The following is a 110,581-nucleotide window of genomic DNA, read 5'->3' on the forward strand; positions in this document are numbered from 1 at the left end:
GGCGAGTACTACCACGACAGCAAGAACCCCGCCGTCGACCTCAACAAAGCCTTGAGCTATTTCGAGAAGGCTTCGCTACAGGGCCACGCCCAGGCGCAATTCCAGCTGGGCAACATGTTTTTCCGTGGCGAAGGTGTACCGGCCAATAACGTCCAGGCCTACATCGTGCTGAAAATGGCGGCGGTCAACGGTGCTGAAGACGCGCTGGACACCGCCGACGAAGTGGCCGAGCACATGCAGCGTGATGAACTGGAAGTAGCGACCCAGGTGCTGGGGCAGATTTTCCGCAATTACCTGCAGGAATTGCAGAGCGCCGATGGGCGTTCGCCCTTTTCACCCCTTCCCTGATTCAGCGTTGCCTTACTTCTCAGGCATTGGCATCGGAAACGGCATCACATTGCTGGTGCCCCGCGCCTCGCTGATCTTCGGCGTGCCCAGGCGCTCGACTTCGTCGATGCGCACAATCGAATGCATCGGCACGAAGCTGCGCACCACGCCTTCGAACTGGGCCTTGAGCTTTTCCTCGCCTGGATCGACGACCAGCTGCGTGCGCTCGCCAAAGACGAACTCTTCCACTTCCAGGAAGCCCCACAGATCACTTTGATAGATCTGCTTGGCGTACATTTCGAACACCTGGCCCTGGTTAAGGAAAATCACCTTGTAGATTGGAGCTTCACGTTTGGTCATGGGGGGCGGGCAGCACATCGGCGGATATAAATGAGGGCGCGAACTATAGCATGGCACCCGATGCACAGTGCTAGGAACCAATGGACATGCCGCCTATAATGCGCGGTTCTTTACCACCAGTTGACGATTCCCATGGCCAAGAAGCTTTACATCGAAACCCACGGTTGCCAGATGAACGAGTACGACAGCTCGCGCATGGTCGATCTGCTGGGTGAACATCAGGCCCTGGAAGTCACGGCTCGCGCCGAAGATGCTGACGTGATCCTGCTCAATACCTGCTCGATCCGCGAACGGGCCCAAGACCGGGTCTACTCGCAACTGGGCCGCTGGCGCGAATTGAAACTGGCCAACCCGGACATGGTGATCGCCGTCGGCGGTTGCGTGGCCAGCCAGGAAGGCGCGGCCATTCGTGACCGCGCGCCCTATGTCGATGTGGTCTTCGGCCCGCAGACCCTGCACCGCCTGCCGAAAATGATCGATGCCGCACGCGCCACCAAGCTGCCGCAAGTGGACGTGTCGTTCCCCGAAATCGAAAAATTCGACCATCTGCCCGAGCCGCGCATCGACGGGCCAAGCGCCTATGTATCGGTGATGGAAGGCTGCAGCAAGTACTGCACCTTCTGTGTAGTGCCCTACACCCGTGGCGAAGAAGTCAGCCGGCCGTTTGACGACGTGCTGGCGGAAATCATCCACCTGGCCGAAAACGGCGTGCGCGAAGTGACCCTGCTGGGCCAGAACGTCAACGGCTATCGCGGCCAGACCCACGACGGACGCCTGGCCGACCTGGCCGAGCTGATTCGCGTGGTCGCCGCAGTAGACGGCATCGAGCGCATTCGCTACACCACCTCGCACCCGCTGGAGTTCTCCGACAGCCTGATCCAGGCCCACGCCGACGTGCCGGAACTGGTCAAACACCTGCATTTGCCGGTGCAATCGGGCTCAGACCGCATCCTGTCGGCAATGAAGCGCAACCACACAGCCCTGGAGTACAAGTCCAAGCTGCGCAAACTGCGCGCCGCCGTGCCGGGCATCTGCATCAGTTCGGACTTTATCGTCGGCTTCCCTGGCGAGACCGAGAAGGACTTCCAGCAGACCATGAAGCTGATCGAGGACGTGGGTTTCGACTTCTCCTACTCGTTCGTCTACAGCCAACGCCCCGGCACCCCAGCGGCCGACCTGCTGGACGAAACCCCGGAAGCGTTGAAAAAGGAGCGCTTGAATGCGCTGCAACATCGCCTGAATCAGCAGGGTTTCGAGATCAGCCGACAAATGGTCGGTTCGATCCAGCGCATCCTGGTAACCGATTACTCGAAGAAAGACCCCGGCGAATTGCAGGGCCGCACCGAGAACAATCGCATCGTCAACTTCCGCTGCGACAACCCGACCCTGATCGGCCAGTTTGCCGATGTGCACATCGATGCGGCGCAACCGCACTCGCTGCGCGGCTCGTTGATCCAGTAATTCCCCGATCAACACATACCCAATGTGGGAGGGGGCTTGCTCCCACATTGGAACCGTGCAGCATTCCGATAACGTAAGTGCTTTCGCACACCGGCGCGTGGCGTTATTCTCTCTTTCACCTCAACAGCCAAAGGGCGGCTAAAAGCGACCTTGAACGCACCTACAGTAGAACCCCATCGTTTTCTCCTCGAGCCGTTTGAGGCTCGCCGTTTCGCCAACCTGTGCGGACAGTTCGACGAGCACCTGCGGCTGATCGAACAACGCCTGAGCATCGAGATCCGCAACCGCGGCAATCAATTCGAGCTCATTGGTGAACCTCAACACACCACGTCTGCGGAAAACCTGCTGCGCCGTCTCTACCGCGAAACCAAGGGCAGTGAGCTGTCGCCGGAAACGGTGCACCTGTATCTGCAGGAATCCGCCGTGGAAGACCTGGCCAACAACCCGGTGGCCGAAGCCAGCGTGGCCTTGCGTACCAAAAAAGGCATGATTCGCCCACGCGGCTTGAATCAGCAGAAGTACGTCAAGGAAATCCTCGGTAACGATATCAACTTCGGCATCGGCCCGGCCGGTACCGGCAAGACCTACCTGGCCGTGGCCTGTGCGGTGGATGCCCTGGAGCGCGAACAGGTTCGCCGCATCCTGCTGGTGCGCCCGGCCGTCGAGGCGGGCGAAAAGCTCGGCTTCCTGCCCGGCGACCTGGCCCAGAAGATCGACCCGTACCTGCGCCCGCTCTACGACGCGCTCTACGAGATGCTTGGCTTTGAATACGTGGCCAAGCTGATCGAACGCCAGGTGATCGAAATCGCGCCGCTGGCCTACATGCGCGGTCGCACCTTGAACAACAGCTTCATCATTCTCGACGAGAGCCAGAACACCACGGTCGAGCAGATGAAGATGTTCCTCACCCGTATCGGTTTCGGCTCCACGGCCGTGATCACCGGTGATATCACCCAGGTCGACCTGCCCAAGGGCACCAAGTCAGGCCTGGGCCAGGTGATCGAAGTGCTCAAGGATGTGCCGGGTATCAGCTTTACGCATTTCATGCCCAAGGACGTGGTGCGCCACCCGCTGGTGCAGCGCATTGTCGAGGCCTACGAGCGCTTCGAACACCGCGACGACGGCCTGTCCAAGGACGTGCGCCGCGATGCTTGAGCTTGACCTGCAACTGGCCACCGAAGCGGCCGCGCCCAGCGAAGCACAATTCCGTCAGTGGTGTGAGCTGGCCCTGCGCCAGCGCACCGCCGATTCGGAGCTGACCATTCGTCTGGTGGACGAGCCCGAAGGCCGTGAGCTGAATCACACCTGGCGCCAGAAAGACTACGCGACCAACGTGCTGTCTTTCCCCGCCGACGTGCCCGACGAGTTTCTGGATATCCCGCTGCTGGGCGACCTGGTGATTTGTGTCGCGGTGGTCGAGCGCGAGGCGCGGGAGCAAGAAAAGGAACTTGAGGCCCACTGGGCCCATCTAGTCATCCACGGCTGCCTGCATCTCTTGGGTTACGACCATATAGACGATGACGAAGCCCTGGAAATGGAAGCACTGGAACGAACGTTGCTTGCAGAACTGGGTCATCGCGACCCGTATGCCGACGACGAAAACCAATCGACACTCAACTGAAACAATCAAGGATTTAGAGTAATCGCTATGAGCGAAGACCGATCGAGCAACGGGCAAAAGTCATGGCTGGGTAAACTGACCCAGGCTTTTGCCCACGAGCCGAAAAACCGCCAGGAGCTGCTGGAGCTGCTGCGCGAGGCCCACCAGAACAAGTTGCTGGACAGCGAAGCGCTGGCCATCGTCGAAGGCGCCATCCAGGTGGCTGACCTGCAAGTACGCGACATCATGGTGCCGCGCTCGCAGATGATCAGCATCAGGGCGACCCAGACCCCGCGCGAATTCCTCCCGGCCGTGATCGACTCGGCGCACTCGCGCTACCCGGTGATCGGTGAAAGCCATGACGACGTCATGGGCGTCCTGTTGGCCAAGGACCTGTTGCCGCTGATCCTCAAGGAGAACGGCGACAACTTCAACATCAAGGACCTGCTGCGCCCGGCCACCTTCGTGCCTGAGTCCAAGCGCCTGAATGTGCTGCTGCGCGAATTTCGCGCCAACCACAATCACATGGCGATCGTGATCGACGAATACGGTGGCGTGGCGGGCCTTGTGACCATCGAGGACGTGCTGGAGCAGATCGTCGGCGACATCGAAGACGAGCACGACGTTGAAGAAGACAGCTACATCAAGCCACTGCCCAGCGGTGACTTCCTGATCAAGGCATTGACGCCCATCGAGAACTTCAACGAGTTCTTCGACAGCGAATTCTCCGACGACGAGTTCGACACCGTCGGCGGCCTGGTGATGAGTGCGTTCGGGCACCTGCCCAAGCGTAACGAAACCACCGAGATCGGCGCGTACCGGTTCCGCATCCTGAATGCCGATAGCCGCCGGATTCACTTGATCCGTTTGACCCCTATTGCCCGTTAAGGACTGAAATGCGCCGTCTGATTGCACCCGGCTGGCCCGGTAACTTGCTGGCCGTGGTGGCCGGCGCCATCACCACCCTGGCGCTGGCGCCGTTCGATATCTGGCCGCTGGCGCTGGTGGCGGTCGGTGTGTTCTATATCGGCCTGCGCGAGCTGACACCCCGCCAGGCCCTGGGGCGCGGCTGGTGTTTCGGGTTCGGCCTGTTTGGCGCCGGCACCAGTTGGATCTACTACAGCATCCACCACTTCGGCGGCGCTTCGGTGCTGCTGGCGGGTTTCCTGATGCTGCTGTTCACCGCCGCCATCGCCTGGTTCTTCGCCCTGCCCGCCTGGCTGTGGGCGCGCTGGCTGCGCCGCAATGAAGCGCCCTTGGCCGATGCGCTGACCTTCGCGGCGTTGTGGGTGGGCCAGGAGGCCTTTCGTGGCTGGTTCCTCACCGGCTTTCCGTGGTTGTACTCCGGCTACAGTCAACTCGACGGCCCGCTGACTGGCCTGGCGCCCTTGGGCGGGATGTGGCTGATTTCGTTCGCCCTGGCGCTCACGGCCGCCGTGCTGTGCAACCTGCCGCGCCTGTTGGCAAGCAAGCGCAACAGCTTCATCGCTGCCGGCCTGGTGCTGCTCGTTGCGCCTTGGGCCATTGGCCTGGCGCTCAAGCACCATGCCTGGACCTCGCCCTCCGGCCCGCCCTTGAGCGTGGCCGCCATCCAGGGCAACGTCGAACAAAGCATGAAGTGGGACCCCGAGCAGCTCAATGCGCAGCTGGCGCTGTACCGCGACATGAGTTTGAGCTCCAGGCGCGTCGACCTGCTGGTATGGCCGGAAACCGCCGTTCCGGTGCTTAAGGAGTCGGTCGAAGGCTACCTGGGCATGATGGGCAAGTTCGCCGCCGAGCGTAATACCGCGCTTATCACTGGGGTACCGATTCGCCAGGAAGTACGCCATGAGAAGCGCTACTTCAATGGCATCACCGTGGTCGGCGAAGGTGATGGCACCTACCTCAAGCAAAAGCTGGTGCCCTTTGGTGAGTACGTGCCGTTGCAGGACATGTTGCGCGGGTTGATCGCCTTCTTCGACCTGCCCATGTCGGACTTCGCCCGCGGCCCCGCCGACCAGGCGATGCTCCAGGCCAAGGGTTATCAGATCGCACCGTTCATTTGCTATGAAGTGGTGTACCCGGAGTTCGCCGCCGGCCTGTCGGCCCAGAGCGACCTGTTGCTGACCATCAGCAATGACACCTGGTTCGGCCGCTCCATCGGCCCGCTGCAGCACCTGCAGATGGCGCAGATGCGCGCGCTGGAAGCCGGCCGCTGGATGATCCGCGCCACCAACAACGGCGTGACCGGCCTGATCAACCCGTTTGGGCAGATCACCGCACAGATCCCGCAATTCGAGCGCGGCATTCTCTATGGCGACGTGGTGCCAATGCACAACCTCACGCCTTACCTGCAATGGCGGTCGTGGCCGCTGATCATTGTGTGCGTGCTGTTGTTCGGCTGGGCGCTGCTGGCGGGTCGAATGGCCAAAACGGTCTGACAGACACCATAAAACCAATGTGGGAGGGGGCTTGCTCCCGATAGCAGTGTGTCAGTCAGTACATTTGATACTGATACACCGCAATCGGGAGCAAGCCCCTCCCACATTTTGAATGGCGGTGCTACTTGTAGAACAACCGGTACCCCACCTGCCCCACCGCCTCATTGATCAACTGCCCGCTCTGCCATACCGCCTTGACCTCCGGCATCCAGCCGCCCAGTGGACGCGCGTTGTCCACGCCCAGAAAACCCACTGGCGCGGGCACCACGGTAAAGCCGGCCTTCTCGAAGCTCCACATCGCACGCGGCATGTGCCAGGCTTGGGTCACCACCACCACGCGCTTGATACCTTGCGGCAACAGAATCTCGGCGCTCATCTGGGCGTTTTCCCAGGTGGTGCGGCTACGCTCTTCTTTCCAACGCACCGTCACGCCGAAGTCATCCTGCATTGACACCGCCATCAACTGCGCCTCGCTGGGCGGGGTGCCGTAATGCAGGCCACCGGTGGTCAGCAGCGGCAACCCGGACGCCTTGGCCAGCCGCGCCGCATAACGCTCACGCTCCAGGCCGATGCCGGTGGGTTGGTCGGTGCCCCAGGCAATGTCACCGCGCTCGCGCCCGGAACCCAGCACCACAATCGCATCGGCGCGCTGGGCCAGGCTTGCCCAGTCTTCGCGGGCCAAAGGCGGCGCTGTCTCCAAGGCGTGCGCGCCCCACTGCACCATTACCGGCAGGCTGATCAGCCACATCCCGCCCAATCCCAAGGCAAAGCAACACCCCGCCAAGCGCGGTCGACTGCGGCGAAACCACCAGGCAAGCGCCAGCAACAGCAAGAAAATACCGGGCGGCAGCAACAATTGTTTGATGAAATAACGAAAAGGCATCGGGCATCTCCAAAGATGCCCGAAGCCTAGATGCAACGGGGTTCGGCAACAATCCTTACCATCACATTTTGCAAAGTGGCGGATAACGCGGGTTACTTACACCGTACGGATCGGAAACGTTCCGGGCCGCGGCCGGCCGGCAGATCCTTCAGCCAGATCACCTTGGCCGAACGGGAAGGCGTCTGGACTGGCGGGGAGGCCTGCCCATCAGAGGCGCGTTGGTGGTGCAACGCCAGATAGTTCTCGATCAGTTCAAGCTCTGCCTGGCTCAAGCCTTGCAACTCCAGCTCCAGAGGCCGTTCACCACGCAATCGGCCTGCGGTTCTTGCGGCATCCAATGCCCGACCCAAACGGTCGATCAATCCTTCATATAATTGCGGTTTAGTTAAAGTTCGCTGCGATTCAGCCATCCCCTCACCTCATTGAAGAAATACATGCTCCCCAATAAACAGCGTAGCCCCCGTGGCTGCGCCTGCCCGATGCCGCGACAGACGGCCCTGCCTGCGCAATCAGGGTTTCCCTCGATAGAGTGGGGTCATGTATGCTACGGCGCTTCCTGTAACTCCACTTCCCGCAGGGTTTGGGCACGGACGCGCCGCTTTCTGGTGTCGAACAACCCGGACACTGCACCGAAGAGGATTAGGCCACCCTTATTCAGTTCAAAAGTAGCCATGCACGAACAATATCAGCCCCGTGAAATAGAAAATGCCGCACAAACCTTCTGGGACGAGCAAAAGTCCTTTGAAGTCAGCGAACAGCCAGGCAAGGAGACTTTCTATTGCCTATCGATGTTCCCTTACCCCAGCGGCAAGCTACACATGGGGCACGTGCGTAACTACACCATCGGCGACGTGATTTCCCGCTACCAGCGCATGCTCGGCAAGAACGTCCTGCAACCCATGGGTTGGGACGCTTTCGGCATGCCGGCGGAAAACGCCGCGATGAAAAACAACGTAGCCCCCGCCAAGTGGACCTACGAAAACATCGCCTACATGAAGACCCAGCTGCGCAGCCTGGGCCTGGCGGTAGACTGGTCCCGCGAAGTGACCACCTGCAAGCCGGACTACTATCGCTGGGAACAATGGCTGTTCACGCGCCTGTTCGAAAAAGGCGTGATCTACAAAAAGAGCGGCACCGTGAACTGGGACCCGGTCGACCAGACCGTGCTGGCCAACGAACAGGTGATCGACGGTCGCGGCTGGCGCTCCGGCGCGCTGATCGAAAAGCGCGAAATCCCGATGTACTACTTCAAGATCACCGCCTATGCGGATGAACTCTTGTCGAGCCTCGACGACTTGCCGGGCTGGCCCGAACAGGTCAAGACCATGCAGCGCAACTGGATCGGCAAATCCAAGGGCATGGAAGTGCAGTTCCCGTACAACGTCGACTCGATCGGCGAAGCCGGCGCACTCAAAGTATTCACCACCCGCCCCGACACCCTGATGGGCGCGACTTACGTCGCCGTGGCCGCCGAACACCCGCTGGCCACGCAGGCCGCACAGAACAATCCTGAGCTGCAGGCGTTCATCGCCGAATGCAAAGGTGGCAGCGTGGCTGAAGCCGATGTCGCCACCCAGGAGAAGAAAGGCCTGCCGACCGGGCTGTTCGTCGAGCACCCGCTGACTGGCGAGAAGCTGCCGGTCTGGGTCGCCAACTACGTGCTGATGCACTACGGCGACGGCGCGGTCATGGCGGTGCCGGCTCACGACGAGCGCGATTTCGAGTTCGCTACCAAATACAACCTGCCGATCAAATCCGTGGTGCGCACCAGCGCGGGCGAGACCAACCCGGCCCCGTGGCAAGACGCCTACGGCGAGCACGGCACCTTGATCAATTCCGGCGAATTTGACGGCCTGGACTTCCAAGGCGCGTTCGACGCGATCGAAGTCGCGCTGATCAAGAAAAACCTCGGCGCCTCGCGCACCCAGTTCCGCCTGCGCGACTGGGGCATCAGCCGTCAGCGCTACTGGGGCTGCCCGATCCCGATCATCCACTGCGAAAGCTGCGGTGACGTGCCGGTGCCGGAAGACCAGTTGCCGGTGGTCTTGCCCGAAGACGTCGTCCCGGACGGCGCCGGTTCGCCTCTGGCACGCATGCCGCAGTTCTACGAATGCAGCTGCCCTAAATGCGGCGCGCCGGCCAAGCGTGAAACCGACACCATGGACACCTTCGTCGAGTCCTCGTGGTATTACGCCCGTTACGCCTCGCCGCACTATGAAGGTGGCCTGGTCGAGAAATCCGCAGCCGACCATTGGTTGCCGGTGGACCAGTACATCGGTGGGATCGAACACGCCATCCTGCATCTGCTGTACGCGCGCTTCTTCCACAAGCTGATGCGTGACGAAGGCCTGGTCAGCTCCGACGAGCCGTTCAAGAACCTGCTGACCCAAGGCATGGTGATCGCCGAGACCTACTATCGCCGCGAAGCCAATGGCGCCTACACCTGGTTCAACCCGGCGGACGTCGAACTCGAACGTGACAGCAAAGCCAAGGTCATCAGCGCCAAGCTCAAGTCCGACGGCCTGCCGGTGGAAATCGGCGGCACCGAGAAGATGGCCAAGTCGAAGAACAACGGCGTCGACCCACAATCGATGATCGATCAGTTCGGCGCCGACACCTGCCGCCTGTTCATGATGTTCGCCTCGCCGCCCGACATGAGCGCCGAATGGTCCGATTCCGGCGTCGAAGGCTCACACCGCTTCCTCAAGCGCGTCTGGCGCCTGGCCCATGCCCACGTCAGCCAGGGCTTGCCGGGCAAGCTGGACGTCGCCGCCCTGAACGATGAGCAGAAGGCCATTCGCCGCAGCACCCACCTGGCTATCCGCCAGGCCAGCCAGGACGTAGGGCAGAACCACAAGTTCAACACCGCCATCGCCCAGGTGATGACGCTGATGAACGTGCTGGAAAAAGCCCCGCAGGCCACGGAACAGGATCGCGCATTGATCCACGAGGGCCTGGAAACGGTTACCCTGCTGCTGGCGCCGATCACCCCACATATCAGCCACGATTTGTGGAACCGCCTGGGCCACAGCGGTGCCGTTATCGACGCCCGCTGGCCGCTGCAGGATGACAGCGCGCTGGTACAGGACACGCTGCAACTGGTGATTCAGGTCAACGGCAAACTGCGCGGCCAGATCGACATGCCGGCCAGCGCCAGTCGTGAAGAAGTCGAAGCGGCTGCACGCTGCAACGAGAACGTGCTGCGCTTTACCGAAGGCCTGACGATCCGCAAAGTGATCGTAGTGCCCGGAAAACTGGTCAATATCGTCGCCAGCTAAATCGGATCGGGCGCAGGGCTTGAGCCCTGCGCCGAACTAAACCTTCAGGGCCTCGATACGGCCCGCCTGGTTTCAAGGGGAGCAACAAACATGATCAAACGCAATCTGCTGGTAATGGGCCTGGCCGTTCTGTTGAGCGCGTGCGGCTTCCAGCTGCGCGGCACCGGCACCAACGAATTGTCGCTCAAGGAACTCGACGTCAGCGCACGCAATGCCTACGGCGAGACCGTGACTCAGCTGCGCCAGGCCCTGGAAAACAGCGGTGTACGCGTCTATACCGGGGCCACCTACAAACTGGACTTGGTCGATGAGCGCGAAACCCAGCGCAACATCAGCTACGCCAGTGCGGGCCGCGCGTCGGATGTCGAGTTGACCACCACCGTCAACTTCGAAGTACAAGGCCGCGATCACTTGCCGCTGATGGGTGACAAGATCCAGGTGCAGAAAGTCGTGAGCCACGACGGCAACAACCTGGTGGGTTCAGACTCCGAGACCCTTCAGGTGCGCAAGGAAATGCGTCGTGAGCTGGTCCAGCGCATGATGACTCGCCTGCAACTGCTGACCCCGGAAAAACTCGCGGAGCTGCAGCAAATCGCCGACAACAAGGCCAAGGCTGACGCCGATGCCCTGAAAGCCGCGCAAGAGTATGAAGACAACACGCCGAAACAGTCGCCTGTTGAAGTCCCTGTCGAGTAAGCCAAACGGGGCGCTCCTGGCGCCCCGTTCGCCCTGCCTATGAAACTCGCCCCCGCCCAACTCGCCAAACACCTGCAAGGTGGCCTCGCGCCTGTCTATATTGTCAGCGGCGATGACCCGTTGCTGTGCCAGGAAGCGGCCGACGCCATTCGCACGGCGGCGCGCCAGCAAGGTTTCGATGAACGCCAGGTGTTCAGCGCCGACGCCAGTTTCGACTGGGGCACGCTGCTGCAGGCAGGCGCGAGCATGTCGCTGTTTGCCGAAAAACGCCTGCTGGAACTGCGCCTGCCCTCGGGCAAGCCGGGCGATAAAGGCGCGGCGGCGTTGATGGAATATTGCGCGCGCCCTGCTGAAGACACGGTGTTGCTGGTCAGCCTGCCCAAGCTCGACGGCAGTGCGCAGAAAACCAAATGGGGCAAGGCGCTGGTGGAAGGTCCACAGACCCAGTTCATCCAGATCTGGCCGGTGGACAGCAGCCAGCTGCCGCAATGGATCCGCCAACGCCTGTCACAGTCCGGCCTGTCGGCCACGCAAGATGCCGTCGAGCTGATCGCCGCCAGGGTCGAGGGCAACCTGCTGGCTGCCGCCCAGGAGATCGAAAAGCTCAAGCTGATGGCGGAAGATGGGCAGATTACCGTCGAAACCGTGCAAGGCGCGGTGGCTGACAGTGCGCGGTTCGATGTCTTCGGGCTGGTGGACGCGATCCTCAACGGTGAGCCGGCCCACGCCCTGCGCATGCTCGAAGGGCTGCGCGGCGAGGGTGTGGAACCGCCGGTGATTCTCTGGGCCCTGGCCCGGGAACTGCGGGTGCTGGCTAACATCGCTTTGCAATACAGCCAGGGCACACCTCTGGACAAATGCTTCAGCCAAGCCCGACCGCCGGTGTGGGACAAGCGCAAGCCGCTGATGAGCAAGGCCCTGCAACGACACTCGGCGCAACGCTGGGCGCAACTGTTGCTGGAAGCGCAGCGCATCGATGCACAGATCAAAGGCCAGGCGGCCGGTTCGCCGTGGATGAGTCTGAGCCGCTTATCGCTGTTGATGGCCGGCCAGCGCCTGGCGTTGCCTGCTGAATAGCTCCCCCAAGAACACCACAAATCCAATGTGGGAGGGGGCTTGCTCCCGATAGCGGTGTAACAGTCAAAAAATCCAGTGACTGACACTCCGCCATCGGGAGCAAGCCCCCTCCCACATTTTGTTTGTGTTTACAATTCTCAGGCTTTACAGCGCCGCAATATAGGCAGATTATTTTCGCCGCTCCACCCACCCGAACGAGAGAAAGACCATGAGCAAAAAGCCATCCAAGCATGGCCCGAACAAGGCCAAATCCATCATCGCCCAGCCACTGTTCCGCAGCCGTCAGGAACGCGCCGGCAAGGGCAAAGGCAGCTACCGCCGCGAAGCCTTCCAGTCTAATAGCTGGGAGGCTTCTTACTTTCTGGCTGCCTGAAGGCAAGCTCCCCTCTGGCATGATAAGGTCTGCACTGGATTTGTAACCCCCTGGACCTGTGCATGCCCTCTAGTCTTTCCCGTCGTTGGCACCTTCGCCAATTGATCGCTGCCTCCAGCCTCATTCTGCTTGTCGCCTGCGCGGAAAAACCCACCGCCGCGGATGCTCAACCCCTGCCCACGCTCAAGACCGTACCGGCCGTCGCGCCTGCCGTCGTTGCGCCGTTGGCGGTAGACAACCTGAACATCCAACCGACCCAGACCTTCGCCGAATGGCAGGCCGGTTTCCGTGCGCAGGCCCTGCAAGCCGGAATCACCGCCGACGTCTTCGATAATGCCTTCGCCGGCGTCAGCCCGGACATGGCGGTGATTCGCGCCGACCGCAGCCAGCCGGAGTTTTCCCGCCCGGTGTGGGAATACCTCGACGGCGCGCTGTCGCCGCTGCGCGTGCGTAATGGCCAGGCGTTACTGGTCAAGTACGCCGATATCCTGCAGCGCATCGAAGAGCGGTATGGCGTCGATCGCCAGGCACTGGTCTCGGTGTGGGGCATGGAAAGCAACTTCGGCCAGTTCCAGGGCAATAACTCGGTGATCCGCTCCCTCGCGACCCTGGCTTATGAGGGCCGTCGCCCGGCGTTCGCACAGGCGCAACTGCTGGCGGCGCTGCAGATCATCCAGCACGGCGATATTGCGGCCGACCAGATGAAAGGTTCCTGGGCCGGCGCAATGGGCCAGACCCAATTCATCCCCACCACCTACAACACCCACGCCGTGGATTTCGACGGCGACGGTCGCCGCGATATCTGGAACAGCCCGGGTGACGCCCTCGCGTCCACCGCTCATTACCTGCAAAGCTCCGGCTGGCAGAAAGGCCAGCCGTGGGGCGTTGAGGTGCAGCCACTGCCAACGGGCTTCGACTACTCCCTGGCCGATGGTGGCATCCGCAAGACCGTTGCCGAATGGCTGAAACTGGGCATCCAGCTGCCTCCTGGCGCAAGCCTGCCAGCCAATGTCGACCAACTGTCCGCCGCCCTGCTGTTGCCGGCCGGCTACCGTGGGGCGGCGTTCCTGGTACTGGATAACTTCCGTGCGATCCTGAAATACAACAACTCGTCGTCCTATGCGCTGGCCGTTGGCCTGCTGTCGGAGCGATTTGGTGGCGGTGGTGTGATTCGCGGGAGCTGGCCGAAGGATGAGCTGCCCCTGAGCCGCTCGCAACGTATCGACCTGCAGACGGCGCTCAGCGCCAAGGGCTACGACGCGGGCAATGCCGACGGGATCATTGGCGCCAACACACGCAAGGCGATTCGAGCGGCGCAGCAAGCGCTGGGCTGGCCGGCGGATGGGTATCCGACGGTGAAGTTGCTGGAGGCGCTGCAAGAGCGCTAGATCTGCTCAGGGCAACTACCGCCATCGGGGGCAAGCCCCCTCCCACATTTGACTGCATTCCAAATGTGGGAGGGGGCTTGCCCCCGATGCGGTTTAGCAGGCGCCGAAAACTCAGCGGCTAAACACGACATCCTGCTCCAACACCACCCGCTGCTCCCCCGCATCCAAACGCACCAACGCCCCCATCGGCAACGTCAGGTTCGGATCGCAATGCCCACTGCGCCAGCCAGCCAGCACCGGAATGCACAGCGGCTCGAAAGTCTGTTTCAACAGTCTTTCCAGCCCCACCTGATCCACACCGGCCACATCCCCCACCAACACCCCCGCCACCTGATCGAGTTTGCCCGCCAGGCGCAGGTGCGTCAGCAAGCGGTCGATGCGATAGAGCGGTTCGTTGATGTCCTCGATAAACAGAATGATGCCTTCAGCGTCAATGTCGTAGGCGGTGCCCATCACCGCCGCGATCATCGAGAGGTTGCCGCCCAACAGACGCCCGCAGGCGATGCCAGGCTCAATGGTGGTCAAGGGGTAGGCCACCGGGTGCGTCAACAGGCTGCCGGCGCCAAGCTGGCCACGCAGCAGGCTGAACAGTGATGACTCGGTGGGGGGCTGCTTGCCACCGAGCAAGTCGGCATTGAGCATTGGCCCGTGGAAGGTGACGAATCCCGCGTAGCGGTTGATCGCCAGGTGCAAGGCGGTGATGTCGCTGTAGCCGACGAAAGGCTTGGGATGTGCGCGCAACAGGTCGAAGTCCAGCGCATCGAGCAAGCGTGGCGTGCCGTAGCCGCCGCGCAGGCAGAAAATAGCGTCGATTTCGGGGTCGGCGAAGGCAGCATGCAGGTCGTTGAGACGCACTTGATCACTGCCGGCCAGGTAGCCGTCGCGCTCATACACACCCGGGAAAATGCGCAGTTCGTAGCCACGGGCGCGCATCCATTGCCCGGCTTTTTCGACGTCCAGCGCGGCAGGGCCGGCGGGAGCGATCAGGCCGATGGTGCCTTCGGGGCGCAGAGCGGGTACGGCGCTAGTCATGCACAATTCTCCTTAATATGACGCATAACGAAATGTGGGAGGGGGCTTGCTCCCGATGGCGATGTATCAGTCACTCGTGTATTGACTGTCACACCGCAATCGGGGGCAAGCCCCCTCCCACATTGGACCTGCGGCGTTACATAGCTCGGTGTTACGACACCAGGCTCGCCTTGACCAGCTTGGCCTGCTCGTCGGCGTGGTACGAAGAGCGCACCAATGGGCCGGAGGCTACGTTCTTGAAGCCCATCTTGTACCCTTCCTCGGCGAACCAGGCGAAGGTATCCGGGTGCACGAAACGCTGCACCGGCAAGTGGCTACGGGACGGTTGCAGGTACTGGCCCAGGGTCAGCATATCGATGTCGTGCTCGCGCATGCGCTTCATGACTTCGATAACTTCTTCGTCGGTTTCGCCCAGGCCCAGCATCAAGCCGGATTTGGTCGGAATGTGCGGCATCATCTGCTTGAACTTCTGCAGCAGGGTCAGCGACCACTGGTAATCCGAACCCGGACGCGCGGCCTTGTACAGGCGCGGAACGGTTTCCAGGTTGTGGTTGAACACATCCGGCGGCTCGGCGGCGGTGATTTGCAGCGCCACATCCATGCGGCCACGGTAGTCGGGCACCAGGGTTTCAAGCATGACGTTCGGCGACAGTTTGCGGATTTCGCGGATGCAATCGGCAAAGTGCTGGGCACCGCCGTCGCGCAAGTCGTCACGGTCGACCGAGGTGATCACCACATATTTGAGTTTCAGGTCGGCGATGGCGATAGCCAGGCTTTCCGGCTCGTTGACATCCAGGGGCTTCGGACGGCCGTGGCCGACGTCGCAGAACGGGCAACGACGGGTGCAGATGTCACCCATGATCATGAAGGTGGCGGTGCCGCCGGAGAAGCATTCGCCCAGGTTCGGGCAAGAGGCCTCTTCGCACACGCTGTGCAACTTGTGTTTGCGCAGCAGCGCCTTGATGCGGTCGACTTCCGGCGAGACCGGGATGCGCACGCGAATCCAGTCAGGCTTTTTCGGCAGTTCGGTGGTCGGGATGATCTTGACCGGGATGCGTGCAACCTTCTCGGCGCCGCGCAGCTTGACGCCGGCTTCCACCTTGGCACGCGGGGCCGGGGCTGGACGCTCGGTAACGTCCAGCGTCGGGATCATGGTTTGCACAACATCAGTAGTCATATCAATCGATTCCGCCCGTCAGGGTCGTCTGCTCAGCATAGTCGAGGTGTTTGACGAGCTGCGCGCGCAGCCGGGCACTTACCTCGGCAAATTCTATGGGTGTTGCATGGTCGCTCAACTGGGTCATCGCAAGCCCCGCGTAGCCGCAGGGGTTGATGCGCCGGAACGGGGCCAGGTCCATGTCCACATTCAGGGCCAGGCCATGAAAGGAACACCCGTGACGAATGCGCAATCCCAGGGAAGCGATTTTCGCGCCATCCACATACACACCCGGTGCATCAGGCTTGGCCGCAGCGGTCACGCCGTAACTGGCCAACAGCTCGATCAGGCAAGCTTCCATGCGGCTTACCAGGTCACGCACGCCAAACCCCAGCTTGCGCACATCCAGCAACAGATAAGCGACCAGTTGGCCAGGCCCATGGTAAGTCACTTGACCCCCTCGGTCGACCTGCACCACCGGAATATCACCCGGAAGCAGCAGGTGCTCGGCCTTGCCGGCCTGGCCCTGGGTGAACACCGGCGGGTGTTCGACCAGCCAGATTTCATCCGCTGCCGAGTTGCCGCGCTCATTGGTAAAGCGCTGCATGGCGTGCCAGACCGGCTCGTAGGCCATCCGGCCGAGCTCGCGAAAGCCCAGGACCTGTGGCATCACAACACCATGTGCACGAAGCCGGTGGCCCGCAGTTCGCTGTTGATGTTGTAGAGCTGGTCTTGATCCGTCGCCACGATGTGCAACTGGAACGTCGTGTATTTACCCGTGGAGCTGGAGCGCTCGTCCACGCGGTTGTCGTTGATCGTCGCGTGTTTACGCACGATCTCAAGAATCGTGTCTTTACGGCCTGCACCGGTATCGCTGATCACCTTGATGGGATAATCCGTCACCGGGAATTCGATTTTTGGCGGCTTTACTTCTTTATCGGTCATGGCAGAACGGCCTCGTAAGCGGTAAGCCGTGGCGACGGCAAAGCCCCGCGTCGGATCAACGCGGGGCTTTGCAGGTGCACACAATCAGTTGAACAAGCCGTAGAAGAATAGACGGATGCTATCCCACACGCGGCGGAAGATACCACCTTCGTCGACGGCGTCCAGTGCGATCAGGTCGGCGCTGTGCACCACCTTGTCGTCCAGTTTGACTTCGACTTTACCGATCACGTCGCCCTTGGCGATTGGGGCAACCAATTGCGGGTTCATGGTCATGCTGGCAGCGAGCTTTTTCAGCTGGCCTTTAGGCATGGTCAGGGTCAGGTCATCAGCCAGGCCGGCCTTGACTTGGGAGGTTGCGCCCTTCCATACCGGCGCGGTCGCCAGCTCCGTACCCTTCTGGTAGAAGGTCTGGGTTTCGAAGAAGCGGAAGCCGTAGGTCAGCAGCTTTTGCGTCTCGGCCGCACGGGCCTGCTCGCTGTTGGTGCCGAATACCACGGCGATCAGGCGCTGGCCATCACGTACAGCGGACGACACCATGCAGTAGCCGGCTTCGTCGGTGTGGCCGGTTTTCAGGCCATCGACGGTCTTGTCGCGCCACAGCAACAGGTTGCGGTTAGGCTGCTTGATGTTGTTCCAGAAGAACTCTTTCTGGGAGTAGATGGCGTAGTGCACCGGGTCGACGCGGATGATCGCGCGGGCCAGGATCGCCATGTCGTGAGCCGACGAATAATGCTCAGGATTCGGCAGGCCGGTCGGGTTCATGAAGTGACTGTTGGTCATGCCCAGGTCGCCGGCCGTCTTGTTCATCATGTCGGCGAACGCGTCTTCGCTGCCGGCGATGTGCTCGGCCAAGGCGACGCTGGCGTCGTTACCGGACTGGATGATGATGCCGTGCAACAGGTCGCTGACGGTGACTTGCGAGCCGACCTTGATGAACATCCGCGAACCACCGGTACGCCAGGCGTTTTCGCTGACGGTCACCGGGTCGTTTTCGCCGATCTGGCCGCGACGGATTTCCAGGGTCGCGATGTAGGCGGTCATCAGCTTGGTCAGGCTGGCTGGAGGCAGGCGCACGTCACCGCCGTTTTCGACCAGCACGTTGCCACTGGCGGCATCCATGAGGACCCAGGCCTTGGCGGCCAGTTGCGGGGAAGCCGGCACCATCTCAACCGCCCAGGCGGCCGGAGTGATGATCAGCGAGATAAGCAGGCACGTACGTTTGGCTAAGGTGGTGATGTTCATCCGTCTCTCGAAATTGCTTATGGAAACTTGCCCTCGCGGGCAAAACTATTCAGACAGCCCGCTTCCAGACTGTCACGTGTTCGGTTGCCCGCTCACCCCTTGCCCCTGGGTTTTATTGTTCAACGAGCCAACAACCAGGGCCCAGGCATGCGCCTGAACCTGCAGTCCTTTATTGCCTTATTCTGCGGTCACTACGCTGGGTTGCCCCAGGTTCGCCAGGCGTACGCTGTTCTGCACTTGCGCCACCTCGCTCGGCGAGCCGATCGGACCCATGCGCACACGGTGCAGGGTTTGCTGGTTACGCACGATGGAGCTGATGAACACTGGCGCGCTGACCATGCCGCTGAGCTTGGACCTTAACAGTTCTGCCGCATCCGGGTTGGCGAAAGCGCCCACCTGCAGGTACTGCCCGCCCACGGTGGAGGCACCCGGCGCGGCACGGGGCACGACGACCGTATCCGGCGCATGCTGCGCCGGCGGCGGCGTCCATTGTTCGATCTTGCCGGTCGACGCCGTCACTTGCGGTTGCGGGGTTTGCGGTTCGTTGAGCATTAACGGCGCCGGCTTGCCACGCTGGGCCCAGTACTGCGCCGGGTCGATGCCTTCGACCTTGACCCGTGCGGTACCGATTTCGGCGTAACCGAGTTTCTTCGCGGCGGCGTAGGACAAGTCGATGATCCGGTCCGAATAGAACGGCCCACGGTCATTGACCCGCAGGATCACCGTGCGGTTGTTGTCCAGGTTGGTCACGCGCACATAGCTGGGCAGCGGCAGGGTCTTGTGCGCCGCGCTCATGCCGTACAGGTCATACACTTCGCCGTTGGCGGTGTTCTGGCCATGGAATTTGGTGCCGTACCAGGACGCCGTGCCTGACTGCACGTAGGTCTTGGAGTCCTGCAGCGGGAAGTAATTCTTGCCCAGCACGGTATACGGGTTGGCCTTGTAGGGGCCGGAGTGCAAGGTGGGCGTGGCATCGGGGATCTTCGACACATCCACATCCCACCACGGCGCGCCATCTTTGTGCGCACGGTTGATGTCCAGGCCCGGCTGGGCGCGAACCACAGCGCCACCGGCCTTCTTGGCCGGCGCTCGGTTCGGCGTCGTGGAGCAACTGGCGATCAGCAGGGACAACGCGGCGAACGCCACCAGCTTGAGCGGTTTTTTGAACGGCGATACCCGCATTACTTGTTGCCCCGTGCTTGAACCAGCTCGTCTGACAGCTGATGCACGGCCATGGCGTACATCACACTGCGGTTATAACGCGTGATTGCGTAGAAATTCTTCAGGCCCATCCAGTATTCCGGGCCATTTTCACCTTCAAGGCGGAACGCCGTCACCGGCATGTCATCGCGTGGCGCATTCTGACTCGACCAGCCCAGCGCTCGCAACTCCCCGACGGTCTTCACCGGGTCGATACCCTGGGTCAGGCCTTCGTCGGCACGCTCGCCCGTCACATCGGCGCGAACGACCACCGGTTCACCGCCGACCCAGCCGTGACGCTTGAAATAGCTGGCCACGCTACCGATGGCATCATCGGGGTTGCTCCAGATATTGATATGCCCGTCGCCGTCAAAGTCCACCGCGTAGGCGCGAAAGCTGCTCGGCATGAACTGCGGCAAGCCCATCGCCCCGGCGTACGAGCCCTTGAGAGTCATCGGGTCGACCTGTTCTTCGCGGGCCAGCAGCAGGAATTCGCGCAGCTCCTTGCGGAAGAACTCGGCGCGGGGCGGGTAATCGAAGCCCAGGGTCGACAACGCGTCGATCACCCGGTAACTGCCGGTATTGCGCCCGTAGAAGGTTTCAATGCCGATGATCGCGACGATGACCTGGGCCGGCACACCGTATTCCTGCTCAGCGCGGGCCAGTACCGCCTCATGCTGGCGCCAGAAGTCCACGCCCCGCGCCACACGGGCGTCGGTGAGGAACATCGGGCGATATTCCTTCCACTGCTTCACGCGTTCGGCGGGGCGCGAGATGGCGTCGAGGATCGCCTGCTTTTTCTGGGCCTCGCGAAACACGCCCATCAGTTGTTCACCGGCGAAACCGTAGTCGCGGGTCATCTCACCGACAAATTCGGCGACCTGAGGTGAGCCATCGTAGTCACCGGCCTGCACCTCCTGCGTTGCGCCCAGCAGCCCAATCAGGCCCATCCAGGACGCATGCCGAGTTGCCCAGCCGCGCATTACTTGCATTGACATCTTCACCTTATTCAAACCTGTGCGATCCATTTGCGATGCGTATGAATCGACATCAAAACCCCAAACGCTGACAGCAATGTCACCAGCGAAGTTCCGCCGTAGCTAATGAATGGCAACGGCACACCTACCACCGGCAGCAGGCCACTGACCATACCGATGTTGACGAAAACATAAACAAAAAAAGTCATGGTCAGGCTGCCGGCCAGCAACTTGCCGAACAGCGTCTGCGCCTGCGCGGTAATCACCAGCCCGCGACCGATCAACAGCAAATAGATCAGCAGCAGCGCGCAAATGCCGACCAGGCCGAACTCTTCGCCCATCACCGCAATAATGAAGTCAGTGTGGCTTTCAGGCAAAAAGTCCAGGTGCGATTGGGTACCCAGCAACCAACCCTTGCCGAACACGCCGCCGGAACCGATCGCTGCCTTGGACTGGATGATGTTCCAGCCGGTACCCAGCGGATCGCTCTCCGGGTCGAGGAACGTCAGGATCCGTTGCTTCTGGTAGTCGTGCATAAAGAAGAACCACATGGCCACGGCCACGGGCACGGCGGCGGCCAGCACGCTGAGAATCCAGCGCCAGCGCAAGCCACCCATGAACAGCACGAACGCGCCGCCCGCCAGGATCAGCAACGAGGTGCCGAGATCCGGCTGGCGCACGATCAGAATGAACGGCACGCCGATCAGCACCAGGCTGATCCCCACATGCTTGAGCTGTGGCGGCAACGTGCGCTTGGACAGGTACCAAGCAATGGTGGCCGGCATGAGGATCTTCATGAATTCCGACGGCTGGAAGCGAATCACCCCGGGGATGTTGATCCAGCGGGTCGCGCCCATGGCGTTGTGGCCCATCACGTCCACCACCACCAGCAGCAAAACCCCGGCGACATAACCGAGCGGCACCCAGCGCGCCATGAAGCGCGGTTCGAGTTGGGCGATCACCACCATCGACAACAGGCCCAGGCCGAACGAAGACGCTTGCTTGATCAGCAGGTCCCAGTTCTTGCCGCTGGCCGAATACAGCACGAACAGGCTGCCCGCCGCCAAGATCAGCAGCAGCACCAGCAGCGGGCCATCGATGTGCATGCGTTGCAGCAACGTCGCACGGCGACGCATCACATCCTCACTGGAGAGGATGCGGTCAAAATTACTCTTCACGGGCCGTAACCTCGGGGCTTGAAGGGGGGCCGCCATATTCGGGCTTGAGCTTGCCGTCGGCGGTCAGCAGCCAGGCGTCCATCACTTGCCGCACCACCGGGGCCGCGACGCCGGAGCCGGACTCGCCGTTCTCCACCATCACCGCCACTACGATTTTCGGGTCATCGGCGGGGGCAAAACCGACAAACAAGGCGTGGTCGCGGTGGCGTTCCTGAACCTTGGAGCGGTCGTACTTTTCACCCTGCTTGATCGCGACCACCTGGGCGGTACCACTCTTGCCGGCGATGCGGTACTGCGCACCGATCGCCGCCTTGCGTGCGGTGCCACGGGCGCCGTGCATCACCTGCTGCATACCGTGATTGACCTTGTTCCAGTCAGAAGGGTCGCGCAGCACGATGTCGGGGATCGGGTTCTCATCCAGCGGTTTCTCGCCCTCGATGGTCCGGGCCAGGTGCGGACGGTTCCAGATGCCCTTGTTCGCCACCAGCGCCGTCGCCTGGGCCAGTTGCAGCGGGGTGGCCTGCATATAACCCTGGCCAATACCGAGGATCAGGGTTTCGCCGGGGAACCACGCCTGGCGGCGCGTCGCCCGCTTCCACTCCCGCGACGGCATCAGGCCTGGGGATTCTTCGAACATGTCCAGGGAGACTTTCTGACCGAGGCCGAACTTGCCCATGTAGGTCGACAAGCGATCGATACCCAACTTGTGGGCCAGGTCATAAAAATAGGTGTCGTTGGAGCGCATGATCGCGGTATCCAGGTCGACATAGCCGTCACCGGTGCGGTTCCAGTTACGGTATTTGTGATCGTAGTTGGGCAGCATGTAGTAGCCGGGGTCATAGACCCGACTCGACGCCGTGACCACGCCCGAATCCAGGCCGGCAATCGCCACGGCCGGCTTGATGGTCGAACCCGGCGGGTAGAGGCCGCGCAACACGCGGTTGAACAGCGGCCGGTCGATGGAATCGCGCAGCTCGGCGTAGGCCCTGAAGCTGATGCCGGTCACGAACAGGTTGGGGTCGAAACTCGGCTGGCTGACCATGGCCAGCACTTCGCCGGTCTTCGGGTCCAGCGCCACCACCGCACCACGACGACCGCCCAGCGCCATTTCGGCGGCTTCCTGCAGCTTGATGTCCAGGCTCAGCACGATGTCTTTGCCCGGCAACGGATCAGTGCGCTTGAGCACGCGCAACACGCGGCCGCGGGCGTTGGTCTCGACCTCTTCGTAACCCACCTGGCCGTGCAGCTCGGGCTCGTAGAAACGCTCGATGCCGGTTTTGCCAATGTGATGGGTGCCGCTGTAATTGACCGGATCGAGGGTTTTCAGCTCTTTCTCGTTGATGCGCCCCATATAGCCGACCGAGTGCGCAAAGTGCGGCCCCTGGGGGTAATGCCGCACCAACTGCGCCACCACCTCCACGCCCGGCAAGCGGAACTGGTTCACCGCGATCCGTGCGATCTGCTCTTCGTTCAGCTCGAACAGAATCGGCACCGGCTCGAAAGGCCGGCGCCCCTGCTTCATGCGCTTCTCGAAGATGACTCGGTCTTCCGGCGTCAACTGCAGCACTTCGACGATCACATCGAGCACCTGTTGCCAGTCGCCGGAACGCTCGCGGGTCATGCTCAGGCTGAAGCTGGGCCGGTTATCCGCCACCACCACGCCATTGCGGTCGAAAATCAGCCCACGGGTCGGCGGGATCGGCTGCACATGCACCCGATTGTTTTCCGACAAGGTGGAGTGATATTCGTACTGGATCACCTGCAGGTAATACAGGCGCGCGATCAGCACCCCGATCAGCGCCACCACCATGATCGCGCCAAATACCACGCGCGCACGTACCAGACGTGCGTCTTTCTCGTGGTCCTTGATGCGGATCGGCTGGGTCATCGGGAATGGCGCAGATTATTTGTGATAAGGATGCCCGGACAGAACTGTCCAGGCGCGATACAGCTGTTCACCGATCAGAATCCTTACCAACGGGTGCGGCAGCGTGAGTGCCGACAGCGACCAGCGCTGATCGGCCCGCGCACAGACTTCCGGCGCCAGCCCTTCGGGGCCGCCGACCATGAAGTTGACGGTGCGCGAATCCAGGCGCCAGCGGTCCAGCTCCACCGCCAACTGCTCGGTGCTCCAGGGCTTGCCGTGCACTTCGAGCGTAACGATGCGCTCGTTGGGCCCGACCTTGGCCAACATGGCTTCGCCTTCCTGACGGATAAAGCGCGCCACGTCGGCATTCTTGCCCCGGGTGTTGAGCGGTATTTCCACCAGCTCCAGCGACAGCTCGGCAGGCAGACGCTTGGCGTACTCGTGCCAGCCCTCTTCCACCCACTTGGGCATGCGTGAACCGACAGCGATCAGACGCAGGCGCACAGCCGTTCCTTATTCCTGGTCTTTGTTGAGCTTGTCGAAGTGCGCGTGGCCCACTTCCGGGCTGTGGTGCTTGCCATCGGCGGCACGGCTCTGCTCGGCGCCTTTCCACAGACGCTCCAGGTCATAGAATTGGCGGGCGTTGGAGGTCATCATGTGAACGATCACGTCGTCCATGTCCAGCAGTACCCAGTCGCTGTCGCCCTTGCCTTCTTCACCCAGTGGCTTCACGCCCTGGGCTTTGACCGCTTCGCGAACCTTGTCCAGCATCGCGCCGATCTGGCGGTTGGAGGTACCGGTGGCGATGATCATGAAGTCGGTGATGCTCTGCTTGTCGCGCACGTCGAGCACCTGGATGTCCTGGGCTTTCACGTCTTCCAGGGCAGCCACGGCAACTTTTACCAGCTCTTCGCCAGCCAGTTCCGGGCCAACGTGGGCTTCTACCGGCAGCGGCGCGCTCTTGAAGGTACCTTTGCGCTTAACTTTGCTTACGTCTTTGTTCGTCATATAAAACTCGTTTTGCTCGTATGTTCGGGCGCTCGCTGCACGACGGTGCGTAGCGACAAGCGCGCCTTTTCAGTTCGACGCACGGTAAAGTCCGTGCGCATCGATGTAGGCCAGGACCGCGTCAGGCACCAGGAAACGTACCGACTTACCGCTGGCCAGCAGTTGACGGATCTGGGTGGCGGACACCGCAAGCGGGGTCTGCCAGACGAATGCAATATTCCCGTTCGGCCTGGTCAGGGCCAAGGGGTCACTTACCGACCGCGCAGCCAGCAGGTTGCGCAAGGCATCCGGCGGTTCGCTGTCGGCATCCGGGCGTTGCAGAACCAGGATGTGGCAATGCTGGAGGAGCTCCTCCCAGCGATGCCAAGAGGGCAGGCCGCAAAATGCGTCCCAGCCCAAAAGCAGAAACAACTGGTCATCGGCGGCCAACTCGGCGCGCATCAGTTCCAGGGTGTCGACAGTGTAGGACGGTTTATCGCGCTTGAGCTCGCGATCGTCCACCACCAACGGCGATATACCCTCCACGGCAACGCGCACCATTTCCAGGCGCTGCTGCGCTGACACCTGCGGCGTATCGCGATGGGGCGGCCGGAAATTGGGCATCAGGCGCAATTCATCCAGCGCCAGGGCATCCGCGACTTCCAGGGCACTGCGTAAATGGCCGATGTGCACGGGGTCGAAAGTACCGCCGAGCAGCCCGATGCGTTTAGCCATCAAGTGCGCACGTGACCGTCGCCGAACACCACGTACTTCTCGCTGGTCAGGCCTTCCAGGCCAACCGGGCCACGGGCATGGAGCTTATCGGTGGAGATGCCGATTTCCGCCCCCAGGCCGTACTCGAAGCCATCGGCAAAGCGCGTCGAGGCGTTGACCATCACCGAAGCGGAGTCCACTTCATTGAGGAAACGCCGGGCATCGCTGAAATGCTCGGAGACGATGGCATCGGTGTGCTTGGAACCGTATTTATTGATGTGCTCGATGGCCTGATCCAGGTCGTCGACCATGCGGATCGACAGGATCGGCGCCGTGTACTCGGTGTACCAGTCCTGCTCGGTCGCCTCGATCACGTCCGCGCCCAGCAACGCGCGGGTACGCTCGCAACCGCGCAGTTCCACGCCCTTGTCGCGATAAATGGCGGCCAGCGGCGGCAGCACGCGCTCGGCGATGCCGGCGTGCACCAACAGGGTTTCCATGGTGTTGCACGGCGCGTAGCGGTGGGTCTTGGCGTTGTCGGCGATGCGGATGGCCTTGTCGAGGTCGGCGGCGATGTCGATGTAGACGTGGCACACGCCGTCCAGGTGCTTGATCACCGGCACCTTGGCGTCGCGGCTGACGCGCTCGATCAGGCTTTTGCCACCGCGCGGCACGATCACGTCGACGAATTCCGGCATGGTGATCAACGCGCCAACCGCCGCGCGGTCAGTGGTTTCCACTACTTGCACCACCTCGGCGGGTAACTCGGCCACGGCCAGGCCCTGCTGAATGCAGGCAGCGATGGCACGGTTGGAGTTGATGGCCTCGGAACCGCCGCGCAGGATGGTGGCATTGCCCGACTTGAGGCACAGGCTCGCGGCGTCGATGGTCACGTTCGGGCGCGACTCATAGATGATGCCGATCACGCCCAGGGGCACGCGCATCTTGCCGACCTGAATGCCGGACGGCAGGTAACGCATATCGCGGATTTCACCGATGGGGTCAGGCAGCTTGGCCACCTGACGCAAGCCTTCGATCATGTCGTCGATACGCGCCGGGGTCAGCGCCAGGCGATCCAGCAGGGCCGGCTCCAGGCCATTGGCGCGGCCGTTGGCCAGGTCCTGTTCGTTGGCGGCGGCGAGCGCTGGGCGCGAAGCATCCAGAGCGTCGGCGGCGGCCAACAACGCGCGATTCTTCTGCGCAGTGCTCGCACGGGCGATCAACCGCGAGGCCTGACGGGCAGCGCGACCCAGGCGGGTCATGTAGTCAAGAACGGACTCAGTCATGGGTCAGGTAGTCTTGGCAAAGAGGAAAGCGGCAGATTATAGCTGTGACGCCGCCCGACTGACAGCGGTGAGGGGCGGATGGTCGAAATGAACTGTAAAAACCTGGGGTTCAGCAGTAATTAAGGTGGGAGTTGTTATGATTCCGTCACATTTAGCCGTAATTACCTTGAATGTTATGCCCACAATGACGCCCGAACTCCCTGCCAGCGCCCTTCCCGACAGCTTCTTCGACCGCGACGCACAGTTGCTCGCGCAAGAACTGCTCGGAAAAGTCATCCGTCATCGTGTCGGCGGAATTTGGCTTTCAGCCCGAATTATTGAAACCGAAGCCTATTACGTGGCCGAAAAAGGCAGCCACGCCTCACTCGGCTACACAGAAAAGCGTAAGGCTTTGTTTCTGGATGGCGGGCATATCTATATGTATTACGCCCGTGGCGGTGATTCGCTGAATTTCAGCGCCCATGGCCCGGGCAATGCCGTGCTGATCAAATCGGCGTATCCCTGGGTCGATGAAATTTCCGGCCCGGCGAGCCTGGCGCAAATGCTGTTGAACAACCCGAACCCCGACGGCAGCCCGCGCGCCGCGCAGAAACTCTGTGCAGGCCAGACGCTGCTGTGCAAGGCGCTGGGCCTGAAGGTGCCGATGTGGGATGCCAAGCGCTTCGATCAGGAACTGTTGTATGTGGAAGACGTAGGCCAAGTACCGACGCAGGTCATCCAGACCACACGACTGGGCATCCCCAGCGGGCGCGATGAGCATTTGATGTACCGTTTCGTCGATGCTGGCTATGCGCCTTATTGCACACGGAACCCGCTGCGGCGGGGACAGGTCGAAGGCCGCGATTATTTTTTGATTTGATGCTCCATGTGGGAGGGGGCTTGCTCCCGATAGCGGTGTGTCAGTCAGACCATCTGATACTGACCCACCGTCATCGGGAGCAAGCCCCCTCCCACAGTTTGATCATCAGCGTTTCAGATTACGTATGGAGTGGAGTGTATGGGCCATTGGCTCGATAGCATTACCGGCTGGCTGACCCTGAACCCACAATGGCTGGCGGCGGCGGTGTTTATCGTTGCGTGCGTGGAATGCCTGGCCATCGCCGGACTGATCGTGCCGGGTACGGTGCTGCTGTTCGCGATTGCCGCACTGGCCGGCAGCGGCGCGCTGTCGTTGAGCGAAACCCTGCTGCTGGGATTCCTCGGCGGCTTATTGGGCGATGGGGTTTCCTACTACCTGGGCCGGCATTTCCACCAGAACATCCGGCGCCTGCCCGGCCTTCGTCAGCATCCCGAGTGGATGAATGGCGCCGAAACCTACTTCCATAAGTACGGCATCGCCAGCCTGCTGGTCGGGCGCTTCATCGGCCCGCTGCGCCCCATGCTGCCGATGGTGGCCGGCATGTGCGACATGCCGTTCCCGCGCTTTGCGGCCGTGAGCGTTATCGCGGCAGCGGGTTGGTCGGTGGCTTATCTGCTGCCGGGATGGGCCGCTGGCGCTGCGTTCCGCCTGCCACTGCCGGAAGGTTTCTGGCCGGAAGCGGCCATTGTCGCGGCCTGCCTGGCGGTGCTGCTGGGGTTGAGTTTGAACAGCAGCCTGCGCGGTCATCGTCGCGCTACCCTGTGGATTGGTTGCGCCAGCCTGACCTTGCTGGTCGCGCTGTTCATCGGCTACCCGCACCTCAACCATTTCGACCAGGGCCTGAGCGCCCTGGTGCAGGAACATCGCAGCCCGTGGCTTGACGAAGTGATGGTGCGCATCACCCAGCTGGGCGAGTTCAAGAAAATGTTCGTGGCCAGCGCGGTGTTCACCGGCCTGCTGTTACTGGCGCGACAGTGGCGTCATGCCCTATTCGTTGGCGCCACACTGGCGGGAGCCGCCGTGATCAACACCGGCACCAAGCTCTTCTTCGCCCGTGGCCGCCCGGAAATCCTCACCGAACCGCTCACCAGCTTCAGCATGCCCAGCGGCCATGCCTCCGGCGCGTTTGCGTTCTTCCTGGCCCTGGCGGTACTGGCCGGGCGCGGCCAACCCACGCGGTTACGACTTACCTGGCTGCTACTGGGCTGCATACCCGCCGCGTTCATTGCCTTGTCGCGGGTGTACCTGGGTGCTCACTGGCCCACGGACATCCTGGCCGGCACGCTGCTGGCGATGACCGTCTGCGCGTTCAGCCTCAGCCTCAGTCAGTACCGCAGCCCCTTGCCCGCGATGACGCAAAAAGCCTGGTGGCTGGTGTTGCCCGCCTTGGTGGCCGTGCTCGGTTTTATCGCCCTTACCGGCACCTCGCACGCGTTGCTCAGGTACGCCTATTGAGCGTCGGCCGGGATTTCAGGTGAACAACTCACCTTGCAACTCATCCAGCAGCATCTGGATCGCATCCAGCCGCTGCTGCGGATCGTCGAGTTGCAACAGGTCGAGCTTGTCGGCCTCGGTGAACGGCAGCAGATACGCCAGCTGATTAGCCAGGGCCTGCTGGCCCTCGGCATGGGCGTCCATATCCAGCGAAGCGACCATCGGGTGCTCCGCCAATGCCTGCAGCAGCGCCAGCAGGTCGGCATCCTCTTCTTCCAGCGGCTGGTCCGGCAGCTCTTCGAGCCACTGCACCTCGGCCACCAGCAACTGGTCCTTGTGCACCTGGGCGCCACGTACGCGGAAACGCCGCCCGCCTTCGACACGAATGCCCAGCAGGCCGTTGTCCTGTTGCTTGAAGTCGCGAATCAGCGCCTCACAGCCAATCAGCGCATAGCCGTCCGGGGCCAGGCCGACTTCCTTGCCGTCAAGGATGCACACCACGCCGAAGCTTTCGCCCTTTTTCATGCAGCGGCTGATCATGTCCAGGTAGCGCGCCTCGAACAGTTGCAAATCGAGGGTGCAGCCAGGGAACAGCACAGTGTTGAGCGGGAACAGCGCCAGACTCATAAAGGTTTCCTTAAACCCGGTTCAAACGATCACCGACACGGCCAGCGGCAGGAACACCGCCGTGGCCACGCCCATCAGACTCATCGCCAGCGCCGCGAAGGCGCCGCATTCTTCACTTTCCTGCAGGGCCACCGAGGTGCCAACGGCATGCGCCGTCATACCCAGGGCCATGCCGCGTGCTTCGGGGCTGTGCACGCCCAGGCGCGACAGGAGCGACGGGCCGATCATGGCGCCGACCACCCCGGTGATCAACACGAACACCGCAGCCAATGCCGCCACGCCACCGATCTGCTCGGCCACCAGCATGGCAATCGGCGACGTCACCGACTTGGGCGCCATGGTCATCAGCACCCTGTGTTCAGCGCCGAACCACCAGCCCAACACCACGCACAGGCCGGTGGCCAACACCCCACCTATCACCAGCGTAGTAAAAATCGGCCAGAACAATTGGCGAATCCGGCGCAGGTTCAGATACAGCGGCACCGCCAGGGCTACCGTCGCCGGCCCCAGCAGAATGCCCATGATCTCGGTGCTTTCGCGGTATTCGACGTAGCTCAGGCCGCAAGTGAGCAACACACCAATCACCAGCAACATGGAGACCAGCACCGGCTGCAGGAAAATCCAGCGGGTTTTCTCGAAAGCCGCCAGTACCAGTTGATAAGCACCCAGGGTGATGCCGATCCCGAACAGCGGGTGATGAATGACGGCCGTCCAGGCACCCTGCCAGTCGAACATCATTGGCCCTTCTCCTTGCGCTTGACCATCTGTTGCATCAGCACGCCGACGACCGCCATGGCGATGATCAGCGACAGCACCAGCGCGCCGACAATGGCCCAGAAGTCTGCAACGATGTCCTTGGCATACACCATCACGCCCACGGCCGGCGGCACCAGCAGCAACGGCAGATACCGCAGCAGGCTGCCGGCCGCCAGGCTCAGCGGCTCGCTGACTTCGCCGCGCCAGATCAGAAAGCCGAGCATCAGCAGCAGGCCGATGATCGGCCCCGGCAATACCGGCAACAGCAGATGATTGATCGCAGTGCCAATCAGTTGAAACAACACCAGCCAGGTCAGGCCACGTAACAGCATCCGCTTTCTCCCCCTTAAAGCCCGCGCGCATTATAAGCACGCCCGCCCTATGCTCCGGCATTCGCCAAAAGCATGTCGTTGACCGGGCTGATTGCCCATGATGATCTACATTGGTTCTCTGTATCCCATAAAAAAACCCTCATCAGCGGGGGATAAAAACGATGAAACCAGGAGAGATGCAATGCCCCAGGTACCCGTAGCGCAGCTCAAAGAGTATATCGGCAAGGAACTCGGACGTTCCGAGTGGCTCACCATCGACCAGGCGCGCATCAACCTGTTCGCGGAGGCCACCGGCGATCATCAATTCATCCACGTCGACCCGGTCAAGGCGGCGCACACCCCGTTCGGCAGCACCATCGCCCATGGGTTCCTGTCGCTGTCGCTGATGCCCAAGCTGATGGAAGACATCCTGATCATGCCCGAAGGCCTGAAGATGGCGGTCAATTATGGCCTCGACAGCGTGCGCTTTATCCAGCCGGTAAAGGTCGACTCCAAGGTGCGCCTGAACGTCACGCTCACCGATGTCCACGAGAAAAAACCCGGCCAATGGCTGTTCAAGGCCACCGCCACCCTGGAAATCGAAGGCCAGGAGAAACCTGCCTACATCGCCGAGTCGCTGTCACTCTGCTTCGTGTAGGACGCCGCCTGTGGTGAGGCAACAAACCTTGCCACAGTGTATGTAAATTTATGTATGAACCTCGCGGCTGCGGCATACTCGGCGCTCAATTATCCGGATCCCGCTATGCGCCCACTCGCCCCCCTTGCCCTTGCCCTGTTGCTCACCGCGTGCGGAGACGGCGAATCGCTGTTGCCGCCCGACGCGCGCCTGCCCGATGGCGGCCGCTACCGTGGCGATGTGGTCAACGGCTTGCTGCAAGGCCAGGGCCGTGTCGACTACCCCAATGGCAGTTGGTACGCCGGCGAGTTCGATAAGGGCCAGTGGCATGGCCAGGGCGAATGGCATGGCAGCAACGGCGAAGTCTACCAGGGCCAATTCAAGCAGGGCCTGTTTGACGGCCAGGGCCGCCTGACCACGGCGGGCAGCAGCTACGTCGGCGGCTTCAAGAACGGTCGACGCAACGGCGAAGGCACCCTCAAAGAGGGGCAGATGACCTACCGCGGCGAATTCAAGGACGACCAGTACTCCGGCCTCGGACGCCTGGAGTTGGCCGACGGCAGCCAATACCAGGGCCAATTCGCTCATGGCAAGCCCAATGGCGAAGGCCAGCGCAACGACGACAGCGGCAATCAGTTCAGCGGCCACTTCGTCGATGGTCAGCTGGAAGGCAACGGCACGTTCAACAGCGCGGATGGCGATATCTACGTCGGCCAGTTCAAACAGAACCAACTCAACGGCAAGGGCCGCTATGAAAATGCCGACGGCGACGTGTGGATCGGCCAGTTCAAGGAAGGCGCGCTCAGCGGCAAGGGCGAATTGATCGGCGTCGATGGCAGCCACTACGTTGGCCAGTTCATCGATTGGCGCTTCAGCGGCGAAGGTCGCCTGAACCTTACCGATGGCAGCTTCTATATCGGCGGCTTCGACAGCGACAGCTACCAGGGCCGCGGCACGCTGGTGCTCACCGATGGCACGGTTCAGGCCGGCACCTGGGTCAACGGCATGCGCGTGCGCGATGCCGAGGGCAAGCTGCTGCCCGACCCGCTGGAAATCGGCGTATTGGCCCAGGGTCGCTTGCTGGCTGACGCCCTCGCCGCCGTGCCCGCGTCTACGCCTGCCGTCGAGCTGTATACCCTGGCACTGGCCGGTGACGGCAAGCAAAGCGTATTCCTGCGCGAAGCCGATTACGTCAGCAATATGCTCGCCACCCGCTTCGGTGCACATGGGCAGATTCGCCTGGTCAACCACCGCGACCATATCGCCGACCGCCCCATGGCCACCCGCGAAAATCTGCGCCGTGCCGTGCAAACCCTGGCCGAACGCAGCGGGCCGGAAGACCTGGTGTTCATCTATATGACCAGCCACGGCACTCATGAACACGAACTGGTGCTGGACCAGCCGCGCATGGAGCTGGCCGACCTGCCGGCCGACGAGCTGGCCGCTGTGCTCGCGCCGCTGAAAAACCGTGACAAGATCATCGTGATTTCCGCCTGTTACTCCGGCGGATTCATCCCGGCATTGAAGGATGAACGCACGCTGATCATGACCGCCTCGCGCGCGGATCGCGTGTCGTTCGGTTGTTCAGAAGAAGCAGACTTCACCTACTTTGGTGACGCCCTTTTCGCACAAGCTTTCAGCCAAACGGACGATTTGCAACAGGCGTTCAAACTGGCACAACTGCACGTGGCCGAGCGCGAACAGGCGGACAATTTCGAAGCCTCCGAACCGCAGATCTGGGCCCCCAAGGGCGTGATCGCCCATTGGCAATTATTACGCAAACAGCAGGCACGAAAGGCGCTCGAAAGCGTCTCAATGAATAGCAAGGAAGCCAAAGGCAACTAAGCTGTAACGTGTAACAAGGGGGAAACACCATGTACCTGACACCGCAGCATATCCTGCTGGCCGGCGCCTCTGGCCTTACCGGCGAACACTTGCTGGACCGCCTGCTCAACGAACCTACCGTGACCCGCGTACTGGCACCCAGCCGCAAACCACTGGCTGAACACCCGCGCCTGGAAAACCCGGTGGGCGACCCGGCAGTGGTCCTGCCACACCTGAGCGGCCAAGTGGATATCGCTTTCTGCTGCCTGGGCACTACGATCAAGAAAGCAGGTTCGGAAGCGGCGTTCCGTGCGGTCGACCTGGATCTGGTGGTGACCTTCGCCAAGCGCGCACGGGAAATGGGCGCGCGGCACCTGATCGTGATCAGTGCGATTGGCGCCGACCCGAAATCCTCGGTGTTCTACAACCGGGTCAAAGGGGAAATGGAGCAGGCGTTGAGAGCACAGGATTGGCCGCAATTGACGATCGTGCGGCCATCGTTGCTGTTGGGCGAAAGACTGGAGCCGCGCCTGGCCGAACAGCTGGCAGGGCCGCTGTCACGCCTGATTCCGGGCAAGTACCACGGCATTGAAGTCTGCGAACTGGCCCGCGCCATGTGGCGCCTGGCGCTGGAAGAGCAGGACGGGGTGCGCGTGGTGGAGTCGGATGAGCTGCGCAAGCTTGGTAAATGAATGTGAAACCACATGATCGTTCCTACGCTCTGCGTGGGAATGCCTCACCGCGACGCTCCGCGTCCGGCCAACCGCTGTACGTTTCAGCTACTGCGCATGTGTGACGCGGAGCGTCACGGGCGGCATTCCCACGCGGGAGCGTGGGAACGATCAATCAGTCACTGATGAGTTGGCTGGCTACCGCCATCGGGAGCAAGCCCCCTCCCACATTTGGTTTTGTGGTGTTGTTGAGGTTTGCGTTATAGGCCACCGGTGGCGTTGAAGCCGACACCCAGCACGGTCAATAACGACAACGGCAACAGCAAGGTGTCGAGCAGCGCACTGGCTGGCAGGTCGATATGCGGATAACTCGGCGCCTCGGCGCCGAACCGGTCCTTGGCACAACAGCCTCCATTGATCGCATACAGGTCCAACCGCGTGCCGGCATACACCACCGGCGCGCCAGGTTGCGCGGCATCCAGCGTGCGCGCGGTGGCGCAGCCCGCCAATAGCAGCGCCAGCACGACCAGCAGCGCCTTATTCATCGCCGCTCAAGTGATGCTCGCCCCAGCGTGGCAGCATGTCTTGCGGGATATTAAGCAAGTTGAGAATGCGCGCCACCACAAAATCCACCAGGTCGTCGATGGTCTGCGGCTGATGATAGAAGCCGGGCGATGCGGGCAATATGGTCACGCCCATGTTCGACAACTTGAGCATATGCTCCAGATGGATGCTCGAATAAGGCGCTTCACGCGGCACCAGGATCAACTGCCGGCGTTCCTTCAAGGTCACGTCCGCCGCGCGCTCGATCAAATTATTACAGGCGCCCGTGGCAATCGCCGACAGCGTGCCGGTGGAACAGGGCACCACCACCATCGCCGCCGGCGCACCGGAGCCGGAAGCGACCGGCGACATCCAGTCCTCTTTGCCATAGACCTTGATCTGCCCCGCCGCCGCGCCGGTGTATTCGGTGAGAAAGGCCTGCATCATCTGCACCTTGGCCGGTAATGCGACATCGGTTTCAGTCGCCATCACCAACTGCGCCGCCTTGGAGATCAGAAAATGCACCTCACGGTCTTCACGCACCAGGCAATCAAGCAAACGCAGGCCATAAGGCGCACCGGAGGCGCCGGTCATCGCCAGGGTAACGCGTTCCGGGCCGCTCACTTGAGCGCCTCGGCCAGCTTGCCGTGCAGGCCGCCGAAGCCGCCGTTGCTCATGATCACCACATGGGTGCCTGGCTTGGCCAGGTGCTTGACGTGCTCGATGATGCCTTCCAACGAGTCACAGACGGTCGAAGGCACACTGCACCGCGCCGCGATCGCCGGCAGGTCCCAGCCCAGGTTGGCCGGTGCATACCAGACCGCCTGGTCGGCGTCATTGACGCTTTCCGGCAGGCCATCACGGTGTGCCCCCAGCTTCATGGAGTTGGAGCGCGGCTCGACGACAGCAATGATCTGCGCATCACCGACGCGCTTGCGCAAGCCGTCCAATGTGGTGGCAATCGCCGTGGGGTGGTGGGCAAAGTCATCGTAGATGGTAATCCCATTCACATCGGCGACCTTTTCCATGCGCCGTTTCACGCTCTTGAATGCGCTCAATGCCGCGATACCCATGGACGGCACCACCCCCACATGCCGCGCAGCCGCCAGGGTGACCAAGGCGTTGGCGACGTTATGCTGGCCGGTCATGTCCCACTCGACGGTGCCTTGGGCCTCGCCTTCGAACAGCACTTCAAACCTGGAACCATCATCACTGAGCAATCTGACCTGCCACTGCCCGCCCGCGCCGGTGGTTTGCACCGGAGTCCAGCAGCCCATCTCGATCACGCGCTGCAACGCCGGTTCGGTGGTCGGGTGAATCACCAGCCCTTCACTTGGAATGGTACGCACCAAGTGGTGGAACTGCCGCTCGATGGCCGGCAGATCCGGGAAGATGTCGGCATGATCGAATTCAAGGTTGTTCAGGATCGCCGTGCGCGGACGGTAGTGGACGAACTTGGAACGCTTGTCGAAGAACGCGCTGTCGTACTCGTCGGCCTCGATCACGAAGAACGGCGTCTCCCCCAGGCGCGCCGACACCGAGAAGTTCTGCGGCACACCGCCAATCAGAAAACCCGGGCTCATGCCCGCATGCTCCAGCACCCAGGCCAACATACTGCTGGTGGTGGTTTTGCCGTGGGTGCCGGCAACCGCAAGCACCCAGCGCCCTTGCAGCACATGGTCGGCCAGCCACTGGGGGCCGGAGACATATGGCAAGCCTTTATTAAGGACATACTCGACCGCAGGGTTACCCCGGGACATGGCGTTGCCGATCACCACCAGATCGGGGACCGGGTCGAACTGCGCCGGGTCGTAGCCTTGAGTCAGCTCAATGCCCTGAGCTTGTAGCTGAGTGCTCATGGGCGGATAAACATTGGCATCGGAGCCGGTAACGTGATGGCCCAGCTCTTTGGCAAGTACCGCCATCGAGCCCATGAACGTGCCGCAGATACCCAGAATATGAATGTGCATAGTTGACCTCGTAAATCATCGAGGCAGGTTAGCGCAGGGAGTAGGAAATGGCACTCTTTAGGTCACTCTGCCAAGTGCGCCGGCAGTAGGCAGGCCAGTGGAGCCCCCCATGGGCTTGAGGTGAACTGCATTTTTCACGGCTAAACGACCAAACTGCGTGAAATTTCATACTTTCGCAACTTTCGGTAAAGCGTATTACGGCTCACCCCTAACTGCTGCGCCGTATGGCTCATGTGCCAGCGTTGCTGCTCCAGCGTTGCCAGCAAAGCCGCCCGCTCGGCGTCGTCCAGGGGCGAACGTGCAGGGCGCTGTTCACTCGATTGCGCGCGAGCCTGGCGGATGTTTGCAGGTAAATCCTCAAGCCCGATCAGGCTTGTGTCGCACAGCGCGACCAGCGTGCGCAACACCGTACGCAGCTGTCGGATATTGCCCGGCCACGCGTACGCCAACAGCACTTCACGCGCTGCAGGCGTCAGGCCAACAGCCTGCTTACCCGCCTCCTGCGCCAGCAGGAAGTCCAGCAGTTGCGACTTGTCACTGCGCTCACGCAACGCCGGAAGGGCGACTTCCAGGCCGTTCAAGCGGTAATACAAATCCTCGCGAAAGCTGCCGTCCTGCACACGTTCAAGCAGATTTCGGTGGGTGGCGCTGATAATTCGCACGTTCACCGCCTGGGGCTCACCGCCGATAGGTACCACCAGGCGGTCCTCCAACACTCTCAACAAACGGGTTTGCAGCGCCACAGGCATATCGCCGATTTCATCCAGAAACAACGTACCGCCATCGGCTTGTTGCAGCTTGCCGCGCATGCCTTCCTTCAGCGCTCCGGTGAAACTGCCACCGCGATAGCCAAACAGCTCGCTTTCGATCAGGTTTTCCGGGATGGCCGCACAGTTGAGCGCGACAAAGGCCTTGCCGGAACGCTGGCTGGCCTGGTGCACCGCCTTGGCGAACGCTTCTTTCCCGCATCCGGTTTCACCGTTGATAAGCAGTGGCACATCGCGCTCGAACACCCGCAGCGCCTTGCGCATTTCGTCTTGCAGCGCCGGGTCGCCCAGGCAAATCCCCGATGGCCGTGGCGATGCTGGTCGGGTAACCGGCGTGGGCACACGGCGCGGCTGGCCTCTCAATGCCGCAAACAGGCTGCGCCCCTCACGGGTACGCAATGGCCAACTGGCGGTCGCACTGGCGCTGGCGCGGCTCAGCAGTTGGTCCAGCGAACAATCGAAAAATGCCTCCACCGGCTGCCCCAGCAAACCGCTACGCGTGCATGCGAGCAGGTTGAGCGCGCTCTGGTTGGCCGCGCAAATGCGCCCCTCACCGTCGAATGCCAGCAGCCCCTCACTGAACAGGCCCACGGACTCGGCTTGCAGGTGAAAACGCAGTAGCCAATGGTGCTCAAAGTGGCGCAGGAAATAGCAACTCTCGATCATCTTCGCCGAGAGATTGACCAGCGCCATGGTGTGGAATTGGCTCTGGCGCGACACCGCTTCCCGAGCCGACGACACGTCCAGCACCGCCAGCAGTTCACCGTGAGGATCGAATACCGGGCTCGCCGAGCAGGTCAACCCCGTGTGACGGCCGCGAAAGTGTTCGTCGCGATGGATCGTCACGGACTGGCGCTCAACCAGGCACGTCCCGATGCCATTGGTGCCTTCGCGGGCCTCACTCCAGTCGGCGCCCAGCCACAACCCGGCGCGCTCGAAAATCTTGCGCTCGGACGGCGCGGTGACGCAGTTGAGGATCACGCCGCGCGCGTCAGTGAGCAGCACCGCGTGGCCAGCGCCGGAGAGCTGTTGATGCAGGCTGTTCATCTCGTTGCCGGCGATGTGCAGCACCTGCTGCAGGCGTTCGCGACTTTCCAGCAGGCGACCCTGTTCGAGCACGGTAGGGGCGATAGTTTGCGCGGGATCGAGGTGGTAATCCTCCAGGCAGCGCAGCCAGGAGCGGGCAATGGACGGATCGCTGCCGGGGCCTTGGGAGCATTCATGCCCTCGTGTGACGGTCAAGACTTGCTGGGCATGGCGACTGAACTGATCGTTGTGCATGTTCTTATTATTCTCCCTGCGTGAGAACGCCCAGCATCCTCCAGGCACCCAGCCATTGCAATCCCGACCCGACCCGCCGGTCACGGGCCGTATCGTTTATGGCACACACTGTCACCCCGCCTGTACCGACGGGGTGACAGCAACGCCCGGTAAAAATAATAACCCTTTGATTTCCCTGGCCTGCAACGCAGTGGCCCAACCCTTGCTCTACGCTTTACTACGCGCTTGCCGCGCTGTACTCCAATAAACATAAAAGCAGGAGATGCCCACCATGCGTTATGCACACCCCGGTACTGAAGGCGCCATCGTTTCGTTCAAGGCCAAGTACGGCAACTACATCGGTGGAGAATTCGTTGCCCCGGTCGATGGCAATTACTTCACCAATACGTCGCCGGTCAACGGCAAGCCCATCGCCGAATTCCCGCGCTCTACTGCCAAAGACATCGACAAAGCCCTGGACGCCGCCCACGCCGCCGCTGACGCCTGGGGCAAGACCTCGGCCCAGGACCGCTCGCTGGTCTTGCTGAAAATCGCCGACCGCATCGAACAGAACCTCGAACTGCTGGCCGTCACCGAAACCTGGGACAACGGCAAGGCCGTGCGCGAAACCCTCAACGCCGACATCCCGCTGGCCGCCGACCACTTCCGCTACTTCGCCGGCTGCATCCGCGCCCAGGAAGGCAGCAGCGCCGAAATCAACGAACTCACCGCCGCCTATCATTTCCATGAGCCGCTGGGCGTGGTCGGCCAGATCATCCCGTGGAACTTCCCCCTGCTGATGGCCGCCTGGAAGCTCGCCCCGGCCCTGGCCGCCGGTAACTGCGTGGTGCTCAAGCCCGCCGAGCAGACGCCGCTGGGCATCAACGTACTGATGGAGCTGATCGGCGACCTGTTGCCGCCCGGCGTACTCAACGTGGTGCACGGTTTCGGTAAAGAAGCCGGCGAAGCCCTGGCCACCAGCAAGCGCATCGCCAAGATCGCCTTCACCGGCTCCACCCCGGTGGGTTCGCACATCATGCATGCGGCGGCCGAGAACATCATTCCGTCCACCGTCGAACTGGGTGGCAAGTCGCCGAACATCTTCTTCGCCGACATCATGAAAGCCGAACCGCAATTCATCGAAAAGGCCGCCGAAGGCCTGGTGCTGGCGTTCTTCAACCAGGGCGAAGTGTGCACCTGCCCATCGCGCGCGTTGGTGGAAGAGTCGATCTATGAAGACTTCATGAAAGTTGTGATGAAAAAGGTCGAGTCGATCAAGCGCGGCGATCCGCTGGACACCGACACTATGGTCGGCGCCCAAGCGTCGGAGCAGCAGTTCGACAAGATCCTGTCCTACCTGGAAATCGCCAAGGGTGAAGGTGCGCAACTGCTCACCGGCGGCAAGGTGGAGAAGCTCAGCGGCGACCTGGCCACCGGCTATTACATCCAGCCGACCCTGCTCAAGGGCACCAACGAAATGCGCGTGTTCCAGGAGGAAATCTTCGGCCCAGTGGTAAGCATCACCACCTTCAAGGACGAAGCCGAAGCCCTGGCCATTGCCAACGACACCGAGTTCGGCCTGGGCGCCGGCCTGTGGACCCGCGACATCAACCGCGCCTACCGCATGGGCCGTGCGATCAAGGCCGGCCGCGTGTGGACCAACTGCTACCACCTGTACCCGGCGCACGCCGCGTTTGGCGGTTACAAGAAATCCGGTGTGGGGCGTGAGACGCACAAGATGATGTTGGACCATTACCAGCAGACCAAGAACTTGCTGGTGAGCTACGACATTAATCCGTTGGGTTTCTTCTAACCCACAACACCCTCCCACACTTGCAATGCAATCAAAGGTGGGAGGGGGCTTGCTCCCGATAGCGGTGGATCAGCTAACAACCAACTGACTGACACACCGCCATCGGGAGCAAGCCCCCTCCCACACTTAGAACTTCACAAGTACTTGCGATGCGCATTCGGCACACAGAGGCCGAGTTAAAACAATAAGAATGGAAGGTACTTCCCATGCCCAGCGAACCCACAAGTTCTTCCGTCGACTTAGAAAAAGTCGGCACCGATTACTTCCAACAACGCGAACTCAAAAAAGGCGCCGCCGGCTGGGTGCTGCTGGTCGGCCTCGGCGTCGCCTACGTCATCTCCGGCGACTACGCCGGCTGGAACTTCGGCCTGGCCCAGGGCGGTTGGGGCGGCATGTTCCTCGCCACACTGCTGATGGCCACCATGTACCTGTGCATGTGCTTTTCACTGGCCGAACTGTCTTCCATGATTCCCACCGCAGGCGGCGGCTACGGCTTTGCCCGCAGCGCTTTTGGCCCTTGGGGCGGGTTTCTCACGGGTACGGCGATCCTGATCGAATACGCCATCGCGCCCGCCGCCATCGCGGTGTTTATCGGCGCATATTGCGAGTCGCTGTTTGGCATTGGCGGCTGGATGATCTACCTGGCGTTTTACATCATCTTTATCGGCATCCACATTTTTGGGGTGGGTGAAGCGCTGAAGCTGATGTTCGTGATCACCGCCATCGCGGCCATCGCCCTGGGCGTGTTTCTGGTAGCGATGGTGCCGCACTTCAATGTCGCCAACCTGCTGGATATCCCGGTGACCGAAGCCAAGGGTGCCAGCCCTTTCCTGCCGTTCGGCTACGTCGGCGTGTGGGCGGCAATCCCCTATGCGATCTGGTTTTTCCTCGCGGTAGAAGGCGTGCCCCTGGCCGCTGAAGAAACCAAGAACCCCAAACGCGACCTGCCACGCGGCTTGATCGGCGCGATTGTGGTGCTGACCAGTTTTGCCCTGTTGATCCTGGTGATCGCACCGGGCGGCGCGGGCACTTACGCCTTGATCAAATCCGGCAACCCACTGGTGGAAGCGTTGGCATTGTCCTACGGCGGCTCGACCTGGATGGGCAGCTTCGTCAACCTGGTAGGCCTGGCCGGCTTGATCGCCAGCTTTTTTTCGATCATCTACGCCTATTCGCGGCAGATCTTTGCCCTGTCCCGCGCTGGCTACCTGCCGCGCAAACTGTCCGAGACCAACAAGAGCAAGGCGCCGGTGTTGGCGCTGGTGATCCCCGGCATCATCGGTTTCGGCCTGTCGCTGACCGGCCAGGGCGACCTGCTGATTCTGGTGGCCGTGTTCGGCGCCACCATCTCCTATGTGCTGATGATGGCCGCCCACATCACCCTGCGCATCCGTCGCCCCAAAATGGATCGCCCCTACCGCACGCCGGGCGGCATCTTCACCTCGGGCGTGGCGCTGGTACTGGCCTGCGTGGCCGTGGTGGCGGGCTTTCTGGTGGATCCGCGCGTGGTCATTGGCGCCGCGATCATCTATGGAGTATTAATTGCTTACTTTGCTTTCTACAGCCGGCATCACTTGGTAGCAGGCACGCCGGAAGAAGAATTCGCGGCAATCCAGGCCGCAGAGGCCGCCTTGCACTAACTGCCGTAAACCTCGACGCGGGCGCCTTGCCCGCGTCGTCAAGGAGACACTGTATGGCAAGCTTTTCCCACGCGGTAGGTGCACAGACCTACCGCTTCGACAGCCTCAAGGACCTGATGGCCAAGGCCAGCCCGGCGCGTTCCGGCGACTTCCTGGCGGGCGTGGCGGCGCACAATGATGGCGAACGGGTCGCGGCCCAAATGGCGCTGGCGAACACCCCGCTCAAGCACTTCCTGGAAGAAGTGTTGATTCCCTATGAAACCGACGAAGTCACCCGGCTGATCGTCGACACCCACGACAAACTGGCCTTCGCCACGGTCAGCCACCTGACCGTCGGCGGCCTGCGCGACTGGCTGCTCAGCGACGCCGCCGATGAACAATCCCTACGCGCATTGGCGCCGGGGCTGACACCGGAAATGGCCGCCGCCGTGTCCAAGATCATGCGCGTGCAGGACCTGGTACTGGTGGCACAGAAGATCCGCGTGGTCACCCAATTTCGCGGCACCATGGGCCTGCGCGGGCGCCTGTCCACACGCCTGCAACCCAACCATCCCACCGACGAGCCGGCCGGCATCGCCGCCAGCATTCTCGACGGCCTGCTCTACGGCAACGGCGACGCGATGATCGGCATCAACCCGGCCACTGACAGCATCGCCTCGATCTGCGCCATGCTGGAGATGCTCGACGCAATCATCCAGCGCTACGACATCCCCACCCAGGCATGCGTGCTGACCCACGTCACCACCTCCATCGAAGCGATCAACCGTGGCGTGCCGCTGGACCTGGTGTTCCAGTCGATCGCCGGCACCGAAGCGGCCAACGCCAGCTTCGGCATCAGCTTGAGCCTGCTGCAGGAAGGCTATGACGCGGGCTTGAGCCTCAACCGCGGCACCCTGGGGCAGAACCTGATGTATTTCGAAACCGGCCAGGGCAGCGCCTTGTCGGCCAACGCGCACTTCGGCGTCGACCAGCAAACCTGTGAAACCCGCGCCTATGCCGTGGCCCGGCACTTCAAACCGTTTCTGGTGAACACCGTGGTCGGCTTTATCGGCCCCGAATACCTGTACAACGGCAAACAGATCATCCGCGCCGGGCTCGAAGACCACTTCTGCGGCAAGCTGCTCGGCGTGCCGATGGGTTGCGACATCTGCTACACCAACCACGCCGAAGCCGACCAGGACGACATGGACACCCTGCTGACCCTGCTCGGCGTGGCCGGGATCAATTTCATCATGGGCATCCCCGGCTCCGACGACATCATGCTTAATTACCAGACCACCTCGTTCCACGACGCGCTGTACGCGCGCCAGACACTGGGGTTGAAACCGGCGCCGGAGTTCGAGCAATGGCTGGCGAAAATGGCCATTTTTACGCAAGCCGACGGCAAGGTACGCTTCGGCAACAGCCTGCCACCGGCGTTCCGCCACGCGTTGGCGCAACTGGGATGAAGGAGCCGCCTGTGCAACTCGACCTGCCTGACAATCCATGGCTGCAATTGCGCCGCCTGACCCCGGCGCGCATTGCCCTGGGCCGCACCGGCACCAGCATTCCCACCAACGCGCAGCTGGATTTCCAGTTAGCCCACGCCCAGGCGCGGGATGCGGTGCATCTGCCCTTCGACCATGAAGCGCTGAGCCGCCAATTCGCCGAACGCGGCCGCGACAGCCTGTTGCTGCACAGCGCCGCCACCGACCGGCATATGTACCTGCAACGGCCGGATCTGGGACGCCGCCTGAGTGATGAATCGGCGCAAACCTTGCGCGATTACGCGTCGGCGCATCCCGATGGCGTGGACCTGGCGATCGTGGTGGCCGATGGCCTGTCGGCGCTGGCCGTGCATAAACACACCGCGCCTTTTCTTACACGCCTGGAAGAACAGACCCACGCCGAAGGTTGGTCCCTGTCACCGGTGATCCTGGTGGAACAGGGCCGCGTCGCCGTGGCCGATGAGATCGGGCAGCTACTCGGCGCCAAAATGGCGGTGATCCTGATCGGCGAACGGCCGGGGCTGAGTTCGCCGGACAGCCTGGGCTTGTATTTCACCTACAACCCCAAGGTCGGCCTCACCGACGCCTATCGCAACTGCATCTCCAATGTGCGCCTGGAAGGCCTGAGTTACGGCATGGCGGCCCATCGCCTGCTGTACCTGATGCGCGAGGCCTGTCGCCGGCAACTCTCCGGGGTCCATCTCAAGGATGAAGCGCAACTGCAGACGATCGAATCAGATGACCCGGACCTGATGAAAGGCAATTTCCTGCTCAGCCCACCTGTGGATTGATCGCGACACGATTGCGCTTTTTCGCGGCATTAGGCAGCATCGAGCCACCACCGCGCGCGTGGTCATACCCATTTGGATGTTGAGGCCTGGCATGCGGATTACTCAAGCGACCCTGGAACACCTGGACCTGCTGACCCCGTTGTTCGTCAAATACCGCGAATTCTATGGTGCCCTGCCGTTTCCGGACTCCTCGCGGGCCTTTCTGGAAAAGCGCCTGCGCCGTAAAGAATCGGTGATCTACCTGGCGCTGGCCGATGATGATGACAAACGACTGCTGGGGTTCTGCCAGCTGTACCCGAGCTTTTCGTCGTTGTCGCTCAAACGCGTGTGGATCCTCAATGACATCTATGTGGCCGAGGACGCACGTCGACAATTGGTCGCCGACAACCTGATGCGCACGGCGAAGAAGATGGCCAAGGAAACCCACGCGGTGCGGTTGCGGGTGTCGACCAGCAGCGACAATGACGTGGCGCAGAAGACCTATGAGTCGATAGGGTTTCGCGAAGACACCGAGTTCAAAAACTACGTGCTGTCGATCAACGAAGAATAGCCCGCAAATACCACAGATCCCTTGTGGGAGGGGGCTTGCTCCCGATAGCGGTGGGTCAGCCAATATCCATATCACTGACCCACCGCTATCGGGAGCAAGCCCCCTCCCACATTTTTAAACCGGGTCCCACTGCTTCACACTTTCACGACACTCCCCGCTACAAAAGCCACACGCTTTTCACCATTCAATCCGTATAATGCCGACCTTTCAGGGTTGTAAGAATCTCGACATACACGTGTAGCCTTATTTCCCGTCGTCCCCGCACTGGCCTGCTGAGCCGGGCCATTCACACAGGTGCCATCCATGGATTTCAACCCGCTTGACCTTATCCTGCATCTCGACGTTTACCTCGACATGCTGGTAACCAACTACGGTCCGTGGATCTACGCCATTCTGTTCCTGGTGATTTTTTGCGAGACCGGCCTGGTGGTCATGCCGTTCCTGCCGGGTGATTCGTTGCTGTTCATTGCCGGCGCCGTCGCCGCAGGTGGCGGCATGGACCCGGTGCTGCTGGCCGGCCTGCTGATGCTGGCAGCCATCCTCGGCGACAGCACCAACTATGTAATAGGACGAACCGTGGGCGAGCGCTTGTTCAGCAACCCGAACTCGAAAATCTTCCGCCGCGACTACCTGCAGAAAACCCACGACTTTTACGACAAGCACGGCGGCAAGACCGTGACCCTGGCGCGCTTCCTGCCGATTTTGCGCACCTTCGCGCCGTTCGTCGCCGGCATTGCCAGGATGCCCTACCCGCGCTTCTTCGGTTTCAGCGTGCTGGGCACCATTCTCTGGGTCGGTGGCCTGGTGACCCTGGGTTACTTCTTCGGCAACGTGCCGTTTATCAAGAAGAACCTGTCGTTGCTGGTAGTGTTCATCATCCTGCTGTCCCTGGTGCCGATGATCATCGGCGTGGTGCGCAGCCGCTTTGGTCGCACCTCCTCCGAAGCCAATCCGCACTGATCGCCCATGTGGTCCCTCAGCGCCTGGCGTCGCCGGCGCCTGCTGGCCAAGCACCCGATTGCCGATGACATCTGGCAACGGGTGCGTCACCACCTGACCTTCCTCGATGGCATCACCGCCGAGCAAGACCAGTGGCTGCGCGAAGCCTGTGTGCTGTTCCTCGCCGAAAAACACCTCACCGCTCTGCCCGGCGTCGAACTGCATCAGGAACAGCGCTTGCTGCTCGCCGCCCAGGCGCAACTGCCGCTGATGAACCTGGGTGACCTCGACTGGTATCAGGGCTTCCATGAAATCGTGCTGTACCCTGACGACTTTCTCAGCCCGCAACGTCATCGCGATGCCAGCGGCGTGGAACATGAGTGGGACGGCGAGCACAGCGGCGAAGCCTGGCAACAAGGCCCGGTGATCCTCGCCTGGCCCGGCGTACTGGCCAGCGGCCATTGGGCAGGCTACAACCTGGTCATCCATGAGCTGGCGCACAAACTGGACATGCTCAACGGCGACGCCAACGGCCTGCCCCCACTGCACAACGACATGCGCGTGCAGGAATGGGCCAGCGTGATGCAAAGCGCCTTCGACGACCTCAATCGCCAACTCGACGCCAACCCGGACGCCGACACCGAGATCGATCCGTACGCAGCGGAAAACCCGGCGGAATTCTTTGCCGTCACCAGCGAGTATTTTTTCAGCGCCCCGGATTTACTGGCCAGCCATTACCCACAGGTGTACGCCCAACTCAGCCGCTTTTACCGCCAGGACCCGTTGGCCCGCCTGACCCAACTGCAAGCCCACGACCCGCGCTACCAGCCACAGGGCGAATGACCGTACGACGCTTGGCGCATGGCATCGGCGTCAGAATATGCCTATAATCGCCGCCACTTTTAGGCCAATCCGGCCATGTCATATGGCCAACTACGGGGGCAACGCCCAATGAGCTACAGCAAGATTCCGGCTGGCAAAGACCTGCCGAACGACATCTACGTCGCCATCGAAATTCCGGCCAACCACGCGCCGATCAAATACGAAATCGACAAAGACAGCGACTGCCTGTTCGTTGACCGTTTCATGGCCACCCCGATGTTTTACCCGGCCAACTACGGTTTCATCCCCAATACCCTGGCTGACGACGGTGACCCCCTCGACGTGCTGGTCGTGACCCCTTACCCGGTCACCCCAGGCTCGGTCATCCGCGCACGCCCGGTCGGCATCCTGAACATGACCGACGACGGCGGCGGCGATGCCAAAGTTATCGCAGTGCCACACGACAAGCTGTCCCAGCTGTACGTCGACGTGAAGGAATACACCGACCTGCCGCCACTGCTGCTGGAACAGATCAAGCACTTCTTCGAGAACTACAAAGACCTCGAAAAAGGCAAATGGGTGAAGATCGACGGTTGGGGCAATGCAGACGCTGCCCGCGCCGAAATCATGAAGTCGGTAGCCGCCTACAAAGGCTGATACTTGCGCCTCATTGCCACGGCAATTAAAAAGCCCCGATTATTCGGGGCTTTTTTATGAATACTAAACGCCGAGTTCAATGTTTAATTTTTTATGTTTAACTAACACTAATAGATGAAGAATCAGACTACAACTAAGGAAAAACCTACATGCGCAATTCAACGCATAGTTTATTTGAATAGTTTTCCTGGCCGGTAAACTCTGCGTTTATGAATACATCAGGTGATCGTTTAAAAGCGCTATTACGGGAAGTTCATCTTTCCGCCTCCGACTTCGCCAAGAATCGCGGCGTCACGCCTCAACACGTGAACAACTGGTTCAAACGCGGCGTCCCCATGGGCCGACTCAACGAGTTCGCAGAACTGCTGTGCGTTTCCAGTCGCTGGTTAAGCGACGGCCGCGGCCCCAAACACCCACCGGTCAACTACCTGTTGGACGGCCCCACCGCAAGGATTGCACCGACCCGCGAAGACATCGGCAAATACCTCACAGGCCCTGCCTGCCGCCCGGATAATACCGACGTGGAGATCCCCCTCCACCCCACATTCACCTCAACCGAACGCATCCGCGTCACCCAGCACACCCTCGAAACCCTCAACGTAAATCCCGACCGCGCGGTAGGCGCCTACATGGTCGACAACAGCATGATCGACATCATCCAACAAGGCGCCACCCTCGCCATCGATAAAGGCCGCACTCAAATCATCGACGGCGAAATCTACGCCGTCGAACACGACGGCATGCTGCGCATCAAATACCTCTACAACCGACCTGGCGGCGGCCTGCGCATGCGCAGCCACAACGCCAGCGAACACCCGGACGAGTACCTCACCTACGACGAACGCTTCGAGCAGAACTTCCAGATAGCCGGCTGGGTATTCTGGTGGTCCACCCTCAACAACCGCCGCCCACCGGTGCCGCTGGACGAACACCTACTGGGCTGGGAAGGCTCCGAATCGGAACCGGAGGTGGGCAACTGAGGTGAATGTGGGTATCATGCGCCGCACATTTGGCAGGGGATGGTTTCAGGCTGTTGCCCTGCCAGGCGATGCGGAGGAGTTCCCGCGGATGCCCCTACTATTCAGCCCGACGCAACGTGGGCTGAGCGATTTGAAGGCTGGTGAGGTTTGTCAAAAACAAGCTGAAACAGTCCCCGAGAAGCCGGCCACAAGCCGGCTTTTTAATGCCCGTCTATCTCAGATCAATTGTCCAACAGCTGCTAGACAATTGAATGGTCAAAAGAGGCCGCTTAGCGATTTGCTGGCCTTGCACGTCATGAGGCCTGCAAACATTCCACAGCCCGATCGGCCACCATCTTGGCCATCTCCACCAAATGCATCACCGCCCTCTGCGGCGCAGCCACTGGTTCGCCGAGCACATGCGACGTAGCCACCGCACAATGCAACAGCTCAGCCACCTGAACCCAGGCGTCCTCGAAACTCAGTTCTTCGCTGACCGTAAACGGATTGGTCACAGCTGATGACGGCGAATCCGAATAAACATTATCCATAGCAAAACTCCAATCGATAATTTGGAGCTGCCACTTCCTGCGACTAAACAAAAGGCGGCAGCTGTACGCAGGTTAGTCGACCGGTCGATTGGGAACCCGGCGCACCCGAAGGTGCCCTGCGCACAGCTACCATAAGATGCAGGCGGAGAAATGCCTGACTCATGAATTGCTTATGCGCCAATCGATTTCGGGCGACTAAACCCGATCACTGAATGTGCAGTGACAATCCGCAGCCTAGTCACCCATTTCCGCTGGCGCAATGCGGTTGGGATTCTCTCGGAAACGTCCTGCGAATGAAAGGGATAGGACCTGCTGGCCCTTCAAAGTCAAATCCCCCAACAGGTGCTGCACAAGCCAGAAAAAACCATCGTCCTTTTTAAGTTGACAGTAAGACTCCTCCCACCCGATTTATCCGTCACGAGCCACCCATTAATCTGTGCCCATGTTGAACACAACGCCCAACCAACCTAAACAAAAAAGGATTCAACCATGAGCACTCCAACCTACAGCCGCTTGAACAAAGACGACGCCATTGTCCTGCTGGTCGACCACCAGACCGGCCTGATCTCCCTGGTGCAGGACTTCTCCCCCAACGAGTTCAAGAACAACGTGCTGGCCCTGGCCGACCTGGCCAAGTTCTTCAACCTGCCGACCATCCTCACCACCAGTTTCGAGCAAGGCCCCAACGGCCCGCTGGTGCCGGAGTTGAAGGAAATGTTCCCGGACGCGCCGTATATCGCTCGCCCTGGCCAGATCAATGCGTGGGACAACGAAGACTTCGTCAAGGCGATCAAGGCTACCGGGCGCAAGCAGATCATCATCGCTGGCGTGGTAACCGATGTGTGCGTGGCGTTCCCGACCTTGTCGGCGCTGGCGGAAGGGTTTGAGGTGTTTGTGGTGACGGATGCGTCGGGCACATTCAATACCACGGTGCAGCAGGCGGCATGGAGCCGGATGACCCAGGCCGGTGCGCAATTGATGAACTGGTTTTCGGTGGCGTGTGAGTTGCACCGTGACTGGCGCAACGATATCGAAGGGCTGGGGAATCTGTTGTCCCAGCGTATTCCTAACTATCGCAATTTGATGAATGGGTATGCGGCGCTGACAGCTCAGCAGAAATAAGTCAGCCCAGTGTGACGATAAGCCTGCCCTGAAAAGGCAGGCTTTCGGTGCTTGAACCGGCTTACCCCGCCAGCTCTCTCTCTATCTGCTCAATGCTGGGCAAACTGGTCTGCAGTTCTGCCGACAAAGACTCTACCCACTGATATTCCGCCACACCGATAGGCCGGTTGTTATCGCGCAGAGCATATTCAGCCACCACCTCATTTTTATCCTTGCACAGCAACAGGCCAATGGTCGGGCCATCCTGTGGGTGCTTCAGTTCGGCATCTACAGCCGCGAGATAGAAGCTCAACTTGCCCAGATGCTCGGGCTTGAATTTACCCGCCTTGAGTTCGATCACTACGTAGCAGCGCAGTTTCAAGTGGTAAAACAACAGGTCAACGAAGAACTCATCACCGCCAACATTCAGCAGTACTTGCCGGCCAACGTAGGCAAAGCCCGCGCCCAACTCTAATAAGAACTCAGTGACATGTTTGATCAAAGCATTTTCGATATCACGCTCTTTCGCATCCAGGCCCAGGCTTAGGAAGTCAAAGCGATAAGGGTCCTTGAGAGATTCTCGTGCCAGATCGGATTGTGCCTTGGGCAAATGGCTTTCGAAGTTGCTGACTGCCTTGCCACTGCGCTCCAGCAAGCAATTTTCGATGTGCAGTAACAGCGTGTTCCGCGACCAGCTGTGTTTAACTGCCTGGGTGATGTACCAGCGACGTGTTTCCGGGCCGGGAAGCTTTTCGAGCAACACCACGTTGTGACCCCAGGGCAATTGTGCAGCAGCCTGTTGCACAAATTCCGAATCCGGCCACGCCTCGGCAAAAGCGCGCATATACTTGAGATTGCGCGGCGAAAAACCCTTAATGTCGGGAAACGCTGCACGCAGATCCTGCGCAAGGCGGTCAATCACTTTGCTACCCCAGCCTTGATCGCTCTGACGGGCCAAAATTTCGTCCAATCTGCCAGTAGAGCAGCACCAATTCACGATTGATTGCGATTGACGCGCGCTGCTGTGCGCTATGGATACGGCTCTTGAGGCCTGTCAGCCAATCGGTGTAGCCATCAGGCGGCGCGTTTAAACCGATAGAGGCCTCGTTCATATCTATCCACTCTTGTGTTTCCAGTAGGCTAGTCAGGCAGCTGTGCCGTCACAAGAGCTCTTGAATGCTCAAAGAAGTGTCCTGCGTGCGTTACAGAACGGTCCTGCTGGCATCTGCCAAGACCAGTCCAGAGCGTCGATCTGCATAATTAGCTCATACAATGAGCCGAATAAACGTTTTATTCGGCTCACACATCTACATTCGCCCATGAATCATCCGCCTTGAATCTGGCAGAACACCCAGTGGCGCACGTTCATTGGCGCGACCGGAAGCGGTCGCAGCACGCGTTACCAGGTCAATACCGAAGGCGGATGACACCCCCACTCATTTGCCCCAATCCCCCATGTCTGCTAGTGTCGCGCCGGTTTACCGTCTACCGGAATTGCCGCCATGGCCCGCAAAAAAGTTGCACTCGATTTCGAACAATCCCTCGCCGACCTGCAAACCCTGGTCGAGCGTCTGGAGAACGGCGAGTTGTCGCTGGAAGACTCGTTGACGGCGTTTGAGCAAGGCATCGGCCTGACCCGTGACTGCCAGAGCGCGTTGGCGCAGGCTGAGCAGAAAGTGCAGGTATTGCTTGAGCGTGATGGGGAGTTGGCCGAAGAACCTTTCGATGCGGAACAACCCGAATGATCGATGCGTATCAGGCCAGTAGCCAAGCCCGGGTGAATGCGGCGCTGGAGCCCTTGTTTGTTGCGCCAAGCCCGGAAATGAAGCGTCTTTACGACGCCATGCGCTACAGCGTGATGAATGGCGGCAAGCGCGTGCGCCCGTTGCTGGCGTATGCGGCGTGTGAAGCGCTGGGTGCGCCGGCCGAGGACGCGAATGGCGCGGCCTGCGCGGTAGAACTGATTCACGCCTACTCCCTGGTACACGACGATCTGCCGGCGATGGACGACGACGATCTGCGTCGCGGCCAGCCGACCACCCATAAAGCCTTCGATGAAGCCTATGCGATCCTGGCCGGTGATGGCCTGCAGAGCCTGGCGTTCAGCGCGTTGCTCGACCCGCGTTTGAGCCGCGTGAATGCCGAGATCCGCCTGCGCATGGTCACCGCCCTGGCACTGGCGGCAGGCCCGGCCGGTATGGTAGGCGGGCAGGCGATCGACATGGGTTCGGTCAGCCTCAAGCTGGATCAGAAAGCCCTGGAACACATGCATCGCCACAAGACCGGCGCGTTGATCGAGGCTGCAGTGCAACTCGGCGCCCTGGCCAGTGGCCGGGCCGAAGCCGCGCAATTGGCGGCGCTGCACACCTATTCACGGGCTGTTGGCTTGGCGTTTCAGGTGCAGGACGACATTCTCGACGTGGAAAGTGACACCGCAACCCTCGGCAAACGCCAAGGCGCGGATATCGCCCGGGACAAGCCCACCTATCCTGCGCTGCTCGGGCTTGCGGCCGCCAAGGCGTATGCCGTGGAACTGCGCGACCAGGCCTTGGACGCCCTGCGACCTTTCGACGCGGCGGCTGAGCCGTTGCGTGACCTGGCGCGGTATATCGTCGAACGCCGCCACTGATAACCGTGGCGATCAGCGCCGCATATCGGCCAAGTTGGCGCCCCTGCGTGGGCAGTTTGCAACGCTTGAGGTAAACTGCCGCCTCTTCTATACCTATAACGATTCGCCTGATGCCCACGACGTTCCAAGAGATTCCCCGCAAGCGCCCGTCCACGCCCCTGCTCGACCGCGCTGCCACGCCGGACGGCCTGCGTCGACTGGGTGAAGCCGAGCTGGAAACCCTGGCCGATGAACTGCGCCTGGAATTGCTCTACACGGTCGGCCAGACCGGTGGGCATTTCGGCGCCGGACTGGGCGTGATCGAGCTGACCATCGCCTTGCACTACGTATTCGACACCCCGGACGACCGGCTGGTGTGGGACGTGGGCCATCAGGCGTATCCGCATAAAATCCTCACCGGGCGTCGCGAGCGTATGGCCAGCCTGCGCCAGAAGGACGGTATCGCCGCCTTCCCGCGTCGTTCCGAGAGCGAGTACGACACCTTTGGCGTCGGCCACTCCAGCACCTCGATCAGTGCAGCGCTGGGCATGGCGATTGCCGCTCGCCTGCAGAACAGCGATCGCAAGGCGATTGCGGTGATCGGTGATGGCGCGCTGACAGCGGGCATGGCCTTCGAAGCGCTGAACCATGCGCCGGAAGTGGACGCCAACATGCTGGTGATCCTCAACGACAACGACATGTCGATTTCGCGAAACGTCGGCGGCCTATCCAATTACCTGGCGAAAATCCTCTCCAGCCGTACCTATGCCAGCATGCGCGAAGGCAGCAAGAAAGTGCTGTCGCGCCTGCCCGGCGCGTGGGAAATTGCCCGTCGCACGGAAGAATATGCCAAGGGCATGCTGGTGCCCGGCACGCTGTTCGAAGAGTTGGGCTGGAACTACATCGGCCCTATCGACGGCCATGACTTGCCGACCCTGATCGCCACGCTGCGCAATATGCGTGACCTCAAGGGTCCGCAGTTCCTGCATATCGTCACCAAAAAAGGCAAAGGCTTCGCGCCGGCGGAAGTCGACCCGATTGGTTACCACGCGATCACCAAGCTGGAACCACTGGACGCTCCCGCCGCTGCGCCGAAAAAGGCCAGCGGGCCGAAGTATTCCGGTGTCTTTGGCGAATGGCTGTGCGACATGGCCGCCGCCGACCCGCGCCTGGTAGGGATTACCCCGGCGATGAAGGAAGGCTCCGACCTGGTGGCGTTCAGCGAGCGTTTCCCGTTGCGTTACTTCGATGTGGCGATTGCCGAGCAGCACGCGGTGACCTTCGCCGCCGGCATGGCCTGCGAAGGCGCCAAGCCGGTGGTGGCGATTTACTCCACCTTTCTGCAACGCGGTTATGACCAGTTGGTGCATGACGTGGCGGTGCAGAACCTCGACGTCTTGTTCGCTATCGACCGCGCCGGCCTGGTGGGCGAAGACGGGCCGACCCACGCCGGCAGTTTCGACCTGTCTTACCTGCGCTGCATCCCCGGCATGCTGGTGATGACGCCGAGCGACGAGAACGAACTGCGCAAGATGCTCAGCACTGGTCACCTGTACAACGGCCCGGCGGCCGTGCGCTATCCGCGCGGGAATGGCCCGAATGCGCTCATCGAGAAAGACCTGGAGCCTATCGAGATCGGCAAGGGCATCGTGCGCCGCCAGGGCAGCAAGACGGCCTTCCTGGTGTTCGGTGTGCAACTGGCCGAAGCCTTGAAAGTCGCCGAGAAGATCGACGCCACCGTGGTCGACATGCGGTTCGTCAAACCGCTGGATGAAGCGTTGGTGCGCGAGATTGCCGGTAGCCATGAGTTGCTGGTGACGGTCGAAGAAAACGCCATCATGGGCGGTGCCGGCGCGGCGGTCAGCGAGTTCCTGGCGCGGGCGAATATCCTCAAGTCGGTGCTGCACCTGGGCCTGCCGGATATGTACGTCGAACACGCCAAACCGGCGCAGATGCTGGCTGAATGCGGGTTGGATGAAGCCGGTATCGAAGCCTCGGTGCGCGAGCGCTTGGCGCTCTTGAATCCGTAACCGGATCCAAATGTGGGAGGGGGCTTGCTCCCGATAGCGGTGTATCAGTTGTAGCTATTTTGACTGAAGCACTGCAATCGGGGGCAAGCCCCCTCCCACATTTTTTGATGTGTGCAACCTTCAAACGCTACGGACGGCCCATGAAACGCCTGTACCTTGCATTGCTGCTTCTGCCAGCCTCGCACCTGCTCGCCGACACCCGGGACCAGGCCCTGAAGCTCTCCGACGTGGTCATCAGCGCCAACCGCCAGGTGCAGGCGCGCAATGACAGCAGCGCCGCCAACACCGTGTTCACCCGCGCCGATATCGACCGCCTGCAACCTTCCAGCCTGACCGATCTGCTCAGCCGCGTGCCCGGCGTGCAAGTTGCGCCCACCGGCGGCCGTGGCAGCTTGCCGGGCATTTACATTCGCGGCACGAAGTCTGCGCAAAGCCTGGTGCTGGTGGATGGCCAGCGCATTGCCAACACCACGTCCGGTGACAGCGGCCTGCAATACCTGAACGTCGACCAGATTGAGCGCGTGGAAGTGCTGCGCGGTTCACGTTCGGTGATCTACGGTAGCGATGCGATTGGCGGGGTGATCCAGGTGTTTACCCGGCGCAACGCCGCGCAAGGCCTGCAACCGCGCCTGAATCTGGGCGTTGGCAGCAACCAGACGTGGCAGCGCAGCCTTGGCCTGTCGGGCGGCGATGAACAGACGCGCTTCAACCTGGGCGCAAGCCTGGATGAAACCGCCGGCATCAATTCAACCCATCAGTCGTTTCCCAGCGATGGCGACCACGATGCCTACCGCAACCGGTCCCTGAGCCTGAACCTCAGCCATTCGTTCAGCGACGAGCTGGAGGTGGGTTTCAACCTATTGGATAACCGCGGCAAGTCAGAGTACGACAACAGCTTCGGGCGCTATGACTTCGCCACCGGGCAAAGCCTCGGCCAGAAACCCTACACCGACTACACCGTCAGCAGTGCCAGCGGCTACGTCGACGCCACCCTCAGCGAAGGCTGGCAGTCGCGCCTGGAACTGGGCCACAGCGAAAACCGCGACACCAAGCGCGATACCCTCAGCGATGATTTCAGCGTGTTCGATACCTACCGCGACTCGGTCAACTGGCAGAACGACCTGACGCTGGACGACCGCAACAGCTTGATCGTCGGTGGCGACTGGTACGAAGACCGCTTCCACGGCTCCACCACCTTTACCGAAGACAGCCGCTGGAACCGCGCCGCCTTTGTGCAGCACCGTTTCCAGGGTGAGTGGTTTTCCACCGAGCTGGGCCTGCGCCGCGACCAGAACCAGCAGTTCGGCGGCCAGAACAGCTGGAGTGGCACGCTGACGGTGCCGATCAATCCGGACAACGATGTGTTGCTCAGCTACAGCGAAGGCTTCCGTGCGCCCACCTTCAACGACCTGTATTACCCCGACACGCAATACAGCAATCCCAACCTGCAACCTGAGCGCTCAAAGAGTTACGAGCTGCAATGGCGCAGTCAGTTAACAGACAGCACCCGCCTCGAGGCCTCGCTGTACCGCACCGACCTGAGCGATGCGATCATCCTCGACGGCGGCAAGCCGCAGAACGTGGCGTCGGCGCGGATCAATGGTTTTGAGGCGGCGCTCAAGCAGGAGCTGTTTGGCTGGCAGGGCAACCTGGGCGTCTCGCTGATCGACCCGCGTGATCGCGACAGTGGCCATACTTTGGCACGCCGTGCACGGCGCACGGTGAACCTGGATCTGGACCGGCAGTTCGATAAGTTCGGCGTAGGTGCAAGCTGGCAGGCGATCAGCAGCAGCTACGATGACGAAGCCAACCGTAATCGCCTGGGCGGGTACGCCTTGCTGGGCCTGCGCAGCAGTTGGGCGTTGAGCCACGCGGTGTCGCTGTCGTTGAAGGTCGATAACCTGTTGGACAAGGCCTATTCCCGTGCGCGCTACAGCTATAACGATCCGGCGTTCCTGAACAATCAGGATTACCGGGAAGAAGGCCGGGTCTGGATGTTCGGCGTAACGTGGACGCCGCAGATGTGAGGCGCCACAAAATGTGGGAGGGGGCTTGCCCCCGATAGCGGCCTCACACGTTCGGCGCAATCACCCGACACAACCGCGCCAGCGCTTCCAGCATCTGCCCGCTGGGCCGTTCCAGGCCCTTGTCCGGCACCAAGCGCACGCGCGCCATCATCGCTGGCCACACCTTCCAAGCCTCCAGTTGCGCCTGGTCGCCCACCAGGATCAGCTCTGGATCACGCTGCAACACTGATTCGATACTGACCTGCGGCGCCGGCAGCGTGAGGTCGTCGAACACGTTACGCGCCCCGCACACCGTCAACGCATCACTGATGATCTGCCCACCGCCCACGGTGTACAGCGGCTGGTTCCATACCTGGTAAAACACCCGCACCGGCTCGGCGCGCTGATAGCGCTGGCGCAGGTCGGCGAGGCGTTGGCGCAGTTTGTCGGCAAGTACTCGGCCGGCCTCTGCGCGCCCCAATTGCTCGGCAATGGCTTGGACCTGAGCGGTCAGTTGTTCAAGGCTATGGGGCTCGGCGATGTACACCGGCAGGTTCAGGCGCTGCAACTGCTCGCGCTGGGCCGCGCCGATGCTGCCGGGCCAGAGCAGGATCAGATCGGGCTTGAGGCTGAGCAGGCGTTCCATGTCCAACTGGCCGTAGCGGCCGACCGATGGCACGCTTGCCAATTGCGCCGGACGATCGCCGCCATCGAGCACCCCGACCAATAAGTCAGCGGCACCCAACTCGACCACGATTTCGGAAAGCGACGGCGCCAGGCTCACCACCCGCTCGACCGCCACCACCTGGGAGCTCAATACCAGCAGCAACGCCAGCCCGTAGCGCTTCATCCCAACTGACGCGGTATGCGATAGAGGTAAAACAGCACCATCGTCGACAGCGCCAGCAAGAACAGCGGCACCGCTTCCAGGCCGACGAATACCGCCAGCGCACCGATCCAGGCTGGCAATGCCGCCACCAGCAAGGCCGTGCGTCGACGCGCCGCGAGGGCGATCCAAGCGGCGGGTTCTTCCGGGGTGTCGAGGGCCTTGGAGGTGGCGATCAGCGCGTGTTTATAGGCGTGAAAATAACGCAGGCTGAGAAACATCGAGGCCACGCCGGCGATAAACAACGGCATGGCCAGTACGGGAAGCAGCGACTCGGCGCGGCCGAACACCAGGTTGATCACAAACAATGGCAGCAATGCCAGGGCCAGGTACTGCCACCAGTTGAAGGACAATCGCCGTTTCACCTGGCCGCGGGTCACGCGCGGTCGACCTCGCCTTGATGCTCATTGCCCATCATGTGGTCGAGCTTGCTGGCTTTGGTGGCCAAGTAGAGTTTGTTGTGCGGGTTGTGCCCGGTGTGCAGCGGGACGCGCTCGGCCACGGTGATGCCCATTTCGGTCAAGGCTTTGACCTTGCGCGGGTTGTTGGTCATCAGACGCAGGGATTTCACGCCCAGGTGCTCGAGCATCGGCAGGCAGATGGCGTAGTCACGCTGGTCGGCGGCAAAGCCCAGGCGCTCGTTGGCTTCCACGGTGTCGGCGCCGCCATCTTGCAATTCATAGGCGCGGATCTTGTTCAGCAGGCCGATGCCACGGCCCTCCTGTCGCAAGTACAGCAGAACGCCACGGCCTTCACGGGCGATGGCCTGCATCGCGGCTTCCAATTGCGAACCGCAGTCACAGCGCTGGCTGAACAGCGCGTCGCCGGTCAGGCATTCGGAATGCACGCGGCCCAGCACCGGCGCACCATCAGCGATATCGCCCAGGCTGAGCACAACGTGCTCGCGCCCGGTGGCTTCTTCGAGAAAGCCATGCATGGTGAACGTGGCAAAGGGGGTAGGCAGCTTGGAAGCGGCGACGAAAACGACGGGCACCGTGTGCTCCTGATTTCAGATTTCACAGAGGCGGGCATTGTAACAGCCTGTTCCTACAGACGCTTAAGCTGAATGATCGCTGATAAAGATCAATAGGTTCGATTGGCCTTCGGCTTGGTTCTATGCAGGTCAGAACGGATACGGCTGTTTCCAGCGTTCGAAAATCGGCTTCAACTCGCCGTTTTTCACCAGGGCGGTCATGCGCCGGTCGTAGACTTTCATCAATGCCCGCCCGCGTTCGTTATCGGCAAAGGCTATATAGAGCGGCAGTTCCATGATGTGGGTGAGGGTGAACCGGGACGGGTCGTCGGCCTGACTGAGCACGTACTTGGCCTCGGTGAGGGCCTCAATGTAGAAGTCTGCATGGCCGTATTGCAGCATCGCTAAAATGCCGCTGCGGCGCTGAATCTGGTTGAAGCGGCGCACATTCGGCAAATATTTCTCGTATTTATAGCCACGCACCCAGGCCAGGCGGTAATCACCGAGCGTCGCCAGGTTGGGCGTGGGCAACGTGGCCAGCCCGAGGGCATAGATAGGGTCGGAATCGAAAGGCCAGTGCGGGTACAGCACCTGGTCAGCTTCGTCGCGATAGACACCGACGCAGCCATCCACCTCGCCACGCTGGGCCAGGCCAATCGAACGGGTATAGGGCGCGCTGTGGATTTGCAGGGTGACGCCTGCCGGTTCAAACACCCGGCGCAACACGTCCCAGGCCAGGCCGCTGCCATCCTTGCCGGTATAGTCGTTCCACTCCTCGCTAGCCAGCATGATCTTGCCAGGCACCGGGACTTCATCCGCCTGGAGCACAGCGGTAAAGGCGCACAGCATGATCAGCAACCAGCGGCGCACACTCATAGTGACGGCTTCCTACGTGGAGATATTCATATGAAGGGTAGCCCAGGGCGTCGGCTACGGCAGCTCGCGGAAATGCTGATAGCCGTGCACTGCCGGGGTAATGTCCTGGCCGTGGCTGTCGAGCAGCGTCACGCCCTGCCCCGCTTCGGCCCGTCCGATCACATGGATCGGCCAGCCATTGGCCCGCAACGGTGCCAGTTCGGCCTGGGGTAACGTGAACACCAGCACATAGTCGTCGCCCCCATTCAACGCGGCCACACGGGCCTCGTCGTTGCCGACAAACGCCAGCAATGCCGCCGACAACGGCACCGCATCGCGCTCGATCAACAGGCTGACAGCTGATGCCCTGGCGATATGCCCGCAATCGGCCAATAACCCGTCGGAGATATCCATGGCCGAGGTTGCTTTACCACGCAGGGCCAGGCCCAACGCCAGTTGCGGCTGCGGCGACCAATAGTGGCCGAGCAGCGGTTCGGCGATGGCGGCTGCCGCGCTGCGCTGGCCCAATACCAGCGGCAAGGCCCCGGCCGCATTGCCCAACTCCCCACCGACGCACAGCAGGTCCCCCGGCCGCGCACCGCTGCGCGTCAAGGCAAGCCCGGCCGGCACGCGGCCAAACACAGTCAAGGTCAGGCTCAGCGGCCCGCGCGTAGTATCGCCGCCCACTAGGCCCACGCCGCAGCGTTGCGCCATGGCGTTCAAACCCTGGGCATAGCGTTGCAACCAGCCGGCATCGACGGTCGGCGTGGTCAGGGCAAGGGTAAACGCGAGGGGGTGGGCGCCCATGGCGGCCAAATCGCTCACCGCCACAGCCAGCGAGCGCTGGCCGAGCAGGAACGGGTCACACGGGTCGGCGAAGTGCACGCCGGCCACCAAAGTGTCTGTAGAAACTGCCAGTTGCTCCCCGGCAGGGAGCGCGAGCAAGGCGCAGTCGTCGCCGATCCCCAGGGCAATGCCTTCGCCGCCTTGCGCACAGGGCGCGGCGGCGAAGTAGTTGCGGATCAGCTCGAACTCGCCCACGGGACTCAAGCGCAAATCAGCGCTTGTGTTCCTTCACTTCGGCTTCACGCAGGCGCGGAGCCAGCTTGTCGAGCACGCCGTTGACAAACTTGTGGCCGTCGGTCGAACCGTAGACTTTCGCCAGTTCGATGCCTTCGTTGATCACCACGCGGTACGGTACGTCGACGCGCTTGAGCAGTTCCCAGGTGGAAAGGCGCAATACGGCCAGTTCAACCGGGTCCAACTCTTCGAGGGTCAGGTCCAGGCATGGCGACAGCGCGGCGTCGATCTCGGTCAGGTTGGCCGGAACACCGTGCAGGATGTCGTGGAAGTAGCTCTGGTCGGCGAAGGTGAAATCGTTGTCGACGCGAAATTGCGCTTCGATTTCGTTCAGCGACGTACCGGCCATGTGGCGCTGGTACAGGGCCTGGGTCGCGAGCTGACGGGCCGCGCGACGCTTTTCGCTTTTCGACGGTTTGCCGGCGTCGGCTGGACGCTCGTCGCGAGGGTTGAAACGATCGCTCTCGTCGGAAATCACTTGGCCTCCAACTGCGACAGCAGGCTGACCATTTCCAGGGCGGACAGGGCAGCTTCAGCGCCTTTGTTACCGGCCTTGGTGCCGGAACGCTCGATGGCTTGCTCGATGGAATCCACGGTCAGCACGCCGAATGCGACCGGCACGCCGAACTCCATGGACACCTGGGCCAAGCCCTTGGTGCATTCGCCCGCCACGTATTCGAAGTGCGGGGTACCGCCACGAATGACCGCGCCCAGGGCGATGATCGCCGCGTATTCACCCTGCTGGGCAACCTTTTGCGCAACCAGTGGAATTTCGAAGGCGCCAGGGGCACGGATAATGGTGATGTCGCTCTCGCTCACACCGTGGCGAACCAGGGCGTCAACGGCACCGCTTACCAGGCTTTCAACCACGAAGCTGTTGAAGCGGCCAACCACCAGGGCATAGCGGCCTTGGGGGGCGATGAAGGTACCTTCGATGGTCTTCAGGGTCATTCGACAAATCTCTTAAAGAGCCGGGACGCGAAAAGTGCGTCCCTCAGTGATGATTTAACCGCGAACAAGGGGCAAAAATCGCCAGCCTTTATTCGGAGGGCACGTATTCTACAACTTCCAGATCGAAACCGGATATCGCATTAAATTTCATCGGTGCGCTCATCAGGCGCATTTTGCGCACACCGAGGTCGCGCAGGATCTGCGAACCGGCACCGACAATGCTGTAGGTGGTCGGTTTTTTCACCGGCGTGTGCTCCGCCGTTTCGCGGATATGCGCCAGCAACACGTCGCCATCCAGCGGGTGACCAAGCAACAGCACCACGCCACTGCCCGCCTCGGAAACCGCGGCCATGGCGGCGCGCAGGCTCCAGCGGCCGGGCTGCTTGACCATCAGCAAGTCGCGCAGCGGGTCCATGTTGTGCACGCGCACCAGGGTAGGCTCGTCGGCGCAGATATTGCCCAGGGTCAGGGCCATGTGCACGTCGCCTTCCACTGAATCACGGTAGGTCACCAAATTGAATTGGCCCAGTTCGCTGTCCAGCGGCTGCTCGGCAATCCGCTGAACGGTACGTTCGTGAATCATGCGGTAGTGGATCAGGTCGGCAATGGTGCCGATCTTGAGGTTGTGTTCGGCGGCAAACGCTTCGAGTTCGCTGCGACGGGCCATGGTGCCGTCGTCGTTCATCACTTCACAGATGACGCCGCTCGGCTCGAACCCGGCCATGCGCGCCAGGTCGCAGGCCGCTTCGGTATGGCCGGCGCGGGCCAGGGTACCGCCCGGTTGGGCCATCAGCGGGAAGATGTGGCCCGGGCTGACGATGTCTTCGGCCTTGGCATCCTTGGCGGCGGCGGCCTGCACGGTGCGGGCGCGGTCAGCGGCGGAGATGCCGGTGGTGACGCCGGTGGTGGCTTCAATCGATACGGTGAACTTGGTGCCGAAACCCGAGCCATTGCGCGGCGCCATCAATGGCAGCTTTAGCAGTTCACAGCGTTCGCGGCTCATGGGCATGCAGATCAACCCACGGGCGTGCTTGGCCATGAAGTTGATGTGCTCAGGCAGGCAGGCCTCGGCGGCCATGATGATGTCGCCTTCGTTCTCGCGATCTTCGTCATCCATCAGGATGACCATCTTGCCTTGGCGGATGTCTTCAACCAGTTCTTCGATGCTATTGAGCGCCACGCGGCACCCCCTTGGTCAGGATTTCAGGTAGCCGTTAGCGGCCAGAAAACTTTCGGTGATGTTACCCGATGCAGGCTCTGCGGCCTTTTCGCCGAGCAACAGGCGCTCCAGGTAACGGGCAAGCAAGTCCACTTCCAGGTTCACCCGGCGACCTGGCTGATAGGCGGCCATGATGGTTTCGCTGAGGGTGTGGGGAATGATGGTCAGTTCGAATTCAGCGCCATTGACGGCGTTCACGGTCAGGCTGGTGCCGTCGACCGTGATCGAGCCTTTGTGGGCGATGTACTTGGCCAGCTCCTTCGGCGCGCGGATACGAAATTCCACGGCGCGCGCATTTTCGCTGCGCGCCACGACTTCGCCGACGCCATCGACATGGCCGCTGACCAGGTGGCCGCCCAGGCGTGTGGTCGGCGTCAGGGCTTTTTCCAGGTTGACCGGGCTGCCGGCCGCAAGATCGCTCATCGCGGTGCAGTCCAGGGTCTCGCGGCTGACATCGGCGGCAAAGCCATTGCCCGGCAGATCGACGACGGTCAGGCACACACCGCTGACGGCGATGCTGTCGCCCAGCTTGACGTCGCCCAGATCGAGCTTGCCGGTTTCAACCAGCAGGCGGATGTCGCCGCCCTTGGGGGTCATGGCGCGGATGCTGCCGATGGCTTCGATAATGCCGGTGAACATGTCGTGCTCCTGAAAACGGGGGGCTGACGCTTGCGCGCAGGCCGGGAATTATACGCTCGCTGCCGGCAGCGGGACGGCGGTGATTCGCCAGTCGTCGCCAACCGCGCGCATGTCAGTGATCTTGAGGTGGGGGGCGTCGACGAGTTTCTCAAGCGGCCAGTCCAGCAAGGGCCGGGCAGCGGAGCCGAGGAACTTGCCGGCGACGAAAATCACGTATTCGTCGACCAGGCCCTGCTGGGCAAACGCGCCAGCCAGGCTTGGGCCCGCTTCCACCAGCACGTCGTTGACGCCACGGGCGGCCAGTGCCACCAACGCTGAACGCAGGTCGACCTGGCCCTCCACGCCTGGCACCACCAGGCACTCGGGGCCACGCGGAAACTGGTTTTCCGCGGTCACGCACGTGATGACCAACGCCGGGCCCGCCTTGAAGAAAGGTGCATTGAGCGGCACGCGCAGGCGACCGTCGATCAATACGCGCAGCGGCGGACGCGACATGGCCAGGGCGGTGGTGTGTGCATCCAGGCCCAGCTCGGCGGCGCGCACGGTCAGGCGCGCGCCGTCGGCCAGCACCGTATCGGCGCCGGTCAGCACCACACTCGCTTCGGCACGCAGGCGCTGGACGGCGGCGCGGGCGGCGGGGCCGGTGATCCATTGGCTTTCGCCGCTGGCCATTGCGGTGCGCCCGTCCAGGCTCATCGCCAGTTTGACCCGCACAAACGGCAGGCCGTGTTCCATGCGCTTGAGAAAGCCAGGGTTCAGCGCGCGCGCTTCAGATTCCAGCACGCCGCTACGAATCTCGATCCCGGCCTGGGCCAGGCGCTGCATGCCGCGCCCCGCCACTTCCGGGTTGGGGTCCTGCATGCCGGCCACTACCCGCGCCACACCGGCGCTCACCAGCGCATCGGCGCAGGGCGGCGTGCGGCCGTGGTGGCTGCACGGCTCGAGGGTCACGTACACCGTAGCGCCACGCGCCTTGTCACCGGCGGCGCGCAAGGCGTTAGGTTCGGCGTGGGGCTCGCCGGTGCGCTCATGCCAGCCTTCGCCGACAATCTGCCCATCGCGCACGATCACGCAGCCCACCCGTGGGTTGGGATGGGTGGTGTACAGGCCCTTGCGCGCCAATTCGAGGGCGCGGGCCATGTAATGGGCGTCGAGCACAGCCTGTTCAGCGGTCATTGTTTGGAAGGCTCACGGGCCAGGCGGTCGATTTCTTCGCGGAACTCATTGAGGTCCTGGAAGCGTCGATACACCGAGGCGAAACGGATATAGGCGACTTCATCGAGCTTTTGCAGCTCACCCATCACCAGCTCGCCCACCACCAGGCTCTTGACCTCGCGCTCGCCGGTCGCGCGCAACTTGTGCTTGATATGCGCCAGCGCCGCTTCCAGCCGCTCGACACTCACCGGGCGTTTTTCCAGGGCGCGCTGCATACCGGCGCGCAGTTTTTCTTCGTCAAAAGGCTGGCGGCTGCCGTCGGACTTGATCAGACGTGGCAATACCAGTTCGGCGGTTTCGAAGGTGGTGAAACGCTCACCGCAGGCCAGGCATTCGCGCCGGCGACGCACTTGGTCGCCCTCGGCGACCAGACGCGAGTCGATGACCTTGGTGTCGTTGGCACCGCAGAAGGGACAGTGCATGGTTGGCAGGCAACAAAAAATGGGAGGGCCATGGTAGCGCATCCCCGTAGCAAGACAAGCCATAGCCTTTACGGTATATAGGCAGGCTTATATGTTTCATATTTTTAAGCCACGGATTTTGTCCTTTCTGGAGCCGTACATGCAGTTACGACCACTTGTTTTGATCACCCTGTTCAGTTTTCTGGTCGCCTGCAGCAGCGAAGCCCCCAAGCCTGCCGCGCCGCAGCCAACCCCTGCACAAGAGAAAAAAGTCCCCGGCATTGAAGACCTCGGCCCCCTGCCCGCCTACCAGCGTGAAATCAGCGGCAACCTGACCAACGTGCCGGCCGGCGCCGAAGTCGAAATGGCGCTGCTGGTGATCGACGACCGCTCGCGTCCGCAGCAACTGCTTGCCAGCAGCGTGTTGACCGGCAACGGCAAGCCCCTGGCCTTTCGCCTGCGCTTCAACCCCGAAGCGTTCCCGGCCGGTGCGCGGGTGGAATTGCGCGCTCGCGCCAGCCAGTCCGGCCAGTTAATCCTGCACCTGCCCGCCGTGCGCATCACCCAGGCGATTACCCAGACCACCGGCCCCCTGCAGCTCGTCAAGGCACCATGACGCCACCGTTGCACCTGCAACGCGCTCTGAGCGAGTTGATCGGCGACGCACAGCTGGTGCCCTGCACGCTGCCGGGCACTGAACTGTCGTTGTGGCTGCTCGACGCCGACAACATGGACCGCGCCTTCAGCCAGGAAGAAACCCGGCGCATCCTGCACGAGCCGCCCTACTGGAGCTTCTGCTGGGCCAGCGGGCTGGCGCTGGCGCGCTATCTGGCGGCGTACCCCGAGTGGGTGGCGGGTAAGCGCGTGCTGGATTTCGGCGCGGGTTCCGGCGTGGCCGCGATTGCAGCGGTCAAAGCTGGGGCATTGGAAGTGGTGGCTTGCGACCTTGATCCGCTGGCGCTGGCCGCTTGCCGGGCGAATGCCGAACTCAACGGGGTGAAACTGAGTTATTCGGCGGACTTCTTCACCGAAGCCGATCGCTTCGACCTGATCCTGGTGGCCGACGTGCTTTACGACCGCGCCAACCTGCCGCTGCTGGACCAGTTCCTGACCCGTGGCCGCGAAGCCTTGGTGGCCGATTCGCGGGTGCGCGACTTCCAGCACGCAAGTTATCAGCGCCTGGAAGTGCTGGACGCACTGACCCTGCCGGACCTGGCCGAGCCTTGGGAGTTTCGCAAGGTGAGCTTGTACCATTCGCGGCGCACTTGAGGCCTTCGCGGGCAAGCCCCCTCCCACATTTGACCGCGCTCGCTTTCAGCCAACCGCGCCAGCCCTTATAGTTGCCCCCATTCCCGCTTTATTCGAGACGCCTCATGAGTGAGCCCACGCCGTACATCTTCGACGTCACCACCGCCAACTTCGATCAGGCGGTGATTCAGAACTCTTTTGAAAAACCTGTGTTGGTGGATTTCTGGGCCGAGTGGTGCGCGCCGTGCAAGGCGCTGATGCCGATGCTGGCGCAGATTGCCGAGAGTTATCGCGGCGAATTGCTGTTGGCCAAGGTCGATTGCGAGGCCGAGCAGGACATCGTTGCGCGTTTTGGGATTCAAAGCCTGCCGACCGTGGTGCTGTTCAAGGACGGCCAGCCGGTGGATGGGTTTGCCGGGGCGCAGCCGGAGTCGGCGGTGCGGGCGATGCTCGAGCCCCATGTGCAGATGCCGCCACCAGCTGCGGCGGACCCGTTGGAGCAGGCACAAGCATTGTTCGCCGAAGGCCGCATCAGCGATGCCGAAGCCGTGCTGGTGGCGCTGCTGGGCGAAGACAACACCAACGCCGCCGCGCTGATCCTGTACGCGCGCTGCCTGGCCGAGCGCGGCGAACTGGATGAAGCACAAACCGTGCTGGACGCCGTAAAAGGCGATGACCACAAAGCTGCCCTCGCCGGGGCCAAGGCGCAAATCACCTTCCTGCGCCAGGCGGCCGACCTGCCGGACGCCGCCGACCTGAAAAGCCGCCTGGCGCAGAACCCGCAGGATGACGAAGCGGCCTATCAGTTGAGCATTCACCAACTGGCGCGCCAGCAATACGACGCCGCGCTGGAAGGCCTGCTCAAGCTGTTTATCCGCAATCGCAGCTACAGCGAAGGCCTGCCGCACAAGACCTTGCTGCAGGTGTTCGAGCTGCTGGGCAACGATCACCCGCTGGTCACGGCGTACCGCCGCAAATTGTTCGCTGCGTTGTATTAATCGCCAATCCAGCTGTACAGCGGCGTATCCCCGCCGCTGGTCACCTTCACCTTGGCGCTGTGGCGCAGGCGCACCAGCAGGCGTTTGCCCGCGGCGGCATCGCCGGCCAACCCTTCCAGTTGATCGAGCAGCTCCAGGCCGCTGAGCTGCCCGGCGTTGCGCAACAGATCCTGGGCGTTCTGCCATAGATCCTCACTTTGCCTGAGCGGTACCGCAGTCGACTCGGTAGGCACCGGGGCCGCCTGCAACTGAGCGCCCAACCGCGCCCAATCGCCGTCGTCCAACTCCAGGGTCAAGTCCACCGGCAGGTCGCCGACGGTTCCACGAATTCGCAACATCGTCCTTACTCCTGCATTTTTTCTGACGGGCATGCTCCCATGCAGCTTGCGCAACGCCAAGCGGGCGGTCAAACTCTCGGCACCAGCGTTATAAGATCACATAACAAAACTTTCATCTTTGGAGTCCTGTCATGCGCCGTCTGCTGCTTGCTTTGCCGTTTGCCCTGCTGCCACTGGCGGTCGCTCATGCTCATGAAGATCACGACCATGAGCACGCCAGCCTCGGTGCCCATGAACATGGCGTGGGCCGTCTCAATGCGGTGCTCGACGGCCAGTCCCTGGAGCTTGAACTGGACAGCCCGGCCATGAACCTGGTGGGTTTCGAACACGTCGCGACCAGTGCCGCCGACAAGGCCAAAGTCGCCGCTGCGCGCAAACAGCTGGAAAGCCCGCTGGTGTTGTTCAAGCTGCCCAAGGCCGCCGGTTGCGTCGTCAGCTCCCAGGAACTCAACAGCCCGCTGTTCGGCGATAAACCGGAAGCCGATCACGATGACGACGATGGCGATGACAATGACCACGCCACCGACGGCAAAGGCGTCGCCGCCCACGAACACCATCACGACCACAGCGAAATCCACGCCCATTACCAGTTCACCTGCGCCACGCCAGAGGCACTGAGCAACCTGGACCTGAGCCAAGTGTTCAAGACCTTTCCCGCCACCCAGAAGATTCAGGTACAACTGATCGGCCCGAGCGGCCAGCAAGGTATTGACGCGACCGCCACTGCAGCCACCCTGAAGTTCTGAGTTCACATGACCCATGCATTGATCCAACTGTCCGACCTGGGCTTCAACTGGCCCGGCCACCCGCAGTTGCTGGACATCCCCGCGTTCCGCCTGGAGCCGGGGGAGACCCTGTTCCTCAAGGGTCCCAGCGGCAGTGGCAAAACCACCTTGCTCGGACTGCTCGGCGGTGTGCAGACACCCAGCCGGGGCAGTATCCGCCTGCTCGGCCAGGAGCTGACCGAACTTTCGGCCGGCGCCCGTGACCGGTTCCGGGTGGACCACACCGGCTACATCTTCCAGCAGTTCAACCTGCTGCCGTTTTTGTCGGTGCGCGAGAACGTTGAGCTGCCGTGCCACTTCTCCAAACTGCGTGCGCAGCGAGCGATCCAGCGCCACGGCAGTGTCGACCAGGCCGCGGCGACCTTGCTGGCACACCTGGGCCTGAAAGACCCGGACCTGCTCGAGCGCCGCGCCGACTCGCTGTCCATCGGCCAGCAACAACGGGTGGCCGCCGCCCGTGCGCTGATCGGCCAACCGGAACTGGTGATCGCCGACGAACCCACCTCGGCCCTCGACTACGACGCGCGCGAGGCATTCATTCAGTTGCTGTTCGCCGAATGCCGCGACGCCGGGGCCAGCCTGTTGTTTGTCAGCCACGATCAAAGCCTGGCGCCGCTGTTCGACCGCAACCTGTCGCTGGCCGAACTCAATCGCGCCGCCGCGCCCGCAGAGGTTTGAGATGTATCTGTTTCGTCTAGCCATGGCCAGCCTGGCTAACCGCCGCTTTACCGCGATCCTCACCGCCTTCGCCATCGCGCTTTCCGTCTGCTTGTTGCTCGCGGTGGAACGCGTGCGCGTGGAGGCGCGCAACAGCTTCGCCAGCACCATCAGCGGCACCGACCTGATCGTCGGTGCGCGCTCGGGCTCGGTGAACCTGCTGCTGTACTCGGTGTTCCGCATCGGCAACGCCACCAATAACATCCGCTGGGACAGCTATGAGCACTTCGCCGCCAACCCGCAGGTGAAGTGGGCGATCCCGATTTCCCTCGGCGATTCCCATCGCGGTTACCGGGTGATGGGCACCAACGCGTCGTACTTCGAGCATTACCAGTACGGGCGCAAACAGAACCTCGAGCTGGCCAGTGGCCGCGCCTTTGCCACCGATCCGTTCGAGGTGGTGCTCGGTGCCGAAGTCGCCGATGCACTGCACTACAAACTTGGCGACAAGCTGGTGCTGGCCCATGGTGTAGCAGTCGTCAGCTTGGTCAAGCACGATGACAAGCCCTTCACCGTGGTCGGCATCCTCAAGCGCACCGGCACGCCGGTGGACCGCACGCTGCATATCAGCCTCGGAGGCATGGAGGCGATCCACATCGACTGGCACAACGGCGTGCCGGCCCAGGGCAAAGGCCGTATCAGCGCCGATCAGGCGCGCAATATGGACCTCACCCCGCAAGCCATCACCGCCTTCATGCTCGGCTTGAACAACAAGATTTCCACCTTCGCCCTGCAACGGGAAATCAATGAATTCCGTGGCGAGCCGATGCTGGCGATTCTGCCGGGCGTGGCGCTGCAAGAGCTGTGGAGCATGATGGGCACGGCCGAAAAAGCCCTGTTCGTGATTTCGCTGTTCGTGGTGCTGACCGGTTTGATCGGCATGCTCACGGCGATCCTCACCAGCCTCAACGAACGCCGCCGCGAAATGGCGATCCTGCGCTCGGTGGGCGCGCGACCGTGGCATATCGCAACGCTGCTGATCTTCGAGGCTTTCGCTCTGGCCCTGGCCGGCGTGGTGGCAGGTTTGGGTTTGTTGTACCTGTGCATTGCCGCATCGCGGGGTTATTTGCAGGCCAATTACGGCCTGGACCTGCCGATGGCGTGGCCGAGCGAATATGAATGGACGTTGCTCGCCGGTATCCTGGCGGCGGCGTTACTGATGGGCAGCGTGCCCGCATGGCGTGCCTATCGCCAGTCGTTGGCCGATGGCCTGTCCATCCGTTTATGAGGAAGCTGTCGATGCGTCGTGCCCTGTTTGCCTTGCTACTGCTGGTGGCCGTGCCTGCCTGGGCCGAGGAGCAGCCCAGGGATTTGTCGTGGCAGGAAATGATCCCGCCGGATGCGCCACCGGAAGTGCCCAATATGAAACCGCTGCATGACCTCTCGAACATGGCCGATGCCTTGTCCGTCGAGGCCGCGCCGGCTGCCAGGCAGGACCTGCCCAACGCGCCGGTGGTGCAGAGCCTGGACGGCCAGCACATTCGCCTGCCGGGGTACATCGTGCCGCTGGAGGTGAGCGAAGAAGGCCGCACCACCGAGTTCCTCCTGGTGCCGTATTTCGGCGCGTGCATCCATGTTCCGCCGCCGCCGTCGAACCAGATCGTGCATGTGAAAAGCGAAGTCGGCGTGAAGCTCGATGAGCTGTACCAGCCGTACTGGATCGAGGGTGCGATGCAGGTCAAGCCGTCGTCCAGTGAGTTGGCCGACGCCGGTTACCAGATGGATGCCGAGAAGATTTATATGTACGAACTGGAAGAGTAATCCCCACCTGCGAACACACCGAAAATCAAAATGTGGGAGGGGGCTTGCCCCCGATAGCAGAGTGTCAGTCAACAGAGTTATTGGCTGACCCACCGCCATCGGGAGCAAGCCCCCTCCCACAGTTTTTACGGTGTGGTTGCCCTTTCATTGAGCTGAGTCAACAGATCGAGCGGAACGATCTTTACCATTGGACGTACAACTTTTAACGTCCTTTTGGAGCTCCCATGAACAAGTCCCTGCTCGGCGCGTCCCTGTTCGCGCTCGCCCTCGTCGCCCCTTTCGCTCACGCTCACCAAGCGGGCGACATCCTGATTCGCGCCGGTGCAATCACCGTGAATCCGAAGGCCGACAGCAGCAGCGTCAAGGTTGACCAGGGCCCATTGGCGGGCACCAACCTGGGCGGCAAGGCGACCATGAGCAGCGACACCCAACTGGGCTTGAACTTCGCCTACATGCTCACCGATCACGTCGGTATCGAACTGCTGGCCGCCACGCCGTTCGAGCATGACGTAAAAATCAAGAACACCGCCCTCGGCGCCGCCAACGGCAAGCTCGGCACGCTGAAACATCTGCCGCCGACCTTGAGCGTCGTGTACTACCCGCTGGACCACCAGTCGGCGTTCCAACCGTATGTGGGCGCCGGTATCAACTACACCTGGATCTACGACGAGCACGTCGGCAGCCGTGCCGAACAGGCCGGGTTCAGCAACTTCAAGGCCGAGAATTCCTGGGGCTGGGCCGCGCAGATCGGCGCCGACTACATGATCAACGACAAATGGATGATCAACGCGCAGGCGCGCTATATCGATATCAGCACCAAGGCGACGGTGGATAACAATGCGTTGGGCCAGGGCACCCGGGCCAAGGTCAACGTGGACGTCGACCCGATGGTTTACATGGTAGGTATCGGCTACAAGTTCTAAGCAACACGCATAACCAAAATGTGGGAGGGGGCTTGCCCCCGATGGCGGTGGATCAGTCAATGAATCTGTTGACTGACACTCTGCTATCGGGGGCAAGCCCCCTCCCACATTTGGTTTTGGGTTGTTTTCAGGTGTGGCGGTAGAAGCGGTCAAGCAGCGCCGGTAAGCCCGCACGCCACGCCCGGGGCTTGATGCCAAAGGTGTGCAGGATTTTCTTGCAGGCCAGCACCGCGTGTTGCGGTTCTTCGGCCGCATCCGGCCGCGCCGCGTGGGCCTGGGCGGTCGGTGACTCGATGGCCAGCGGGTGGAAGTTGCGCGCTTCGGTGAGGATCGCCTGGCCCAGCGCCAGCGGTGTGGTCGCCTCGTGGCCGGCATAATGGTAAGTGCCCCACAGCGGCGCCGCGCAATCGAGTTGCTTGAGCACGGAAATGATCACCCGCGCCGCATCGTCCACCGGCGTCGGGTTGCCGCGACGGTCATCCGCCATCAGTAATTCATCGGGCTGTTCGGCCCGGGCCAGGAAGCGTCCGAGGGTACCGTCGACGCTGTCATCGAGCAGCCAGCCAAAGCGCAACAGCACATGTTGCGGGCAGGTGGCGCGTACGCTCTGCTCGATACGCCACAACGCCTGGCCACGCAGGCCCAGGGGCACCGGCTCGTCTTTTTCGCTGTAAGCGGTGGCGCGGGAACCGTCGAACACGCGGTAGCTGGACGGTTGCAGCAGGGTAATGCTGTGGTGCTGGCACAACTCGGCGAGGCGTTCGATGGCGAATTCCTGGGACGCCAGGCGGGTTTCGCTGACCGCTTCGGCCTGGAACCAGTCGAAATAGTAGGCGAGGTTGATCAACGCATCGGGACGGGTGTCGTCGAGCAACTGGGTGAGGCTTGCGGCATCCCAGCCGTCTTGGGGCGGTTTGGGGGCGAGGAAACCGATGTCTTCCTCTGCACCGAGGCGAATCAGCGCCTGCCCGAGGGCATTCCCGCCGCCCAGTAACATAAGGCGCATTCGCATAGATTGAGCAGGCCCGGTCTGTTTGGAACGATGGTTGTGTCGGCAGGCGCGTGAGCCTTGCCGTAGGTTTATTCCAGAATCGTTGCATTTTGCGGGTTTGTAGCGCAACCGTCACGGACAAAGTAGGTGTTTGCAACTTGTTGGAGCAGGTGGCATCAATCACTACATGAACTTTCCCGAATCAACGGACAGGGCTTTGGACGGCTTCCACCCCGCCGTCAGTACCTGGTTCCGCAGTACCTTCCCCTCGGTGACCGGCGCGCAGGCCCAGGCGTGGCCGCTGATCCGGCAGCGCCGCTCGACGCTGATCGCCGCGCCGACCGGTTCGGGCAAGACCCTGACCGCCTTTCTCGCGGTGCTGGACGACCTGGTCCACCAGGGTCTGGCCAATGACGGCCAATTGCCCGATGAGACCCTGGTGGTCTACGTTTCGCCGCTCAAGGCGCTCTCCAACGATATTCAGATCAATCTGCAAAACCCACTGGCAGGCATCACCGAGCACCTCGAGAAACAAGGCCTGCCGCCGTTGGTGATCCGCACCGCAGTGCGCACCGGCGACACCCCGCAAAAAGACCGCGCCCAGATGCGCAAGCGCGCGCCGCATATCCTGGTCACCACCCCGGAATCGCTCTACGTGCTGCTCGGTTCGGACTCGGGCAGGCAGATGCTCGCCAGCACGCGCACGGTGATCGTTGATGAAATCCATGCGATTGCCGCCGGCAAGCGTGGCAGTCACCTGGCGCTGAGCCTGGAGCGCCTGCAAGCGTTGTGCGCCGAGCCGCTGACGCGCATCGGCCTGTCGGCCACGCAAAAGCCCATCGAAGCGGTCTCGCGGTTTTTGGTCGGCACCGGGCGCGAATGCGCCATCGTCGACATCGGCCACGCCCGCCCGCGCGACCTGGATATCGAAGTGCCACCGGTGCCGCTCTCGGCAGTGATGGCTAATGATGTGTGGGAACTGGTCTATAACCGCCTCGCCGAACTGGCCCGTGAACACCGCACCACGCTGATATTCGTCAACACGCGACGCCTGGCCGAACGCCTGGCGCGGCACCTGAGCGAGCGCCTGGGCAAAACGGCCGTGGCCGCCCACCATGGCAGCCTGGCCAAGGAAATGCGCCTGGACGCCGAGCAACGTCTCAAGGCCGGTGAGCTGCAGGTGCTGATCGCCACCGCGTCCCTGGAACTGGGGATTGATATCGGCGATGTGGACCTGGTCTGCCAGATCGGCTCGCCCGGCTCGATCAACGGTTTTCTGCAACGGGTCGGCCGCTCCGGGCATCAGGTCGGCGGCACGCCCAAGGGCCGCCTGTTTGCCACTACCCGCGACGACCTGATCGAATGCGCCGCCCTCCTCGATTGCGTACGCCGTGGCGAACTCGACACCTTGCACATCCCCGTGGCGCCGCTGGACGTGCTGGCCCAGCAAATCATCGCCGAGGTCAGCGCCCGCGAATGGTCGCAAGCGCTCCTGCTGACGCTTATCCGCCGCGCCGCGCCCTATGCCGAGTTGGATGAGCGCCACTACCAGGCGCTGTTGCACATGCTTGCCGATGGCTACAACGGGCGCCAGGGTATCCGCAGCGCCTATCTGCACCGTGACGCCGTGACCCATACCCTGCGCGGCCGCCGTGGTGCCCGGCTCACGGCCGTGACCAGCGGCGGCACCATTCCCGACAACGCCGACTACAGCGTGCTGCTGGAGCCCCAGAGCCTGAACATCGGCAGCGTCAACGAAGACTTCGCGGTGGAAAGCATCGCTGGCGATATCTTCCAGCTGGGCAATACGTCGTACCGCATCCTGCGGGTAGAAGCCGGCAAGGTGCGGGTCGAGGACGCCCACGGCCAGCCGCCGACCATTCCGTTCTGGCTGGGTGAAGCACCGGGGCGCAGCAATGAGTTGTCGGCGGCGGTGGCCCGTTTGCAGGGGCAGCTGGATCAGCTGCTCAGCGCCAGCCCCGGCGACCTGCTCCCGGCGCAGGCCTGGCTCACTGGGACGCTGGGTTTGAACCGCGCCAGCGCCGAACAAATACTGGATTACCTGGCCCGCGCACGCCTGGCCCTCAGCGCGTTGCCATCCCAGGACACGTTGATCATGGAACGGTTTTTCGACGAGTCCGGCGGCACCCAGTTGATCATCCACACGCCCTTTGGCAGCCGCATCAACCGCGCCTGGGGCCTGGCCCTGCGCAAGCGTTTCTGCCGCACCTTCAACTTCGAGCTGCAAGCGGCGGCCAGCGAAAATGCGATTGTGCTGTCGCTGTCCACCAGCCACAGCTTCGCCCTTGATGAAGTGTGGCGTTACCTCAACAGCAATAGCGCTGAACACCTGCTGATCCAGGCGGTGCTGGATGCACCGCTGTTCGGTGTGCGCTGGCGCTGGAACGCCGGCGTGGCGCTGGCGTTGCCGCGCTATACCGGCGGGCGCAAGGTGGCGCCGCAGATCCAGCGCATGAAAAGCGAAGACCTGATCGCCAGTGTGTTTCCCGACCAGATTGCCTGCCTGGAAAACCTCGCCGGCGAACGCGAAGTGCCCGACCATCCGCTGGTGGAACAAACCATCGACGACTGCCTTCACGAAGCCATGGACAGCGAGGGCTGGCTGGCTTTGCTGCGGCGCATGGAAGCGGGCGACATTCGCATGGTCAGCCGCGACCTGCCCGCGCCTTCGCCGATGGCCGCCGAGATTCTCAGCGCGCGCCCCTACACCTTTCTCGATGACGCGCCCTTGGAAGAGCGTCGAACCCAGGCCGTGCTCAACCGCCGCTGGAGCGACCCGCAAAGTACCGACGACCTCGGCGCACTGGATGCCGAGGCCATCGCCGGCGTACGCGAAGAGGCCTGGCCGGCGCCCCAGGGGCCGGATGAAATGCACGAAGCGCTGATGAGCCTGGCCTGCATTGCAAGCCAGGAGGTCACGCCGCAATGGGCCGAGTGGTTGCACACCTTGACCGAGGCCGGACGCGCTTACCCGCTGCCCAACGGCCTGTGGGTGGCCGTGGAACGCTTGAGCTGTTTGCAGGCGATTTACCCGCACACACTGGCGCTGCTGCCCGGTTTCGATGAACCGTGGACATTCGATGAGGCGTTGGTGGAAGTGCTGCGCGCCCGCCTGGGCGGTTTCGGCCCGTTGACGCTGCCCGAGATTGCCGCGCCGCTGGCGTTGCCCGCCGCCACCGTGGCCCAGGCATTGGCGCGGCTGGAGCAGGAAGGCTATGTGCTGCGCGGGTACTTCAGCCCCGGCGCCGTTGAGGAGCAATGGTGCGAACGGCACCTGCTGGCGCGTATTCATCGCTACACGGTCAAGCGCCTGCGCCGGGAAATCGAACCGGTGGCGCTGCAGGATTTCATGCGCTTTCTGTTCGACTGGCAGCACCTGTCCGACAGCACGCGCGGCCAAGGCAGCGCGGTGTTGCCGCAAATCGTCGGCCAGTTCGAAGGCTATGCCGCCGCCACCTCGGCGTGGGACAGCGACCTGCTCAGCGCGCGGATCAAGGACTACTCGTCAACCTGGCTCGACGACTTGTGCCGCAGCGGCAAGCTGGTGTGGACGCGCCTGAGCCACAAGGCCAGCGCCATGGCCTTGCGCAGCACGCCAATCGTGCTGTTGCCGCGCAGCCAGGTGCCGCTGTGGAGCGGGCTGACCGAACAGACGGACAGCACGACGCTGTCGCCCAAGGCGCAAAAAGTCCATTTGGCCCTGCGCGAACAGGGCGCGTTGTTTTTCCATGAGCTGGTGCATGAAGCCCATCTGCTGCGCAGCGAGCTGGAAACCGCGTTGCAGGAGTTGGTCGGCGCGGGCTTGGTCAATGCCGACAGCTTCGCCGGGCTGCGCGCCCTGACCACGCCCGCCAGTAAACGCCAGGCGCGCAGCAGCCGGCGGGGGCGCGGCGCCTTTATCGGCGGCATGGACGACGCCGGGCGCTGGGCCTTGATCCGCCGCGCGCCGAGCGACGCCGGTGCGCATTCGGCCGAGACGCTGGAACATGTGGCGATGACCCTGCTGCGCCGCTATGGCGTGGTGTTCTGGCGCTTGCTGGAGCGCGAGGCGGACTGGCTGCCGAGCTGGCGCGAATTGCTGCGCACTTTCCATCGGCTGGAGGCACGGGGCGAAATTCGCGGCGGGCGGTTTGTCAGCGGGTTGGCGGGTGAGCAGTTTGCATTGCCGGAGGCTATCCCGTTGCTGCGCGAAGTAAGGCGGCGCCCTCACGACGGTAGCTTGATTGCCGTGTGCGGGGCGGATCCGTTGAATCTGGTGGGTACGCTGTTACCAGGCAGCAAGGTGCCGGCGGTGAGTGGCAATCGGATTGTGTATCGGGATGGGGTGCCGGCGGCGGTGATGGTGGGCGGTAAGCAGCAGATTTTGTCGGAGGTGGATCAGCAGGCGGTGCAGGAGAAGTTGGTCAGGCATTGAGTTTGAGGGCCTCATCGGGGGCAAGCCCCCTCCCACATTTTGATCTGTGAACCCAATCAAGTGTGGGAGGGGGCTTGCCCCCGATGGCGTCAGCTCAGCCACACCATCACTGTGAGCGAGGCTGCTCGCTCAGCATCACCGCCTGCGCCTCATCCACTTGGGCAGTACGCTTGGGCAACAACACCTGCTGTGGATAAGTCTGCGCGAAATGCACCTCATCGCAGTTATCCACAAGCTTTTTCAGACGCTGGTTAAACGCACGGCTCACCGCATATTGCCCACCCGACACGGTACGGAACTGCGCCGTCAGCACCACGCCGTTGAGGTCCATCTTGTCGACCCCAAACACTTCCAGCGGCCCTTGCAGGTTGTACTTGAGGAACACATCGTCGCGGATCGACTGCCCGGCCTCGCGGATCAGCTCCACGGCTTTGTCCACGTCGGTGTCGTAGGTGAACTGCACCGAGAAGAACGCATAAGCGAACTGCCGCGACTGGTTGGTGACGGCCTTGATCTGCCCGAACGGCACCGAGTGCACGAAGCCCTTGCCGTCGCGCAGGCGCAGGGTGCGGATGGTCAGGCCCTCGACGGTGCCGGCATGGCCGGAGTCGAGCACCACCCAGTCGCCGATCGACAGGGTGTCTTCGATGATGATGAACAGGCCGGTGATCACGTCCTGCACCAATTGCTGCGAACCGAAACCGATGGCCAGGCCGACCACACCGGCACCCGCCAGCAGCGGCGCGACGTTGATGCCCAGGTTGGCCATGGTGGTGATCGCACAAATCACCACGAGAATAATCTTCACCGCGTTACGCAGCAGCGGCAGGATGGTTTTCACGCGGGTGCTGGGCTGGCGGCTGGAGCGCTTGTTCACCGGGGGTTTGAGCGCTTCCTGAATCGCGGTATCGAGCACCACCCAGAACAGCCAGGTCATCAGCAGGATCAGGCCGATGCTGCTGAGGGAATCGCTGATCGCCCGGCCCACCGAGTTGCGCTGGGCAAACTCGAACAACGACACGCCCCAGATCCGCCCGAGGATTTCGATAAAGGCGATGGCCATGACAATGCGCAATATCGCGTGCAACAGGCTGAGGAAGCGCTCCTTGTAGGCGCTGCTGCGCTGGATCGCCACTTGGCTGCGCGACTTGAACAGGTGTTGCAGCACGGTGCTGAGGAACACGGTGCCGATCAGCAGGATCGTGGTGAACAAGGCACAGCGCAGAGCTTTTTGGTTGTCGTCGCCGGCACCGATCAGGTTGATCGCCGATACCAGCACCATCAGCAGAATCGGCCAATACCAAAGCCCGGAAAATACTCGCAATGACTGTTGCAACGCCGGGTGCTTGAGGCGCTGGGCCAGCGGCCGATTACGAATCAGATGCGCCACCGGACGCCGCAGGCGCACCACCAGCACGCCGAAGATCAGCGTGGCGAACAGGCCGGTAAACACTGCGATGCTGCTGGTGATATTGCCGCCGAACTGGCGGGCGATCTGCGGGCTGGTCAGTGCATCGCTGAGGGCGGCGAGGAAGCCGATCAGAAACAGCGGTTTGGGGCAGTAGTCGCGAATGATCTGCACCGCCGGGCGCTTGTGGCCGAGGTTGAACATGACAATGACGCACAGCAGCATCGAGGTGGAAAAGATGCCGCTACTGGTGGCATAGGCAAAACACAGCGCCAGCGCCCGGCCCACGGAGTTGACTAGAAAGTGGCTGACAGACAGCGTCAACGGCAGGCAGATAACCGCCGGGATGGTGTAAGGCACCACGTACCCCAGCACCGCCAGCAGGCGCGCCCGGCGCTGGAAAAACACCCGCTGGCTCAAGCGCCGGACGATCAGGCGCCCCAGCAGGGTCAGCAGCGCAAAAGCGCCGATCCACACGGCCGAGAGCAACAGAAAATCCCCGGCCACGCTCCACGGCGAGCGCGCGGCCGTCTGGTTGACCAGCCGCCCTACTTCGTTGGCGGCGCGGTCGGCGCGCAGGCGCCATTCGTCGATGAAATTCTGGTTGAGGTCCAGCTTCTGCTGCACATCATCGATGCTGGAGCTGATGGCCCCCAGCAGGCCGCCTTCCACCAGCAATTCCGGCTTGGCCGGGGCTTCGGGCTCAGGCGCGGTGGCTGCGGCATACAGTGCGCCATTGCCGCAGAACAGCAGCGCGCCGAGCAGTAATGCAGTCTTGAAATTCAGCAAAACACCGGGCTCCTTCAGAGGGTCTGTTAGGAACTGACGGGTTTGAGCCGTGATCGTTCCTTTGATTCAACCACCTGCTTCCTACCTTCGGACGCTCGACCGTTTGTAGGAATGTGGAAACTTTCGGTCAAAATTCACAGTCATCCCAACACGCAGGGCAATCGACCCTACCTCAATGGGAGTAAGCATGGCGGCGATTCATATCGGCATTTCCGGCTGGCGCTACACGCCCTGGCGGGGCGATTTCTACCCCGAAGGCTTGACCCAGAAACGCGAGTTGCAGTTTGCGTCACGCGCCGTCAACGGCATCGAAATCAACGGTTCGTTCTATGCGCTGCAAACGCCCAAGCGCTACGCGGAGTGGTATGCCGACACGCCTGAAGGCTTCCTGTTCAGCGTCAAGGCCCCACGCTATATCACGCACATCCTGCGCCTGCGGGATGTGCACAAGCCCATGGCGAATTTCTTCGCCTCCGGGGTGCTGGAGTTGAAAGAAAAGCTCGGGCCAATCCTTTGGCAGTTCCCGCCCAGCTTCAAGTTCGACCCGCCCCTGTTCGAAGTCTTCCTCGCCGAACTGCCCACCGACACCCAGCAGGCGGCCGCCCTCGCCCATCAGCATGAGCCGCGCCTGAATGGCAAGGCGAGCATGAAGGCCTACGGCAAGCGGCCCATGCGCCATGCCGTGGAAATTCGTCACGCAAGTTTTGCGGTGCCTGAATTCGTGCAGCTGTTGGATAAGTACGGCGTGGCCCTGGTGGTGGCGGACACCGCCGGCAAGTGGCCGTATGCCGAAGACGTTACCGCCAACTTCATGTACCTGCGCTTGCATGGCGACAAACAGTTGTACGCCAGCGGCTATACCGACGAAGCCCTCAAGCGCTGGGGCGACCGCATCGAGCGCTGGCGTCACGGCAAACAGCCCACGGATGCGCACCTGATCGACCCGAAACACAAGCCACGCGCCCGCAAACAGCGCGACGTATTCTGCTTTTTCGACAACGACATCAAGGTGCGCGCACCGTACGATGCCCGCCAATTGCTGCAGCGCTTCGGGCTGGATACCAACCTGCTGACGGAGCCCGGACGACTGCCCGAGCCGGGGGTGCTGGCATGACCCAGCCTGAGTTGATCCCCACCACGCCCACCACTGCCATCACGCGCTTTACCGTGCTGACGGTCAATATTCACAAGGGCTTCACCGCCTTGAATCGACGCTTCATCCTGCCCGAACTGCGCGAAGCGGTGCGCAGTGTCGGCGCCGACATAGTGTTCCTTCAGGAGATCCACGGCACCCACGAGCGCCATCCCCAGCGCTACAGCGACTGGCCGAAAATGCCGCAGTACGAGTTCCTCGCCGACAGCATCTGGCCGCAGTTCGCCTACGGGCGCAACGCGGTCTACCCCCACGGCGACCACGGCAACGCGTTGCTGTCGAAATTCCAGATCGTCCGTCACGACAACCTCGACATCTCCCAAAGCGGCCACGAAAACCGTGGCCTGCTGCATTGCGTCCTGCGCCTGCCGGGCAGCGGGCAGCAGGTGCATGCGATCTGCATCCACCTGGGCTTGCGTGAGGTGCATCGCCAGCAGCAATTGCGCTTGCTGGAGCAGCGCATCAGCGAGATTCCGGCTGACGCGCCGCTGGTGGTCGCCGGCGATTTCAACGACTGGCGCCAGCGCGCCGACCTCAGCCAAAGCGGCCTCAAGGAGGTCTTCGCCGAAACCCTGGGCAAACCGGCGCGCACGTTTCCGGCGCGCCTGCCGCTGTTGCCGCTGGACCGCATTTACGTGCGCAATTTGAAGGTGCATAACCCCCGCGTGCTGACCACGCGTCCCTGGTCGCACCTCTCGGACCATGTGCCGCTGTCGGTGGAGATTGAGCTATGAACGTTGCTGTAGAACATATCGCCACCGATCAACCGCCGGATGACGCCAAGGCGCGTGACCTCGATTACGACTGGCAGAGTGGCAATCAAATCGAACTGCTGGAGAATGGCGAGGCCTACTTCCCCAAGGTGTTCGAGGCCATGCGCGCGGCACAGCGCGAGATTCTGCTGGAGACGTTTATCCTCTTCGAAGACAAGGTCGGCTTTGAGCTCAAAGACATCTTGATCGAGGCGGCGCAGCGCGGGGTAAAGGTGGTGGCCAGCCTTGATGGCTTTGGTTGCGGCGAATTGAGTGTTTCGTTTTTGCGCGAGCTGGCCGAGGCCGGGGTGGCGGTGCAGATGTTCGATCCGGCCTCGAAAACGCTGGGCATTCGCACCAACTGGTTTCGCCGCCTGCACCGCAAAATCGTGGTGGTGGATGCCGCTGTGGCTTTCATCGGCGGCATCAACTTTTCCGCCGACCACCTGGGCGACTTCGGCCCTGAAGCCAAGCAGGATTATGCGGTGCAGATCGTCGGCCCGGCGGTGGCCGACCTGCACCACTTCGCCCTGGCGCAAAGTGGTCGTCAGGTGCGCACCCGGCGTGGCTGGCGGCGGCGCCCGCAACGCCCTGCGCCGTGGGCCACGTCTGAGGAAGACGGCCTGGTGCGCTTGATTTATCGCGACAACGTGCAGCATCGCGATGACATCGAAGAAGCCTATATCCACGCCTTGAGCAAAGCCCGTACACGCGCCGTGATCGCCAACGCGTACTTCTTCCCCGGCTACCGCCTGCTGCGCGAAATCCGCAACGCCGCGCGCCGTGGCGTGCACGTCCAACTGATCATGCAGGGCCAGCCGGATGTGCTGCTCGCCAAGCTGGCGGCGCGCATGCTCTATGACTACCTGCTCAAGGACGGCGTGGTGATTCATGAATACTGCCAGCGCCCGCTGCACGGCAAGGTGGCGTTGGTGGACGATGACTGGAGCACCGTGGGCTCAAGCAATCTGGACCCGTTGAGCCTGGCACTGAACCTGGAAGCCAATGTGCTGATTCGGGATCGGGCGTTCAATCAGCAGTTGTACGAAAGCCTGGAAACACTCGCCAGAAACCATTGCCAGACCATGCCGGAGAAGCGCAAACCCCGCCTGTGGTTATGGCGCCTGACCGTGGGTTTCCTGGTGTTTCATGTGATGCGCCACTTCCCGGTCCTGACCGGCTGGCTGCCAGCGCACAAGCCGCGTTTAAAACCCATCGAGAGTCCGGCCCATGACGTCTGAAAAAAAAGGCTCACGGTTCCAGCGCTGGAAGAAACCCCTGACCATTGCGTTCTTCCTGCTGCTGATCGTGCTGTTCACCCTGCTTGCCCGGCGCATCGACTGGAGCGAAGTGCTGCAGACCCTGAGCGAATTCAAAGTGCGCACCTTGCTGATCGCCAGCGCGCTGACAGTGTGCAGCTTTATCGTCTACGCCTGCTTCGACCTGATCGGCCGCACCTACATTCGCCAGCCGTTGCGCTGGAAGCAGATCCTGCCGGTGGGGATCATCAGCTACGCGTTCAACCTCAACCTGAGCGCGTGGGTGGGCGGCATCGCGATGCGTTATCGCCTGTACTCGCGCCTGGGGGTGAGCACCAGCAATATCGCCAAGATCCTGGGGCTGAGCCTGGCGACTAACTGGTTCGGCTATATGGCGATCTCGGGGGTGATTTTCAGCAGCGGCCTGGTCACCATGCCGCCGGGCTGGAAGGTCAGCACCACGGCACTGCAAGGCATCGGCGCACTGCTGGTACTGGCCAGCCTGGGCTACCTGGCCGCCTGCCGGTTTTCGAAAAAACGCGCGTGGACGATTCGCGGCATGGAAATCAACCTGCCGTCGCTGCGCATGGCGTGTTTGCAATTGATGCTGGGCGCGTTGAACTGGGCGCTGATGGCGGCGGTGATTTTCACACTGTTGCCGTCGAAACTGGACTATCCGCTGGTGCTGGGGGTGCTGCTGATCAGCGCGATTGCCGGGGTGCTTACGCATATTCCGGCGGGGCTTGGCGTGCTCGAAGCGGTTTTTATCGGCCTGCTGCAGCATGAAGCGTCACGCGGGAGTTTGCTGGCCGGGTTGATTGCTTATCGGGCGATCTATTTTATTTGCCCGCTGCTGATCGCATTGGTGATGTATTTGGGTGTGGAAGCTAAGGCCAAGGCGTTGCGGGTCAAGAAGACAGCTTGATACGACGTTGAAACAGACAGACTGATCGTCCCCACGCTCCGCGTGGGCATGCAGCCCGGGACGCTCTGCGTCACCCGTGCGCATTAGCTTGGCTGGACGCGGAGCGTCCCGGGCGGCATTCCCACGCAGAGCATGGGAACGATCTACGTCACTGGCTTATTGCGACTGAATGATGCTCAACCGTTCGCCCACCACCATCTCGGTGATCCAGTCCACCAGGATCGAGGTGTAGGCCTGTTGTGACACTGGGTCGCTCAATGAATGGTCGGCGCCGTCGATGATGCGGTGGGTCAGGGAATGGGTCTGCTGGCACGCCGCGCGGTAACTCATGATGGTGGCGTGGGGCACGTGGTCGTCGGTTTCCGATTCGACAATCAGTACATCGCCGGTAAATTGCGCGCAGGCGTGCAAGGCGCGATTGGTTTCGGCACGCACCAGGGTGCTGCGGTAGTCCATCAGGTCGGCTTTGTCCAGGTCACGCTTGGGCTTGAGCCATTCCTGGTCGCGGTACAGCGCTGGCACACGCAACGCCAGCCAGCGCACCGGGCGCAATGAGGTGAGGATGGCGGCCAGGTAGCCGCCGTAGCTGGTGCCCACCACGGCCACCGCCGAAGTGTCGATCGCCGGGTGGGACAGCAGGCGGTCATAGGCGGCCAGCAGGTCGCGCAGGTTATCTTCACGGGTCACGCGGGACAGCGGAATCCCCGTGCCAGCGTGGCCGCGAAGGTCGAAGGTCAGACACACGCAACCGAGCCCCGCGATGCCTTTGGCCCGTTCCAGGTCGCGCTCCTGGCTCCCACCCCAACCGTGCACGAACAACACCCCCGGCACTTTGGATTTGGGGCTCAGGAAGGTCCCGCTCATCTGTTCGTCGTCTATATCGATCGCAATGCTCTCGCTTCTAGCCGTCATAAGCCTCAACCGTCACGTATTTGAGTAGAAAGTCGCTGTTTTCAGCCGGGCCTCGGTACACCTCGATGGCATCCGCCGGCAGCGCCTGGTCCACGTAGGTTTCCACCGAGGCCACACGGATGGCCGTAAGGCTCGGGTTGTTGATAAAGCTCTGCAGCGCCGCGACTTCCGCGCTGCTGGCCCCGCCCATGCGCCAGGACTGCTCGAGCACACCACTGCGGCGCTGGCCGTCGCTGTCCAGGCCCTGGGCGATGTCGTAGTTGCGCCGCGAGGCATAGAAGCCTGGGTAGGCTTCGTCGGCAGCTCTGTCGAAGACCTGCGCTTGCCTGACGGCTTCACGCACATCGTCGGGCAGGTCCAGCGTGAGTAAATCATCATAGCCACCGGGCACCACCAGCAGTTGGGAGCCGCCATAAACGTCCTCGCCCTGCCCGTCCCGGGTCAGGTATTGCTCGCCGCAGTAGCTCAGCACCTGATCGCCAATAAAGCTCTGGCCTACACTGTGAGTGACCACGTCGTGCAGGTCTTGTTCCAGCACCACGCCGTCGTCGAATATCCCCGCCGCTTCAGGACGCGCTAATAGGGCGTCGAATTCGTCGAGGCTGCGAATGACTTGCTGGCCGCGCCCAGCGCAGGCGTTCACCGGTTTCAAGCGAATCGGCCCGCTGTAGAGCAAGCGCGTGGCGGCGGGCCGTGCATCCTCCATAGCGAAGACACTCAAGCCATCGAGCACCACGTCGCGCACCCGCTCACTGAACAACGGTGACCAGCCCTCCGGCGCCTTGGCTTCAGGGCTCAACAGTCCATGACTGATGGCTTTGGTGCAGATGAACCCGTGATCGACATAACCGCCCCACAGGTCTTGCGGGCCTTTGATATTGAGTGCGCGGGCCTGGGCCGCCCCCACCAGAGTTTGTGTGGGAAGCAGGTACAGGTCGCGGCCGGCATGCTTCTGTGGATCGTAGCTGCCGCCGAACTTGAGCCCCAGTATCTGCGCCAACCAGCGCGCCAGGGCGCGATTGGTATCGACTTCATGCTGGGGTGCGCCAGCGCGTGTCGAGTGAGCGACTACCCATTTTTCCGGTGAAATTGGGGTCATGCATCCCCCTTGGCATTCGGCCATGTGTGTAGGGGAAGCGTAGCAGGGATCAGGCCAATATCTGGCTGAGGAGGATCGTTTTAAAATCAATCACTTGGGGAAAACGCAATAGCAGTTAGCCTGCGTCATTCTGCACGACGCTGCTGCGGGTACGCGGCGTTCTGCACGATTCACATGAATCGCACCCGATATCCGGCGACGGCGCCAGCTAAGATACTGGGCCTATCAACCCATCACGAGGCAATCCACATGGCCAAGCAAGCACTCATCCTGATCGATATCCAGAACGACTACTTCCCCCAAGGCAAGTGGCCGCTTGATGGTGTGGAGGCCGCCGCAGACAATGCTGCGCGAGTGCTGCAGGCCTTTCGTCAGGCCGGGGATACCGTGATTCACGTTCGTCACGAGTTCGAAGGCGATGACGCGCCGTTCTTCACACCGGGCTCAGAAGGTGCCCATTTGCATGCCAAAGTGCTGAACCAGGGCAATGAGCCGGTGGTGCTCAAGCATTTTGTGAATGCTTTTCGCCAGACCAACCTGCGCGAGTTGCTGGAACAGCGCAGCATCACCGACGTGGTTGTGGTCGGCAGCATGAGCCATATGTGCATCGATGCGGTGGCGCGGGCAGCAGCGGACTTGGGCTACAAGGTCACGGTGATCCACGACGCGTGCGCGACCCGCGACCAGGAATTCAATGGGCAGGTGATTCCCGCCGCGCAGGTGCATGGCGCATACATGGCGTCGCTGGCCTTCGGCTATGCAAGCGTGGTGTCGACAAATGACTATCTGAAGGCCCAAGCGGCGGTGGCTTGACCGCCGCTGAGTAACCTTAGCGCGTGGCGATGATGAACAGGCGCGGGAATGGCAGCAACACGGTGCCGTCGCTCAGGGCTGGGTAAGCCTGGCTAATCCGCGCCTGGTACTCCTGCAGGAACGCGGCTTGTTCGCCATCGTTCAGGGGGGCCAGGAAGGGTCGCAGCGCTGAAGCCTTGAACCACTCCACCACGGCCGCGTGGTCTGCCAGCGGGTGTTGGTAGGTGGTGCGCCATACATCGACGGTAGTGCAGTACCGACTCAGCAGCTCGTAGTAATAGCTCGCCGAATGCCGCTCGTTATGCTTGACCGCGCCGATCTTCGCAGCCCATGGCCCCTGCGCCGCGACTTCGCGGGCGAGCCGGTGGGCAGGCTCGTCGAGGTTGTCCGGCGTCTGTACCGCCAGCGTGCCGCCGGGGGCCAGTTGATGCACCAAGTGCGGGTACAGCGTGGCGTGGTCAGGCAACCATTGCAGGGACGCGTTGGCGAGAATCACGTCGAACTGCTGCGCCGGACTCCAGGCGCCGATATCCGCCAATTCGAAGCTGAGCGTCGGCAAGCGTTTGCGCGCGTCGATCAACATGTCGTCGGAGCTGTCCATGCCGGTGATGTGCGCATGGGGAAAGCGCTCGGCCAGCACCTGGGTGGAATTGCCGGGGCCACAGCCCAAATCGACGGCTGTGCCCACGTCGGTATTGGGAATCGCCGCCACCAGGTCGCGGACGGGGCGCGTGCGTTGCTGCTCGAACATCGTGTATTGCTTGGCGGACCAGGTCATCACAGTTCTCCTTCGTTGGCGGTTAAGCATGCCCCATAAAAAAACCCCGATGCCAGGGGCTATCGGGGGTTTTGGGGGTTCTGGGTCTCAGACCTCAGAACGGGATATCGTCATCAAAGCTGTCGAAATCCGGAGCTGGCTGCGGCGCAGCCTGTTGTGGTGCTGGACGCGACTCACGCTGAGGCTGCTGGCTTGGCTGCGGACGCGATTGCTGTGGACGCGGTGCCGAGTTGGACATGCCGCCCTGGCCCTGTTGGTCGCCCTGTGGACGGCCGCCCAGCAGTTGCATGGTGCCTTGCATGTCGACCACGATTTCGGTGGTGTAACGCTTGATGCCGTCTTTTTCCCACTCGCGAGTCTGCAGTTTGCCTTCGATGTATACCTGCGAACCTTTGCGCAGGTACTCACCGGCGATCTCGGCAACCTTGCCGAACATCGACACGCGGTGCCATTCGGTTTTCTCGACCTTCTGGCCAGTTTGCTTGTCGGTCCACTGTTCGCTGGTCGCCAGACTCAGGTTGGTCACGGCGTTACCGTTCGGCAGGTAGCGAACTTCGGGATCCTGGCCGCATGTACCGACCAATATGACTTTGTTAACCCCACGGGCCATAACGTTCTCCTAGGCTGGGCGCGCTGTCGGCACTGGGTTGACCAGTTGCTCGAGCGTCGCGCGATCCAATAATTCGGTGTCCAATTTGATGTAAATCGCAGCTTCTTCCGCGATCACTACTGCATCCGTTACCCCAACGACGGCCTTGAGGCGCTCGGCCAGGCCAGCTTCGCGCATCGCTTCAGGCGATAACGGCAGGCGCAGGCTCGTCACATACGGAGGTTCGCGCATGGTAACAGCAAAGGCCAGCCAAAGTGCAGCCAGCCCGGCGCATCCGAGGAACACAACCGACAAACCGCCATGCTGGAACATCCAGCCGCCCATGATCCCACCCAGCGCCGAACCGAGGAACTGGCTGGTGGAATACACGCCCATCGCCGTGCCCTTGCCGCCGGCCGGTGAAACCTTGCTGATCAGCGACGGCAATGACGCCTCCAGCAGGTTGAACGCGGTGAAGAACACCACCGTCCCGATCACCAGCGCCCGCAGGCTGTCGCCGAACTGCCAGAAGAATAGTTCAGTGAGCATCAATGTCGCGACGGCGCCGAGTAAAACTCGTTTCATTTTGCGTTTCTTCTCGCCGTAGATGATGAACGGGATCATGGCGAAGAACGAAACCAACAGCGCGGTCAGGTAGACCCACCAGTGCTGCTCCTTGGGCAACCCGGCTTTTTGCACCAGGGCCAGGGGCAAGGCGACGAAGCTGCACATCAGCATTGCGTGCAACACGAAGATACCTAAATCCAGGCGCAGCAGGTCCGGATGCTTGAGGGTCGGCAACAGCGCCTGGCGCGCGACCCCGGATTCACGGTGCTGCAGCGTGCCGGTAGAGCGCGGCACCATAAAGGCCACGATCACGATACCGAACAACGCCATGCCGCCGGTGGCAAGAAACAACCCATGCAGGCCGAACGCGCGCGTCAGCAGCGGGCCGACCACCATTGCCACGGCAAACGACAAACCGATGGTCATGCCGATCATGGCCATGGCCTTGGTGCGATGCTGTTCGCGGGTCAGGTCCGACAGCAGCGCCATTACCGCGGCGGAAATCGCCCCGGCGCCCTGCAGGATACGTCCGGCGATCACGCCCCAGATCGAATCGGACTGCGCCGCGAGCACACTGCCGAGGGCGAACACGATCAGCCCCAGGTAAATCACCGGGCGCCGGCCAATACGGTCGGAAATGATGCCGAACGGAATCTGGAAGATCGCCTGGGTCAGGCCATAGGCGCCGATCGCCAGGCCGATCAATGCGGGGGTCGCGCCGGCGAGATCCATCCCATAGGTCGCCAGCACCGGCAACACCATGAACATGCCCAGCATACGGAAGGCGAACACCAGGGCCAGACCGCTTGCCGCTCGGGTCTCGCCGCTACTCATGCGTTCGCTATGGGGATCGTGCATGGAAAAACCTCGTGTGAACCGGCGGCGATTCTACCAGTCCCATCGATTGAGGGGGTATATGCGGCGCTTTGCCGCGCAGCTTTCATGTAAGGCTGCAAGCGGCCTTTTGACAGTGTATATTCATCCAGTCTTTAGCCGTATACTCCGGCATTATTTACGCCCGCCGTGCGAGGCCATCTTGGACAAGATCCTGATTCGTGGGGCTAGAACCCACAACCTGAAGAACATCGACCTGACCCTGCCCCGGGACAAATTGATCGTTATCACCGGCCTGTCCGGCTCGGGCAAATCGTCCCTGGCGTTCGACACGCTTTACGCCGAAGGCCAGCGGCGCTATGTGGAATCGCTGTCGGCCTATGCCCGGCAGTTCCTGTCAATGATGGAAAAGCCCGACGTCGACACCATCGAAGGTTTGTCGCCGGCCATTTCCATCGAACAGAAGTCGACGTCCCATAACCCGCGCTCCACCGTGGGCACCATTACCGAAATCTACGATTACCTGCGCCTGCTGTATGCACGGGTGGGTATTCCCCGCTGCCCGGACCACGATATTCCGCTGGAAGCCCAGACCGTCAGCCAGATGGTCGACCTGGTGCTGGCCCAGCCGGAAGGTGCCAAGCTGATGCTGCTGGCGCCCGTCATCCGCGAGCGCAAGGGTGAGCACCTGTCGGTTTTTGAAGAGCTGCGGGCGCAAGGTTTCGTGCGCGCCCGCATCAACGGCAAGCTCTATGAGCTGGATGAAGCGCCGAAGCTCGACAAGCAGAAGAAGCACTCCATTGACGTGGTAGTCGACCGCTTCAAGGTACGTGCCGATCTGCAGCAGCGCCTGGCGGAGTCGTTCGAGACCGCATTGAAGCTGGCAGACGGTATTGCCCTGGTGGCACCGATGGACGACGAGCCGGGCGAAGAGGTCATCTTCTCTGCGCGCTTTGCCTGCCCGATCTGCGGCCACGCCATCAGCGAGCTGGAACCCAAGCTGTTTTCCTTCAACAACCCGGCCGGCGCCTGTCCGACCTGCGATGGCCTGGGCGTTAAGCAGTTCTTCGACATCAAGCGCCTGGTCAATGGCGAACTGACCTTGGCCGAGGGGGCGATACGCGGCTGGGACAGGCGCAACGTCTATTACTTCCAGATGCTGGGGTCGTTGGCGTCCCACTATAAGTTCAGCCTGGAGGTGCCGTTCAACCAATTGCCGGCTGACCAGCAGAAGGTCATCCTCAATGGCAGTGGTTCGCAGAATGTCGACTTCAAATACCTGAACGACCGGGGCGATATCGTTAAACGTTCGCACCCGTTCGAAGGCATTGTGCCAAACCTGGAACGTCGCTATCGCGAGACCGAGTCGGCGAGCGTACGTGAAGAACTGGCGAAATTCCTCAGCACCCAGCCTTGCCCTGATTGCCGCGGCACTCGCCTGCGCCGTGAAGCGCGGCATGTGTGGGTTGGCGAGAAGACATTGCCGGCGGTGACCAACCTGCCAATCGGCGATGCCTGTGAATACTTTGGCGTGCTCAAGCTGACCGGCCGCCGTGGGGAGATTGCCGACAAGATCCTCAAGGAAATTCGCGAGCGCCTGCAGTTTCTCGTCAACGTTGGCCTGGACTATCTGTCGCTGGATCGCAGTGCCGATACCTTATCGGGGGGCGAGGCGCAGCGGATTCGCCTGGCCAGCCAGATCGGCGCGGGGCTGGTGGGCGTGTTGTACATCCTCGACGAGCCGTCGATTGGCTTGCACCAACGTGACAATGATCGCCTGCTGGGTACGCTGAAACACCTGCGGGATATCGGCAACACGGTGATTGTGGTCGAGCACGATGAGGACGCTATTCGCCTGGCGGATTACGTCGTCGATATCGGCCCGGGGGCTGGCATACATGGCGGGCATATTGTCGCCGAAGGCACACCCGCCGAAGTGATGGCTCACCCGGACTCCCTGACCGGTAAATACCTGTCTGGCCGGGTCAAAATTCAAGTGCCGTCCAAACGTACCCCGCGCAACAGGAAGATGGCCTTGCACCTCAAGGGCGCCCGTGGCAACAACCTGCGCAATGTGGACCTGGAAATACCCCTGGGCCTACTGACCTGTGTGACCGGTGTTTCCGGTTCGGGCAAGTCGACGCTGATCAACAACACGCTGTTCCCATTGAGTGCCACCGCCCTGAACGGCGCCACTACCCTGGAAGCGGCGGCCCATGACAGCATCAAGGGCCTGGAGCATCTGGACAAAGTGGTCGATATCGACCAGAGCCCGATTGGCCGTACGCCGCGCTCCAACCCAGCGACGTATACCGGGCTGTTCACGCCGATTCGCGAGCTGTTTGCCGGCGTTCCGGAATCCCGCTCGCGGGGTTATGGGCCGGGCCGCTTCTCGTTCAACGTCAAGGGCGGTCGCTGTGAAGCCTGCCAAGGCGACGGCTTGATCAAGGTAGAGATGCACTTTCTGCCGGATATCTACGTGCCGTGCGACGTGTGCAAGAGCAAACGCTATAACCGCGAAACCCTGGAAATCAAATATAAGGGCAAGAACATCCACGAAACCCTGGAGATGACCATCGAGGAAGCCCGGGTGTTCTTCGATGCGGTTCCGGCGCTGGCGCGCAAGCTGCAGACGTTGATGGATGTTGGCCTGTCTTATATCAAGCTGGGGCAGTCTGCGACCACGCTATCGGGTGGTGAAGCGCAGCGGGTGAAGTTGTCGCGTGAGTTGTCCAAACGAGATACGGGCAAAACCCTGTATATCCTTGATGAACCCACCACGGGCCTGCACTTTGCCGATATTCAGCAACTGCTGGACGTGCTGCACCGCTTGCGTGATCACGGCAATACCGTGGTAGTGATCGAGCACAACCTGGACGTGATCAAGACGGCCGACTGGCTGGTAGACCTTGGACCGGAAGGCGGTTCCAAGGGCGGCCAGATCATTGCGGTCGGTACACCGGAGCAAGTCGCCGAAATGTCACAGTCCCATACTGGCTACTACCTGAAGCCGTTGTTGGAGCGTGACCGGGCCTGATTTATCGGGCCCAATAAAAAGCCCCTATCACCGCATCGGTGGCAGGGGCTTTTTGCAGCCGGAATCAGAACTGCGATTGCAGGTAATTTTCCAGGCCGATCAGCTTGATCAGACCCAACTGCTTTTCCAGCCAGTAGGTGTGATCTTCTTCGGTGTCATTCAACTGCACTCGCAGGATTTCACGAGTGACATAGTCGTTGTGCTGCTCGCAGAGCTCGATGCCCTTGCAGAGCGCGGCACGCACCTTGTACTCAAGGCGAAGATCGGCTGCGAGCATGTCAGGCACCGTGGTGCCCACATCCAAGTCGTCGGGGCGCATACGTGGCGTACCTTCGAGCATGAGGATACGGCGCATCAGTGCGTCAGCGTGCTGCGCCTCTTCTTCCATCTCGTGATTGATACGTTCGTAGAGCTCGGTAAAGCCCCAGTCTTCGTACATGCGCGAATGGATGAAATATTGGTCACGAGCTGCCAGTTCGCCCGTCAGCAACGTGTTGAGGTAATCGATTACGTCGGGGTGACCTTGCATCGCCCTACATCTCCCTGCTTGAAAGCCTGTAGTTTGAACCATGATGACTTGAAGGTCACGGGATCAACGGCAGAAAAGCGAAGATTTCCGGAGAAAAGTAGCTGAAATAACGCAAAAACCGCCCAAATAAGGGCGGTTCTGCTTATCGTTTAGAGTCAGTTAAGCGATACACCCAGTGCCTTTGCGATTGCTTCTCCATAAGCGGGGTCCGCCTTATAGAAATGCTGCAGCTGGCGCTGGACCACATCGCTGGAAACGCCGCCCATCGCACCGGCGATGTTGCTGGTAAGCAGCGCTTTCTGCTCGTCGCTCATCAAGCGGAACAGCGCGCCGGCGTGGCTGTAGTAATCGGTATCTTCGCGATGATCGTAACGATCTGCTGCGCCGCTCAAGGCCAGTGCAGGCTCCGCGTAGTGTGGCGCCTGCTTTGGCGCATCGGCGTAGCTGTTTGGCTCGTAGTTGGGCGTTGCGCCACCGTTGCTGCCAAAGGCCATCGAGCCGTCACGCTGATAGCTATTGACGGGGTTACGTGGGGCGTTCACCGGCAGCTGCTGGTGATTGGTGCCAACGCGGTACCGATGAGCATCTGCATAGGCAAAGACGCGACCTTGCAGCATACGGTCTGGCGACAGGCCAACGCCCGGAACCATGTTGCTTGGGCCGAACGCGGCTTGTTCCACTTCAGCGAAATAGTTCTGCGGGTTGCGGTTGAGTTCCAGCTCACCCACCTCGATCAGGGGGAACTCCTTCTGCGACCAGGTCTTGGTTACATCGAACGGGTTCTCGTAATGAGCATTGGCCTGGGCCTCGGTCATGACCTGGATGCAGACGCGCCATTTCGGGAAGTCACCGCGCTCGATTGCGCCGAACAGATCGCGCTGGGCGTAGTCTGGATCGGTACCCGCCAGGCGCGCAGCTTCAGCCGGTGCCAGGTTCTTGATGCCTTGCTTAGTCTTGTAGTGCCACTTCACCCAGTGGCGCTCGCCCTTGGCGTTAATAAGGCTGTAGGTGTGACTGCCGAAGCCGTGCATGTGGCGGTAGCCGTCCGGGATGCCACGATCCGAGAACAGGATGGTGACCTGGTGCAATGCCTCTGGGGAGTGCGACCAGAAATCCCACATCATCTGCGCGCTTTTCAGGTTGCTTTGCGGCAAGCGCTTTTGGGTATGGATGAAATCGGGGAATTTCAGCGGGTCGCGGATGAAGAACACCGGCGTGTTGTTGCCAACGATGTCCCAGTTGCCTTCCTCGGTGTAAAACTTCAAGGCGAAACCGCGTGGGTCGCGTTCAGTGTCAGCCGAACCGCGCTCGCCACCCACAGTGGAGAACCGCAGGAAGGTCGGCGTTTGCTTACCTACTGACTCGAACAGCTTGGCGCTGGTGTATTGAGTAATGTCTTGGGTAACGGTGAACGTACCGTAGGCGCCCGAACCTTTGGCGTGTACACGGCGCTCCGGAATATTTTCACGGTTGAAGTGAGCGAGCTTCTCGATCAGGTGAAAGTCGTCGAGCAGCAGTGGGCCACGGGGGCCAGCGGAACGGGAATTCTGATTATCCGCAACGGGAGCACCGCTGGCGGTGGTAAGGATTTTATTCTGGCTCATGCGCAATCTTCCTCAGGTCGGACTTGAAACTGCCGGCTAATCGGCTTGGAAGGAGTATTGATCAACAGCATGACACCCACAAATTTATTAAATTGCGGACTTCAATAGAAAATTACTACCAGCCAAGGCAGCACACATGGTGCCCGCTGCTCCACTGAGAAACTTGTACATAGCGCGCTTTTGTTACGCGCACAAAAAACCGGGCGCTAGGCCCGGTTCTTCGTTACAGACTGACGTCTTACTCGGCGCTTACAGCTTCGCCGGCAGTAGCACGATCAACCAACTCGACGTACGCCATAGGCGCGTTGTCGCCAGTGCGGAAACCGCACTTGAGGATGCGCAGGTAGCCACCCTCACGGGTAGCGTAACGCTTGCCCAGGTCGTTGAAGAGCTTACCAACGATAGCTTTCGAACGAGTACGGTCGAAAGCCAGACGGCGGTTAGCCAGGCTGTCTGTCTTGGCCAAAGTGATCAGCGGCTCAGCAACGCGACGCAGTTCTTTAGCTTTCGGCAGTGTAGTTTTGATCAGCTCGTGCTCGAACAGCGACACCGCCATGTTTTGGAACATGGCCTTGCGGTGCGAGCTGGTACGGCTCAGGTGACGACCACTTTTACGATGACGCATGGTTCATTCCTTACCAAACTCACGTTCGGTGATTACGACGATCAGGCAGTCGCCTTGTCGTCCTTCTTAAGACTTGCAGGCGGCCAGTTGTCGAGGCGCATGCCGAGGGACAGACCGCGGGAGGCCAGAACGTCCTTGATTTCAGTCAAGGATTTCTTGCCCAGGTTCGGAGTCTTCAACAGTTCTACTTCGGTACGCTGAATCAGATCACCGATGTAGTAAATGTTTTCCGCCTTAAGGCAGTTAGCCGAACGTACAGTCAGTTCCAGATCGTCAACCGGGCGAAGCAGGATCGGATCGATCTCGTCTTCCTGCTCGATTACCACTGGTTCGCTGTCACCTTTGAGGTCGACGAACGCAGCCAACTGCTGTTGCAGAATGGTTGCAGCGCGGCGGATAGCCTCTTCAGGATCCAGGGTACCGTTGGTTTCCAGATCAATAACCAGCTTGTCCAGGTTAGTACGCTGCTCGACACGGGCGTTTTCCACCACGTATGCGATACGGCGAACCGGGCTGAACGAAGAGTCAAGCTGCAAGCGACCAATGCTGCGGCTTTCGTCTTCATCGCTCTGACGCGAGTCGGCCGGTTCATAACCACGACCACGAGCTACGGTGAGCTTCATGTTCAGGGCGCCGTTAGACGCCAGGTTAGCGATTACGTGATCGGGGTTAACGATCTCGACATCATGATCCAGCTGAATATCGGCAGCGGTAACCACCCCCGAACCCTTCTTCGACAAGGTCAGCGTAACTTCGTCACGGCCGTGCAGCTTGATAGCCAGACCTTTAAGGTTCAACAGGATTTCAATTACGTCTTCCTGTACACCTTCGATGGCGCTGTACTCGTGGAGCACACCGTCAATCTCGGCCTCGACTACTGCACAGCCGGGCATTGAGGACAACAGGATGCGGCGCAGCGCGTTGCCCAGGGTGTGGCCAAAACCACGCTCGAGAGGCTCGAGCGTAATTTTAGCGCGGGTTGGACTGACAACCTGCACATCAATGTGGCGGGGTGTCAGGAACTCATTTACCGAAATCTGCATGGATGCACCTATTTTCTAGCCCTTACTTGGAGTAGAGCTCGACAATCAGGCTTTCGTTGATGTCGGCGGACAGATCACTGCGAGCAGGAACGTTCTTGAAAACGCCCGACTTCTTCTCAGTGTCTACTTCTACCCATTCTACGCGGCCACGTTGGGCACACAGATCGAGAGCTTGGACAATGCGAAGTTGGTTTTTTGCTTTCTCGCGAACTGCGACCACGTCACCAGCACGAACCTGGTAGGACGGAACGTTTACGGTCTGACCGTTAACGCTGATCGACTTGTGCGATACCAGCTGACGGGATTCGGCACGAGTCGAACCAAAGCCCATACGGTATACAACGTTGTCCAGACGGCATTCGAGCAGTTGCAGCAGGTTTTCACCGGTTGCACCTTTTTTGCCAGCAGCTTCTTTGTAGTAGCCGCTGAACTGACGCTCGAGAACGCCGTAAATACGACGGACCTTCTGCTTTTCACGCAGTTGGGTGCCGTAATCGGACTGGCGACCGCGGCGTTGGCCGTGGATACCAGGTGCTGCTTCAATGTTGCACTTCGATTCGATCGCGCGCACGCCGCTCTTCAAGAAGAGATCGGTGCCTTCGCGACGAGCGAGTTTGCATTTTGGACCAATGTAACGAGCCATTCTTTACAATCTCCTGGATTACACGCGGCGCTTCTTCGGCGGACGGCACCCGTTGTGCGGGATTGGCGTCACGTCGGTGATGCTGGCGATCTTATAGCCACAGCCGTTCAAAGCACGGACAGCAGACTCACGACCTGGACCTGGACCTTTGACGTTAACGTCGAGGTTTTTCAGGCCGTATTCCAGCGCAGCTTGGCCAGCACGTTCAGCAGCTACTTGAGCAGCGAACGGGGTGGACTTGCGGGAACCGCGGAAACCCGAACCACCGGAGGTAGCCCAAGAAAGCGCGTTACCTTGACGGTCGGTGATGGTCACGATTGTGTTGTTAAAAGATGCATGGATGTGGGCGATGCCATCAACCACTGTCTTTTTAACTTTTTTACGAGGACGAGCAGCAGGTTTTGCCATGATAATTTTCCTGTCGATTCGCGTGGGCGATTACTTGCGGATCGGCTTACGCGGACCTTTACGGGTACGCGCGTTAGTCTTGGTACGCTGACCGCGTACTGGAAGACCACGACGATGACGCAGACCACGGTAGCAACCGAGGTCCATCAAACGCTTGATTTTCATGTTGATTTCGCGACGCAGGTCACCTTCAGTGGTGAACTTCGCCACTTCGCCACGCAACAGCTCAATCTGCTCGTCGCTCAGATCTTTGATCTTTGCGGCTGGGTTTACCCCAGTATCTGCGCAAATTTTCTGCGCAGTAGTGCGACCAACACCATAGATGTAGGTCAGCGAGATAACAGTGTGCTTGTTATCTGGAATGTTAACGCCTGCAATACGGGCCATTCAGTGGGACTCCAATTGACAGCTACCTACGCCCCGGAAGCCAAGAAATAGGGCGCGAGATAATATCGCTGTAATAACAAATAATCAACCCGGCAGCGCACTAGCTGCCGGGCTTCAAGCGGATCACACTCAGCCTTGGCGCTGTTTGTGACGCGGTTCCGCGCTGCAAATTACTCGAACAACACCTTCGCGGCGAATAATCTTGCAGTTACGGCACAGCTTTTTCACCGATGCACGAACTTTCATCACCAACTCCTCGAACCTTATGGGGTACTCAGCGCAACATGCCGCTGCCGTAGCCCTTCAGGTTGGCTTTCTTCATCAGGGATTCGTACTGGTGCGAAACGAGGTGCGATTGTACTTGGGACATGAAGTCCATCACAACCACGACCACGATCAGCAACGAGGTCCCGCCAAGGTAGAACGGAACGTTTGCTGCAACCACCAGGAACTGGGGAAGCAGACACACGGCCGTCATATATAGAGCACCGAACAGGGTCAAACGAGTCAGAACGCCATCAATGTAGCGCGCAGACTGCTCACCTGGACGAATACCCGGAATAAAGGCACCGGACTTCTTCAGGTTTTCCGCTACGTCTTTCGGATTGAACATCAACGCCGTATAGAAGAAGCAGAAGAAAATAATCCCTGCACTAAACAGCAGAATATTCAACGGCTGACCAGGAGCGATCGACTGAGAGAGGTCCTGCAGCCAGCCCATATTTTCGGACTGACCAAACCAGGTACCCAACGAAGCCGGAAACAGCAAGATGCTGCTCGCGAAAATTGCCGGAATAACGCCGGCCATATTCACCTTCAGCGGCAAGTGGCTAGTCTGCGCAGCAAAGACCTTACGGCCCTGCTGACGCTTGGCGTAGTGAACAGCAATACGACGCTGGCCACGCTCAATGAACACCACAAAACCGATAATCGCTACTGCCAGCAAACCGATGGCAACCAAGGCGAAGATATTGATATCACCCTGACGCGCAGACTCGAAAGACTGCCCGATTGCTCTCGGAAGACCGGCGACGATACCTGCGAAAATCAACATCGAGATACCGTTGCCAACACCACGCTCAGTAATCTGCTCACCCAGCCACATCATGAACATCGCACCAGCCACAAAAGTGGATACCGCGACGAAATGGAAGCCAAAGTCACCAGTGAACGCAACGCCCTGCCCAGCCAGGCCAACGGACATGCCGATAGCTTGAACCAGAGCGAGGACGACAGTGCCGTAGCGGGTGTACTGGCTAATCTTGCGACGGCCAGCTTCACCTTCCTTCTTCAACTGCTCCAACTGCGGGCTGACGGCGGTCATCAGCTGCATGATGATCGACGCCGAAATGTACGGCATGATCCCCAGTGCAAAGATGCTCATCCGTTCCAGCGCGCCGCCGGAAAACATGTTGAACAAGCTAAGAATGGTCCCCTCATTCTGTCGAAACAGGTCTGCGAGTCGGTCCGGGTTGATACCTGGAACCGGGATGTGTGCGCCTATTCGGTAGACGATAATCGCCAGGAACAGAAAACGCAGACGAGCCCAAAGTTCAGACATACCGCCTTTGCCGAGCGCTGAGAGAGCACCTTGCTTAGCCATTTATTCCTCGAACTTGCCGCCAGCTGCTTCGATAGCCGAACGCGCACCTTTGGTGGCGCCGATTCCCTTGCCGATAGTGACAGCGCGAGTCACTTCACCGGACAGCATGATTTTCACACGCTGTACGTTGACGTTGATCACGTTGGCATCTTTCAGGGTCTGCACAGTAACGATGTCGCCTTCCACTTTAGCCAGCTCGGACAGACGCACTTCTGCGCGGTCCATGGCTTTCAGGGATACGAAACCGAACTTAGGCAGGCGACGATGCAGCGGCTGTTGACCACCTTCAAAGCCTGGAGCAATGGTGCCACCGGAGCGGGAGGTTTGACCTTTGTGGCCACGGCCACCAGTCTTACCCAAACCGCTACCGATACCACGGCCCGGACGATGCTTTTCGCGACGGGAACCCGGCGCTGGACTCAGATCATTGAGTTTCATCGATTAACCCTCTACACGCAGCATGTAGTAAGCCTTGTTGATCATCCCGCGATTCTCGGGAGTATCCTGGACTTCTACAGTGTGACCGATGCGACGCAGACCCAGACCTTTAACGCACAATTTGTGGTTAGGGATGCGGCCGGTCATGCTTTTGATCAGCGTTACTTTAACGGTAGCCATGATCAGAAGATCTCCTTGACAGTCAAGCCGCGCTTGGCAGCAATGGACTCAGGAGATTGCATAGCTTTCAAACCCTTGAAAGTGGCGTGAACCACGTTTACCGGGTTAGTCGAGCCGTAGCACTTGGCCAGAACGTTCTGAACACCAGCAACTTCGAGGACAGCACGCATAGCGCCGCCAGCGATGATACCGGTACCTTCAGAAGCAGGCTGCATGTACACCTTCGAGGCGCCATGGGCAGACTTCATTGCGTACTGCAGAGTGGTGCCGTTCAGATCAACTTGGATCATGTTGCGACGAGCAGCTTCCATTGCCTTCTGGATCGCGGCAGGCACTTCACGTGACTTGCCACGGCCGAAGCCAACACGCCCTTTACCATCACCAACCACGGTCAACGCGGTGAAAGTGAAGATACGGCCGCCTTTAACGGTTTTGGCTACGCGGTTAACTTGAACCAGCTTCTCAATGTAGCCTTCGTCGCGCTTTTGGTCGTTATTTGACATAACTTAGAACTCCAGCCCAGCTTCACGAGCAGCATCAGCCAGCGCTTTAACGCGGCCGTGGTACTTGAAGCCAGAGCGGTCGAAAGCCACTTGCGAGACGCCCACGGCCTTAGCACGTGTAGCGACCAGCTGGCCAACCTTTGTGGCCGCGTCGATGTTGCCGGTGGCACCATCACGCAGTTCTTTATCCAAAGTCGAGGCGCTTGCCAGGACTTTGTTGCCGTCGGCCGAGATGACCTGGGCGTAGATATGCTGCGACGAGCGGTACACGCAGAGACGCACGACTTCGAGTTCGTGCATTTTCAGGCGTGCTTTGCGAGCGCGACGCAGTCGAGTAACTTTTTTGTCGGTCATTTGCTATGCCCTACTTCTTCTTGGCTTCTTTACGACGGACGACTTCGTCCGCGTAGCGCACACCTTTGCCTTTGTACGGCTCTGGTGGACGGAAGTCGCGGATCTCAGCGGCCACCTGACCTACCAGCTGCTTATCGATGCCCTTGATCAGGATATCGGTTTGGCTAGGGGTCTCAGCGGTGATGCCTTCCGGCAGTTCGTAATCCACTGGGTGCGAGAAGCCAAGGGCAAGGTTCAGAACCGTGCCTTTTGCTTGCGCTTTGTAACCAACACCGACCAGCTGGAGCTTACGCTCGAAGCCTTGGCTTACGCCTTGGACCATATTGTTTACCAACGCACGCGTGGTACCGGCCATTGCGCGAGTTTGTTGATCGCCATTGCGAGCAGCGAAACGCAGCTCACCAGCTTCTTCAACGATCTCAACGGACGAATGGATGTTCAGTTCAAGAGTGCCCTTGGCACCCTTCACCGAAAGCTGTTGGCCTGCGAATTTGACTTCGACACCGGCTGGCAGCTTAACGGGGTTCTTAGCGACGCGAGACATGCTTATCCCCCCTTAGAACACAGTGCAAAGAACTTCGCCGCCGACACCGGCAGCGCGCGCAGCACGATCCGTCATCACACCTTTGTTGGTGGAGACGATAGACACGCCCAGACCGCCACGAACTTTCGGCAGATCTTCAGCGGACTTGTACTGACGCAGGCCTGGACGGCTAACGCGCTTCACTTCCTCGATGACCGAACGGCCTTCGAAGTACTTCAGCTCGATGGACAGCAACGGCTTGATTTCGCTGCTGATCTGATAACCCGCAATGTAGCCTTCGTCTTTCAGGACTTTGGCAACAGCTACCTTCAACTTGGAAGATGGCATGCTTACGACGGACTTTTCAGCCATCTGGGCATTACGGATACGAGTTAGCATGTCCGCTAACGGGTCCTGCATACTCATGGGCTAGACGCTCCTAATACACAAAAAATTAGCCTTGCGGCTACATATGTCGCCGAGAATCTCCGAGCGTAAAAAACACGGGCTCAGGCGAGCCGCGTATTTTAGACACAGTCCGGAAATGAAACAAGCCCCAAAAGGGGCTTGTTCCAGATTCAAGGTCACCGGCGGTCAGTATCTTGCGATACCAACCACCTTGACGCTGAAAGTACTTACCAGCTGGCTTTAACCAGACCTGGTACGTCACCACGCATTGCCGCTTCACGCAGTTTGTTACGGCCGAGGCCGAACTTGCGGTAAACGCCGTGTGGACGACCGGTCAGGCGGCAGCGGTTACGCATGCGCGAGGCGCTTGCGTCACGTGGCTGCTTCTGCAGAGCAACTGTAGCTTCCCAACGCGCTTCTGGACTTGCGTTCAGATCAACGATGATTGCTTTCAGTGCTGCACGCTTCTTGGCGTACTTGGCAACCGTGAGCTGACGTTTCAGCTCGCGGTTTTTCATGCTCATCTTGGCCATGGTCCTACTCCAATCAGTTGCGGAACGGGAATTTGAAAGCACGCAACAGGGCGCGACCTTCATCATCGTTCTTGGCAGTGGTGGTCAGGGTGATGTCCAGACCGCGGAGAGCATCGATCTTGTCGTAGTCGATTTCCGGGAAGATGATCTGCTCTTTCACGCCCATGCTGTAGTTACCACGACCATCGAAGGACTTGGCATTCAGGCCGCGGAAGTCGCGAACCCGAGGCAGGGAGATCGACAGCAGACGATCCAGGAATTCGTACATACGCTCACGGCGCAGAGTCACTTTGACGCCGATCGGCCAGCCTTCGCGGACTTTAAAGCCCGCGATGGATTTCCGAGCGTAAGTCACAACGACTTTTTGACCGGTGATCTTTTCCAGGTCAGCAACAGCGTGCTCGATGACTTTTTTGTCACCGACCGCTTCGCCCAAACCCATGTTCAGGGTGATTTTGGTAACGCGTGGAACTTCCATCACGTTCGAAAGCTTAAGTTCTTCCTTAAGTTTCGGTGCGATTTCTTTCCAGTAAATCTCTTTTAGTCGTGCCATGGTCTTCTACCTAGCAGTGTTCAAGCATCAACCGCTTTTTGGGTCGACTTGAAGACACGAATTTTCTTGCCATCTTCTACTTTGAAACCAACGCGGTCAGCCTTGTTGGTTTCGCCGTTGAAAATGGCGACGTTAGAAGCGTCCAGCGGAGCTTCTTTTTCGACGATACCGCCCTGCACGCCCGACATCGGGTTAGGCTTGGTATGACGCTTGACCAGGTTCAGACCGCCGATAACCAGACGGTTATTAGCGAGAACCTTAAGCACCTTACCGCGCTTACCTTTGTCTTTGCCGGCGATCACGATGATCTCGTCGTCACGACGAATCTTTTGCATGTCGGATCTCCTTACAGCACTTCTGGGGCGAGCGAGACGATCTTCATGAACTTCTCAGTACGAAGTTCACGGGTCACTGGCCCAAAGATACGGGTGCCGATAGGCTCTTGCTTGTTGTTCAGAAGAACAGCAGCGTTGCCATCAAAGCGGATAATGGAGCCATCAGCACGACGTACGCCGTGACGAGTGCGGACTACAACAGCAGTCATCACTTGGCCTTTTTTCACTTTACCGCGAGGAATTGCTTCCTTGACGGTAACCTTGATGATGTCACCGATACCAGCGTAACGACGATGGGAGCCACCCAGCACCTTGATGCACATAACGCGGCGAGCGCCGCTGTTATCGGCCACATCGAGCATGGATTGAGTCTGAATCATATAATTTCTCCGACCCCTAGTCCTTAGACTTCCACAGCGCGTTCGAGAACATCAACCAATGCCCAAGACTTGGTCTTGGCCAGCGGACGAGTTTCACGAATAGTGACTTTGTCGCCGATGTGGCACTGATTGGTTTCGTCGTGCGCGTGCAGCTTAGTCGAACGCTTAACATATTTACCGTAGATCGGGTGCTTAACGCGACGCTCGATCAAAACGGTGATGGTTTTGTCCATCTTGTCGCTGACAACACGGCCAGTCAGCGTACGGACAGTCTTTTCGGCTTCAGCCATGATCACTTACCTGCCTGCTGGTTGAGCACAGTCTTCACGCGAGCGATGTCGCGCTTAACTTGCGAGAGCAGATGAGACTGCCCCAACTGGCCAGTTGCTTTCTGCATACGCAGATTGAACTGGTCGCGCAGCAGGCCGAGCAGTTGCTCGTTCAGCTGCTGTGCGGATTTTTCACGAAGTTCATTCGCTTTCATCACATCACCGTCCGTTTAACAAAGGCGGTGGCGAGCGGCAGCTTTGCAGCAGCCAGGGCAAAAGCCTCACGCGCCAGCTCTTCAGTTACACCCTCGATTTCATACAGGACTTTGCCTGGCTGAATCTGGGCGACCCAGTATTCCACGTTACCCTTACCTTTACCCATCCGAACCTCGAGAGGTTTTTTGGAGATCGGCTTGTCCGGGAATACACGGATCCAGATCTTGCCGCCACGTTTTACGTGACGGGTCAGAGCACGACGCGCTGACTCGATCTGACGAGCGGTGAGACGACCACGAGCTACAGACTTCAGCGCGAACTCGCCGAAGCTGACTTTGCTACCGCGCTGAGCCAGACCACGGTTGTGGCCTGTCATCTGCTTGCGGAACTTCGTACGCTTTGGTTGCAACATTTGGCGTACCCCTTACTTAGCAGCTTTTTTACGAGGCGCTGGTGCTTGTGGTTTCAGTTCTTCTTGGCGACCACCAATTACTTCGCCTTTGAAGATCCAAACCTTTACACCGATCACACCGTAAGTGGTGTGAGCTTCGTAGTTGGCATAGTCGATGTCGGCACGCAGGGTGTGCAATGGCACACGACCTTCGCGATACCATTCAGTACGTGCGATTTCAGCACCGCCGAGACGACCGCTCACTTGGATTTTGATGCCTTTGGCACCAATGCGCATGGCGTTCTGTACAGCGCGCTTCATAGCGCGACGGAACATGACACGACGCTCCAGCTGCTGAGCTACGCTCTGCGCAACCAGCATACCGTCGAGCTCCGGCTTGCGGATCTCTTCGATATTGATGTGCACAGGCACACCCATTTGCTTGGTCAGGTCCTGACGCAGTTTCTCAACATCTTCACCTTTCTTCCCGATAACGATACCTGGACGAGCGGTGTGGATGGTGATACGTGCGGTTTGCGCCGGGCGATGGATATCGATACGGCTTACGGACGCGCTTTTTAGTTTGTCTTGGAGATACTCACGCACCTTCAGATCAGCGAACAAATAGTCCGCATAAGTCCGGCCGTCTGCATACCAGACGGAGGTGTGTTCCTTGACGATTCCCAGGCGAATGCCAATGGGATGTACTTTCTGACCCATCTCTTCGACTCCGTTACTTGTCAGCAACCTTGACAGTGATATGGCAAGACCGCTTGACGATGCGATCAGCACGGCCTTTGGCACGTGGCATGATGCGCTTCAGCGAACGCCCTTCGTTGACGAAAACGGTGCTGACCTTCAGGTCATCAACGTCTGCGCCTTCGTTATGCTCGGCGTTGGCTACGGCCGACTCCAGCACTTTCTTCATGATCTCGGCGGCTTTCTTACTGCTGAAAGCCAACAGGTTGAGCGCTTCGCCCACCTTCTTCCCGCGGATCTGGTCGGCGACCAAGCGGGCTTTCTGGGCGGAGATTCGAGCGCCCGACAACTTAGCGGCTACTTCCATTTCCTAACCCCTTAACGCTTGGCTTTCTTGTCTGCCACGTGCCCACGATAAGTGCGGGTACCGGCAAACTCGCCCAGTTTGTGGCCGACCATGTCTTCGTTAACGAGAACTGGGACGTGTTGACGACCGTTGTGTACTGCGATGGTCAAACCGACCATTTGTGGCAGGATCATCGAACGACGCGACCAGGTTTTAACTGGTTTGCGATCGTTCTTTTCCGCCGCCACTTCGATCTTCTTCAGTAGGTGAAGATCAATAAAAGGACCTTTTTTCAGAGAACGTGGCACTGTCGTATCCCTCTATTTACTTGCGACGACGGACGATCATTTTGTCGGTACGCTTATTACCACGAGTCTTCGCGCCCTTAGTCGGGAAGCCCCATGGCGATACCGGATGACGACCACCAGAGGTACGACCTTCACCACCACCGTGTGGGTGGTCAACCGGGTTCATGGCAACACCACGAACGGTTGGGCGAACGCCACGCCAGCGTTTGGCACCAGCTTTACCCAGCGAACGCAGGCTGTGCTCGGAGTTCGAGACTTCGCCCAGGGTCGCACGGCATTCAGCCAGTACTTTACGCATCTCACCAGAACGCAGACGCAGGGTCACGTAGACACCTTCACGAGCGATCAGCTGAGCCGAAGCACCAGCGGAACGAGCGATTTGCGCGCCTTTACCTGGCTTCAATTCGATGCCGTGTACGGTGCTACCAACTGGAATGTTGCGCAGTTGCAGAGCGTTGCCCGGCTTGATCGGTGCCAAGGCACCTGCGATCAGCTGGTCACCAGCACTCACGCCTTTAGGGGCGATGATGTAGCGACGCTCGCCATCTGCGTACAGCAGCAGAGCGATGTGAGCAGTACGGTTTGGATCGTATTCAATACGCTCGACAGTGGCGGAGATGCCATCTTTGTCGTTGCGACGGAAATCGACCAGACGATAATGCTGCTTATGGCCACCACCGATGTGACGAGTGGTAATACGACCATTGTTGTTACGACCACCAGTCTTCGATTTCTTCTCGAGCAGCGGTGCGTGAGGAGCGCCTTTATGCAGCTCCTGGTTGACCACCTTGACCACAAAACGGCGGCCAGGGGAAGTCGGTTTGCATTTAACGATTGCCATGATGCACCCCTTCCTTACTCAGCACTGCTGCTGAAATCGAGATCTTGGCCTGGCTGAAGGGAGATAACCGCCTTCTTCCAGTCATTACGCTTGCCCAGACCGCGAGCAGTGCGCTTGCTCTTACCCAGAACATTCAGGGTAGTAACACGCTCTACTTTCACGCTGAACAGGCTTTCGACGGCCTTCTTGATTTCCAGCTTGGTTGCGTCAGTTGCAACCTTGAAAACGAACTGGCCTTTCTTGTCAGCCAGAACCGTAGCCTTTTCGGAAACGTGCGGGCCAAGCAGAACTTTAAATACGCGTTCCTGGTTCATCCCAGCAGCTCCTCGAATTTCTTCACGGCCGACACGGTGATCAACACCTTGTCGTATGCGATCAGACTAACTGGATCGGAACCTTGCACGTCACGTACATCAACGTGAGGCAGGTTGCGAGCAGCCAGGTACAGGTTCTGATCAACAGCTTCAGACACGATCAAAACATCGGTCAGGCTCATGTTGGTCAGTTTGCCCAGCAGTTCTTTGGTTTTTGGACTTTCAACAGCGAAGTCCTGAACCACGACCAGACGATCAGTACGCACGAGTTCAGCAAGGATGGAGCGCAGTGCTGCGCGGTACATCTTCTTGTTGAGCTTCTGAGAGTGATCCTGTGGACGAGCTGCGAAAGTGGTACCACCGCCACGCCAGATTGGGCTACGGATAGTACCGGCACGAGCACGGCCAGTGCCTTTCTGACGCCAAGGGCGCTTACCGCCACCACGTACGTCGGAACGGGTCTTTTGCTGCTTGCTACCTTGACGGCCGCCGGCCATGTAGGCCACGACTGCTTGGTGAACCAGCGTCTCGTTGAATTCGCCGCCAAATGTCAGTTCGGAAACTTCGATCGCTTGAGCGTCATTTACATTTAATTGCATGTCAGCTTCCCCTTAACCGCGAGCCTTGGCCGCTGGACGTACAACCAGGTTGCCGCCAGTAGCGCCAGGAACAGCACCCTTGACCAACAACAGATTGCGTTCAGCGTCGACGCGCACTACTTCGAGGGACTGCACGGTCACGCGCTCAGCGCCCATATGACCGGACATTTTTTTGCCCTTGAATACACGACCAGGAGTCTGGCACTGGCCAATAGAGCCCGGGACGCGGTGGGAAACGGAGTTACCGTGAGTGTTGTCTTGACCACGGAAATTCCAACGCTTGATCGTACCCTGGAAGCCTTTACCTTTGGACTGACCGGTTACATCAACCAGTTGACCAGCGGCGAAGATTTCAGCGTTGATCAGATCGCCAGCCTTGTAGTCGCCGTCTTCAAGACGGAACTCCATGACGGTGCGACCAGCTGCAACGTTTGCTTTAGCGAAGTGACCTGCTTGAGCAGCAGTCACGCGCGAAGCACGACGCTCGCCGACAGTGACTTGCACTGCACGATAGCCATCGGTTTCTTCAGTTTTGAACTGGGTGACGCGATTCGGCTCGATCTCAATGACCGTGACCGGAATGGAGACACCTTCTTCGGTGAAAATACGGGTCATACCGCATTTACGACCGACTACACCAATAGTCATGTTGTAAACCTCATGAGTGTACGGGGCTTTCACCCGCTATGGCCGCCCATTTCAGAGCGTTACACGACTAAGACCCAAGTCTTAGCCGAGGCTGATCTGTACTTCCACACCGGCCGCCAGATCAAGCTTCATAAGTGCGTCAACGGTTTTATCCGTTGGCTGGACGATGTCCAGTACACGCTTATGAGTGCGGATCTCGTACTGGTCACGCGCGTCTTTGTTGACGTGCGGGGAGACCAGAACGGTGAACCGCTCTTTACGGGTAGGCAGTGGAATTGGACCACGCACTTGTGCACCAGTACGTTTCGCGGTTTCCACGATTTCCTGGGTGGATTGGTCGATCAGGCGATGGTCAAAAGCCTTCAACCTGATACGGATTTGCTGATTTTGCATTGGATTTCAGACTCCGGCTGCTATTCCCAGCGAGCGCAATACGCCCGTTAAAAGGAGGCGCAATTCTATAGACGGCCCTGATAGGTGTCAACCCAATAAAAAAGGCCCCCGCTGAGCGGGGGCCTTTTCAAAACATCAGAACTATCTCAGAAGAGATAATTACTCGATGATTTTAGCTACAACGCCAGCACCAACGGTACGGCCGCCTTCACGGATTGCGAAACGCAGACCGTCTTCCATAGCGATGGTTTTGATCAGGGTGACAACCATTTTGATGTTGTCGCCTGGCATTACCATTTCTACGCCTTCCGGCAGTTCGCAGTTACCAGTCACGTCAGTAGTACGGAAGTAGAACTGTGGACGGTAGCCTTTGAAGAACGGAGTGTGACGGCCGCCTTCTTCTTTGCTCAGCACGTACACTTCAGCTTCGAACTTGGTGTGCGGCTTAACCGAACCTGGCTTGACCAGAACCTGGCCACGCTCAACGTCGTCACGCTTGGTACCACGCAGCAGAACGCCGCAGTTCTCGCCAGCACGACCTTCGTCGAGCAGTTTACGGAACATTTCAACACCGGTGCAGGTGGTGACGGTAGTGTCACGCAGACCAACGATTTCCAGTGGATCTTGAACCTTGACGATACCGCGCTCGATACGACCAGTTACAACAGTACCGCGACCGGAGATCGAGAATACGTCTTCGATTGGCATCAGGAACGGCTTGTCGATAACACGGACTGGATCTGGGATGTAGCTGTCCAGAGTCTCAACGAGCTTACGAACGGACGTGGTGCCCATTTCGTTGTCGTCTTTGCCTTCCAGAGCCATACGAGCAGAACCGATGATGATCGGAGTGTCGTCACCTGGGAAGTCGTAAGTGCTCAGCAGGTCGCGCACTTCCATCTCAACCAGTTCCAGCAGCTCAGCGTCGTCTACCAGGTCAGCCTTGTTCAGGTAAACCACGATGTACGGAACGCCAACCTGACGGGACAGCAGGATGTGCTCACGGGTTTGTGGCATCGGACCATCAGCGGCCGAGCAAACCAGGATTGCGCCGTCCATCTGGGCAGCACCGGTGATCATGTTCTTCACATAGTCAGCGTGACCTGGGCAGTCAACGTGAGCGTAGTGACGGATCAGCGAGTTGTATTCAACGTGCGCGGTGTTGATGGTGATACCACGAGCTTTTTCTTCTGGTGCGCTGTCGATTTTATCGAAATCAACGATTGCGGAACCGAATACTTCGGAGCAAACGCGAGTCAGAGCAGCAGTCAGAGTGGTTTTACCGTGGTCAACGTGACCGATAGTGCCAACGTTGACGTGCGGTAGGGAACGATCAAATTTTTCTTTAGCCACGACAATTAACTCCTTGCCTAAAGGACTGAATCAGCCTTGTTTTTTGGATACAGTTTCAGCGATGTGCGCCGGAGCTGTGTTGTATTTTTTGAATTCCATAGAGTAGCTTGCGCGACCCTGAGACATGGAGCGAACGTCGGTCGCATAACCGAACATCTCACCCAACGGAACCTCGGCGCGAATCACTTTGCCGGAAACCGTGTCTTCCATACCCAAGATCATGCCGCGACGACGGTTAAGGTCGCCCATGACATCACCCATATAGTCTTCAGGTGTAACAACTTCTACCGCCATGATTGGCTCAAGCAACTCACCACCGCCCTTCTGGGCCAGTTGCTTGGTTGCCATGGAGGCAGCCACCTTAAACGCCATCTCGTTGGAGTCGACGTCGTGGTAAGAACCGTCAAAAACGGTTGCTTTCAGGCCGATCAGCGGATAGCCGGCAACAACACCGTTCTTCATCTGCTCTTCGATACCCTTCTGGATAGCAGGGATGTATTCCTTAGGAACAACACCACCTACTACTTCGTTCACGAATTGCAGACCTTCCTGACCTTCGTCAGCAGGAGCAAAACGGATCCAGCAGTGACCGAACTGACCACGACCGCCGGACTGACGAACGAACTTGCCTTCGATTTCACAGCTCTTCGTGATGCGCTCACGATAGGAAACCTGAGGCTTACCGATGTTGGCTTCGACGTTGAACTCACGGCGCATCCGGTCAACCAGGATGTCCAGGTGAAGCTCGCCCATGCCCGAGATGATCGTTTGACCAGTCTCTTCATCAGTCTTGACGCGGAAAGATGGATCTTCCTGAGCAAGCTTGCCCAGAGCGATACCCATTTTTTCCTGGTCATCCTTGGTCTTAGGCTCAACAGCAACCGAAATAACCGGCTCCGGGAAGTCCATGCGAACCAGGATGATTGGCTTGTCAGCGTTGCACAAGGTTTCACCGGTGGTGACGTCCTTCATGCCGATCAAGGCCGCGATGTCACCAGCGCGTACTTCCTTGATCTCTTCGCGGGCGTTTGCGTGCATTTGCACCATACGACCCACGCGCTCTTTCTTGCCTTTAACCGAGTTGATTACGCCGTCGCCGGAGTTCAACACGCCCGAGTAAACGCGGACGAAGGTCAAGGTACCCACGAATGGGTCAGTGGCAATTTTAAATGCCAGAGCGGAAAACGGTTCTGCGTCGTCTGCATGACGCTCCAGCTCGATAGTCTCGTCATCCGGGTCGGTACCCTTGATGGCAGGAATATCAACCGGTGCCGGCAGGTAGTCGATCACAGCATCGAGAACCAGGGGAACGCCCTTGTTCTTGAACGAGGAGCCACAAACAGCCAAGACGATCTCACCAGCGATAGTACGCTGACGCAGAGCAGCCTTGATTTCCACGTTGGTGAGCTCTTCACCTTCGAGGTACTTGTTCATCAGCTCTTCGTTGGCTTCGGCCGCAGCTTCAACCATGTTGTTGCGCCATTCGTCAGCCAGTTCCTGCAGTTCAGCAGGGATAGGCTTGCGAACAGGAACCATACCTTTGTCGGCATCGTTCCAGTAGACAGCTTCCATGGTCAGCAGATCGATCTGGCCCTGGAAATTATCTTCGGAACCGATAGCCAACTGGATCGGCACCGGAGTGTGACCCAGACGCTGCTTGATCTGACCGATCACGCGCAGGAAGTTGGCACCAGCACGGTCCATCTTGTTTACGTAAACAAGACGTGGAACGCCGTATTTGTTGGCCTGACGCCATACGGTTTCC

The 110,581-nt window shown here is 60.5% G+C and carries 120 protein-coding genes and 1 pseudogene (2 of these 121 running past the window's edge); 45 read left to right on the plus strand and 76 right to left on the minus strand.

Annotated features, from left to right (window positions below):
• On the plus strand, positions 1-348 hold the 3' portion of the coding sequence (locus C4J91_RS23890; RefSeq protein ID WP_057724919.1) for a tetratricopeptide repeat protein. It extends 207 nt beyond the left edge of the window; only the last 348 of its 555 coding nucleotides appear in the window; the start codon falls outside the window, past its left edge; the stop codon is at positions 346-348.
• A gap of 12 nt (positions 349-360) precedes the next feature.
• Here C4J91_RS23890 and C4J91_RS23895 read toward each other — a convergent pair whose 3' ends face one another.
• A complete protein-coding gene (locus C4J91_RS23895; protein WP_003194436.1) occupies positions 361-687 on the minus strand; it encodes a DUF1820 family protein in 327 nt (108 codons plus the stop codon).
• A 132-nt stretch (positions 688-819) separates the two neighbouring features.
• On the opposite strand from C4J91_RS23895, the gene miaB reads away from it, so the two are divergent.
• The 5 genes from miaB (at position 820) to lnt (ending at position 6,168) form a co-directional block, all read left to right on the plus strand.
• The gene (gene miaB / locus C4J91_RS23900) at positions 820-2,148 is read left to right on the plus strand and encodes a tRNA (N6-isopentenyl adenosine(37)-C2)-methylthiotransferase MiaB (protein WP_124364540.1); all 1,329 of its coding nucleotides are present in this window, start codon (positions 820-822) and stop codon (positions 2,146-2,148) included.
• A gap of 150 nt (positions 2,149-2,298) precedes the next feature.
• Positions 2,299-3,303, plus strand: coding sequence for a PhoH family protein (locus tag C4J91_RS23905; protein ID WP_124364541.1), 1,005 nt, complete (start codon positions 2,299-2,301; stop codon positions 3,301-3,303).
• Positions 3,296-3,769, plus strand: a complete 474-nt coding sequence (gene ybeY / locus C4J91_RS23910; RefSeq protein ID WP_124364542.1) for an rRNA maturation RNase YbeY — start codon at positions 3,296-3,298, stop codon at positions 3,767-3,769. Before C4J91_RS23905 ends, ybeY begins: the two co-directional genes overlap by 8 nt.
• Before the next feature lie 27 nt (positions 3,770-3,796).
• Entirely contained in the window at positions 3,797-4,636 is an 840-nt protein-coding gene (locus tag C4J91_RS23915; RefSeq protein ID WP_122483878.1) for an HlyC/CorC family transporter, read from the plus strand.
• An 8-nt stretch (positions 4,637-4,644) separates the two neighbouring features.
• Positions 4,645-6,168, plus strand: coding sequence for an apolipoprotein N-acyltransferase (gene lnt, locus C4J91_RS23920; protein WP_124364543.1), 1,524 nt, complete (start codon positions 4,645-4,647; stop codon positions 6,166-6,168).
• Between the two features lie 121 nt (positions 6,169-6,289).
• Here lnt and C4J91_RS23925 read toward each other — a convergent pair whose 3' ends face one another.
• Both C4J91_RS23925 and C4J91_RS23930 read right to left on the minus strand, forming a co-directional pair.
• Positions 6,290-7,051, minus strand: a complete 762-nt coding sequence (locus C4J91_RS23925) for a YdcF family protein (protein WP_124364544.1) — start codon at positions 7,049-7,051, stop codon at positions 6,290-6,292.
• Positions 7,052-7,143: 92 nt separating this feature from the next.
• Positions 7,144-7,461 (minus strand): hypothetical protein, encoded by a 318-nt coding sequence (locus C4J91_RS23930; protein WP_124364545.1) that lies wholly within the window; start codon positions 7,459-7,461, stop codon positions 7,144-7,146.
• A 261-nt stretch (positions 7,462-7,722) separates the two neighbouring features.
• On the opposite strand from C4J91_RS23930, the gene leuS reads away from it, so the two are divergent.
• From leuS to C4J91_RS23955, 5 genes are all read left to right on the plus strand, one after another.
• Entirely contained in the window at positions 7,723-10,329 is a 2,607-nt protein-coding gene (leuS, locus tag C4J91_RS23935; RefSeq protein ID WP_124364546.1) for a leucine--tRNA ligase, read from the plus strand.
• Positions 10,330-10,419: 90 nt separating this feature from the next.
• Entirely contained in the window at positions 10,420-11,025 is a 606-nt protein-coding gene (gene lptE, locus C4J91_RS23940; RefSeq protein WP_124364547.1) for an LPS assembly lipoprotein LptE, read from the plus strand.
• Between the two features lie 39 nt (positions 11,026-11,064).
• A complete protein-coding gene (gene holA / locus C4J91_RS23945; protein ID WP_124364548.1) occupies positions 11,065-12,102 on the plus strand; it encodes a DNA polymerase III subunit delta in 1,038 nt (345 codons plus the stop codon).
• Between the two features lie 208 nt (positions 12,103-12,310).
• Positions 12,311-12,475 (plus strand): alternative ribosome rescue factor ArfA, encoded by a 165-nt coding sequence (arfA, locus tag C4J91_RS23950; RefSeq protein WP_003176285.1) that lies wholly within the window; start codon positions 12,311-12,313, stop codon positions 12,473-12,475.
• Between the two features lie 62 nt (positions 12,476-12,537).
• Positions 12,538-13,863: a lytic murein transglycosylase gene (locus tag C4J91_RS23955; RefSeq protein WP_124364549.1), complete on the plus strand. Its 1,326-nt coding sequence runs from the start codon at positions 12,538-12,540 to the stop codon at positions 13,861-13,863.
• Positions 13,864-13,974: 111 nt separating this feature from the next.
• Here C4J91_RS23955 and C4J91_RS23960 read toward each other — a convergent pair whose 3' ends face one another.
• From C4J91_RS23960 to C4J91_RS24020, 13 genes are all read right to left on the minus strand, one after another.
• Entirely contained in the window at positions 13,975-14,895 is a 921-nt protein-coding gene (locus C4J91_RS23960) for an LD-carboxypeptidase (RefSeq protein ID WP_124364550.1), read from the minus strand.
• Between the two features lie 151 nt (positions 14,896-15,046).
• A complete protein-coding gene (lipA, locus tag C4J91_RS23965) occupies positions 15,047-16,048 on the minus strand; it encodes a lipoyl synthase (protein WP_164484599.1) in 1,002 nt (333 codons plus the stop codon).
• Between the two features lie 25 nt (positions 16,049-16,073).
• Positions 16,074-16,721 carry a lipoyl(octanoyl) transferase LipB gene (gene lipB / locus C4J91_RS23970; protein WP_124364552.1) on the minus strand — a complete coding sequence of 216 codons (648 nt, stop codon included), beginning with the start codon at positions 16,719-16,721 and terminating at the stop codon, positions 16,074-16,076.
• Positions 16,721-16,996, minus strand: a complete 276-nt coding sequence (locus tag C4J91_RS23975; protein ID WP_124364553.1) for a DUF493 domain-containing protein — start codon at positions 16,994-16,996, stop codon at positions 16,721-16,723. The genes lipB and C4J91_RS23975 overlap by 1 nt, the downstream gene beginning before the upstream one ends.
• A gap of 84 nt (positions 16,997-17,080) precedes the next feature.
• Positions 17,081-18,238 carry a D-alanyl-D-alanine carboxypeptidase family protein gene (locus C4J91_RS23980; protein WP_003237030.1) on the minus strand — a complete coding sequence of 386 codons (1,158 nt, stop codon included), beginning with the start codon at positions 18,236-18,238 and terminating at the stop codon, positions 17,081-17,083.
• Between the two features lie 177 nt (positions 18,239-18,415).
• Positions 18,416-19,420 carry a septal ring lytic transglycosylase RlpA family protein gene (locus tag C4J91_RS23985; protein WP_124364554.1) on the minus strand — a complete coding sequence of 335 codons (1,005 nt, stop codon included), beginning with the start codon at positions 19,418-19,420 and terminating at the stop codon, positions 18,416-18,418.
• Positions 19,420-20,430 (minus strand): lytic murein transglycosylase B, encoded by a 1,011-nt coding sequence (gene mltB / locus C4J91_RS23990; RefSeq protein ID WP_124364555.1) that lies wholly within the window; start codon positions 20,428-20,430, stop codon positions 19,420-19,422. Before mltB ends, C4J91_RS23985 begins: the two co-directional genes overlap by 1 nt.
• 17 nt (positions 20,431-20,447) lie before the next feature.
• Positions 20,448-21,551: a rod shape-determining protein RodA gene (rodA, locus tag C4J91_RS23995; RefSeq protein ID WP_065952056.1), complete on the minus strand. Its 1,104-nt coding sequence runs from the start codon at positions 21,549-21,551 to the stop codon at positions 20,448-20,450.
• Positions 21,552-21,582: 31 nt separating this feature from the next.
• On the minus strand, positions 21,583-23,481 hold the full coding sequence (gene mrdA, locus C4J91_RS24000) for a penicillin-binding protein 2 (RefSeq protein WP_124364556.1): 1,899 nt from the start codon (positions 23,479-23,481) through the stop codon (positions 21,583-21,585).
• Between the two features lie 15 nt (positions 23,482-23,496).
• Positions 23,497-23,964 carry a 23S rRNA (pseudouridine(1915)-N(3))-methyltransferase RlmH gene (rlmH, locus tag C4J91_RS24005; RefSeq protein WP_003176297.1) on the minus strand — a complete coding sequence of 156 codons (468 nt, stop codon included), beginning with the start codon at positions 23,962-23,964 and terminating at the stop codon, positions 23,497-23,499.
• Positions 23,965-23,973: 9 nt separating this feature from the next.
• Positions 23,974-24,468, minus strand: coding sequence for a ribosome silencing factor (gene rsfS / locus C4J91_RS24010; protein ID WP_003176298.1), 495 nt, complete (start codon positions 24,466-24,468; stop codon positions 23,974-23,976).
• Between the two features lie 69 nt (positions 24,469-24,537).
• A complete protein-coding gene (nadD, locus tag C4J91_RS24015) occupies positions 24,538-25,182 on the minus strand; it encodes a nicotinate-nucleotide adenylyltransferase (protein ID WP_124364557.1) in 645 nt (214 codons plus the stop codon).
• The gene (locus tag C4J91_RS24020; RefSeq protein WP_124364558.1) at positions 25,182-26,447 is read right to left on the minus strand and encodes a glutamate-5-semialdehyde dehydrogenase; all 1,266 of its coding nucleotides are present in this window, start codon (positions 26,445-26,447) and stop codon (positions 25,182-25,184) included. Before C4J91_RS24020 ends, nadD begins: the two co-directional genes overlap by 1 nt.
• Positions 26,448-26,622: 175 nt before the next feature.
• Between C4J91_RS24020 and C4J91_RS24025 the strand changes: the two genes are divergently transcribed.
• The gene (locus C4J91_RS24025) at positions 26,623-27,306 is read left to right on the plus strand and encodes a DNA-3-methyladenine glycosylase (RefSeq protein WP_124364559.1); all 684 of its coding nucleotides are present in this window, start codon (positions 26,623-26,625) and stop codon (positions 27,304-27,306) included.
• A gap of 138 nt (positions 27,307-27,444) precedes the next feature.
• The gene (locus tag C4J91_RS24030; protein WP_124364560.1) at positions 27,445-28,761 is read left to right on the plus strand and encodes a bifunctional DedA family/phosphatase PAP2 family protein; all 1,317 of its coding nucleotides are present in this window, start codon (positions 27,445-27,447) and stop codon (positions 28,759-28,761) included.
• A 15-nt stretch (positions 28,762-28,776) separates the two neighbouring features.
• On the opposite strand, the gene C4J91_RS24035 is transcribed toward C4J91_RS24030, so the two are convergent.
• The 3 genes from C4J91_RS24035 to C4J91_RS24045 are packed head-to-tail and all read right to left on the minus strand — an operon-like array spanning position 28,777 to position 30,455.
• Complete coding sequence (locus tag C4J91_RS24035) at positions 28,777-29,367, minus strand: LON peptidase substrate-binding domain-containing protein (RefSeq protein ID WP_124364561.1); 591 nt, start codon at positions 29,365-29,367, stop codon at positions 28,777-28,779.
• A gap of 21 nt (positions 29,368-29,388) precedes the next feature.
• Entirely contained in the window at positions 29,389-30,105 is a 717-nt protein-coding gene (locus tag C4J91_RS24040; protein ID WP_124364562.1) for an LrgB family protein, read from the minus strand.
• The gene (locus C4J91_RS24045) at positions 30,102-30,455 is read right to left on the minus strand and encodes a CidA/LrgA family protein (protein ID WP_124364563.1); all 354 of its coding nucleotides are present in this window, start codon (positions 30,453-30,455) and stop codon (positions 30,102-30,104) included. The genes C4J91_RS24040 and C4J91_RS24045 overlap by 4 nt, the downstream gene beginning before the upstream one ends.
• Before the next feature lie 181 nt (positions 30,456-30,636).
• On the opposite strand from C4J91_RS24045, the gene C4J91_RS24050 reads away from it, so the two are divergent.
• The 3 genes from C4J91_RS24050 (at position 30,637) to C4J91_RS24060 (ending at position 33,587) form a co-directional block, all read left to right on the plus strand.
• A complete protein-coding gene (locus tag C4J91_RS24050) occupies positions 30,637-31,092 on the plus strand; it encodes a MaoC family dehydratase (RefSeq protein WP_124364564.1) in 456 nt (151 codons plus the stop codon).
• Positions 31,093-31,197: 105 nt separating this feature from the next.
• Positions 31,198-32,916, plus strand: coding sequence for a C13 family peptidase (locus C4J91_RS24055; protein ID WP_124364565.1), 1,719 nt, complete (start codon positions 31,198-31,200; stop codon positions 32,914-32,916).
• 29 nt (positions 32,917-32,945) lie between these two features.
• Positions 32,946-33,587 carry an oxidoreductase gene (locus tag C4J91_RS24060; RefSeq protein WP_124364566.1) on the plus strand — a complete coding sequence of 214 codons (642 nt, stop codon included), beginning with the start codon at positions 32,946-32,948 and terminating at the stop codon, positions 33,585-33,587.
• 239 nt (positions 33,588-33,826) lie between these two features.
• Here C4J91_RS24060 and C4J91_RS24065 read toward each other — a convergent pair whose 3' ends face one another.
• From C4J91_RS24065 to C4J91_RS24080, 4 genes are all read right to left on the minus strand, one after another.
• Positions 33,827-34,111, minus strand: a complete 285-nt coding sequence (locus C4J91_RS24065; RefSeq protein WP_124364567.1) for a YceK/YidQ family lipoprotein — start codon at positions 34,109-34,111, stop codon at positions 33,827-33,829.
• Positions 34,104-34,733 (minus strand): flavin prenyltransferase UbiX, encoded by a 630-nt coding sequence (gene ubiX / locus C4J91_RS24070; protein WP_124364568.1) that lies wholly within the window; start codon positions 34,731-34,733, stop codon positions 34,104-34,106. The genes C4J91_RS24065 and ubiX overlap by 8 nt, the downstream gene beginning before the upstream one ends.
• Positions 34,730-36,079, minus strand: coding sequence for a UDP-N-acetylmuramate:L-alanyl-gamma-D-glutamyl-meso-diaminopimelate ligase (gene mpl / locus C4J91_RS24075; RefSeq protein WP_124364569.1), 1,350 nt, complete (start codon positions 36,077-36,079; stop codon positions 34,730-34,732). Before mpl ends, ubiX begins: the two co-directional genes overlap by 4 nt.
• Before the next feature lie 140 nt (positions 36,080-36,219).
• Positions 36,220-38,127, minus strand: a complete 1,908-nt coding sequence (locus tag C4J91_RS24080; RefSeq protein WP_124364570.1) for a sigma-54-dependent Fis family transcriptional regulator — start codon at positions 38,125-38,127, stop codon at positions 36,220-36,222.
• A 271-nt stretch (positions 38,128-38,398) separates the two neighbouring features.
• Here C4J91_RS24080 and C4J91_RS24085 point away from each other — a divergent pair, with 271 nt between their 5' ends.
• The 9 genes from C4J91_RS24085 to C4J91_RS24125 all read left to right on the plus strand — a co-directional run bounded on the left by C4J91_RS24085 (position 38,399) and on the right by C4J91_RS24125 (position 47,785).
• Positions 38,399-39,919 (plus strand): aldehyde dehydrogenase family protein, encoded by a 1,521-nt coding sequence (locus C4J91_RS24085; protein ID WP_124364571.1) that lies wholly within the window; start codon positions 38,399-38,401, stop codon positions 39,917-39,919.
• Between the two features lie 206 nt (positions 39,920-40,125).
• A complete protein-coding gene (eat, locus tag C4J91_RS24090) occupies positions 40,126-41,559 on the plus strand; it encodes an ethanolamine permease (RefSeq protein ID WP_124364572.1) in 1,434 nt (477 codons plus the stop codon).
• A gap of 53 nt (positions 41,560-41,612) precedes the next feature.
• Positions 41,613-43,007, plus strand: coding sequence for an ethanolamine ammonia-lyase subunit EutB (locus C4J91_RS24095; RefSeq protein ID WP_124364573.1), 1,395 nt, complete (start codon positions 41,613-41,615; stop codon positions 43,005-43,007).
• Entirely contained in the window at positions 43,004-43,837 is an 834-nt protein-coding gene (eutC, locus tag C4J91_RS24100; RefSeq protein WP_124364574.1) for an ethanolamine ammonia-lyase subunit EutC, read from the plus strand. The genes C4J91_RS24095 and eutC overlap by 4 nt, the downstream gene beginning before the upstream one ends.
• A gap of 91 nt (positions 43,838-43,928) precedes the next feature.
• Positions 43,929-44,387 (plus strand): N-acetyltransferase, encoded by a 459-nt coding sequence (locus C4J91_RS24105; protein WP_124364575.1) that lies wholly within the window; start codon positions 43,929-43,931, stop codon positions 44,385-44,387.
• 303 nt (positions 44,388-44,690) lie between these two features.
• The gene (locus tag C4J91_RS24110) at positions 44,691-45,347 is read left to right on the plus strand and encodes a DedA family protein (protein WP_124364576.1); all 657 of its coding nucleotides are present in this window, start codon (positions 44,691-44,693) and stop codon (positions 45,345-45,347) included.
• 6 nt (positions 45,348-45,353) lie between these two features.
• The gene (locus C4J91_RS24115; RefSeq protein WP_124364577.1) at positions 45,354-46,169 is read left to right on the plus strand and encodes a zinc-dependent peptidase; all 816 of its coding nucleotides are present in this window, start codon (positions 45,354-45,356) and stop codon (positions 46,167-46,169) included.
• A 108-nt stretch (positions 46,170-46,277) separates the two neighbouring features.
• Positions 46,278-46,805, plus strand: a complete 528-nt coding sequence (gene ppa / locus C4J91_RS24120; RefSeq protein WP_003176323.1) for an inorganic diphosphatase — start codon at positions 46,278-46,280, stop codon at positions 46,803-46,805.
• Between the two features lie 209 nt (positions 46,806-47,014).
• Positions 47,015-47,785: a S24 family peptidase gene (locus tag C4J91_RS24125; RefSeq protein WP_124364578.1), complete on the plus strand. Its 771-nt coding sequence runs from the start codon at positions 47,015-47,017 to the stop codon at positions 47,783-47,785.
• Positions 47,786-48,078: 293 nt separating this feature from the next.
• Here C4J91_RS24125 and C4J91_RS24135 read toward each other — a convergent pair whose 3' ends face one another.
• On the minus strand, positions 48,079-48,315 hold the full coding sequence (locus C4J91_RS24135; RefSeq protein ID WP_124364579.1) for a hypothetical protein: 237 nt from the start codon (positions 48,313-48,315) through the stop codon (positions 48,079-48,081).
• Positions 48,316-48,804: 489 nt separating this feature from the next.
• Between C4J91_RS24135 and ycaC the strand changes: the two genes are divergently transcribed.
• Positions 48,805-49,437, plus strand: coding sequence for an isochorismate family cysteine hydrolase YcaC (gene ycaC / locus C4J91_RS24140; RefSeq protein WP_003239464.1), 633 nt, complete (start codon positions 48,805-48,807; stop codon positions 49,435-49,437).
• Positions 49,438-49,498: 61 nt separating this feature from the next.
• Here the strand turns inward: ycaC and C4J91_RS24145 are convergent.
• A pseudogene (locus C4J91_RS24145) lies at positions 49,499-50,528 on the minus strand (YhcG family protein).
• A gap of 390 nt (positions 50,529-50,918) precedes the next feature.
• Between C4J91_RS24145 and C4J91_RS24150 the strand changes: the two are divergent.
• From C4J91_RS24150 to C4J91_RS24165, 4 genes are all read left to right on the plus strand, one after another.
• Positions 50,919-51,161: an exodeoxyribonuclease VII small subunit gene (locus C4J91_RS24150; protein WP_003176346.1), complete on the plus strand. Its 243-nt coding sequence runs from the start codon at positions 50,919-50,921 to the stop codon at positions 51,159-51,161.
• Positions 51,158-52,045, plus strand: a complete 888-nt coding sequence (locus tag C4J91_RS24155) for a polyprenyl synthetase family protein (protein ID WP_124364580.1) — start codon at positions 51,158-51,160, stop codon at positions 52,043-52,045. Before C4J91_RS24150 ends, C4J91_RS24155 begins: the two co-directional genes overlap by 4 nt.
• Positions 52,046-52,155: 110 nt before the next feature.
• Positions 52,156-54,054, plus strand: coding sequence for a 1-deoxy-D-xylulose-5-phosphate synthase (dxs, locus tag C4J91_RS24160; protein WP_124364581.1), 1,899 nt, complete (start codon positions 52,156-52,158; stop codon positions 54,052-54,054).
• 140 nt (positions 54,055-54,194) lie between these two features.
• Entirely contained in the window at positions 54,195-56,081 is a 1,887-nt protein-coding gene (locus C4J91_RS24165) for a TonB-dependent receptor domain-containing protein (RefSeq protein WP_124364582.1), read from the plus strand.
• 43 nt (positions 56,082-56,124) lie between these two features.
• Here the strand turns inward: C4J91_RS24165 and C4J91_RS24170 are convergent, their stop codons facing one another.
• From C4J91_RS24170 to nrdR, 11 genes are all read right to left on the minus strand, one after another.
• On the minus strand, positions 56,125-56,910 hold the full coding sequence (locus C4J91_RS24170; RefSeq protein ID WP_124364583.1) for a cobalamin-binding protein: 786 nt from the start codon (positions 56,908-56,910) through the stop codon (positions 56,125-56,127).
• On the minus strand, positions 56,907-57,326 hold the full coding sequence (locus C4J91_RS24175) for a nuclear FMR1 interacting 1 family protein (protein WP_124364584.1): 420 nt from the start codon (positions 57,324-57,326) through the stop codon (positions 56,907-56,909). Before C4J91_RS24175 ends, C4J91_RS24170 begins: the two co-directional genes overlap by 4 nt.
• Positions 57,323-57,940 (minus strand): GTP cyclohydrolase II, encoded by a 618-nt coding sequence (gene ribA, locus C4J91_RS24180; RefSeq protein ID WP_124364585.1) that lies wholly within the window; start codon positions 57,938-57,940, stop codon positions 57,323-57,325. Before ribA ends, C4J91_RS24175 begins: the two co-directional genes overlap by 4 nt.
• 129 nt (positions 57,941-58,069) lie before the next feature.
• Complete coding sequence (locus C4J91_RS24185; RefSeq protein ID WP_124364586.1) at positions 58,070-58,795, minus strand: ABC transporter substrate-binding protein; 726 nt, start codon at positions 58,793-58,795, stop codon at positions 58,070-58,072.
• A 54-nt stretch (positions 58,796-58,849) separates the two neighbouring features.
• Positions 58,850-59,815: a thiamine-phosphate kinase gene (thiL, locus tag C4J91_RS24190; RefSeq protein ID WP_124365210.1), complete on the minus strand. Its 966-nt coding sequence runs from the start codon at positions 59,813-59,815 to the stop codon at positions 58,850-58,852.
• A gap of 16 nt (positions 59,816-59,831) precedes the next feature.
• Positions 59,832-60,332, minus strand: coding sequence for a transcription antitermination factor NusB (gene nusB / locus C4J91_RS24195; RefSeq protein WP_101273191.1), 501 nt, complete (start codon positions 60,330-60,332; stop codon positions 59,832-59,834).
• A complete protein-coding gene (gene ribE, locus C4J91_RS24200) occupies positions 60,329-60,805 on the minus strand; it encodes a 6,7-dimethyl-8-ribityllumazine synthase (RefSeq protein ID WP_122539990.1) in 477 nt (158 codons plus the stop codon). Before ribE ends, nusB begins: the two co-directional genes overlap by 4 nt.
• Before the next feature lie 88 nt (positions 60,806-60,893).
• Entirely contained in the window at positions 60,894-61,985 is a 1,092-nt protein-coding gene (gene ribBA / locus C4J91_RS24205; protein WP_124364587.1) for a bifunctional 3,4-dihydroxy-2-butanone-4-phosphate synthase/GTP cyclohydrolase II, read from the minus strand.
• A gap of 15 nt (positions 61,986-62,000) precedes the next feature.
• On the minus strand, positions 62,001-62,663 hold the full coding sequence (locus C4J91_RS24210) for a riboflavin synthase (protein WP_124364588.1): 663 nt from the start codon (positions 62,661-62,663) through the stop codon (positions 62,001-62,003).
• 48 nt (positions 62,664-62,711) lie between these two features.
• Positions 62,712-63,839 (minus strand): bifunctional diaminohydroxyphosphoribosylaminopyrimidine deaminase/5-amino-6-(5-phosphoribosylamino)uracil reductase RibD, encoded by a 1,128-nt coding sequence (ribD, locus tag C4J91_RS24215; protein ID WP_124364589.1) that lies wholly within the window; start codon positions 63,837-63,839, stop codon positions 62,712-62,714.
• Complete coding sequence (gene nrdR / locus C4J91_RS24220; protein ID WP_124364590.1) at positions 63,836-64,300, minus strand: transcriptional regulator NrdR; 465 nt, start codon at positions 64,298-64,300, stop codon at positions 63,836-63,838. Before nrdR ends, ribD begins: the two co-directional genes overlap by 4 nt.
• 139 nt (positions 64,301-64,439) lie before the next feature.
• Between nrdR and C4J91_RS24225 the strand changes: the two genes are divergently transcribed.
• The 3 genes from C4J91_RS24225 (at position 64,440) to trxA (ending at position 66,525) form a co-directional block, all read left to right on the plus strand.
• The gene (locus C4J91_RS24225) at positions 64,440-64,895 is read left to right on the plus strand and encodes a YbaY family lipoprotein (protein WP_124364591.1); all 456 of its coding nucleotides are present in this window, start codon (positions 64,440-64,442) and stop codon (positions 64,893-64,895) included.
• Complete coding sequence (locus C4J91_RS24230) at positions 64,892-65,548, plus strand: methyltransferase (protein ID WP_124364592.1); 657 nt, start codon at positions 64,892-64,894, stop codon at positions 65,546-65,548. Before C4J91_RS24225 ends, C4J91_RS24230 begins: the two co-directional genes overlap by 4 nt.
• 104 nt (positions 65,549-65,652) lie before the next feature.
• On the plus strand, positions 65,653-66,525 hold the full coding sequence (gene trxA / locus C4J91_RS24235; protein ID WP_124364593.1) for a thioredoxin: 873 nt from the start codon (positions 65,653-65,655) through the stop codon (positions 66,523-66,525).
• Here the strand turns inward: trxA and C4J91_RS24240 are convergent.
• Entirely contained in the window at positions 66,522-66,863 is a 342-nt protein-coding gene (locus C4J91_RS24240) for a hypothetical protein (protein WP_124364594.1), read from the minus strand. The two genes, trxA and C4J91_RS24240, sit on opposite strands and share 4 nt — an antisense overlap.
• A gap of 131 nt (positions 66,864-66,994) precedes the next feature.
• Between C4J91_RS24240 and C4J91_RS24245 the strand changes: the two genes are divergently transcribed.
• The 5 genes from C4J91_RS24245 (at position 66,995) to C4J91_RS24265 (ending at position 71,049) form a co-directional block, all read left to right on the plus strand.
• Positions 66,995-67,609 carry a DUF2796 domain-containing protein gene (locus C4J91_RS24245; protein WP_124364595.1) on the plus strand — a complete coding sequence of 205 codons (615 nt, stop codon included), beginning with the start codon at positions 66,995-66,997 and terminating at the stop codon, positions 67,607-67,609.
• Positions 67,610-67,615: 6 nt separating this feature from the next.
• Positions 67,616-68,326: an ABC transporter ATP-binding protein gene (locus C4J91_RS24250; RefSeq protein ID WP_124364596.1), complete on the plus strand. Its 711-nt coding sequence runs from the start codon at positions 67,616-67,618 to the stop codon at positions 68,324-68,326.
• A 1-nt stretch (position 68,327) separates the two neighbouring features.
• Positions 68,328-69,593 (plus strand): ABC transporter permease, encoded by a 1,266-nt coding sequence (locus C4J91_RS24255; RefSeq protein WP_124364597.1) that lies wholly within the window; start codon positions 68,328-68,330, stop codon positions 69,591-69,593.
• Positions 69,594-69,604: 11 nt separating this feature from the next.
• A complete protein-coding gene (locus C4J91_RS24260) occupies positions 69,605-70,126 on the plus strand; it encodes a DUF3299 domain-containing protein (protein WP_124364598.1) in 522 nt (173 codons plus the stop codon).
• A 224-nt stretch (positions 70,127-70,350) separates the two neighbouring features.
• Positions 70,351-71,049, plus strand: a complete 699-nt coding sequence (locus tag C4J91_RS24265) for an OmpW family protein (protein WP_124364599.1) — start codon at positions 70,351-70,353, stop codon at positions 71,047-71,049.
• A gap of 127 nt (positions 71,050-71,176) precedes the next feature.
• On the opposite strand, the gene C4J91_RS24270 is transcribed toward C4J91_RS24265, so the two are convergent.
• On the minus strand, positions 71,177-72,061 hold the full coding sequence (locus C4J91_RS24270) for a sugar nucleotide-binding protein (RefSeq protein WP_124364600.1): 885 nt from the start codon (positions 72,059-72,061) through the stop codon (positions 71,177-71,179).
• A 166-nt stretch (positions 72,062-72,227) separates the two neighbouring features.
• Here C4J91_RS24270 and C4J91_RS24275 point away from each other — a divergent pair, with 166 nt between their 5' ends.
• Entirely contained in the window at positions 72,228-76,475 is a 4,248-nt protein-coding gene (locus C4J91_RS24275; RefSeq protein ID WP_124364601.1) for a DEAD/DEAH box helicase, read from the plus strand.
• 106 nt (positions 76,476-76,581) lie between these two features.
• On the opposite strand, the gene C4J91_RS24280 is transcribed toward C4J91_RS24275, so the two are convergent.
• Positions 76,582-78,672 carry a mechanosensitive ion channel family protein gene (locus tag C4J91_RS24280; protein WP_124364602.1) on the minus strand — a complete coding sequence of 697 codons (2,091 nt, stop codon included), beginning with the start codon at positions 78,670-78,672 and terminating at the stop codon, positions 76,582-76,584.
• 187 nt (positions 78,673-78,859) lie between these two features.
• Between C4J91_RS24280 and C4J91_RS24285 the strand changes: the two genes are divergently transcribed.
• From C4J91_RS24285 to C4J91_RS24300, 4 genes are read left to right on the plus strand one after another with little or no spacing between them, the layout of a single operon-like run.
• On the plus strand, positions 78,860-79,786 hold the full coding sequence (locus tag C4J91_RS24285; RefSeq protein ID WP_124364603.1) for a DUF72 domain-containing protein: 927 nt from the start codon (positions 78,860-78,862) through the stop codon (positions 79,784-79,786).
• Entirely contained in the window at positions 79,783-80,559 is a 777-nt protein-coding gene (locus C4J91_RS24290) for an endonuclease/exonuclease/phosphatase family protein (protein ID WP_124364604.1), read from the plus strand. Before C4J91_RS24285 ends, C4J91_RS24290 begins: the two co-directional genes overlap by 4 nt.
• Complete coding sequence (gene clsB, locus C4J91_RS24295) at positions 80,556-81,818, plus strand: cardiolipin synthase ClsB (RefSeq protein WP_124364605.1); 1,263 nt, start codon at positions 80,556-80,558, stop codon at positions 81,816-81,818. The genes C4J91_RS24290 and clsB overlap by 4 nt, the downstream gene beginning before the upstream one ends.
• Complete coding sequence (locus tag C4J91_RS24300; RefSeq protein WP_124364606.1) at positions 81,808-82,761, plus strand: lysylphosphatidylglycerol synthase domain-containing protein; 954 nt, start codon at positions 81,808-81,810, stop codon at positions 82,759-82,761. Before clsB ends, C4J91_RS24300 begins: the two co-directional genes overlap by 11 nt.
• A gap of 156 nt (positions 82,762-82,917) precedes the next feature.
• Here the strand turns inward: C4J91_RS24300 and C4J91_RS24305 are convergent, their stop codons facing one another.
• Together C4J91_RS24305 and C4J91_RS24310 are read right to left on the minus strand one after the other, a co-directional pair.
• Positions 82,918-83,673, minus strand: coding sequence for a S9 family peptidase (locus C4J91_RS24305; RefSeq protein WP_124364607.1), 756 nt, complete (start codon positions 83,671-83,673; stop codon positions 82,918-82,920).
• Entirely contained in the window at positions 83,663-84,772 is a 1,110-nt protein-coding gene (locus C4J91_RS24310) for a DUF3182 family protein (RefSeq protein WP_124364608.1), read from the minus strand. The genes C4J91_RS24305 and C4J91_RS24310 overlap by 11 nt, the downstream gene beginning before the upstream one ends.
• A 249-nt stretch (positions 84,773-85,021) precedes the next feature.
• Here C4J91_RS24310 and C4J91_RS24315 point away from each other — a divergent pair, with 249 nt between their 5' ends.
• Positions 85,022-85,585: a cysteine hydrolase family protein gene (locus C4J91_RS24315; protein ID WP_124364609.1), complete on the plus strand. Its 564-nt coding sequence runs from the start codon at positions 85,022-85,024 to the stop codon at positions 85,583-85,585.
• A 16-nt stretch (positions 85,586-85,601) separates the two neighbouring features.
• On the opposite strand, the gene tam is transcribed toward C4J91_RS24315, so the two are convergent.
• From tam to C4J91_RS24330, 3 genes are all read right to left on the minus strand, one after another.
• Positions 85,602-86,363: a trans-aconitate 2-methyltransferase gene (gene tam, locus C4J91_RS24320; protein ID WP_124364610.1), complete on the minus strand. Its 762-nt coding sequence runs from the start codon at positions 86,361-86,363 to the stop codon at positions 85,602-85,604.
• A gap of 94 nt (positions 86,364-86,457) precedes the next feature.
• On the minus strand, positions 86,458-86,973 hold the full coding sequence (locus C4J91_RS24325) for a single-stranded DNA-binding protein (protein ID WP_003232445.1): 516 nt from the start codon (positions 86,971-86,973) through the stop codon (positions 86,458-86,460).
• A gap of 9 nt (positions 86,974-86,982) precedes the next feature.
• Positions 86,983-88,377: an MFS transporter gene (locus tag C4J91_RS24330; protein ID WP_124364611.1), complete on the minus strand. Its 1,395-nt coding sequence runs from the start codon at positions 88,375-88,377 to the stop codon at positions 86,983-86,985.
• Between the two features lie 178 nt (positions 88,378-88,555).
• Here C4J91_RS24330 and uvrA point away from each other — a divergent pair, with 178 nt between their 5' ends.
• Positions 88,556-91,390: an excinuclease ABC subunit UvrA gene (uvrA, locus tag C4J91_RS24335; RefSeq protein ID WP_124364612.1), complete on the plus strand. Its 2,835-nt coding sequence runs from the start codon at positions 88,556-88,558 to the stop codon at positions 91,388-91,390.
• A gap of 64 nt (positions 91,391-91,454) precedes the next feature.
• Here the strand turns inward: uvrA and bfr are convergent, their stop codons facing one another.
• From bfr to fusA, 32 genes are all read right to left on the minus strand, one after another.
• Positions 91,455-91,919 (minus strand): bacterioferritin, encoded by a 465-nt coding sequence (gene bfr, locus C4J91_RS24340; protein ID WP_003176400.1) that lies wholly within the window; start codon positions 91,917-91,919, stop codon positions 91,455-91,457.
• Between the two features lie 155 nt (positions 91,920-92,074).
• Complete coding sequence (locus C4J91_RS24345) at positions 92,075-93,523, minus strand: catalase (RefSeq protein WP_124364613.1); 1,449 nt, start codon at positions 93,521-93,523, stop codon at positions 92,075-92,077.
• A gap of 238 nt (positions 93,524-93,761) precedes the next feature.
• Entirely contained in the window at positions 93,762-94,148 is a 387-nt protein-coding gene (gene rplQ / locus C4J91_RS24350; protein ID WP_007918448.1) for a 50S ribosomal protein L17, read from the minus strand.
• 41 nt (positions 94,149-94,189) lie between these two features.
• A complete protein-coding gene (gene rpoA, locus C4J91_RS24355) occupies positions 94,190-95,191 on the minus strand; it encodes a DNA-directed RNA polymerase subunit alpha (RefSeq protein ID WP_003176403.1) in 1,002 nt (333 codons plus the stop codon).
• Positions 95,192-95,213: 22 nt separating this feature from the next.
• Positions 95,214-95,834: a 30S ribosomal protein S4 gene (rpsD, locus tag C4J91_RS24360; protein WP_003176404.1), complete on the minus strand. Its 621-nt coding sequence runs from the start codon at positions 95,832-95,834 to the stop codon at positions 95,214-95,216.
• Positions 95,835-95,852: 18 nt separating this feature from the next.
• Positions 95,853-96,242 carry a 30S ribosomal protein S11 gene (gene rpsK, locus C4J91_RS24365; RefSeq protein WP_002555466.1) on the minus strand — a complete coding sequence of 130 codons (390 nt, stop codon included), beginning with the start codon at positions 96,240-96,242 and terminating at the stop codon, positions 95,853-95,855.
• A gap of 30 nt (positions 96,243-96,272) precedes the next feature.
• Positions 96,273-96,629, minus strand: a complete 357-nt coding sequence (rpsM, locus tag C4J91_RS24370; protein ID WP_003210063.1) for a 30S ribosomal protein S13 — start codon at positions 96,627-96,629, stop codon at positions 96,273-96,275.
• Between the two features lie 129 nt (positions 96,630-96,758).
• A complete protein-coding gene (gene rpmJ, locus C4J91_RS24375) occupies positions 96,759-96,875 on the minus strand; it encodes a 50S ribosomal protein L36 (RefSeq protein ID WP_002555468.1) in 117 nt (38 codons plus the stop codon).
• Positions 96,876-96,903: 28 nt separating this feature from the next.
• Positions 96,904-98,232: a preprotein translocase subunit SecY gene (gene secY, locus C4J91_RS24380; RefSeq protein WP_003194637.1), complete on the minus strand. Its 1,329-nt coding sequence runs from the start codon at positions 98,230-98,232 to the stop codon at positions 96,904-96,906.
• A complete protein-coding gene (gene rplO / locus C4J91_RS24385; RefSeq protein ID WP_003176407.1) occupies positions 98,233-98,670 on the minus strand; it encodes a 50S ribosomal protein L15 in 438 nt (145 codons plus the stop codon).
• 3 nt (positions 98,671-98,673) lie between these two features.
• Entirely contained in the window at positions 98,674-98,850 is a 177-nt protein-coding gene (gene rpmD / locus C4J91_RS24390) for a 50S ribosomal protein L30 (RefSeq protein WP_003176408.1), read from the minus strand.
• Positions 98,851-98,852: 2 nt separating this feature from the next.
• Positions 98,853-99,353, minus strand: a complete 501-nt coding sequence (gene rpsE / locus C4J91_RS24395; RefSeq protein ID WP_003176409.1) for a 30S ribosomal protein S5 — start codon at positions 99,351-99,353, stop codon at positions 98,853-98,855.
• Between the two features lie 3 nt (positions 99,354-99,356).
• Positions 99,357-99,707, minus strand: coding sequence for a 50S ribosomal protein L18 (gene rplR / locus C4J91_RS24400; RefSeq protein WP_017135964.1), 351 nt, complete (start codon positions 99,705-99,707; stop codon positions 99,357-99,359).
• A 10-nt stretch (positions 99,708-99,717) separates the two neighbouring features.
• Positions 99,718-100,251, minus strand: a complete 534-nt coding sequence (gene rplF / locus C4J91_RS24405) for a 50S ribosomal protein L6 (protein WP_003176412.1) — start codon at positions 100,249-100,251, stop codon at positions 99,718-99,720.
• Positions 100,252-100,263: 12 nt separating this feature from the next.
• Positions 100,264-100,656 carry a 30S ribosomal protein S8 gene (rpsH, locus tag C4J91_RS24410; RefSeq protein ID WP_003176413.1) on the minus strand — a complete coding sequence of 131 codons (393 nt, stop codon included), beginning with the start codon at positions 100,654-100,656 and terminating at the stop codon, positions 100,264-100,266.
• Positions 100,657-100,865: 209 nt separating this feature from the next.
• The gene (gene rpsN / locus C4J91_RS24415; protein WP_003176414.1) at positions 100,866-101,171 is read right to left on the minus strand and encodes a 30S ribosomal protein S14; all 306 of its coding nucleotides are present in this window, start codon (positions 101,169-101,171) and stop codon (positions 100,866-100,868) included.
• Positions 101,172-101,184: 13 nt separating this feature from the next.
• The gene (gene rplE, locus C4J91_RS24420) at positions 101,185-101,724 is read right to left on the minus strand and encodes a 50S ribosomal protein L5 (protein WP_003176415.1); all 540 of its coding nucleotides are present in this window, start codon (positions 101,722-101,724) and stop codon (positions 101,185-101,187) included.
• 20 nt (positions 101,725-101,744) lie between these two features.
• The gene (rplX, locus tag C4J91_RS24425; protein WP_003176416.1) at positions 101,745-102,059 is read right to left on the minus strand and encodes a 50S ribosomal protein L24; all 315 of its coding nucleotides are present in this window, start codon (positions 102,057-102,059) and stop codon (positions 101,745-101,747) included.
• A gap of 11 nt (positions 102,060-102,070) precedes the next feature.
• Entirely contained in the window at positions 102,071-102,439 is a 369-nt protein-coding gene (rplN, locus tag C4J91_RS24430) for a 50S ribosomal protein L14 (RefSeq protein ID WP_002555479.1), read from the minus strand.
• A 23-nt stretch (positions 102,440-102,462) separates the two neighbouring features.
• Positions 102,463-102,729 carry a 30S ribosomal protein S17 gene (gene rpsQ, locus C4J91_RS24435; RefSeq protein WP_003176419.1) on the minus strand — a complete coding sequence of 89 codons (267 nt, stop codon included), beginning with the start codon at positions 102,727-102,729 and terminating at the stop codon, positions 102,463-102,465.
• A 2-nt stretch (positions 102,730-102,731) separates the two neighbouring features.
• Entirely contained in the window at positions 102,732-102,923 is a 192-nt protein-coding gene (gene rpmC / locus C4J91_RS24440) for a 50S ribosomal protein L29 (protein WP_002555481.1), read from the minus strand.
• Entirely contained in the window at positions 102,923-103,336 is a 414-nt protein-coding gene (gene rplP / locus C4J91_RS24445) for a 50S ribosomal protein L16 (protein WP_003232424.1), read from the minus strand. The genes rpmC and rplP overlap by 1 nt, the downstream gene beginning before the upstream one ends.
• 12 nt (positions 103,337-103,348) lie before the next feature.
• The gene (rpsC, locus tag C4J91_RS24450; RefSeq protein ID WP_003176422.1) at positions 103,349-104,035 is read right to left on the minus strand and encodes a 30S ribosomal protein S3; all 687 of its coding nucleotides are present in this window, start codon (positions 104,033-104,035) and stop codon (positions 103,349-103,351) included.
• Positions 104,036-104,048: 13 nt separating this feature from the next.
• Positions 104,049-104,381, minus strand: a complete 333-nt coding sequence (gene rplV, locus C4J91_RS24455) for a 50S ribosomal protein L22 (protein WP_003103908.1) — start codon at positions 104,379-104,381, stop codon at positions 104,049-104,051.
• Between the two features lie 11 nt (positions 104,382-104,392).
• Positions 104,393-104,668: a 30S ribosomal protein S19 gene (gene rpsS / locus C4J91_RS24460; protein ID WP_002555486.1), complete on the minus strand. Its 276-nt coding sequence runs from the start codon at positions 104,666-104,668 to the stop codon at positions 104,393-104,395.
• A gap of 16 nt (positions 104,669-104,684) precedes the next feature.
• Positions 104,685-105,509, minus strand: a complete 825-nt coding sequence (gene rplB / locus C4J91_RS24465) for a 50S ribosomal protein L2 (protein WP_003176423.1) — start codon at positions 105,507-105,509, stop codon at positions 104,685-104,687.
• Between the two features lie 14 nt (positions 105,510-105,523).
• On the minus strand, positions 105,524-105,823 hold the full coding sequence (rplW, locus tag C4J91_RS24470) for a 50S ribosomal protein L23 (protein ID WP_002555488.1): 300 nt from the start codon (positions 105,821-105,823) through the stop codon (positions 105,524-105,526).
• Positions 105,820-106,422 (minus strand): 50S ribosomal protein L4, encoded by a 603-nt coding sequence (rplD, locus tag C4J91_RS24475; RefSeq protein WP_057014518.1) that lies wholly within the window; start codon positions 106,420-106,422, stop codon positions 105,820-105,822. The genes rplW and rplD overlap by 4 nt, the downstream gene beginning before the upstream one ends.
• Positions 106,423-106,434: 12 nt before the next feature.
• Positions 106,435-107,070 carry a 50S ribosomal protein L3 gene (gene rplC, locus C4J91_RS24480; protein ID WP_003176425.1) on the minus strand — a complete coding sequence of 212 codons (636 nt, stop codon included), beginning with the start codon at positions 107,068-107,070 and terminating at the stop codon, positions 106,435-106,437.
• Between the two features lie 81 nt (positions 107,071-107,151).
• Positions 107,152-107,463, minus strand: coding sequence for a 30S ribosomal protein S10 (gene rpsJ, locus C4J91_RS24485; RefSeq protein WP_003186070.1), 312 nt, complete (start codon positions 107,461-107,463; stop codon positions 107,152-107,154).
• Between the two features lie 159 nt (positions 107,464-107,622).
• Positions 107,623-108,816 (minus strand): elongation factor Tu, encoded by a 1,194-nt coding sequence (gene tuf, locus C4J91_RS24490; protein ID WP_003176426.1) that lies wholly within the window; start codon positions 108,814-108,816, stop codon positions 107,623-107,625.
• Between the two features lie 30 nt (positions 108,817-108,846).
• A protein-coding gene (fusA, locus tag C4J91_RS24495) for an elongation factor G (RefSeq protein ID WP_124364614.1) crosses the window boundary here: on the minus strand, positions 108,847-110,581 show its 3' portion. The gene runs 371 nt beyond the window's last position; the window shows 1,735 of its 2,106 coding nt (coding positions 372-2,106); the start codon falls outside the window, past its right edge; it ends in the stop codon at positions 108,847-108,849.

This window comes from Pseudomonas sp. R3-52-08 (genome assembly GCF_003851745.1).
Lineage (GTDB): Bacteria > Pseudomonadota > Gammaproteobacteria > Pseudomonadales > Pseudomonadaceae > Aquipseudomonas.

Excerpts from the sequence above, each read along its gene's own strand:
- eat (WP_124364572.1), top strand. The coding sequence starts at position 40,126 with ATGCCCAGCGAACCCACAAGTTCTTCCGTCGACTTAGAAAAAGTCGGC.
- C4J91_RS23915 (WP_122483878.1), top strand. The coding sequence starts at position 3,797 with ATGAGCGAAGACCGATCGAGCAACGGGCAAAAGTCATGGCTGGGTAAA.
- rplF (WP_003176412.1), bottom strand. The coding sequence starts at position 100,251 with ATGTCTCGCGTCGCTAAGAACCCCGTTAAGCTGCCAGCCGGTGTCGAA.
- C4J91_RS24025 (WP_124364559.1), top strand. The coding sequence starts at position 26,623 with ATGCCCACAATGACGCCCGAACTCCCTGCCAGCGCCCTTCCCGACAGC.
- lipA (WP_164484599.1), bottom strand. The coding sequence starts at position 16,048 with ATGATCCCGACGCTGGACGTTACCGAGCGTCCAGCCCCGGCCCCGCGT.
- dxs (WP_124364581.1), top strand. The coding sequence starts at position 52,156 with ATGCCCACGACGTTCCAAGAGATTCCCCGCAAGCGCCCGTCCACGCCC.
- C4J91_RS24185 (WP_124364586.1), bottom strand. The coding sequence starts at position 58,795 with ATGAGTGTGCGCCGCTGGTTGCTGATCATGCTGTGCGCCTTTACCGCT.
- rodA (WP_065952056.1), bottom strand. The coding sequence starts at position 21,551 with ATGCGTCGCCGTGCGACGTTGCTGCAACGCATGCACATCGATGGCCCG.
- bfr (WP_003176400.1), bottom strand. The coding sequence starts at position 91,919 with ATGCAAGGTCACCCCGACGTAATCGATTACCTCAACACGTTGCTGACG.
- C4J91_RS24150 (WP_003176346.1), top strand. The coding sequence starts at position 50,919 with ATGGCCCGCAAAAAAGTTGCACTCGATTTCGAACAATCCCTCGCCGAC.
- C4J91_RS24080 (WP_124364570.1), bottom strand. The coding sequence starts at position 38,127 with ATGCACAACGATCAGTTCAGTCGCCATGCCCAGCAAGTCTTGACCGTC.
- mpl (WP_124364569.1), bottom strand. The coding sequence starts at position 36,079 with ATGCACATTCATATTCTGGGTATCTGCGGCACGTTCATGGGCTCGATG.
- C4J91_RS24275 (WP_124364601.1), top strand. The coding sequence starts at position 72,228 with ATGAACTTTCCCGAATCAACGGACAGGGCTTTGGACGGCTTCCACCCC.
- C4J91_RS24250 (WP_124364596.1), top strand. The coding sequence starts at position 67,616 with ATGACCCATGCATTGATCCAACTGTCCGACCTGGGCTTCAACTGGCCC.
- ybeY (WP_124364542.1), top strand. The coding sequence starts at position 3,296 with ATGCTTGAGCTTGACCTGCAACTGGCCACCGAAGCGGCCGCGCCCAGC.
- rpsN (WP_003176414.1), bottom strand. The coding sequence starts at position 101,171 with ATGGCCAAGATGAGCATGAAAAACCGCGAGCTGAAACGTCAGCTCACG.
- C4J91_RS24245 (WP_124364595.1), top strand. The coding sequence starts at position 66,995 with ATGCGCCGTCTGCTGCTTGCTTTGCCGTTTGCCCTGCTGCCACTGGCG.
- ribD (WP_124364589.1), bottom strand. The coding sequence starts at position 63,839 with ATGACCGCTGAACAGGCTGTGCTCGACGCCCATTACATGGCCCGCGCC.
- rplD (WP_057014518.1), bottom strand. The coding sequence starts at position 106,422 with ATGCAATTAAATGTAAATGACGCTCAAGCGATCGAAGTTTCCGAACTG.
- rpsD (WP_003176404.1), bottom strand. The coding sequence starts at position 95,834 with ATGGCTCGTTACATTGGTCCAAAATGCAAACTCGCTCGTCGCGAAGGC.
- C4J91_RS24210 (WP_124364588.1), bottom strand. The coding sequence starts at position 62,663 with ATGTTCACCGGCATTATCGAAGCCATCGGCAGCATCCGCGCCATGACC.
- mltB (WP_124364555.1), bottom strand. The coding sequence starts at position 20,430 with ATGCAAGTAATGCGCGGCTGGGCAACTCGGCATGCGTCCTGGATGGGC.
- rpmC (WP_002555481.1), bottom strand. The coding sequence starts at position 102,923 with ATGAAAGCGAATGAACTTCGTGAAAAATCCGCACAGCAGCTGAACGAG.
- rpsK (WP_002555466.1), bottom strand. The coding sequence starts at position 96,242 with ATGGCAAAACCTGCTGCTCGTCCTCGTAAAAAAGTTAAAAAGACAGTG.
- C4J91_RS24230 (WP_124364592.1), top strand. The coding sequence starts at position 64,892 with ATGACGCCACCGTTGCACCTGCAACGCGCTCTGAGCGAGTTGATCGGC.
- C4J91_RS24060 (WP_124364566.1), top strand. The coding sequence starts at position 32,946 with ATGTACCTGACACCGCAGCATATCCTGCTGGCCGGCGCCTCTGGCCTT.
- C4J91_RS24050 (WP_124364564.1), top strand. The coding sequence starts at position 30,637 with ATGCCCCAGGTACCCGTAGCGCAGCTCAAAGAGTATATCGGCAAGGAA.
- rplO (WP_003176407.1), bottom strand. The coding sequence starts at position 98,670 with ATGAAACTCAATGATCTGAGTCCAGCGCCGGGTTCCCGTCGCGAAAAG.
- ppa (WP_003176323.1), top strand. The coding sequence starts at position 46,278 with ATGAGCTACAGCAAGATTCCGGCTGGCAAAGACCTGCCGAACGACATC.
- C4J91_RS24260 (WP_124364598.1), top strand. The coding sequence starts at position 69,605 with ATGCGTCGTGCCCTGTTTGCCTTGCTACTGCTGGTGGCCGTGCCTGCC.
- lptE (WP_124364547.1), top strand. The coding sequence starts at position 10,420 with ATGATCAAACGCAATCTGCTGGTAATGGGCCTGGCCGTTCTGTTGAGC.
- C4J91_RS24110 (WP_124364576.1), top strand. The coding sequence starts at position 44,691 with ATGGATTTCAACCCGCTTGACCTTATCCTGCATCTCGACGTTTACCTC.
- rpsM (WP_003210063.1), bottom strand. The coding sequence starts at position 96,629 with ATGGCCCGTATTGCAGGCGTTAACATTCCAGATAACAAGCACACTGTT.
- C4J91_RS23975 (WP_124364553.1), bottom strand. The coding sequence starts at position 16,996 with ATGACCGATAAAGAAGTAAAGCCGCCAAAAATCGAATTCCCGGTGACG.
- C4J91_RS24290 (WP_124364604.1), top strand. The coding sequence starts at position 79,783 with ATGACCCAGCCTGAGTTGATCCCCACCACGCCCACCACTGCCATCACG.
- rplN (WP_002555479.1), bottom strand. The coding sequence starts at position 102,439 with ATGATTCAGACTCAATCCATGCTCGATGTGGCCGATAACAGCGGCGCT.
- C4J91_RS23895 (WP_003194436.1), bottom strand. The coding sequence starts at position 687 with ATGACCAAACGTGAAGCTCCAATCTACAAGGTGATTTTCCTTAACCAG.
- rpsC (WP_003176422.1), bottom strand. The coding sequence starts at position 104,035 with ATGGGTCAGAAAGTACATCCCATTGGCATTCGCCTGGGAATCGTCAAG.
- C4J91_RS24330 (WP_124364611.1), bottom strand. The coding sequence starts at position 88,377 with ATGCACGATCCCCATAGCGAACGCATGAGTAGCGGCGAGACCCGAGCG.
- nrdR (WP_124364590.1), bottom strand. The coding sequence starts at position 64,300 with ATGCACTGTCCCTTCTGCGGTGCCAACGACACCAAGGTCATCGACTCG.
- rplB (WP_003176423.1), bottom strand. The coding sequence starts at position 105,509 with ATGGCAATCGTTAAATGCAAACCGACTTCCCCTGGCCGCCGTTTTGTG.
- rpmJ (WP_002555468.1), bottom strand. The coding sequence starts at position 96,875 with ATGAAAGTTCGTGCATCGGTGAAAAAGCTGTGCCGTAACTGCAAGATT.
- rpsQ (WP_003176419.1), bottom strand. The coding sequence starts at position 102,729 with ATGGCTGAAGCCGAAAAGACTGTCCGTACGCTGACTGGCCGTGTTGTC.
- C4J91_RS24305 (WP_124364607.1), bottom strand. The coding sequence starts at position 83,673 with ATGACGGCTAGAAGCGAGAGCATTGCGATCGATATAGACGACGAACAG.
- C4J91_RS24020 (WP_124364558.1), bottom strand. The coding sequence starts at position 26,447 with ATGACTGAGTCCGTTCTTGACTACATGACCCGCCTGGGTCGCGCTGCC.
- C4J91_RS23985 (WP_124364554.1), bottom strand. The coding sequence starts at position 19,420 with ATGCGGGTATCGCCGTTCAAAAAACCGCTCAAGCTGGTGGCGTTCGCC.
- C4J91_RS24040 (WP_124364562.1), bottom strand. The coding sequence starts at position 30,105 with ATGATGTTCGACTGGCAGGGTGCCTGGACGGCCGTCATTCATCACCCG.
- mrdA (WP_124364556.1), bottom strand. The coding sequence starts at position 23,481 with ATGACCCAGCCGATCCGCATCAAGGACCACGAGAAAGACGCACGTCTG.
- rplP (WP_003232424.1), bottom strand. The coding sequence starts at position 103,336 with ATGTTGCAACCAAAGCGTACGAAGTTCCGCAAGCAGATGACAGGCCAC.
- C4J91_RS24105 (WP_124364575.1), top strand. The coding sequence starts at position 43,929 with ATGCGGATTACTCAAGCGACCCTGGAACACCTGGACCTGCTGACCCCG.
- C4J91_RS24240 (WP_124364594.1), bottom strand. The coding sequence starts at position 66,863 with ATGTTGCGAATTCGTGGAACCGTCGGCGACCTGCCGGTGGACTTGACC.
- C4J91_RS24300 (WP_124364606.1), top strand. The coding sequence starts at position 81,808 with ATGACGTCTGAAAAAAAAGGCTCACGGTTCCAGCGCTGGAAGAAACCC.
- nadD (WP_124364557.1), bottom strand. The coding sequence starts at position 25,182 with ATGGCTAAACGCATCGGGCTGCTCGGCGGTACTTTCGACCCCGTGCAC.
- C4J91_RS23930 (WP_124364545.1), bottom strand. The coding sequence starts at position 7,461 with ATGGCTGAATCGCAGCGAACTTTAACTAAACCGCAATTATATGAAGGA.
- C4J91_RS24125 (WP_124364578.1), top strand. The coding sequence starts at position 47,015 with ATGAATACATCAGGTGATCGTTTAAAAGCGCTATTACGGGAAGTTCAT.
- rpmD (WP_003176408.1), bottom strand. The coding sequence starts at position 98,850 with ATGGCTACCGTTAAAGTAACGCTGATCAAAAGCATGACCGGCCGCATC.
- lnt (WP_124364543.1), top strand. The coding sequence starts at position 4,645 with ATGCGCCGTCTGATTGCACCCGGCTGGCCCGGTAACTTGCTGGCCGTG.
- ycaC (WP_003239464.1), top strand. The coding sequence starts at position 48,805 with ATGAGCACTCCAACCTACAGCCGCTTGAACAAAGACGACGCCATTGTC.
- rplE (WP_003176415.1), bottom strand. The coding sequence starts at position 101,724 with ATGGCACGACTAAAAGAGATTTACTGGAAAGAAATCGCACCGAAACTT.
- leuS (WP_124364546.1), top strand. The coding sequence starts at position 7,723 with ATGCACGAACAATATCAGCCCCGTGAAATAGAAAATGCCGCACAAACC.
- C4J91_RS23980 (WP_003237030.1), bottom strand. The coding sequence starts at position 18,238 with ATGAACATCACCACCTTAGCCAAACGTACGTGCCTGCTTATCTCGCTG.
- lipB (WP_124364552.1), bottom strand. The coding sequence starts at position 16,721 with ATGCCACAGGTCCTGGGCTTTCGCGAGCTCGGCCGGATGGCCTACGAG.
- C4J91_RS24085 (WP_124364571.1), top strand. The coding sequence starts at position 38,399 with ATGCGTTATGCACACCCCGGTACTGAAGGCGCCATCGTTTCGTTCAAG.
- C4J91_RS24055 (WP_124364565.1), top strand. The coding sequence starts at position 31,198 with ATGCGCCCACTCGCCCCCCTTGCCCTTGCCCTGTTGCTCACCGCGTGC.
- rplX (WP_003176416.1), bottom strand. The coding sequence starts at position 102,059 with ATGCAAAAGATTCGTCGTGACGACGAGATCATCGTGATCGCCGGCAAA.
- rplC (WP_003176425.1), bottom strand. The coding sequence starts at position 107,070 with ATGACTATTGGTGTAGTCGGTCGTAAATGCGGTATGACCCGTATTTTC.
- C4J91_RS24115 (WP_124364577.1), top strand. The coding sequence starts at position 45,354 with ATGTGGTCCCTCAGCGCCTGGCGTCGCCGGCGCCTGCTGGCCAAGCAC.
- C4J91_RS24270 (WP_124364600.1), bottom strand. The coding sequence starts at position 72,061 with ATGCGAATGCGCCTTATGTTACTGGGCGGCGGGAATGCCCTCGGGCAG.
- C4J91_RS24030 (WP_124364560.1), top strand. The coding sequence starts at position 27,445 with ATGGGCCATTGGCTCGATAGCATTACCGGCTGGCTGACCCTGAACCCA.
- rsfS (WP_003176298.1), bottom strand. The coding sequence starts at position 24,468 with ATGACGAACAAAGACGTAAGCAAAGTTAAGCGCAAAGGTACCTTCAAG.
- C4J91_RS24155 (WP_124364580.1), top strand. The coding sequence starts at position 51,158 with ATGATCGATGCGTATCAGGCCAGTAGCCAAGCCCGGGTGAATGCGGCG.
- tam (WP_124364610.1), bottom strand. The coding sequence starts at position 86,363 with ATGACCTGGTCCGCCAAGCAATACACGATGTTCGAGCAGCAACGCACG.
- rpsH (WP_003176413.1), bottom strand. The coding sequence starts at position 100,656 with ATGAGTATGCAGGACCCGTTAGCGGACATGCTAACTCGTATCCGTAAT.
- C4J91_RS24065 (WP_124364567.1), bottom strand. The coding sequence starts at position 34,111 with ATGAATAAGGCGCTGCTGGTCGTGCTGGCGCTGCTATTGGCGGGCTGC.
- C4J91_RS23955 (WP_124364549.1), top strand. The coding sequence starts at position 12,538 with ATGCCCTCTAGTCTTTCCCGTCGTTGGCACCTTCGCCAATTGATCGCT.
- arfA (WP_003176285.1), top strand. The coding sequence starts at position 12,311 with ATGAGCAAAAAGCCATCCAAGCATGGCCCGAACAAGGCCAAATCCATC.
- C4J91_RS24285 (WP_124364603.1), top strand. The coding sequence starts at position 78,860 with ATGGCGGCGATTCATATCGGCATTTCCGGCTGGCGCTACACGCCCTGG.
- holA (WP_124364548.1), top strand. The coding sequence starts at position 11,065 with ATGAAACTCGCCCCCGCCCAACTCGCCAAACACCTGCAAGGTGGCCTC.
- C4J91_RS24035 (WP_124364561.1), bottom strand. The coding sequence starts at position 29,367 with ATGAGTCTGGCGCTGTTCCCGCTCAACACTGTGCTGTTCCCTGGCTGC.
- rplR (WP_017135964.1), bottom strand. The coding sequence starts at position 99,707 with ATGACCGACAAAAAAGTTACTCGACTGCGTCGCGCTCGCAAAGCACGC.
- rpoA (WP_003176403.1), bottom strand. The coding sequence starts at position 95,191 with ATGCAGATTTCGGTAAATGAGTTCCTGACACCCCGCCACATTGATGTG.
- C4J91_RS24225 (WP_124364591.1), top strand. The coding sequence starts at position 64,440 with ATGCAGTTACGACCACTTGTTTTGATCACCCTGTTCAGTTTTCTGGTC.
- rplQ (WP_007918448.1), bottom strand. The coding sequence starts at position 94,148 with ATGCGTCATCGTAAAAGTGGTCGTCACCTGAGCCGTACCAGCTCGCAC.
- secY (WP_003194637.1), bottom strand. The coding sequence starts at position 98,232 with ATGGCTAAGCAAGGTGCTCTCTCAGCGCTCGGCAAAGGCGGTATGTCT.
- C4J91_RS24265 (WP_124364599.1), top strand. The coding sequence starts at position 70,351 with ATGAACAAGTCCCTGCTCGGCGCGTCCCTGTTCGCGCTCGCCCTCGTC.
- C4J91_RS23925 (WP_124364544.1), bottom strand. The coding sequence starts at position 7,051 with ATGCCTTTTCGTTATTTCATCAAACAATTGTTGCTGCCGCCCGGTATT.
- C4J91_RS24315 (WP_124364609.1), top strand. The coding sequence starts at position 85,022 with ATGGCCAAGCAAGCACTCATCCTGATCGATATCCAGAACGACTACTTC.
- eutC (WP_124364574.1), top strand. The coding sequence starts at position 43,004 with ATGAAGGAGCCGCCTGTGCAACTCGACCTGCCTGACAATCCATGGCTG.
- rplW (WP_002555488.1), bottom strand. The coding sequence starts at position 105,823 with ATGAACCAGGAACGCGTATTTAAAGTTCTGCTTGGCCCGCACGTTTCC.
- C4J91_RS24095 (WP_124364573.1), top strand. The coding sequence starts at position 41,613 with ATGGCAAGCTTTTCCCACGCGGTAGGTGCACAGACCTACCGCTTCGAC.
- miaB (WP_124364540.1), top strand. The coding sequence starts at position 820 with ATGGCCAAGAAGCTTTACATCGAAACCCACGGTTGCCAGATGAACGAG.
- C4J91_RS24045 (WP_124364563.1), bottom strand. The coding sequence starts at position 30,455 with ATGCTGTTACGTGGCCTGACCTGGCTGGTGTTGTTTCAACTGATTGGC.
- C4J91_RS23960 (WP_124364550.1), bottom strand. The coding sequence starts at position 14,895 with ATGACTAGCGCCGTACCCGCTCTGCGCCCCGAAGGCACCATCGGCCTG.
- C4J91_RS24165 (WP_124364582.1), top strand. The coding sequence starts at position 54,195 with ATGAAACGCCTGTACCTTGCATTGCTGCTTCTGCCAGCCTCGCACCTG.
- rpsE (WP_003176409.1), bottom strand. The coding sequence starts at position 99,353 with ATGTCAAATAACGACCAAAAGCGCGACGAAGGCTACATTGAGAAGCTG.
- rpsJ (WP_003186070.1), bottom strand. The coding sequence starts at position 107,463 with ATGCAAAATCAGCAAATCCGTATCAGGTTGAAGGCTTTTGACCATCGC.
- C4J91_RS24325 (WP_003232445.1), bottom strand. The coding sequence starts at position 86,973 with ATGGCCCGTGGGGTTAACAAAGTCATATTGGTCGGTACATGCGGCCAG.
- rplV (WP_003103908.1), bottom strand. The coding sequence starts at position 104,381 with ATGGAAGTAGCCGCTAAGTTGTCGGGCGCTCGAATCTCCGCCCAGAAA.
- trxA (WP_124364593.1), top strand. The coding sequence starts at position 65,653 with ATGAGTGAGCCCACGCCGTACATCTTCGACGTCACCACCGCCAACTTC.
- C4J91_RS24135 (WP_124364579.1), bottom strand. The coding sequence starts at position 48,315 with ATGGATAATGTTTATTCGGATTCGCCGTCATCAGCTGTGACCAATCCG.
- C4J91_RS24310 (WP_124364608.1), bottom strand. The coding sequence starts at position 84,772 with ATGACCCCAATTTCACCGGAAAAATGGGTAGTCGCTCACTCGACACGC.
- C4J91_RS24345 (WP_124364613.1), bottom strand. The coding sequence starts at position 93,523 with ATGAGCCAGAATAAAATCCTTACCACCGCCAGCGGTGCTCCCGTTGCG.
- C4J91_RS24170 (WP_124364583.1), bottom strand. The coding sequence starts at position 56,910 with ATGAAGCGCTACGGGCTGGCGTTGCTGCTGGTATTGAGCTCCCAGGTG.
- ribE (WP_122539990.1), bottom strand. The coding sequence starts at position 60,805 with ATGACCCTGAAGACCATCGAAGGTACCTTCATCGCCCCCCAAGGCCGC.
- C4J91_RS24255 (WP_124364597.1), top strand. The coding sequence starts at position 68,328 with ATGTATCTGTTTCGTCTAGCCATGGCCAGCCTGGCTAACCGCCGCTTT.
- clsB (WP_124364605.1), top strand. The coding sequence starts at position 80,556 with ATGAACGTTGCTGTAGAACATATCGCCACCGATCAACCGCCGGATGAC.